This window comes from Escherichia sp. MOD1-EC6819, assembly GCF_002965765.1.
In the GTDB taxonomy this organism is placed as follows: Bacteria; Pseudomonadota; Gammaproteobacteria; order Enterobacterales; family Enterobacteriaceae; genus Escherichia; species Escherichia ruysiae.
Window position 1 is genome coordinate 1 of the sequence record NZ_PTRG01000016.1, and the last position, 83,792, is coordinate 83,792.

Below are 83,792 nucleotides of genomic sequence, written 5' to 3' on the forward strand. Positions count from 1 at the left end.
CTCGCATAAATTGTAAATGTAATGGCAATGTTAAGCCTCAGTGTTTTCGTAGCTAATAAAGAAAAAGAGAAATCTAATACTATAGCTATTGTAATATTTAAACAATAAATTATGACCACACCCCCCCCTATCTTAGACCGAATAATTTGCGCTTAATTGATTTTGTTTTCTGATATAATTTTTGTGGAACAATTTTTTTAAATAAATCCTGCAAGATATTATAAAAAATAAATTTCACCTTGTATGATAGAGGCATGGAAATTTTATTTTTAGCAAGAATATATGCGATTTCCTCCTTAACCAATTCTTTATTAGACTCATTTGAACTTATACCGGAAGCATCCATAATTGATACAGGAAAATTAACATAATGTATTTTATCCGGATCAATTGTTCGTATCAAAAAATCACTATCAGCCGCTATTTTTAATTTTGTATCAAAGCAATTAACATTATCTTTAAAAAGACTTGAGTGCTGAAAAGTCCCCTGATGAGGAGGGAGCGCGGGTCGACCACATTCCCATTTTTTCTTTATTTCCCCATAAATCCCAACTATGTTATCTTTTTCACCAAAATACACATCACCATATATAGTTGTTGCATTCTCATTTTCACGCATAGCATTGATTATTTTTATAAGCGTATTATTTTCATAAAAGGTATCGCCGGCACCCATAAAAATAACCCAATCGCCCGTTATGTGAGGTAGAGCTTTATTCCAAGCGTCGTATATACCTTGATCAGACTCGCATAAAAAATAATCGATGATGTCGGTATATTTTTGTATATGCTTTAGTGTTGACTTATTAGAGTTACCATCAATTACAATCCATTGGATATTATCATAAGTTTGATTTTTAATAGATTCCGCTGTCTTGCAAAAATCATATCCACAATTGTACGTTGATGTTATTATAGTGATCCTTAAGCTATTCATCTCTACTCACTTATTTTTCATAGCAATATATTTCAACCTTAATTCTTTAATCAAGCTCTTAACTTTACTATCAGTACAATACTCGATATTAAATGTGCCAGAAAAACCTCTTATTTTTGGTATTATTGTTCCAATAACTCCTGTTAATTTATTTTTTTCAATCTGTTCAAAAAAAACATGTTCTAAATAAACCCCATCAAGGTCTCGAACATTTTTATAAGAATCAGCAAAGAAGTCATGATATAATTTTTTATTCACCACATAAAACCTTGTGTCAATCATATTCTCCTTCAAAAAAGGCACTGGAATAAAAAAAGCCTTTCCATTGAACGCTTTTATGCATTGCCTATAATTATCAACATATAGTTTTGAGGTGATTTTTGCGAAATGTTCTGCCCCAGATAAATAGTGGCTATTCATTAATGCATATTCAACTATCTCACCTTCTCCGTAACCTTTGCCATAAGATTTAACACTCTCCACATCGTTTTTAAAATGTAATATTTCGATTGAATCCTTATTAATTATTTCTTTATCATTATAGATATCTTTAGTTAGATCATAATCACTACCATCACATATTACGAGTGAATCTGCATTTTTTGACAACTCCCTTATCGCCTTCAATGTAAGTGATAATCTTGCATTTTCATCAGAAAGATTTGTAAGCGGAGCATTAGGTGAGATACAAGAAGTCACTAATACCGGGATTTTCATTTTTTCTTTTCCAGCCTCAACGAAATAAGCATTAAAATAAAATAATCGACGGTAACTCTTGCGCTCCAAGCATAAGCAACACCGGCAACAGAAAAATACATAATCGAGAAATATAAAACTAGCAGGTATGGAATACATTCAATAAGATGAATGACCCCCGTAATTTTTGCATATCCTTTCGATTGGATTTGAGCAAACGGAACCTGAGCAAAAGAATTGAATACAAAACCTATCAATAATATTTGAAATATATAAGGACTCTCTGTGCTATATTGTTTCCCAAGCCATAAAGTTATGATATCACCAGCTTTAAAAGAAAATATAATAGCTATAATTATGCTACTTACACCAATTAATAGTGTAGCCTCTTTTATTATTTTTTTTCTCTCACCTTTTGTATTATTCTTACATAGTGCAGGAAAAATTGTCCTTGCGATTGTTGTTGGCAATATAAGTAACTTTGATATCGCATCTGCAGGGGCAATATATAACGATGCTTTAGCAGGACCAACTGCATTTGACAATATAAACCGGTCAATATTTGTAAGCAATGGGTTAATTATACTACTAATACTTGCCCATCCGCCAAAACTTAATAGTGCTTTTGTCTTATTTAAACTAAGATCCATTGTGACTTTGTTATTTCTAAAAACAAATAACACACTTAAAAGAGCTCCAGTTATTCTCGCAATGACCAGCCCCCAAGTAGCATTAAGCAAACTAATATTTTCATGAATAAGAATAATAGGTAGTATTGCAGTTAAAATACCTGTGATTGTTTTTTGTATATTTAATAATTTGAATTTTTCATATCCCTCTAATATCCCCCAACAAACCAAATTCAGAAGGTAGAACGGTAGACAATAAGATAAAACACCTATAGCGTATGCTACATTCTCAGTTTGTTCAGGTCCACTAATTAAGGATGCTATTTTATGATCACTGTAATAGAAAATAACGGAAACAACAATCCCAATAAATATAGTTAAAAATACTGATGTTGTGATTACTTGACTAGTTGCTTTTATATCATTTTTATTTAACGATATCTCGCGCACAACTGCTCGCGAAAGCCCAAGGTCAAATATGCTAGCGTATCCTACTATTGTAAAAAACATTAAAAAAAAGCCAAAGTCTGTTATTCCCAAAGCCCTTGCCAAATAACCCATCGCAGGTATTGACAATAAAGTTGGGATTGCATATCCAGCCAAATTTATTAAACTATTTATTTTAATGCTCATTATTAATGTCTTTTATTAATAATCAATTTTTATAAATGGAGTACCCAAACAATCCTTTGGTGACAAAAGAGGTTCGTTATCTAATTGCCAATCTATGTTTAATACAACATCATTCCACATAATACATCTCTCATGATTTTTTGAGTAAAAATTATTTGTTTTATACAATATTTCTGTTCCTTCTTCTTTTGAATAAAACCCATGAGCAAACCCCTCAGGGATCCACAACTGGCGCTTATTCTCAGCAGATAAATTCACACCAACCCACTTGCCAAACGTAGGTGACGATTTGCGAATATCAACCGCAACATCAAAAACTTCACCGACAACACAGCGTACCAGTTTTCCTTGGGCATAAGGTTCTAGCTGGTAATGAAGCCCGCGTAATACGCCTTTGCTGGATTTAGAATGGTTATCCTGAACAAATTCAACCTTCCGCCCTACAGCTTCTTCAAATACTTTTTGGTTAAAGCTCTCAAAAAAGAAACCACGTTCATCACCAAATACTTTAGGTTCAAAAATTAGCACATCAGGAATTTCAGTTTCAATTACGTTCATTTTATTAATAACCTTTAATCATTTTCAGCAGATATTGACCATAAGCATTTTTCTTTAGCGGCTCGGCCAATATCTTCACCTGCTCTGCATCAATAAATCCTTTACGATATGCAATCTCTTCCGGGCAAGATACCTTTAATCCCTGACGCTCTTCAATTGTTGCAATGAAGTTACTTGCTTCAATAAGACTTTGATGTGTCCCCGTGTCCAGCCATGCGTAACCACGTCCCATCATGGCAACAGATAAACGCCCCTGTTCCATATAGATACGGTTAATATCGGTAATTTCCAGTTCACCACGGGCAGAAGGCTTAAGGTTTTTCGCCATTTCTACAACGTCATTGTCATAGAAATAAAGCCCAGTAACCGCATAGTTACTTTTTGGCTCTAACGGTTTTTCTTCAAGGCTAATGGCTGTTCCGTTCTTATCAAACTCCACGACACCATAGCGTTCAGGATCATTAACGTGATAAGCAAATACCGTTGCACCGCTTTCTTTGTTAACAGCAGCTTCCATTAATTTCGGCAAGTCGTGCCCATAGAAGATATTATCACCAAGCACCAGTGCACAATCATCGCCACCAATAAAATCTTCACCAATGATAAACGCTTGTGCCAGACCATCTGGACTGGGTTGTACTTTATACTGAAGATTAAGTCCCCACTGGCTACCGTTGCCAAGTAATTGCTCAAAACGTGGTGTATCCTGTGGCGTACTGATAATAAGAATATCGCGAATACCCGCTAACATAAGCGTTGAAAGCGGATAATAAATCATCGGTTTATCATAAATCGGCAGCAGTTGTTTACTGACTGCCATCGTCACAGGATAAAGACGAGTACCGGAACCACCAGCCAGAATAATACCTTTACGCGTTTTCATTTCACCATTCCTTTTAATTCATCCCGCTCTGGCATCATGAGCGAGATGCAAAAATTTGTTAAATTGCCGTAGTCGTAAATAATTCGTTGAGCATACGTTTCACGCCCACCTGCCAGTCAGGCAAGACAAGCGCAAAGTTCTGCTGAAACTTTTCTGTATTGAGGCGAGAGTTATGGGGACGACGGGCTGGTGTGGGATAGGCCGTTGTTGGCACGGCGTTGAGTTTGTTAAGAGCAAGGTTGATCCCTGCTTTGCGCGCTTCTTCAAATACCAGAGCAGCATAATCGTGCCAGGTTGTTGTACCGCCAGCAACCAGATGGTACAAACCAGCAACTTCTGGTTTGTTTACTGCCACGCGAATGGCATGAGCGGTGCAATCAGCCAGCAATTCAGCACCTGTTGGTGCGCCAAATTGATCGTTTATCACAGCCAACTCTTCGCGTTCTTTTGCCAGGCGCAACATCGTTTTGGCAAAGTTATTTCCTTTACCAGCGTATACCCAGCTGGTACGGAAAATAAGATGCTTTGCGCAATGTTCTTGTAACGCTTTTTCCCCAGCTAGCTTGGTTTCACCGTAGACATTTAGCGGTGCTGTTGCATCAGTCTCCAGCCATGGCATGTCACCAGTTCCAGGGAAGACATAGTCAGTTGAGTAATGAATTACCCAGGCTCCGACTTCATTAGCGGCTTTTGCAATCGCTTCGACGCTTGTCGCGTTAAGTAATTGTGCGAAATCCGGTTCTGATTCCGCTTTGTCTACTGCAGTGTGAGCAGCCGCATTAACAATAATATCAGGGCGAATTTTTTTGACAGTTTCAGCCACACCTTCGGGGTTGCTGAAATCGCCACAATAATCAGTGGAGTGAACATCAAGAGCAATCAGATTACCTAGCGGTGCCAGAGCACGTTGCAGTTCCCAACCCACCTGCCCTGTTTTGCCGAAAAGCAGGATATTCATTACTGGCGGCCCTCATAGTTTTGTTCAATCCACGACTGATAAGCACCGCTTTTCACATTCTCAACCCAATTTGTATTAGCCAGATACCATTCCACCGTTTTACGAATACCGCTCTCAAACGTTTCTTGCGGTTTCCAGCCCAATTCGCGGCTAATTTTATCGGCATCAATTGCATAACGGCGATCATGCCCTGGGCGATCGGCAACATAAGTAATTTGCTCACGATAAGATTTCTCTTTCGGTACAATCTCATCCAGCAAATCACAAATTGTGAGCACTACATCGATGTTTTTCTTTTCGTTGTGTCCACCAATGTTATACGTTTCACCCGCTTTACCTTCGGTTACGACGGTATATAACGCACGAGCATGATCCTCTACATACAACCAGTCGCGAATTTGATCCCCTTTGCCATAAATAGGTAATGCCTTACCTTCCAGAGCATTCAGAATAACCAATGGAATAAGTTTTTCCGGGAAATGATAAGGACCATAATTGTTAGAGCAATTAGTCACAATGGTCGGTAAACCATAAGTTCGCTTCCATGCGCGTACCAAATGATCGCTGGAAGCTTTAGAAGCAGAATACGGGCTACTTGGCGCGTAGGCTGTCGTTTCCGTAAATAGCGGTAACGCTTCGTTATTATTTACTTCATCCGGATGGGGTAAATCACCATACACTTCATCAGTAGAAATATGATGAAAGCGGAAACTTTTTTTCTTTTCATCATTCAGAGCAGACCAGTAATTGCGCGCTGCTTCTAAAAGAACATAAGTACCCACAATATTGGTTTCAATAAATGCCGCAGGGCCAGTTATTGAACGGTCAACGTGGCTCTCTGCCGCCAGGTGCATCACCGCGTCTGGCTGGTGCTGTGCGAAAATACGCGCCATAGCTACGGCATCGCAGATATCTGCATGCTCAAATGAATAACGTTCAGAATCAGAAACTTCAGCGAGCGATTCCAGGTTTCCGGCGTAAGTCAATTTATCGACATTAACAACACTGTCCTGCGTATTATTTATAATGTGACGAACTACAGCAGAGCCAATAAACCCTGCGCCACCAGTTACAAGTATCTTCACTTTTTTATTCCATATAGCTATAGAGCATGCTGTGAAATAGACTGCTCCAGAATTGATTAATAGAGGCATTAGTGCACGCTACCGCCCCTGGCTTAACAGCTACCAGAGCACTGCGTGCATGACTACGATATGACGAACCTAACTCGCTCGTGCCAAATCCGAAAAATTCAAACGCTAATTGTCTTACCAAACAGCCATAGAAACAAGGAAAATCCTGGAAAAGTTTGACGCGAAGCTGCTTGCTAACTCATTGTTATTATTGAAATTCATAAAAAACAACGGCAGGAAAATTCAATGCGCAAAACTTATGCTATGAATCTTCACTGCCGTTTTTAATTTCTTACTGACCGACACTTCCTGTCAGATTTTCGTTATTCGCTTAACAACTTCTCAATGCCTTTGCGGAACTTCGCCCCTTCTTTCAGGTTGCGCAGCCCATATTTTACAAACGCCTGCATATAGCCCATTTTCTTACCACAATCGTAACTGTCACCAGTCATCAGCATTGCGTCAACGGACTGTTTTTTCGCCAGTTCAGCAATGGCATCTGTTAGCTGAATACGTCCCCATGCACCTGGCTGAGTGCGCTCCAGTTCCGGCCAAATATCGGCAGAAAGCACATAACGACCTACGGCCATAATGTCTGAGTCCAGCGTCTGCGGCTGATCGGGTTTTTCGATAAATTCAACGATGCGGCTGACTTTACCTTCGCGATCCAGCGGCTCTTTAGTCTGGATGACGGAGTATTCAGAGAGGTCACCCGGCATACGTTTTGCCAATACCTGACTGCGACCAGTTTCATTGAAGCGCGCAATCATTGCTGCAAGGTTGTAACGCAACGGATCGGCGCTGGCATCATCAATAACCACATCGGGTAGTACGACGACAAATGGATTATCACCAATAGCCGGCCGGGCACACAAAATGGAGTGGCCTAAACCTAATGGTTCGCCCTGACGCACGTTCATAATGGTCACACCCGGTGGGCAGATGGACTGCACTTCTGCCAGCAGCTGTCGCTTCACGCGCAGCTCAAGGAGAGATTCTAATTCATAAGAGGTGTCGAAGTGGTTTTCGACCGCGTTTTTAGACGCATGAGTTACCAGGAGGATTTCTTTGATTCCTGCAGCCACAATCTCGTCAACAATGTACTGAATCATTGGCTTATCGACGATGGGTAGCATCTCTTTAGGAATCGCCTTAGTGGCAGGCAACATATGCATCCCAAGACCCGCTACAGGAATAACTGCTTTTAAATTCGTCATTATTTCATCCACCTGTAAAATGGTTGCTGAATTATAGCTTGTTCGATTTTTTTCGCCAGCATCAATTACCCTGAATTGATTACTGATTTCCTTCCGATGTTACGCCGCTTTGTCCAGGATTGCAGTAGCGTTATTCTTAAGTATGGTGCCATTTTTCCAGGAATGGTCGCAAATCTATCGTTCCCGTTTCGGTAGCCTGAAGTTTATCTTTTCCACATTAACGATATGGTGATTAATCCTGTCGATATCGACAGAGCTTTGTCCTTTTTCATTCACCGCATGAACATTTACCAGTGACAGTAGCGTCTCGTTCTTTGCCATAAATGTCCCACGGACATCCTTACGCAAGTCAAAGTTCATGGTCAATGCCGGGCCAACCGAAGATTCTTGCATCACATTGATATTACGCATAAAAAGGTGCTGCGGTTTGTTGTGTAGCTCCAGAGAAGCACGTTTCATCTCAATATTGGTCAGTGCAACAAAGGAGACAGCGTTACCTGCTGAAATTTGTATCCCGCGCAATTTCCTGGCAAGGTCAGTATTATCAAGGTGAATATTATTCAGTCTGAAGTTTTGCGGTATGGAGAGATACCTGCCTTTAATGACGCCGTAGCCGATTAACATCCCGGCACTATTAACCATTTCTATATTGTCAATAACAAAGTTATCACATCCATATATCGCTACAGTGGCGTTATCAATACCGGCTTTCTTGCTGAAATCAGGCGTAATATTGCGCGCTTTGATATTACGGATAATGAAATGTTTACCATTTTCAACATGAATCAGCTGTCGACAATCCGATCCTGTAATATTCGCCACGACAAAGTTTTTCACTGCCTGATCTTCTGGGTAATTATTATCGTAAGTGCTTCCCGCAAGGCCTATGCCGATGCCCCAGTTGATTTTGCCGTTGGTACAGTTAATGCGCTCGATGATGTGGTCGGATATCAAAATATCACGGTCGTTAATCGCCACGTTCCATTCAATGGCGTCGCCTTGTAAGTCGCTGAACTTACAATTGGTGATGTTGGCACCGATTATCTGGTTATGAAATCCCTGGCGTAAGATGGCGTAATTAGCGTGGCTGACAGTGAGGTTATCGATGGTCAGGTTGCGCATGACCCGTTTGTTTTTGCCGCCGATATAAATCTGCGTTACCGGACCAAAGCCGCTCATCGCCAGCCCTTTGATGGTGCAGTCAGAACCACGCACATCCAGGGTGATGTTATGCATACTGCCGCCCTCCTCCCCTGTCACCTGGCTGCCGTCCTGTAAGACAAATCGCCCTCTGCCGTTGCCGCGCAGGCTTCCAAGGATGTGTAACGTTTTGCCAGGAGGAATGAAGATGCCGGTGTTGATATTGTCACAAACGAATCCAGCAGGCACGACGACCGTTTGCCCTTCGCTGAAGGCTTGTTTAAATGAGGCGATCCAGTCGTGTGGATTATAATCGTTAATGTTAACGCTTGTTCGGGCGGGAAGTGCACGGGCGAAAGGGGTATGGAGGAAGGCAAGCGCCGAGCTTGCCGTCAGGAAGGTGCGTCGGGAGAGTTTTTTAAATGGCATGCGTTCTCCTCTATAAAGCCTGCAGCAAGCTGGCGAGTTCTCGATTAATCACCTGCTGGTTAAAATCGTGTTCGACTTTTTCGCGCGCACGTTTGACAACCGGAGCCAGTTCGTCGGTGTCCAGTTGGCTAAACGCCGCCAGTCGTTGCGCCAGTGCGCGAGCATCGTTCTCAGGCACCAGCCAGCCGGATTTATCGGCCTCCACCAGTTCCGGTATTCCGCTATGCAGAGTGGAAACCACCGGAATACCGACCGCCATCGCTTCCATTAGTGCCACCGGAATACCTTCCATATCACCATCCGCGCCCGTTACCGATGGCAACAGGAAGACATCCGCGTCATCGAGCATCTCTTTCACTTCATGGCTCGGTTTAAAGCCAGGCATCTCTACCACATCTTCCAGTTGATATTGTTCGATGAGCGTGCGCAGGCGTCGTTCCCACGGGCCAATGCCGAGAATGCGATAGCGAAATGCCACGCCCTGCTCTTTCAACTGACGGCAGGCTTCAATCGCCACATGCAGGCCTTTTTTCTCGGTTAAGCGTGCGACAGATATGATTTCCAGCGGCGTTGCGGGCGCTTTCACCGGACGCGGGCTAAAACGCGTCATGTCCACCCCCATGCGCGATACAGCGATTTTTTCCGTCGGGCAGCCCATCTTTTGCAATCTCCCTGCCCACAGATCGCTTATTGGCAACATCAGGTCGCCACGGCGAAACAGTTGTTGATATTCGGGAGTGTAATGATTGAGCACTTCCCGACTGGAGATATCAATACCATGGAAAATGGTAGCGATTTTGCCGCGAATGACCCCCAGTTCGCGTAGTTTTGCTGCGGTTACCCCCGCAGGGCCAAAATGAGCGATGAACACATCGGCATGAAACGGTGTTGCGACCTGGCCGCAAATGGCAGACAAAATCAGGTTCCGCGACTCTGCGCCATAGCGTTTGAGGTTAAGCGCCTGCCAGGTATTTTTACGATGAATGCCGCGTAACGTCTGGCTGGCGCGGTGGCGCAGTTTCGCCACTTTGCCCGTAGGTTCGTCCTGTAACCAGCGGGTTCTGGCGGCAAGGTTGTATTTCGTCCATGCCGCGTGGGTGTTCTGGGTGTCGCCTTTTTGCAGCGCGAGAATCTCCACCTCAAATCCCATATCAATAAACGCGGTAATTTGATTGAGGACGAAGGTTTCCGACGACAGCGGAAATTTCAGTAAAAAGAAGCCGACCTTCATTTCACCTCCCCGATGCGTTCAAGCACAGATTGCACCATCTGCATTCCTGTATGACGCTCACGACTGACAGCTTCATTAAGTCGTGCGTTCAGCGCCGGAAGTTGGCCTAAGGTATCCGCAACCATCGTTTGCAGGCTGCCGTCTAATAAATGACGGATATCAATCGCCATCTCTGGCAGTCCCAGCTGCTGCATAATCCCGGCGGATTTATGTTCATAGTTGATGGCAATCGCCGGAGTGGCAAAGTTCATTGAGATAATGGCGGAGTGCAGGCGCGTACCGACGGTGAGTTCACAGGCCCCCAGAATTTTGCCCATTTCCAGATCGTTAAGTTCATCCATCACTACGTGATAACGGGCAGGATCGCTGATGTGCTGGCGCAGGTTGAGCGCCACCATGCGGTCGTCTTTGTTATAGCTGTCGATGCCCGTACAGGTGGAGAGCGCAATGACCTGATAGCCTTCGTCGAGAATGCGATTGACCACCCCGGCAAAGGCTTTTTCATACGCTTGTTGGGTGGTGCCGAGACGTTTGTCGAACGGTGCCAGTTCGCGCAGGGTAATTGCCACCGCTTTCTGTTGTGCGGCAACATCCAGCCAGTGTTGAACAGCATAGCTGGCGGTGAAGTCTTCAATGTGGTGATCGACCAGCCACGCGGTATCGACGCCATGTTCCACTTTTGCAGTGGTGATATTGCTGCGTTTCATCAGATCAAGGCTGACCGATTCGCGCAGGATCAGCGCGTCACAGTGACCAAAAACGTAGTTCGCCAGTTGGTTAAATTGCTCATCCTGGAAGGGACCGACGCTGTGACCAATCATAAACAGCGGCTTTTTCGCCATAAACGTGCAAAGTGCATGTTCAAACTGCGGCACGCCATAGAGATCGACAAAAAACGATCCGCCGACCTGGATAATGGCGTCGTAACCTGAGAGCAGGCGCACGAAGTCGGTGAATCCCTGGGCGATGGCGATATTGCGCAGCTTGCCAGTGTCGGTGACGCGTGAGAGCAATACCTGGTGCTGATAGCGGCGACGGAGGACTTTTTTAACGCGCCCGACAACGCCCGCCGCGCTGTTGTGTTGTTTCATTTGCAGGAACAGCGGATCGCCCATTACCGGGCGGTTGAGCAGCCAGGAAGAACTGACCGGATAGCGGCTCATCACGTCCACTTCGGCGTGTGGATTGAGGATGTTGATGGCATCAAGTAAGCCGCGCAGGATGGCACTGTCGCCACGATTGCCGCAAGTGTGGTTGCCCAGAATAAGTAATTTCATTTTTTCCTCATAAATTTGATGCCAGGTGAGGTTATGTTGTTGTTTTTATTGCCGGAGCCTAAAACAACCATTCACCCCACCCGTAAAAGCATTTTCATTTTTTCGCTGCGACAAAACTGACGCTTCACTTCCACCACCAGCGGATGGCGCGACAGCACAATCATCACCACAAACGCCAGCACGCCTGCGGCTATTTGCACCGCCAGCAGCATCCCCAGCGCCAGTTGCCCTTTCAGCAGCACGCCCAGCGCATAACTGACCACCAGCGTCGGAAGCGAGAGATAAAACGGTAGCCACAAACTCAGGATGTACTGGCGATAGCTGGAACCGAGCACCGGTTTAATCATCACGAAGTAGCTCAGAATGGTGTTGATAATCTGCACCAGCAGGAAGCCGAGCGTGACGCCGATCGCGCCCGCCATCTGCCCACCGATAACAATCGCCGGAATAAACAGAAAAGTTTTGAATACGTTGAATTTAAAGCTAATATCCACCCGCGCTTTCGCCATCAGCAGCGAACCAATCGGGTTACCCACCGAACGCAGCAGCCCCACCACACACAGCAATTGCAGCACCGGAATAATGCTGTTCCACTTTTCGCCAAAGACCAGCGGCACAAAATTATTCGACACTACCATCAGCCCCAGCAGCGCCGGGAAGTTGATAATTCCCACTACCGACAGCAGCTTGTAGAAGTTCACGCGCAGCTTTTCGGTATCGTCCTGAATTTTGGCAAACGCTGGAAACAGCACGCGGGTGATGATCGGGTTCAGCTTCATCGGCGGTACAACGGCCACGTTATAGGCCAGGTTGTAGCCCCCCGCCACGCCCGCGCCGAGAATACGCGCCAGCACCAGCGTCGAAAGGTTAGTATTGAGATAGTTGATGATGCTGTCCGCCGTCAGCCAAGCACCAAAGCGTAAGTTCGGTGCCACCGACGCCAGCGAGAAATGCAGACCGGGACGATAAATTTTGCGACCAAAGTAGCCAAACAGCAGCGTTCTCACCGCACTATTGACCAGATAACCGAGGATCGCGGTCATCGCCAGCGGCCAGAAATGGGCGCTAACCACCGTAAAAGTAAAGCCCGCCAGCACCGCGCTAGTTTCGATCATGCCGATTTTGTTGAACTCCAGCTCCTTTTGCATCAACGCGCGAAACTGTTGCCCGTGGGGGATCACCACAAACGCCAGCGACAATGTTTTAATCAACGGTGCCAGATCCGGGTTATTCAGCACGTCACCGATGAGATCACTCAACAAAAACACTGCCACGCACACTACAATCCCCAGCCCGACGTTCAGCCAGTACAGCGTGGTGAGTTCAAGGTGGCTGATTTCTTTTCGCTGAATAATCGAGTTAGCGATACCGAAGTCAGAAAGCGTATCTGCCAGCGCGATAATCACCAGCGACACGGTAAGCAGGCCGAACTGGTGGTTATCGATAATCCGCGCCAGCACGGTCATCTGTACCAGCCCGAGGCCGATGATGATCACCGTGGCAATCGCCGACCACTTCGCGCCGCTGATGGTTTTTTCACGTAAGCTCATATCAATATGCCGCTTTGTTAACGAAGCCTTTGAATACCGTCAGGAAAACGATTTTGATATCGAACCAGACGCTCCATTCGCGGATGTACTCAAGGTCGAACTCGACGCGTTTTTCCATTTTCTCCAGCGTGTCGGTTTCGCCGCGCCAGCCGTTGATCTGCGCCCAACCGGTAATGCCCGGTTTCACTTTATGGCGCAGCATGTAGCCTTCAATAAGCTGGCGATACTGTTCGTTATGCGCCACTGCGTGCGGACGCGGACCCACAATCGACATCCCGCCGGTCAGCACATTGATAAACTGCGGCAATTCATCCAGCGAGGTGCGGCGCAGAAAGTTCCCCACCCTGGTGACGCGCGGATCGTTCTTCGTCGCCTGGGTCACCACGTTGTCGTTCTCCATCACTTTCATCGAACGGAACTTCCACACTTTGATCGGCTTGCCGTCCATGCCGTAGCGAGTCTGGCGGAAAATAACCGGCCCCGGTGAACTGAGTTTCACCGCCAGCGCAATGCAGCACAGCACCGGGGAGATCAGCAGCAAGATCAGCGTTGCCAGCACAATGTCTTCCGCACGTTTGAGCAGGCGGTTAACCCCGGAAAGCGGCGTGTCATACAGCGGCACCACCGGTACGCCGTTCATCTCTTCGATACGGGAATGGAGAATGTTGAAGGTAAAAACATCGGGGATCAGCAGCACCGAACAGGTGGTGTCCGCCAGTTGATGAACCAGTTTTTTCACTCGCGCGCCGTCGCACATTTGCATCGCGATATAGACGTTATGAATCTTGCCCGCTTTCGCATCCTCGACCAGCTGTTGCAGGTTACCCGCCCAGTCGTTAGAAACGCCGCCCGGTTTCGGGTCGTGGTAAACGCCCACCACTTCAAACCCTAACCACGGCTGATTACGGAAACTCTCCATCAGCATTTGTCCGGCAGCTAAATCCCCCGCCACCGCGACCATCCGCTTGTTATAGCCATGATTACGCAGCCAGCCCGCACCAATACGAATGCACGAACGGCAAACCACCAGTCCGATGCTGGTCAGCCCATACCACGCCAGCCAGATTTTCAGTTGCGTGTCGAAATCATTATTGAACGCCACCAGTCCGGCGCTGAAAATCACGCTTAAGGTCCAGTTTTGTAGCAACAGGGCAAATTCTGTCGCTGCCCGAACACCGCGCCATGAGCGATAAAAATCGGTGATGCCACCCAGCATCTGGAACACCACCAGCGTAATCAGCGCCACCAACAGGTGCATGTAGAGGAATGACAGGCCGCTCACTTCGCAAACCAGCCATAGTCCGGCAAACATGATGGTGATATCTGAAAAGCGTTGCACCATAGAGATTAACGATGCATTGGTTTTCGCTCGCTCGCGCTTTTTTAGATTTGTCATCGTTGTTCCTGTTCTATTGTCGCCTCACCCCGGCCCTCTCCCCAAAGGGGCGAGGGGAGAAGAAAGTTCCGTGCTCTCTTCTCTCCGCAGGCAGTAGAGCGTCAGGGGGAGGGGGAAAGTAATGACATTACTCGTTCAGCAACGTCAGCAGAGTTCGCGTTCGCGCTTCCATCAGCGGCACATCACCGCGCGATTCCACATTCAACCGCACCACCGGTTCGGTGTTGGAGGAGCGCAGGTTGAAGCGCCAGTCGGCAAAGGTCATGCTGATGCCATCGGTGCGATCCACCGCCAGCGCCTCGCGGCTAAAATGCTGTTCGACGCGATTAATCGCCTCAACGGGTTGCGCCAGTTTGCTGTTGATTTCACCGCTTGCCGGGAATGCCGCCATCCGGTCGCGCACCAGTTCGCCCAGCGTTTTTCCTTTCAGACACACCAGTTCGGCGACCAGCAGCCACGGGATCATGCCGCTGTCACAGTAAGCGAAATCACGGAAGTAATGGTGCGCGCTCATTTCGCCGCCGTAGATGGCGTCTTCCTTGCGCATACGTTCTTTAATAAAGGCGTGTCCGGTTTTCGACATCACCGGTGTGCCGCCTGCGGAAGTCACCACATCAACGGTGTTCCAGGAAAGACGCGGATCGTGGATGATCTTCGCGCCGGGATTTTTTTCGAGGAACGCTTCTGCCAGCAGGCCGACAATGTAGTAGCCCTCGATAAACTGCCCTTTTTCGTCAAACAGAAAACAGCGGTCAAAATCGCCATCAAAGGCAATGCCCATATCTGCGCCGTGTTTGATGACCGCATTGCGGGTGTCGTCGCGGCATTCCGGCAGCAAAGGATTAGGAATACCGTTGGGGAAATTGCCGTCCGGCGTGTTGTGCACTTTGATCAATTCCACAGGCGCACCGAGGGCTTTAAAGCGGGCTTCAATAGCGTCCACCACCGGCCCCGCCGCGCCGTTCCCGGAGTTGATTACCAGCTTGAGCGGCGTGAGGTTTTTGACGTTGATATAGCCGAACAGGTGATCAACGTAAGCGTCGTGCAGGTGGATTTGCTGATAGCTACCGCGTTTGGTTTCATCAACGGGAGGAAAGTCGTTGGCTTCTGCCAGACGCTGGACGTCGCGCAGTCCGGTATCGCCGCTAATTGGACGAGCCCCTTCGCGCACCAGCTTCATACCGTTGTAATCCATCGGATTATGGCTGGCGGTAACTTCGATGCCGCCATCCACGCCGAGATGGAACGTGGCGAAATAGATCTCTTCAGTGCCGGACATGCCGATATCCAGCACATCGACGCCCGCATCCTGTAAACCTTTTGCCAGCGCCAGTTTTAAGGTTTCGCTGGTGAGGCGGACATCACCGCCTAATACAATGGTTTTCGGTTTAAGAAATTCGCCATAGGCACGACCAATGCGCCAGGCGATATCTTCATTCAGTTCTTCACCTAATTTTCCGCGAATATCATAGGCTTTAAAGCAGGTTAATTTTTTCATGCCGTTACCCTTTTTCAGGCAATAGTTGACCCTGACCGAAGCGGCCAATTTTGTTTTTGTCGTTATTTACATCGCGGTTCGGCATTCATTGCCTGATGCGACGCTGCCGCGTCTTATCAGGCCTACAAATCCGAACCGTAGGTCGGATAAGGCGTTTACACCCGTCCGTAGCGATCCGCGAAGCGCACCACATCATCCTCTTCGAGATAAGAGCCGGAGCGTACTTCAATTAAATCGAGCGGAATTTTCCCTGGATTTTCCAGGCAGTGCGTCGCCCCCAGCGGAATATAAATAGACTCGTTTTCGCCAAGCAGTTTGATATCACCGTCAATGGTGACTTTTGCCGTTCCCGCGACAACCACCCAGTGTTCCGCGCGGTGATGGTGCATCTGTACCGACAAGCCCTCACCGGGTTTCACGGTGATGCGTTTTACCTGGTAGCGGTCGCCTGCGTCGATAGAGTCATATTTGCCCCACGGGCGATACACTTCGCGATGTACCCGATGCTCATGGCGGCCATCGGCTTTGATTTGCTCGACCACTTTTTTCACATCCTGCACCGCGTTACGGTCGGCAATCAGCACCGCATCTTTGGTCTGCACTACCACCAGATCTTTCACCCCGACGGTGGTGACCAGGCCAGATTCGGCATACACGTAGCTGTTTTCAGTTTTGTGATTAATCACATCGCCGTGGCAAACGTTGCCCTCGGCGGTGTGGGCGCTGATCTCCCATAATGAAGACCAGGAGCCGACATCGCTCCAGCCCGCATCCATCGGCACCACAACGGCGTCTGCCGTGCGTTCCATGACCGCGTAATCCACCGACTCTTCCGGGCAGGCGAGAAACGCTTCTTCATCCACCCGTATAAAATCGAGATCCGGATCGATGGCGCTCATCGCTTTTTCACAGGCATCGAGAATATCCGGGCGATATTTTTTCAGTTCTTCGAGATAACGTCCGGCGCGGAACAGGAACATGCCGCTATTCCAGTAATATTCGTCGCTTGCCACGTAGGCCTGCGCGGTTTCCAGATTCGGTTTTTCGACAAATTGCGCCACTTCAAAAGCCACCGTATCCTGCTCACCCGCCGATACTTCACCGCGACGAATATAGCCATATCCGGTTTCAGGTAGATCCGGCACAATGCCAAAAGTCACCAGTTTGCCTGCTTCAGCATACGGCATGGCGTTACGCACGGCGGCGCGGAACGCGTCTTCATCGGCAATCACATGATCCGCCGCCAATACCAGCATTAACGGGTCGCTCTCCGGGCTATGACGTTTTGCCGCCAGCGCCGCTAGCGCAATGGCAGGTGCAGTGTTACGCCCTGCCGGTTCGAGAATAATGTTCTCGGTAAGTTTGTTCAGTTGACGCAGCTGTTCCGCAACAATAAAGCGGTGCTGCTCATTGCAAATCACCACCGGGCTTTCGCACTCCACGCCGTTCAGGCGGCAGATGGTGGTTTGCAGCATGGTGAGATCGCCTTTCAGGCATAAAAACTGCTTGGGATAAAGTACGCGGGAAAGCGGCCATAAGCGGCTACCTGAGCCACCTGCCATCACGACTGGATAGAGTTTCGACTGCGCCATAATTATCCCCGAATATCATTTATAAATTGACGTAACACGTTCTCTTTATCGAGCGTGCGTTCGGCATATTCACGTGCCACCGTGTTGTGTTTGGGCAGCAGGAGCGCCTGACAAATCCCCGTCACCAGCGCCTCGACCGATTCCGGTTCTACGCAAACCGCAATTCCTGGGAAGGTTTCGCAAAGCTGCCCCAGTTCTGTATGGGCTTCTGCGGTAATCACCGCGTTACCGCCTACCGCCAGAATATTGGTCAGTTTCGACGGCAATACGGCATCTGCCGCGCCGCGTTTTTGCACTACCAGATGGCAATCGCCCATCTTCAGCAGTGCGGGTAAAGCGTCATACGATTGCAGCGGGAAAAACTGCAAATTGGTCAGTCCACGCTGCTGCGCCATTTTTTCCAGCCGCGCTTTGCCGCCGCCCTGCCCGACAATGGCAAAAATCAGCGGTTCATCGCGCAGGCGATCGGCAGCTTCAATAACGTTTTCCAGCCCCTGCTTTTCACCAATATTGCCGGAGTAAAGAATGATTTTTTTGTTATCCGGCAGGCCAAGCTGGTTACGAAGGGCGTCAACATCAGCCTCTGCGACATGCTGAAAACGGGCGATTTCCGACCAGTTGGGGAAGAAGATGACCTTTTCCGCCGCCACGCCTTTTTCGACAGCTTTATTCATCATTGAGCGCGAAATGGTGGAGACGTTATCGACGTTATGCAGTCCGCTACGTTCGAACGCCGTTGCCAGTTGTGCCACTTTGCCTTTTCCGGCAAGGCCCAGCCCCAGCATGGCGTCCACTTCGTAATCCTGAATATGCAGCACGGTACGCGCGCCAGAGAGTTTCGCCAGCAGGCGCATTCCCGGTGTGCAAAACAGCGTTGGCACCACGCCGATAATGCGATCCGGCTTCCAGCGACGTTGCGCCATCAGCGGAAAGAAACTGCTGACGGCAAAACTGCCGAGATGCAACAAGCGTTTCAGGGTGCTCGGCTGTTTTGGCACATACAGCGGGCAGCGCCACACCGTAGCCACGCCCTCTTCTCGTTTGTAACGCCAGGCAGAATAGTTCTCCCCCACCTGCCACTGCGGGTAGTAAGGCGGCGCGGTAATGACCCGCACCTCATGACCTTGCGCCGCCAGCCATTCGACCATCTCACCGGTATATTTGCCGATACCTGTTAACTCCGGCGAGTAGTTAATGCCGTAGACCAGTATTTTCATAATCCGGGTACTCCGGTACGCTTCACAGCGAGAAAATAGGCGCGGCTGTTAGCGTGAACTTCGTCACTGGCGAGCAACGCGTCCGGCGTCAACCAGCGGTAATCGTCATGCTGCTCATCCGGCAGTAACAGCTCTTCTTCCGCTACCCTGAAGCGAAAACCGAGCACCACATAGTGAGTGGTGAAATCCGTGCCAGAGAAGTTATCGTCATAAAAGTGCTGCCAGACGCCGTAAAACTGGCCTGCTGTTATCGGCAGACGCAGCCCCAGTTCCGCCATCGTCAGCCGCTCAAATGCGGCGTCCAGCGTTTCGTCTTTCTGCACGCGCCCTCCCGGCACAAACCAGTAACCCTGCGCCGGGCGGTTGGTTCTTTTGCCAAGCAGAAACTCGCCGCGACTGTTCTCGACAATAAAGTCGAGAGAGACAAGCGGAGTGGAGCGCACTACCGTGGCAAAGTCTTCCTGACGTAAAAACATCATTACCCCCGAAAGCGGTCTTGATTCTCAAGGAACCACTGGTAAGTGCTGGCAAGCCCCGCTTCCAGCGAGATTTCGTGATACCAGCCAAGCTGATGCAGGCGCGTCACATCCAGCAGTTTGCGCGGCGTACCGTCCGGTTTGCTGGCATCAAAAACCACCCGACCTTTGTAACCCACCACTTTGGCGATGGTTTGCGCCAGTTCGCGAATGGTGCAGTCAACGCCGGTGCCGACGTTAATGTGCGACAGCATCGGCTGGATGTTCTCCAGCCAGACTTCGTGCGCCAGCTCCATGACATGAATGCTTGCCGCCGCCATATCATCGACATGCAGAAATTCACGCATCGGTGTACCGCTGCCCCACACCACCACGTCCGGCGCATTCTGTGCCGTCGCCTCGTGGAAGCGGCGCAGCAATGCCGGGATCACGTGCGAGTTACTCGGATGGAAGTTGTCGTGCGGCCCGTACAGGTTAGTCGGCATAACCGAGCGGTAATCGCGTCCATACTGGCGGTTGTAAGATTCGCACAGTTTGATCCCGGCAATTTTGGCAATGGCATAAGGCTCGTTGGTCGGCTCCAGCGTACCCTGCAATAACTCGCTTTCTGCCATCGGCTGTTTTGCCAGTTTCGGGTAGATACAGGACGATCCGAGAAACAGCAGTTTGTTCACGTCGTTCTGATGCGCGGCGTGAATGATGTTGCTCTCAATCATCATGTTCTGGTAGATGAAATCCGCCGGATACGTGTTGTTGGCGACAATACCGCCCACTTTCGCCGCCGCCAGATAGACCTGGTCAATGCGCTCGCTGGCAAAGAAATCATGCACCGCACGGCTATCCAGAAGGTTCAGCTCGTCGCGGGTGCGTAATACCAGTTCCACATCACCGCGCTGTTCGAGCTGCCGCCTGATGGCGGAACCGACCATCCCGCGATGGCCAGCGATAAAAATGCGTTGTTTACTCATGCTTATGACTCCAGCGCAATCGCCACGTCGTAGCCGTGAGATTTCAGCAGAGAGTGTTTTTTCGCCGCTTCGAGGTCATTAGCCACCATTTCAGACACCATCTCTCTGAGGGTGATTTCTGGTTTCCAGCCCAGCTTTTCGTGCGCTTTGGTCGGGTCGCCGAGCAGCGTTTCAACTTCAGCCGGACGGAAGTAGCGTGGGTCAACGGCGATAATCACATCGCCCGGTTTAACGCCCGGCGCGTCATGCCCGGTGACGGAAACCACAATGCCCTTCTCTTCAACGCCCGTGCCTTCAAAGCGCAGTTTGATACCCAACTGTGCCGCCGCCATTTCCACGAACTGACGCACGGAGTACTGAACGCCGGTAGCAATTACGAAATCTTCTGGCTGTTCTTGTTGCAGCATCATCCACTGCATTTTTACGTAGTCTTTGGCATGGCCCCAGTCACGCAGGGAATCCATATTGCCGAGGTACAGGCACGACTCCAGCCCCTGGGCGATGTTGGCGATTGCGCGGGTGATTTTGCGGGTGACGAAGGTTTCGCCACGGCGCGGAGATTCATGGTTAAACAGAATGCCGTTGCAGGCGTACATGCCGTAGGATTCGCGGTAGTTAACGGTGATCCAGTAGGCGTACAATTTGGCGACGGCATACGGAGAGCGCGGGTAGAACGGCGTGGTCTCTTTCTGCGGGATTTCCTGCACCAGACCGTAAAGTTCAGAAGTGGAAGCCTGATAAAAACGGGTTTTCTTTTCCAGACCGAGGAAGCGAATCGCCTCCAGCAGACGCAGCGTGCCCATCGCATCAACGTCTGCGGTATATTCCGGTGACTCAAAAGAAACCGCAACGTGGCTCATTGCGCCCAGGTTGTATACTTCGTCCGGCTGCACTTCACGCAAAATACGCGTCAGGTTGGAAGTATCACTCAGGTCGCCATAATGCAGATGGAATTTCGGGTTGCAGGTGTGCGGATCCTGATAAATGTGATCCACGCGCTCGGTGTTGAATGACGATGCACGACGCTTAATGCCATGCACCTCGTAACCTTTCTCCAGCAGCAATTCTGCCAGGTAAGAACCATCCTGTCCGGTTACACCGGTGATGAGAGCGACTTTTGACATGTCTTATTCCTCTGTATTTTTTGAATTTATTCAGTTTCAACGCGTTCGCGTATCACCACTGCGGGGTTCCCCCGGCAAATGGCATTTGCCGGAAGCGATTTAAAAACACTGCTTCGCGCACCCACGACGGTGCCATCGCCGATCGTGACGCCAGGGGCAACAAAGACATCGGTTGCCAGCCAGCATTTCTCACCAATCACAATGGGCGTGGCGTTAATGGTGAAATGACTACTTGCATGGTCGTGGCTACCGGTGCATAAATAACTTTTTTGCGATATCACCGAATTTGCGCCAATGGTTATTTCACCGAGGGTATATAAATTGACCTCATCGCCGACCCACGCGTAATCACCTAAGGTTAATTTCCACGGATAGGTAATTTTTACTGACGGACGAATAACTACGTTTTTTCCTATTTTTGCGCCGAATAAACGTAATAAAAATGCCCGCCAGCGATACAATACTTGTGGCGACCAGGCAAATATTGTTGCCTGTACTGCCCACCACAATTGCACTTTAATAGCGTTGCCGCCCCGGAACCCTTTCGGCACCGAGAAACCACTTAAATCTTGCATCGTTTTCCCTTATATTCAGCTTTTGTTATATAAGGCTTTCGTCTTTGAGGTAGTACGTTGGCGTAAATGCCAGGATAATTCTGCCCAGAAGCCAGGTACATGTAATATTTGCCGTTGGACTTTTTTCGCGTCTGCACACAATTCCATATTATTAGTGGTAGATACCCCACCCATAGAAAATTCAGACACCAGACCATTGAGTTTTTTAAATGCATAACCGGCTTTATACATTTTGGCTGCCAGGGCGTAATCGGAAGAAACTTTATATTCCAGGTCATAACGCCATTTTTTCAAACCGGATACCGGGAAAAATATCGCCTGATGACTGGCGGGCAGGCTGTGATAAATATACCAGCCCGGTTTGGCGCTACGTTTAATTTTATGCCCGTCGCCAAAATCCAGCAGCGCATCGCCGGTGATCATCACGTTATCTTTTTGCATTTTTAACTTACGGACAAAAATTGCGGCATCCTGATGAAAAATATCGCCCGAGTTGAGAAACAACGCGAACTTGCCTTGTGCCATCGCAATGCCCTTGTTCATGGCGTCGTAGATACCGTTATCTGGCTCGCTGACAAAGCGTAGGTTATAGATACCATTGAGGTTTTCCAGATACTCACGGGTGCCGTCGTTGGAACCGCCATCGACAACAATCCATTCGAAGCTGATATCGTCAGCCTGCGCCAGATGCGCCAGCGAGGCATGTGTTTTGACTATCCCTTCGAGGTTACGAAACGCGACAGTGATTATGCTAAGCAACATGTTCTTATTCTTACCTCGTAATATTTAACGCTTTTCGCAAAATAAACGGACAGACGATTAAAAAAGCATATTCCGGGCTAAATATCGAACCGGTAAAAAACAGCGATACCGGCGTAAAAAGATAAAGCTGCACGCGAAAATTACGATTATCGCCAAAAGCGTTGAGCATCATTTTTATCACTTTCCCCATGTACCACAGAGATAAAAACACCGCGAACCAGGAAAAATAAATAATCAGCAGATACAAACCATTGTCTATGGTTTTTCCGACATCCGCACCGTTAAATATTCCGAATGATGCGACATATTCATAAAGTGAGCCAAATCTGACTACACCGTCAATATGGGTCAAAGAATAACCGACCATCACCAGCGGACCGACAATACGATAATACGATGACGACCCTTCTGTGCCTAAATCTCCCAGACGGGTGGAAATATAAGGAAACGCGATTACCACACCAATCAGGAATACAGCCAGAGAAATCAATGCTAACGGTAACTTTTTCTTAATCGCTTCTTTATTCAGATACTGAAATGCCCACTCCAGCAAATAAAACAGGATAAAGGTCATAACACCTGAAAACGATCCGGATAATATTATTCCTGCGAGAATCATAGCATCAGTTTTAGGCGTTTTGATACCAAACTGTTTGATACTGAGCCAAATTGAGATTAACGCCAGAGCGAAAAATGCTGGTTCGAAATAAAGTGCCGTAGTTCGCTTACCGCCGAATTTAATGAAATTCAGTACATAGCTGTTGCTGTAAATCAGATATTTCGAAATCGACTCCATAATACTGCTGCCGCCGGTGAGAATAATTTGCGCCATCTCCACCGCCGCCAGCGCCACCACCAGCCCAACCACCAGATAAAAGAAACGTAATATCTTGCGATGGTTGTGTGGCGAAATCGTTTTAAAGCGAATGCTCCACACCATGCCAATAATGATCACAATATAGACAAATAGCATGGTTGAAGTGACGTATTTACTGGCATCCAAAGACTGACCAAACAAATAGTTAAACGCCGTGAGCCCCGCGCCAATCCCTAACGCTATCATCAATTTTTTAACGCTGATGCGCTCTAAAAACAGCAGTAATAAGACAGGCAAAAAAGTGACGATGGTGATGGGGAAACTTTCGCCAAGCTGGGCGATTTTAACGTTAACCAGCAGGTAGATCAGCGGCAGCAGCAGGTAGCTACAGATTCTGATAGAAGTTGACATACTCCTCCAGCATCTGTTGTCCACTGTAGGCGGCGCGGCTGCGCTGGCTGAACTCAGCCAGGGTGGTACCAAATATCGCCTGTGCGATTTCCGGTTTGCTTAACTGCACCAGTTGCAGCACATCTTCTTCGCTGACGGTTTTACCACCGGATTTTTGCAGCACTTCCCGCGCCGCATCGCTATGGGTGGCGATCACCGGCACGCCAATCGATAGCGCCTCACACAAAATCAGCGGGTAGTTATCGACACGAGAACTGAACACCAGCGCATCCATTTGATTGAGCGCGCTCATCAGCTTACGTTTGTCGGTTTCAAAGCCGTGATTGACCACATTACCAGCGGTGAACGGCGAGAACTTACCGAAGGTATGCAGTTCGATTTTGTCGCCCAGCGCCATCATCTCACGCACCAGTTGCTGGTTAGTTTTGCCGTCGTAACGCAGGTCATGCGCCACCACCGCGATTTTCGGCTTGCCCTGGGTTTCGCGCACCGGAGGCAAATCCGCCAGAATCGCTTCGGTTGCCATATCAATACCGTTATTGATAATCCGGCAACGCCCTGGACCGTACAGGCTATTGAAAGCGTCAGCCACATGCTGGCTGGGGGAAATAAACTGACAGCCCAGCGCCAGCATCTCGCGGAACAACTGGCGTTTACCCGCCACCAGCTGGTGTGCGCGATCAATCTTCACCGGTGGATAGTTATTTAAGGTCGGGCATTTCTGGCAGCCCGTTTTCCAGCCTTCGCAACCGTCGGTAAAGGCGCAGCGCCCGGTAACGCTCCAGTGATCATGCAGCGTCCAGACCAGAGTGATGTCTGGTTTGTGGTTTTTCACTTTTTCGCAAAAGCGCACCACGCTGTTAAGATTCAACCAGTAGCTGTGCAACACATGAAAATGCAGGACTACCGGCCCCGAAGTGCGGGTTATGGAACGATACAACTCATTGAAATTGCCAAACAGATCGCGATTAAACAGACGAAACAGCGCGATGTTCGCCATCGCGGTCATCCGAGGCGTATGTTTGATGACCTGCGGATAGTTCTGATGGCTGACGCTCTCTTTGCCGCCTTTGCCGTAGCCGTAGACAAAATGTGACGCCAGCCCCTGTTGCAGCGCACGCTGGTGGAGATCTAACGCCACACCTGCCGCCCCGCCTTCCGCCAGTCGCACATTAAATTGCAGAATATTCATTTAATTACCTTCACTCGCGCTTTTTCTCCCACCACCAGCGCGTTGTCCGGGACAGAGTCGAGTACCACGCTGCCCGCGCCCACGGTGACGTTGTTACCAAGCGTGATATCACCCAGAATAATGACGTTGGCACCAAGTTCGACGCCATTGCCAATGTGTGGACATGCCATGTTATCGGCGCCACGATTGCCGATAGTGACGCCGTGGCGAATGGTGAAATCATCCCCCGCGACCACGTTTTTATTGATCACTACGGCGTAACCGTGATGGATAGTAAAACGGCGGCCAATGGTCGCGGCGGCCTGGATTTCATAACCGAAAAAGCATTCAGTGATAATGCGATACAGCACCAGCAGCGGAGCCGCCCACAGATTATTGAGGGCGTTCTTTTTGCGCCACACCGAGCAAAAATGGGCGACACGATAGGCGAGAACCATGCAGCACGGGCGTAAACTCCAGCTGTTGGCGCGCAGATCTTCCAGCATCCTTAACGCCCCCGTATTCCATCAGCCAGACGTTTGCCGTTACGCACCGACAGTAGCGTCAACAAAGTCCGCCAGGTCATGCGTTTATTGCGGATCTGGTAGAGGGTAAACAGCTGATATTTTTTGCTGGCGCGGTCAAATTTGTCTTTGTGCTTGCGGTAAAAGTGGAAGTATCCGGAGAATTTTTTCGGTGACGAGGTGATCTGCATTTCACCGTGATTGATATGCAGGATCTGCGTCGCTTCTTCCACTTTCCACGGTTCGCCATACTCCACCACCATCCGCAGGAAGATGTCGTAATCCTGTGCCGCTTTCAGTTCGGTATCGAACAAACACTCTTTGAAACGCCACGCCCAGGTAAAGACCTGATTGCCAATGATATTGCGTTTATAGAACAGGCGGCGTGAATACGGCGATTTGGGATACAGTGGCAAACTTGCCGGTTGGGAATAGACTTCGCCCTGGCAAACGTAATCGTTAGCGTACAAAAAGGCGTGAGTGACCAGTTGCTGTTTATGGGCGAGGAAGACGCTCAGGCGGTTGGGCGTCCATTCATCATCGTCATCGATCCCGGTAATGTATTCCCCTTGCGCCAGCATAATAGCCTGGTTACGTACCGCGCACGCCCCGCTGTTAATGTCGTTGTGAATGTAGGTAATACGCGGATCGTTGAGGGCGGTGACGTACTGTTGCAGTTGTTCCCAGGAGGTGGAGCAATCATCCACGATGATCATCTCCCAGTTACTGTAGTCCTGGCGCAGGACCGATTTTATCGCCCGAATCGCCAGTTGTTGGCGGTTCCAGGTCGGCATATAGATTGAGATCAGCGGATTTTCTTTCATAGGTTGTTCTCCCGACTTATGAGCTGGTTTGCTTGCCGGATGCGGCGTGAACGCCTTATCCGGCCTACGGGGCGATGCGAATGCAGTGAACGTAGGTCGGATAAGATGCGTCAGCATCGCATCCGACAGCGGATCTCGTTATTTCACATCCGACTTATATTCGTATTCGTAATAGCCATAATCCTGATACGCGCTGGCGCGGCGGAAGATGGAGTTCAGAATCACCCCTTTCACCGGAATACCGTTTTGCTCAAAGCGGCTCAGGCTGGTTTCCACTTCTTTTAAGGTGTTGACTGCATAACGCGCTACCATCAACGTGGTTCCGGCGTGACGACCAACAATCGCTGCATCGGTTACCGCCAGAATCGGCGGCGTATCAATCAACACCAGGTCGTAGTTTTTACTCGCCCAGTTCACCAGTTCGGCAAAGCGTTCGCTCATCAATAGTTCAGAAGGATTTGGTGGCACCTGACCGCGCGGGATCAGGTCAAATTTGGGAATCGAAGTGGGTTTAGCAGCGGTAGTAATATCGCCCTGACCAATCAGAATTTCCGACAGGCCATTGACGTTATTGGTGCCCAACAGCTCGTGGGTGTAGCCTTTGCGCATATCGCAGTCGATCAACAACACCCGTTTATTGGTCTGGCTGATCACCGCCGCCAGGTTGGCGCAGACAAAGGTTTTACCGATTGACGGGCTAACCCCGGTCATCATCAACACATTGTTCTGCGCCTGCATCATCGCGAAGTGCAGACTGGTACGCAGACTGCGGATGGCTTCAATCGCCAGATCGGTTGGATTCCCCACCGCCAATAGCTGGCTCTGTTTATAGCGTTTAACCCCTTTGATGGTTTTGACGCTATCGCGCGCTTTCTGCCATTCCGACAGCGGGATGCTGGCATAGACGCTAATACCGTGTTCTTCCAGCACTTGTGGACTTTCGATGCCGCGATTAAACAGCGAGCGCAACAGCACACCAACAATGGAGAGCATCAGGCCAAGAATAATCGCACCGAGAATAATCAGCCCTTTCTTCGGTTTCAGCACGCCAGGCTGGGTGATTGCCGGGTCAACAATGCGCACATCGCCAACGGTGCTGGCTTCGGTGATTTTCAGCTCCTGCTCTTTATTCAGCAGTTGCATATAGACCTGCTGACCAGACTCGACATCGCGGGTCAGACGCACAATCTCCTGCTGGGTTTTCGGCATCGCCGTTACGCGACCATTAAGTTTGGCTTTTTCGTCTTCCAGCGCCTGACGTTTCTCCAGCAGCGTGCGATACGCCGGGTGAACTTTGGTGAACAGCTTAGAAATTTCCGCCTCTTTAAAGGTTAGTTCGTTCAACTGCGCGTCGATGTTCACCATCGAATCGAGCACCGCTTTCGCTTCCAGCGGCAGATCCACAGAATCTTTATCCTGACGGAAGGCATTCAGTTTGTTTTCGGCGACATCAAGGCGGCTGCGCACTTCCGGCAATTGTTGCGCGAGGAAAGCGAGGCTTTTCGACGCTTCCGCCGATTTGCGCTCAATATTTTGTTCCTGATAGTTACGGGCGATGCTGTTAAGAATGTCGCGGATCTGTTCGCGATCTTCACCGGTATAAGTCAGGCTCAGTACGCCAGCGTCTTTGCCGTTCTCCGTTACCGTCAGACTGTTTTGCAGTTGATTGATCATCCCCAGCGTGGAGTATTTGGTGACGGTAAACTCACTGCCCGGGCTGGCGTGAATGGCTTCAACCATCAGCGTGACGCCTTCTTTTTTCAGCATCTGGCCCGCTTGCCCACGGGCGCTAAAGCCGCCATCACTGCTCAAAGTGTAGTTTTTGTTGTCCAGCACATTAAGCGTAAACACCTGATCCGCCATCTCTTTCGGGCGGTTAAAGGTGGTCACTTTCACCGTCTCGTTCTGGCGTCCCATCAGGCGCTCCCAGCCCGCGCCGAAAATCGGGAAGGTGTTTTTGCTCACCGCGATATCGAGGTCAAGATCGTCTACCGTTTTACCGAGTACCAGACGCGAACGAATCAACTGGATCTCAGCGTCCGAGGCTGGCGGTTTGTTGGCTAACGCCGAACCAATGTCCTGCACCAGCGAATTGCCGCCGCTTTGTTCGATTTGTACCAGCGCGTCGGCGCTATAAATCGGCGTGGCGAAGAAGGTGTAAATCACAGCACAGAGGGCGAACACGGCGGTGATGCCAATCACCCACCAGCGCGCTTCAATGACGGTGCCGACCAGGCGACCGATATCGATTTCATCACTGCCCGTTACCGGAGCGGCATGTTGTTTTACTTTTTCTGTCATTCTTATACCTGCTCTGCGTTCAATGCCTGCGCCCACTGGCGGGCAGACCGTTCAAGTAATGTGTACACCGCTGCAAACGTTTCCCGACTTTTGCGATACGGATCGGGGATTTCACATTCGTTATCCCAGTGACCAAACAGCATCACTTTGCCGCGCATCTCCGGCGCCATCTCGCATAAGCGTTCGATATGACGCTTTTCCATGGTCAAAATCAGGTCGTAGTTGCGACACAGGCGGCGGCTGATTTGCCGTGCACAGTGACCTTCCAGAGACAGTTGATGCTCGGCGGCGACGCTGATGGCGGTAGGATCAGCGCCCTTACCGACCAGCGCGCCGAGTCCAGCGGACTCCACATTCAGCTCCGGGTGATAACGTTGCAGTAAGCGTTCCGCCGTCGGGGAACGGCAAATATTGCCGACACAGACAACTAAGATGTTGTTAAACATGACGATTACCAGTTATGAATGTCGCTGGCTGTATCCGTCATGTAACGGACACCGCTAATAGTTGGCAGCAACTGATTGATCAGACGGTTCCAGCGGGAAACCGGGGCTGTGGTGACATACACCACGTCATAAGGTTGCAGGCGGAATTCCGTCGCCATCACCAGCGACGTGGCATCGGACATATCCAGCTGGTAGATATTGGCAATCTTGCCGTTACGCCCGCCCTCGCCTTTCAGCGGACGAATGACAAAGATGCCGCTGGCGTTGGAGGTGGTCATGTCGATACCTTCGGCATTGCCTAACGCTTCAGTCAGGGTCATGCCGCTAAAGTCCATTTTCAGGGTGCTCTGTTTCTTCACTTCACCCATCACAAACACTTTCAGATCATCATTACGCGGCACGTAGAGAATATCGCCGGGGTAAAGCAGTCGGTTCTGATTGAGGTCGCCGTTTTGCATCAGCGCCTGCAAAGAAATGCGTTCTTCACGACCATTGTGTGTCAGCACCACATTGCGCCAGTCGGCTGTGTCGGTCAGGCCACCTGCGGCATTAATGGCGTCGAGAATGGTCAGTGGTACGTTGGTGATGGCCTGTTGACCGGATTTATTCACCTGACCTGAGATATAGGCTTTTTGTGATCGGAAGGCGGCGATATTAACGTCCACCTGCGGGTCAGCGATGTACGTCGCTAAGCGGCTGGTAATATCACTACGGATTTCAGCGAGCGTTTTCCCCACCACGTGAACCTTGCCGATATACGGGTAGAACATGGTGCCGTCAGGCTGTACCCAGTTGCCAGTGTCGCTGGAGCTGCGGTACTGACCGGCTGGCGTAGTGAGTTCCGGGTGATCCCAGACGGTGACATTAAGAACGTCGCCCGGCCCGACGCGATACTGGTAATTAGCAATCTCGCTTTCCAGCGTCATATTGGGGCGCGCCACGTTCGGGCGTGGGCGTAATTGATCAATCAGGCGCGGGGTTAGCGGATAAACATTCACCATTTTGTCGAGGTCGAAATCAGCGTCCTGCTGTTTGATGACGTCTTTACCCAGCGTAGACATATTACTGCCCGGAAGTACTGTGCAACCGCTTATCAAGGTTACTGACACCAATAATGGCATCAATTTCATTTTGGATTTCATCATTGTTTATTTATCACTTTGGCAGAGTAATTATCCTGTGCATTATTTATCGACATACACATTTACCTTGCAGCTAATTGAATAAGAATTTAACTGGCATCAGTCCTAAAAAAATTGATTTCATCCGCAGGCTATTGACAGAATAATTCAGACTGGTCTTTCAGGCATCCAGACACGCTACCGCCCCTGGCTTTTTAGCTACCAATACACTGATTTAGTTTGGTTTTTAAAACCCTCTCAGCATACAGTCGTTTATGAGAAAGGGTTATTCAAGAAATTGACTTCCGAATATAAGGTAGCATTATGGCAATTGAATATTGGCTCTCCAATAATGCAGGAGGAAGTGTTACAGCTAACGGAATAGCAGGCAAGGTAACAATTCGACAATGGGCTATTTTTAAGAATTATAGTAAGTGTAATTTGTGGTATTTTTTAGGAGTTTCTTTAGGTTGACAATATTTAATATAGCATCTCTATATGCGATATTTCTTAAATAATATTTTATTATTACCCCTTTTAATTCAGGGATAATGCAATGCTATAGTTCTCAAATAAAGTCAGATAAATAGTGCTGCAACATTGCATTTTTGCCCTGAATTATCCATGATCGAATTGTGACATTTGTCATACAACGAATAGGTTTTGTACTTACTATGGAATGGATTGCCGATCCGTCTATCTGGGCCGGGTTAATCACGCTGATTGTGCTCGAACTGGTCCTCGGCATTGATAACCTGGTCTTTATTGCCATCCTCGCCGAAAAACTACCGCCGAAGCAGCGCGACCGCGCACGGGTTACCGGGCTGCTGCTGGCAATGTTAATGCGCCTGTTACTGCTGGCGTCAATCTCCTGGCTGGTCACCCTGACTCAACCACTGTTCAGCTTCCGCTCATTTACCTTTAGCGCCCGCGACTTAATCATGCTGTTTGGTGGTTTCTTCCTGCTGTTCAAAGCCACGATGGAGCTGAACGAGCGACTGGAAGGGAAAGACAGCAATAACCCCACGCAACGCAAAGGTGCGAAGTTCTGGGGTGTGGTGACGCAAATTGTGGTGCTGGACGCCATCTTCTCACTCGACTCGGTGATTACCGCAGTCGGGATGGTCGACCATTTGCTGGTCATGATGGCTGCCGTCGTTATCGCTATCAGCCTGATGCTGATGGCAAGTAAACCGTTAACGCAATTTGTTAACAGTCACCCGACGATCGTTATTCTCTGCTTAAGTTTCCTGTTGATGATTGGCTTTAGCCTGGTGGCGGAAGGTTTCGGCTTCGTCATTCCGAAAGGCTATCTGTACGCTGCGATTGGTTTCTCGGTGATGATCGAGGCACTCAATCAGTTAGCCATCTTTAACCGGCGACGTTTTCTTTCCGCTAACCAGACCCTGCGCCAGCGCACCACCGAAGCGGTAATGCGCCTGTTAAGCGGGCAAAAAGAAGATGCGGAACTGGACGCCGAAACCGCATCAATGCTGGTGGATCATGATAATCAGCAAATCTTTAATCCGCAGGAGCGGCGGATGATCGAGCGGGTGCTTAATCTTAACCAGCGTACCGTCAGCAGCATCATGACCTCGCGCCACGATATCGAGCATATCGATCTCAACGCGCCGGAAGACGAGATCCGCCAGTTGCTGGAGCGAAATCAACATACGCGTCTGGTCGTTACCGATGGCGATGACGCGGAAGATTTGCTTGGTGTTGTTCACGTTATCGATCTGCTACAACAGTCGCTGCGCGGCGAACCGCTCAATCTGCGGGTGTTGATTCGCCAGCCGCTGGTTTTCCCGGAAACCTTGCCGCTGTTACCTGCCCTGGAGCAGTTCCGCAACGCCCGCACGCACTTTGCTTTTGTGGTGGATGAGTTTGGCTCGGTGGAAGGGATTGTGACATTAAGTGACGTCACCGAAACCATTGCTGGTAACTTACCGAACGAAGTGGAAGAGATCGACGCCCGCCATGATATTCAGAAAAACGCCGACGGTTCCTGGACGGCGAATGGTCATATGCCACTGGAAGATCTGGTGCAATATGTACCGCTGCCGCTGGATGAAAAACGTGAATATCACACCATCGCCGGGCTGCTGATGGAATATTTACAGCGTATTCCAAAACCTGGCGAAGAAGTTCAGGTGGGGAATTATTTGCTCAAAACGTTACAGGTGGAAAGCCATCGCGTGCAGAAGGTGCAGATTATTCCGCTGCATAAGGATGGCGAGTTGGAGTACGAGGTGTGATGGTATGTAGGCCTGATAAGACGCGTAAAGCGTCGCATCAGGCCTACAGCATATGTCATCTGGAAACTTACATCTTCTCCAGCAACTTCTTCACATCTTTGCCATTGCGGGAATCTTTATTGCGCTCAGCCCAGTCGTGCAGGCGACGTTTGGCTTCATCCTGTAAGTGTTTGCGCAGTAACTGATCCACTTGCAGGCTGTAATTGAGTTGCTGCCAGTTGCCGTAAACCCGCAGCGGTACTGGCGTTTCTTTGAGGAAATCAATCAGTTTGCTTTCTCCGTTCCAGCCGCCAATGACGCGAATGTCAAACTGGGTATCGCAGGTCTGCTCTGCCAGATTCAACGTGCCTTCCCCTGTCAGTGCCAACACCGGCGATTGACCTTGCATGTCGTTTAACGTCACGAGGCCATTATGTAGCGTGAGATCGGTCGTAAAGCGGTCGAGACGAGTCACATTATCGAAGTTTTCAGCGGCCTTCACATCACCGCCGTTACGTTCTACCGCTTGCTGAATCATCTGCTGGAAGTTCATCCCTTCCATGCGCGTGTCGGTCATTTCAACATGCGCTTGCCCTTGCCAGTTGTGGCGGAATGCGTCGGCATCAATATCAGCGCCAGAGAAGTCGCCAGCCAGAGACATTTTTCCGGTTAACGAAATCGGATAGTTAAATGCCTTCAGAATGGTGCCAATCTCAACGTTCTCCAGCCGTGGCTGGAAGCTTATACGTGGATTTGTTGATGTCGCGTCCAGCGTCCCCGGCAGCGATACCTGTCCACCGTTGAGTTTGCCTTGCAGTTGGGTGATTTCCAGCAAACCCGACTTATTGGTCATTTGCGTAGCAACATCAGTAAAATTCATCCCGCGCCAACGCACGTTACTGGCCTGCAACAAAATATCAGCCGCAAAACCTTTCAACCCTTGATAGGCCGGCTCATCAATACGCGAGGAAATGACCGGACGCGGCAGCATTGGCTGGTTCTGCCCCTGTTGCGTGGTTCCGTTTTCACTGTTAACGGCTTCATTAAGCGGTATGAGATTATCAAGATTCAGTTGCGAAAACTGCAATCTTAACAACCATTCGGGCTTTTCAGTCAGCGTGACCTGCGCTTGTCCACTAAGCGCGCTGTCATTCGCGGTCAAATTGATTTGATTAAATGAAAGGCGTTTATGTGGCTCTTGCCACTGAGCCTGGAAGCTCCCCTGCCCCTGAATACCTTGCTGTGGCAGATCTGCGCCTTGCAGCTGCCAGCTAATTTGCTCAATGGCTGCGGTTAAATCATGCGGATAATCAGAAGCATCCACCGTGCCCTTGAGAGATAACGTGAGATCGCGCTGATCGCGGTTAACCCGCCCGGAGAACTCAAACGAACCGCGATGCTGTGGATCTTGTTCCATTTGCAGACGGATGTTGCGAATCGTCACCTGCTCGTCATCTTCATGCTGGAACACCAGCAGACTGTCCGCCACTTTCAGACTGGAGATATCAAACGACCAGCCGCGATTTTCTGACAGTTCCGGCAACGTATTGTCGCGCGGCGCAACAGGGGCATCGTCACGACGAACCGCTTCCGACTGTGGCGTAAGTTGAATTACCGCGCCTTTCAGCATCACCTGCTTAACGCTCAGTTGATGACTCAATAACGGCAATAACGCCACATCAAGGCGCATATTATCGGCGCGCACCAGTGGCTGGCTCGCGCCCTGGGCGGTGAGGGACATTCGCCCGGAGAGGATACTAAGCTGCGGCCAGACGTGCCAACGCAGCGGCCCATCCAACTGCAATTGATAACCACTACGTGCAGCGACCTGCTTGACCATATAGTCGCGGAAATCATTCGGATTCACCAGCAACACTAACGCAGATAATCCGGCCACCAGCACGACCAGGATTATCATCAGGGTCGTCAGAAATCGTCTCATGGTATCCTCAATGAGCCTGAATTAGTCTTTATCGATTCGGCTGGCAACCGCGCCCTGCTGGTTGCGATATTTCGCATCTTCACGACGGTTGTATGGTCGCGCCGCCGGGCCGGAAAGCGGCTCAAAACTTAACGCGCCAATTAACATGCCCGGACGCAGCGCCAGCGGCAATTTACCGGAGTTGTAAAACTCAAGCACGATGCAGCCAGACCAGCCTGGATCGATACGGTGAGCGGTAACGTGAACCATCAACCCCAGACGCGCCAGTGAGGAGCGCCCATCCAGCCAGCCCACAAGATCGGCAGGCAGCGTGACCGACTCCAGCGTCACCGCCAGCGCCAGTTCTCCCGGATGGAGATAAAACGCCTCGCCCTCGTCGAGCACGATTTCATCGCTCATCACCCGATCGAGCGCGGCGCTCACTTCATCTTTGGGACCGCTCAGATCGATAAACGCTGCCGTGTGACCACGGAAGGTACGAAACTTATTGCCCAGGCGCACATCTACCGTCGCGCCATTAATACGCTCCACCGGCGGACGTGGGTTGATCGACAAACGGCCTTCATCAAGCCAGGCTTCAATATCTCGGTCACACAGACGCATGGCATTTTCTCCTTTCGCGCATCACTCCCTTAACGCCAATTACGTCAAGGGCATACCAGGTTATCACTGAACGGTACACAATTTATCAAGCTTATTCAAAGAACTGACTTATTTTCGCTTTCAATATATCGATCGCAATGCGGTTTTTACCGCCGCGCGGCACGATAATGTCCGCATATTGTTTGGAAGGTTCAATGAATTGCAGGAACATCGGACGCACCGTTTTTTGATATTGTGCCATTACAGAATCCATCGAACGCCCACGCTCGTTAACGTCGCGCTTGATGCGGCGCATCAGGCAGATGTCCAGTGGGGTATCAACGAAAATTGAGAAGTTAAGTTCGTCACGCAAACGCGCATCCGTCAGCAGCAAGATGCCTTCGAGAATAATGACTTTCTTCGGCTCAACCTTCACCGTTTCTTTCATACGCGTATGTTCAACGTAGCTGTAAACCGGCAGGTCGATAGCCGAGCCGCGTTTCAACGCTTGTAAATGTTCAAGCAACAGACTGTGATCCATCGCGCTCGGATGGTCATAGTTGGTCTTAACGCGTTCTTCCATCGACAGATGGCTTTGATCTTTGTAGTAACAATCTTCCGGAATAACGCCGATGTGTTCATCACCCACTTGTTCACGTAATTCACGATAAAGGGTACTGGCAATGAGACTCTTGCCGGAAGCCGATGCGCCAGCAATACCGATAATGACGCACTGATGAGACTGATCAGTCATAAATTTAGCGACCTGATTAACCTGGATGTTAGGAAGGGGGCGCCGAAGCGCCAAACGCGGCAATTATAGGGATTTCATCCGCCTGATACCAGTCGAATAGCGTTGCCGCACACTTAGAGTTAATTGTTGACGATCAATTCCCTGACGCAAATTTAATTGTTCGGTTTTAACGCAAGGTAAAAAATGTTGTGTAAAGTTGCACAAATTATCTGCCACCACGTCACTTTATGAACAATCCGCATATAAAATGTAAAACTTTTGTACTAGCATAAACACAGATACTAATACTGACGACCTGGTCATACGGATAGAGCGGTAATGAGTAAACCATCACAACGTGTTTTAATTACCCTGCCTCATCCCCTGCTTCACCTCGTCAGTTTAGGTTTAGTCTCATTCATCTTTACCCTTTTCTCGCTTGAGCTTTCACAGTTCGGTACGCAACTTGCGCCACTCTGGTTCCCTACGTCCATTATGATGGTGGCATTTTACCGCCATGCCGGACGGATGTGGCCGGGAATCGCATTGGCCTGCTCGCTGGGGAATATCGCCGCATCCGTACTGCTCTTCTCTACCAGTTCGCTGAATATGACGTGGACGGCAATCAACATTGTTGAGGCCGTCGTGGGGGCAATGCTGCTGCGGAAATTGCTGCCGTGGTATAACCCACTGCAAAATCTGGCTGACTGGCTACGTCTCGCATTTGGCAGCGCCATCGTGCCGCCAGTATTGGGTGGCGTGCTGGTTATCCTGCTGGTATCAGACGACGATCCGCTTAGAGCATTTCTAATCTGGGTACTTTCCGAATCAATCGGCGCACTGGCGCTAGTACCGCTAGGATTGTTATTTAAGCCACATTACCTGCTCCGTCACCGTGATCCACGGCTGTTGTTTGAAACACTACTAACATTAGCCATCACGCTGACGTTAAGCTGGCTCTCGATGCTATATCTACCGTGGCCTTTTACTTTCATTATTGTGCTACTGATGTGGAGTGCCGTGCGCCTGCCACGGATGGAAGCCTTTTTGATCTTCCTCACTACAGTGATGATGGTGTCGCTGATGATGGCGGCCGATCCGACTTTACTTGCCACGCCGCGAACCTACTTGATGAGTCACGTACCGTGGCTACCATTTTTGCTGATCCTGCTGCCCGCCAACATCATGACCATGGTGATGTACGCCTTTCGCGCTGAACGCAAGCATATTTCAGAAAGCGAAACCCGCTTTCGTAACGCTATGGAATATTCCGCCATCGGCATGGCATTAGTGGGCACCGAGGGGCAATGGCTGCAATCCAACAAAGCGTTATGCCAGTTTCTCGGTTACAGCCAGGAAGAGTTGCGCGCCCTCACCTTCCAGCAACTTACCTGGCCGGAAGATCTCAATAAAGATCTGCAACACGTTGAGAAGCTAATTAGCGGTGAAATAAATACCTACTCGATGGAGAAACGTTATTACAACCGTAATGGCGACGTTGTCTGGGCGCTGCTTGCCGTCTCGCTGGTACGCCACACCGATGGCACGCCGCTCTACTTTATTGCGCAGATTGAAGACATAAACGATCTTAAACGCACCGAACAGATTAACAAACGCCTGATGGAGCGGATAACGCTGGCTAATGAAGCGGGTGGGATTGGCATCTGGGAGTGGGAACTGAAGCCGGATATTTTTAGTTGGGATAAGCGGATGTTCGAGCTATATGAAATTTCGCCACATATCAAACCGAACTGGCAGGTGTGGTATGACTGTGTGCTGCCGGAAGATCGCCAACACGCCGAAAAAGTGATTCGTGATTCATTACAGGCTCGCTTGCCCTTTAAGCTGGAATTTCGCATCACCGTGAAAGACGGTATTCGTCATATCCGCGCCCTCGCCAATCGGGTGCTGAATAAAGAAGGCGAAGTCGAACGATTGCTCGGTATTAACATTGATATGACCGAAGTGAAACAGCTGAACGAGGCGCTGTTTCAGGAAAAAGAGCGCCTGCACATTACGCTGGATTCCATCGGCGAAGCCGTGGTCTGTATTGATATGGCGATGAAAATTACCTTTATGAATCCGGTTGCAGAGAAGATGAGCGGCTGGACACAAGAAGAGGCGTTGGGCGTTCCTCTATTAACAGCGTTGCAAATTACATTTGGCGACAATGGGCCGTTAATGGAGAACATTTACAGTGCCGACACGTCGCGTTCCGCTATTGAACAAGATGTCGTTCTCCACTGCCGCAACGGCGGAAGCTACGACGTCCATTACAGCATTACGCCGTTAAGTACGCTGGATGGCAGCAATATTGGTTCGGTACTGGTCATTCAGGATGTGACTGAGTCACGCAAAATGCTGCGCCAGCTTAGTTATAGCGCCTCCCATGATGCCCTGACGCATCTCACTAACCGCGCCAGTTTTGAAAAACAACTGCGAATACTGCTGCAAACGGTAAGCAGCACGCATCATCGACATGCACTGGTGTTTATCGATCTTGATCACTTTAAAGCGGTGAATGACAGCGCCGGGCACGCGGCGGGCGATGCTTTACTGCGTGAACTGGCGTCGTTGATGCTCAGTATGTTGCGCTCCAGCGATGTGCTGGCGCGACTCGGCGGTGATGAATTTGGTCTGTTGCTACCGGACTGTAATGTTGAAAGTGCCCGCTTTATCGCCACACGCATTATCAGTGCGATTAATGACTATCACTTTATGTGGGAAGGCCGCGTGCATCGGGTAGGTGCCAGCGCAGGGATTACCCTTATCGATGACAGCAATCATCAGGCGGCAGACGTGATGTCGCAGGCCGATATCGCCTGTTATGCTTCGAAAAATGGTGGGCGTGGTCGGGTGACGATTTACGAACCACAGCAAACTGCCAAACATAGCGAACAGGCGATGATGTCACTCGATGAACAGTGGCGGATGATCAAAGAGAATCAACTGATGATGATCGCCCACGGCGTCGCTTCACCACGAATCCCGGCTACGCGTAATTTGTGGCTGATTTCGCTTAAGCTCTGGAGTAGTGAAGGTGAGACTATTGATGAACTGGCATTTCGTCGTAGTTTCAGCGATCCGGCGCTCAATCACGCCCTTGATCGTCGGATATTACATGAGTTTTTCCAGCAGACAGCAAAAGCGGTTGCCAGTAAAGGCTTAAGCATCGCCCTCCCCCTTTCCGTTGCCGGGTTAAGCAGCGCCCCGCTGGTGGATAAACTGCTTGAGCAACTGGAAAGCAGTTCCCTACCGTCACGGTTATTACATCTGATTATTCCGGCTGAAGCGATTTTCGACCACGCAGAAAATATGCATAAATTGCGGCTGGCAGGCTGCCGGATCGTGCTCAGTCAGGTGGGGCGCGATCTGCAGCTCTTCAACACGCTGAAAGCAAATATGGCGGATTATCTGCTGCTCGACGGTGAGTTATGCGCCAGCGTACAGGGGAATTTGATGGATGAGATGCTGATATCGATCATTCAGGGTCATGCCCAGCGGCTGGGAGTGAAGACCATCGCGGGGCCAGTAGCGTTGCCGCTGGTGATGGATACGCTTTCCGGCATGGGTGTTGATCTGATTTATGGCGATGTCATTGCCGACGCTCAGCCTCTGGATTTGCTGATTAATAGCAGTTATTTCGCGATTAACTGAGTATTGCCTGATGCGACGCTGACGCGTCTTATCAGGTCTACAATTCGCTCATTCCCCAGACTGGATAAGACGACCAGCATCATACTTCTTCTGGTTGCCAGCCTTCCGTATACCAGATATGCAACAGCGCATAAGAACGCCAGGGTTTCCAGCGTTCGGCATAACGGCGGATTTGTGCCGGCGTCATTCCTGGAAATCGCTGTTTAATCAAATAATCATCCGGCAGGAAAACATCTTTCGCTTGCCAGCCACGCAAGGCGAAATAATTCGCCGTCCAGCGCCCAATTCCAGGAAATGTTTGCAGCGTTTTCATCGCTTGCTCAACGTCGCCCGGCATTTTCATCGGCAAGGAGCCATCCAGTGCCGCATTGGCTAAATGAATCAGCGCCTCTGCCCGTTTCAACGGCATCCCCAACCCTTTTAGTGCCTGCGGGTCGGCTGCAGCCAGTCGTTGGGGCGTGGGAAAGCAGACATATTCAGGGAAATCATCCAGCCGTTCGCCATAAAGCTGCGCTACTTTGGCAGTCAATTTTGCCGCCATCGCCACGCTCACCAGTTGGCCTAAAATCGCGCGCACGCCCTGCTCAAAAGCATCAACACTCCCGGGCAGACGTAGCCCTGGCCGCGCAGCGCCTAACTCGCCCAATGCACCGTTAACAATCTGCGGATTACATTGCAGATCAAACAGGCGGCTCATTTTCGCCAGGCACTCGGTCGCTACCGCTTCTAATCCCGAACTTACATTCACTTGCAACGTATTAGTTTCGACATCAGGAACCGCCTTTATCACGCCGCGATGTTCGCCCACCGCCAGACTACGGGCATAATAATTGTCCGTGACTGTTTCTACGCCACTCACCGCACGGACGGCAAGAAATCCCAACATCCACGACCAGTCATACGGCGGCTGCCAGTTCAGGGTATACATCGCATCTCCTTTTTTATCCGCTTTCAGCATAAACGTTATTCAGACGCTGCGCTTTGCTTTCATATTCCGGTTGTCGCGACGGCAACATTTCGCTAAAGTCACGCCCCTTCTTCACCGGCATGGGGATTATTTCGTGTTTATTGGTTTTGATTACGGTACAGCAAACTGTTCAGTGGCGGTGATGCGCGACGGTAAACCGCAGATGTTGAAAATGGAAAATGACAGCACACTGCTGCCTTCAATGCTTTGCGCACCAACGCGTGAAGCAGTAAGCGAGTGGCTGTACCGCCATCATGATGTTCCGGCAAACGATGATGAAACGCAGGCGCTGTTACGTCGGGCGCTTCGTTATAACCGCGAAGAAGATATCGACGTCACGGCGAAAAGCGTGCAGTTCGGTCTTTCCTCACTGGCGCAGTATATTGATGATCCGGAAGAAGTGTGGTTTGTGAAATCACCGAAATCGTTCCTCGGTGCCAGCGGGTTAAAACCACAGCAGGTGGCGCTGTTTGAGGATCTGGTCTGCGCAATGATGTTGCACATTCGCCAACAAGCGCAGGCGCAACTGCCAGAAACAATTACCCAGGCAGTCATTGGTCGTCCAATCAACTTCCAGGGATTGGGCGGCGATGAAGCAAACGCCCAGGCGCAAGGGATTCTGGAACGTGCGGCGAAGCGTGCCGGATTCAAGGATGTGGTATTCCAGTACGAGCCGGTGGCGGCAGGGCTGGATTACGAAGCAACCTTGCAGGAAGAAAAACGCGTACTGGTGGTGGATATCGGCGGTGGTACTACTGACTGTTCATTGTTGCTGATGGGGCCGCAGTGGCGTTCGCGTCTCGATCGTGAATCCAGCCTACTGGGTCACAGTGGTTGCCGTATTGGTGGTAACGATCTGGATATCGCGCTGGCATTTAAACATCTGATGCCGCTGCTGGGCATGGGGGGCGAAACCGAAAAAGGTATCGCCCTGCCGATCCTACCGTGGTGGAATGCGGTTGCCATCAACGACGTACCTGCGCAGAGTGATTTCTACAGTAGCGCCAACGGTCGCCTGCTTAACGACCTGGTACGCGACGCCCGCGAGCCAGAGAAAGTCGCCCTGTTACAGAAAGTCTGGCGGCAACGTTTAAGTTATCGTCTGGTGCGCAGCGCGGAAGAGTGCAAAATTGCCCTTTCAAGCGCAGCGGAAACCTGCGCGTCGCTGCCGTTTATCGGTGACAAACTGGCAACGTTGATTAGCCAGCATGGACTGGAAAGCGCCCTCAACCAGCCGCTGGCGCGGATTCTGGAACAGGTGCAACTGGCGCTGGATAACGCCCAGGAAAAACCAGACGTCATCTATCTGACAGGTGGTAGCGCCCGATCGCCGCTGATTAAAAAGGCACTGGCGGAACAGCTGCCGGGCATCCCGATTGCAGGTGGCGACGATTTTGGCTCCGTCACCGCCGGGCTGGCGCGCTGGGCAGAAGTAGTATTTCGTTAAATAAGAAATGGCTCAGCAGCGGCTTAAATCTGCCTGCGCCTGAGCCAGTTTTCCTGCCGCCTGATGTAACGGCGCCATCAACGGCATGGTGCGTGCGGGAGCATGAAGGCGAAATCGCTGTAACTCTGCCGCGCCCTCTGTCAATGCGGCTTCCAGCCGATGACGTTTGGCGGTCATTTTCGCCATTACCGCTTGTCTGTCTGCTGGCGTTACCGCTTCGTTCGGCCTGAAAACAAAACGGCGTTCGCAACTCGCTTTCCAGTCAATAACCGCCTGAGTCAGATGGTCGCCAAATCCTTTCACTTGTTTAACGCCGCGCCGGGTCACATCTGCCGCTGTTTCGATACCAAAGGAACGTAACGCCGCTTTACGCGCGGGACCAACGCCGGGAATAGAAGCAACATCAATAAAAAATCCCTCCAGAAACTTCTGCTTCTGGCGTTCCCTTGCGGTGTTGTGAAGTGCTGTCAACTCGCGTTTTTCGTCTTCCGGCAATCCCAAAAGCTCGTCCTTCATTTTTTCAAGCATCGTCCGTTTGGCGATAAAACCTTCCAGCCCACCCATCTGCTGGATCTGGTTAACTAAATGGTCATAGTCCATTTTTGCACGATTAAACGCCTCACGGCGTTGCTGGATTTCTGCTTTGTACGCTTTGCTTGTCAGGCTGCCAATAATCCAGATAGCCGCCAGCACAGGAACTAAAATAATATAACGCGGTTCTGCCTGAAGGCCGCAAAGCAACAACGATAACGCTGACAGTGCGATCTCAATCAGAATGATGTATTCACTCCGTAACAGGCCTAAAGGAAGCGGCCTGCCAGTCGGTTGGAAGTGATCGGGTAATGGCAGTTGCAATGCTGGCGGTGCTACTGATGCCATCACCATCGCCCAGACTTTCGCCAGCACAAAATCCCCGCCGGTGGTAACAACCTCTTCGCCGAGATCAATAAAATAGATAACGCCTTGATTATCCAGCGCACACCACGGGCAGTCGGTCAAATGACCGGGGTAAACATGCATTACCGAAGCAGTACATTTCTTTAACTGTTGGCGTAAAGAATCCAGTGCCGCTACCCACGCTTTTGCCGTCGGACGCGCGGTTGCCACGCCACTTTCGGTGAATGCCTGCTGAAACATGCCTTCAACATCACCCGGTAACATCGATAGCGGAATAGATCGTGGCGGCGGTTTTAAGCCACGTCGCTGATTGTCTGATGCATAGGCATAACGGAAATGAGCAATATCCTTCTCCAACGCATTACCCGCTTCGGCAATAAGCGGTACACCGGAATAAGGATGCCGACCACCAAACAAGACGTGAAAAATCAGCAACGCAAGGCCAAAATTATCGTGATTTACGGTGCGCTCAAATCCAACAAATGACGGCAAGGTTTGCAGCTCTGGCGGCGTAAAATGCGACACGCCGACTTCGCATAAATGCAGCGTGCCATTAGCGTTAATCTGAAAGGAGTCGCTGTCGATCAACACCACTTTGCTGTCACGGCCTACCATAAAGCTGTTCTGGTTTACGTCACCCACGACATGCCCGTGCTCGTGAACCGTAGCAAAAGATGAAGCAATATTGCGTGCAACATAGAGTAGAAAATCCCATGCACAATGAGGGTAACGTTGACGACGATGTGCCGGGCTATAGATCATATGAATAGGTTCTTTGCCGGAGACTTTCGGCATCATAAAACCGATAACTTTTCCGCCTCGTCCAGCGTGAAGCGTTGACTGCGGCCAGGCGACATAATTGAGCAACTGTGCGTCAGCTGTCGCAGCCATAAAGGCAAGTTTGTCCCGTTTTAAGGCGGGTGGCGGCGTGTGATAAATCTTGGCGACGCTATCGACAAACTCATTGATATCATAAACCGCGCCTTCGCCGCCTTTGCCTAATTCATGACCTGGCGTCACGCAATCGCCAGCTGCGGTATATATAGTTGATTTCACGGCAACCACATGGCCAGCGCCAGCGTTTTATCATCATCGGTGCGTTCATTCACTGCGGGGCAGGACAAAAATTGCTTTAGCAAATCTGGCAATATATCGCGTTGTTCTGACGTTGCTGACGCCAGTCCATTGAAAAATGGCGCAAAGAAAGGTACATGGGGAGAATTTTCCATCATATTTAACGCCAGCCGCTGAATACCGTCCGTAAATGCAGCCACTTTTATCACCTGCGCATCGCAACTGTAAGTCTCAAGGCGCGTGACAGCATCTTCATCAGTAATGAAATAGGTCATATTGGCATATTCGCCATTCATCGGCGTTAGTGGTAGCTGTAGCCCTTCACCAAAATCCACCACCACGCCACCATCGCCAATCTGCATAATCAACGTGCCGGTCGCTGATGATATAACGCCCAGAAAAGTACAGGAAAAATCACGAACCGCCAGTTCTTCAGCTTGTGCACGGGCACTAATACGGTGGCGAATTGCCAGCACAATATCTGTCGCAAGCACATCATTCAGAGCACATTCACCACCCTGTACTTTTTGCATCATAAACGCCATCGCTTCATTGACGGCGAGCGTCGCGCCTTCGCCACCCTGCGAAACGCTACCTGCACCATCAGCAAGGAACATCACCAGTAACGGTTGCTGGTCGTTTAGCCAGACAACCTGCATCTGGCAGGCATCCTGGCAAGGTAAGTCCGCGCTGATATGCGACGTTCCGACGGCTGATGAATAGACCAGACGCCAGCTCACACTGACGTCCAGCCTTTTGGCGCTTCCAGTACAACTTCCGTTCCCGGCGTGGAGCGGGAAACCGAACGTAGCGAACTAGATAACCAGCTAAACAGTTCACGGAATTGTAATCCCTGCAACGGCAAAGGCTGACGGACGCTGATTTGTGCCAGAGTATTCATATCAGCCCCCTGAACACCGATGGTAAAGAAGGCAAACTTCTTATCTTCTTCTCCCTGAAACACTTTACTGGCAGCAGCCTGCCACTCATCGGTTGGCGCGCCATCGGTGATCAAGAAAATCCACGGGCGATAATACGAAATACCATTTGCACGGTACTCACGTTTCCGCTCCTCAACCATATTCAGGGCTTTGGTAATTGCAGCGCCCATTGGCGTATTGCCCTGAGCAAACAAGATAGGCGGGAAAAAGTTAGCGGCGCTGGTAAATGGTTGTTCCACATGCACCGGGCCGAAAGTCACAATGCCGAGTTCCACTCTTTTTAAGGCCAGCGGATCGGCAAGCAGTTCATCGCGAAAGGTCACCAATCCTGCGTTAAGTTCGTTAATGGGTCTACCGCTCATCGAGCCAGAAACATCCAGCAGTAAAATACAGGGGCAACGTGGTTCCGGGTTACTGGCAAAATCGCTGGTGGCAAACGTAATTTGTTCGCTCATAAGAGTTCCTTTCTTAGAGAATTATTGAGATTCGGTATCATACCGAGAGCAATAATAAATTAAGAGCAAGCGAAGATACTTTCAGAATTAAGCCCGGCGGCGCAGATAAGTTTGCTATTCGCCTCGCAAGAACGTGGGCTTACAGATTGACAATAAGGGTGGAGTAACATAAGTTCAGGAGTGAGGGTAGAGCGGGGTTTCCCCCGCCCTAGTAGTCTTAGTAAGCTGGCCAGCTAATGACTAAGAGCACCACGATGATGAGTATCTTCATCATGACCCTTTCCTTATTTAGGCCCCTTCCTCGGGAGGGGCTTTCCCGTTTCAGCGTCCCGCTGAAATCGTCGGCTTACCTCCTTTCGCCATGTACGCAGTCTATCGCTGACTCGCGGATAACATAGTTTCATCTGTGATTATTGCGTAACGACTCGCAAAGAATATTTGCTGGCAGGATCGCAGACGGCAAAGCCTGCGGATTGACAATCTGACCGTGAAGGCATATTTTCAGGAGTGAGGGTAGAGCGGGGTTTCCCCCGCCCTGGTAGTCTTAGTAAGCCGGGAAGCTAATGACTAAGAGCACCACGATGATGAGTATCTTCATCATGACCCTGTCCTTATTTAAGGCCCCTTCCTCGGGAGGGGCTTTCCCGTTTCAGCGTCCCGCTGAAATCTTCGGCTTACCTCCTTTCGCCATGTACGTAGTCTATCGCTAACTTGCAGAGAAAATAGTTTCCTGCGTCATTACTGGATGCGCGCTCGCAAAGTGCACCACCATTCAGACTATTCGCGAAACTGTTTCATAATTCCTCCATTTTTCTCCCTTATTGGCTGGCTACACTAGTAACATTGCGCGAAACGTTTCAGGAAGAGAAACTCTTAACGATGAAAGACAGTTATAAATCCCGTTGGGTAATCGTAATCGTGGTGGTTATCGCCGCCATCGCCGCATTCTGGTTCTGGCAAGGCCGCAATGAATCCCAGAGCGCAGCCCCAGGTGCGACGAAACAAGCACAGCAGCCGCCAGCGGGTGGTCGCCGTGGTATGCGTTCCGGCCCTTTAGCACCAGTACAGGCGGCAACCGCCATTGAACAGGCCGTTCCACGTTATCTCACCGGGCTTGGCACTATTACCGCCGCTAATACTGTTACGGTGCGCAGCCGCGTGGACGGTCAACTGATGGCGTTGCATTTCCAGGAAGGCCAGCAGGTCAAAGCAGGCGATTTACTGGCAGAGATTGACCCCAGCCAGTTCAAAGTCGCATTAGCACAAGCCCAGGGGCAACTGGCAAAAGATAAAGCCACACTTGCCAACGCGCGCCGTGATTTGGCGCGTTATCAACAACTGGCAAAAACCAATCTCGTTTCCCGTCAGGAACTGGACGCCCAACAGGCGCTGGTCAGTGAAACCGAAGGCACCATTAAAGCCGATGAAGCGAGCGTCGCCAGCGCACAACTGCAACTCGACTGGAGCCGGATTACTGCGCCAGTCGATGGTCGCGTTGGCCTGAAGCAGGTTGATGTCGGTAACCAAATCTCCAGTGGTGATACCAGCGGGATTGTGGTGATCACCCAGACGCATCCTATCGATTTGCTCTTCACCCTGCCGGAAAGCGATATCGCCACCGTTGTGCAGGCACAAAAAGCCGGAAAACCGCTGGTTGTTGAAGCCTGGGATCGCACCAACTCGAAGAAGTTAAGTGAAGGCACGCTGTTAAGTCTCGATAACCAAATCGATGCCACTACTGGCACCATTAAAGTGAAAGCGCGCTTCAATAATCAGGATGATGCGCTGTTTCCCAATCAGTTTGTTAACGCACGCATGTTAGTGGACACCGAACAAAACGCCGTGGTGATCCCCACCGCCGCCCTGCAAATGGGCAACGAAGGCCATTTTGTCTGGGTGCTGAATAGCGAAAACAAAGTCAGCAAACATCTGGTGACGCCGGGCATTCAGGACAGTCAGAAAGTGGTGATCCGCGCGGGTATTTCCGCAGGCGATCGCGTAGTAACAGACGGCATTGATCGCCTGACTGAAGGAGCGAAAGTGGAAGTGGTGGAAGCCCAGAGCGCCACCTCGCCGGAAGAGAAAGCCACCAGCCGTGAATACGCGAAAAAAGGAGTGCGCTCCTGATGCAGGTGTTACCTCCGAGCAGCACAGGCGGCCCGTCGCGCCTGTTTATTATGCGCCCTGTCGCCACCACGCTGCTGATGGTGGCGATCTTACTCGCTGGGATTATCGGCTATCGCGCCCTGCCCGTTTCGGCGCTGCCGGAAGTGGACTACCCGACTATTCAGGTGGTCACGCTCTACCCCGGCGCCAGCCCGGATGTCATGACCTCTGCCGTTACCGCGCCGCTCGAACGCCAGTTTGGGCAGATGTCTGGCCTGAAACAGATGTCATCGCAGAGTTCCGGCGGCGCGTCAGTTATCACCTTGCAGTTCCAGCTAACATTACCGCTGGATGTCGCCGAGCAGGAAGTGCAGGCCGCGATTAACGCCGCCACTAACCTGTTGCCGAGCGACCTGCCTAACCCGCCGGTTTACAGCAAAGTGAACCCGGCAGATCCGCCAATCATGACACTCGCTGTCACCTCAACCGCCATGCCGATGACGCAGGTGGAAGATATGGTGGAAACCCGCGTCGCGCAGAAAATCTCGCAGATTTCCGGCGTCGGGCTGGTGACGCTTTCCGGCGGTCAGCGTCCGGCTGTTCGCGTCAAACTTAACGCCCAGGCGATTGCCGCTCTTGGACTAACCAGCGAAACCGTGCGCACCGCCATTACTGGCGCTAACGTTAACTCAGCCAAAGGTAGCCTCGACGGCCCTTCCCGCGCGGTCACGCTGTCGGCGAACGACCAGATGCAATCCGCAGAAGAGTATCGCCAGCTAATCATCGCCTACCAGAACGGCGCGCCGATTCGTCTGGGCGATGTCGCAACTGTAGAGCAAGGTGCAGAAAACAGCTGGCTCGGCGCGTGGGCGAACAAAGAACAGGCCATAGTGATGAATGTTCAGCGCCAGCCCGGTGCTAACATTATCTCTACCGCCGACAGCATCCGGCAGATGCTGCCACAACTCACCGAAAGTTTGCCGAAATCGGTAAAAGTAACGGTGCTTTCCGATCGCACCACCAACATCCGCGCATCGGTCGACGATACCCAGTTTGAATTGATGATGGCTATCGCGCTGGTAGTCATGATTATCTACCTGTTTTTGCGCAACATTCCGGCGACCATCATTCCCGGCGTTGCGGTGCCGCTGTCATTAATCGGCACCTTCGCAGTCATGGTGTTTCTCGATTTTTCGATCAATAACCTGACGCTGATGGCGTTGACCATCGCCACCGGATTCGTGGTCGATGACGCCATCGTGGTGATCGAGAACATTTCGCGCTATATCGAAAAAGGCGAAAAACCGCTGGCGGCGGCGCTCAAAGGCGCGGGTGAAATCGGCTTTACCATTATCTCGCTGACCTTCTCGCTGATTGCGGTGTTGATCCCACTGCTGTTTATGGGCGATATCGTCGGGCGACTGTTCCGCGAGTTTGCCATTACCCTGGCGGTAGCAATTTTGATCTCAGCCGTGGTGTCGCTGACCCTGACGCCGATGATGTGCGCGCGGATGCTCAGCCAGGAGTCGCTGCGTAAACAAAACCGCTTCTCCCGCGCCTCGGAAAAAATGTTCGACGGGATAATCGCCGCCTATGGTCGGGGGCTTGCGAAGGTGCTGAATCATCCGTGGCTGACTTTAAGCGTGGCGCTCAGCACGCTGCTGCTTAGCGTACTGCTGTGGGTGTTCATTCCGAAAGGTTTCTTCCCGGTACAGGACAACGGCATTATTCAGGGCACCTTGCAGGCACCGCAATCCAGCTCCTTTGCCAATATGGCCCAGCGGCAACGCCAGGTCGCGGATGTGATTTTACAAGATCCGGCAGTGCAAAGCCTGACCTCATTTGTTGGCGTTGATGGCACTAACCCGTCGCTGAACAGTTCGCGTTTACAGATCAACCTCAAACCGTTGGATGAACGTGATGATCGGGTGCAAAAAGTCATCGCCCGTCTGCAAACGGCGGTGGATAAAGTGCCGGGCGTCGATCTCTTCCTGCAACCAACGCAGGACCTGACCATCGATACTCAGGTCAGCCGCACCCAGTACCAGTTTACCTTGCAGGCAACGTCGCTGGATGCGCTCAGCACTTGGGTGCCACAGTTGATGGAAAAACTCCAGCAGCTTCCACAGCTTTCTGATGTCTCCAGCGACTGGCAGGACAAAGGGCTGGTGGCGTATGTCAATGTTGATCGCGACAGCGCCAGCCGTCTGGGTATCAGCATGGCGGATGTCGATAACGCCCTGTACAACGCGTTTGGTCAGCGGCTGATTTCCACTATTTATACTCAGGCTAACCAGTATCGCGTGGTGCTGGAACACAACACCGAAAATACCCCAGGCCTCGCGGCGCTGGATACCATTCGCCTGACCAGCAGCGACGGTGGCGTGGTGCCGCTAAGCTCGATTGCCAAAATTGAGCAGCGTTTTGCGCCGCTCTCCATCAACCATCTGGATCAATTCCCGGTAACGACCATCTCCTTTAACGTGCCGGATAACTATTCGCTGGGCGATGCGGTGCAGGCGATTATGGACACCGAAAAGACGCTGAATCTACCGGTGGATATCACCACGCAGTTCCAGGGCAGCACCCTCGCTTTCCAGTCGGCGCTTGGCAGCACTGTCTGGCTGATTGTCGCGGCTGTGGTGGCGATGTATATCGTGCTCGGCATTCTGTACGAGAGCTTTATTCACCCGATCACCATTCTCTCGACGCTACCCACCGCAGGGGTCGGCGCGCTGCTGGCATTAATGATTGCCGGTAGCGAACTGGATGTGATTGCGATTATCGGCATTATTTTGCTGATCGGTATCGTGAAGAAGAACGCCATCATGATGATCGACTTCGCGCTGGCTGCTGAGCGTGAGCAAGGCATGTCGCCGCGCGATGCAATCTACCAGGCTTGTCTGTTGCGTTTTCGTCCGATCCTGATGACCACTCTGGCGGCACTGCTTGGCGCGCTGCCGCTGATGTTAAGTACCGGAGTCGGCGCGGAACTGCGCCGTCCGTTAGGCATCGGCATGGTCGGTGGTCTGGTTGTCAGCCAGGTGCTGACACTGTTTACCACGCCGGTGATTTATCTGCTGTTCGACCGTCTGGCATTGTGGGCAAAAAGCCGCTTTGCCCGTCATGAAGAGGAGGCGTAAGTGAAGTTTTTTGCCCTCTTCATTTACCGCCCGGTGGCGACGATTTTACTGTCGGTTGCCATTACCCTGTGCGGCATACTGGGCTTCCGTATGCTGCCGGTCGCCCCGCTGCCGCAGGTCGATTTTCCGGTGATTATGGTCAGCGCCTCGCTGCCCGGTGCGTCGCCAGAGACAATGGCGTCTTCCGTTGCCACGCCACTGGAACGCTCGCTTGGGCGTATTGCCGGGGTCAGTGAAATGACCTCCAGCAGTTCGCTCGGCAGCACGCGCATTATTTTGCAGTTTGATTTTGACCGGGATATCAACGGCGCGGCGCGCGATGTGCAGGCGGCGATCAACGCCGCACAAAGTTTGCTGCCCAGCGGGATGCCCAGCCGCCCGACCTATCGCAAAGCAAACCCGTCGGATGCGCCAATTATGATCCTGACGCTGACGTCCGATACTTATTCCCAGGGTGAACTGTACGATTTCGCCTCGACGCAGCTGGCTCCGACGATTGCGCAAATCGACGGCGTCGGTGATGTCGATGTCGGCGGCAGCTCGCTGCCCGCCGTGCGCGTCGGGCTGAATCCGCAGGCGCTGTTTAATCAGGGCGTATCGCTGGACGATGTGCGCACCGCCATCAGCAATGCCAACGTGCGTAAACCGCAGGGGGCGCTGGAGGATGGCACTCACCGCTGGCAGATCCAGACCAACGATGAACTAAAAACCGCCGCCGAATATCAGCCACTGATTATTCATTACAACAACGGCGGCGTGGTTCGTCTGGGCGATGTGGCGACGGTGACCGACTCTGTACAAGATGTGCGCAACGCCGGGATGACCAACGCCAAACCGGCTATTTTGCTGATGATCCGCAAGCTGCCGGAAGCCAATATTATCCAGACGGTTGACAGCATCCGGGCAAAATTACCGGAGTTGCAGGAGACCATTCCGGCGGCGATTGATCTGCAAATTGCCCAGGATCGCTCCCCCACCATTCGCGCCTCGCTGGAAGAAGTCGAGCAAACGCTGATTATCTCGGTGGCGCTGGTGATTCTGGTGGTCTTTTTATTCCTGCGCTCGGGTCGCGCCACTATTATTCCCGCCGTTGCGGTGCCCGTTTCGCTGATTGGTACGTTTGCGGCGATGTATCTGTGCGGATTCAGTCTCAATAACCTGTCGCTGATGGCGCTCACCATCGCCACAGGCTTTGTCGTGGATGACGCCATCGTGGTGCTGGAAAACATTGCCCGTCATCTGGAAGCGGGGATGAAACCGCTACAGGCCGCACTGCAAGGTACTCGCGAAGTCGGCTTTACGGTGCTGTCGATGAGTCTGTCACTGGTGGCGGTGTTCCTGCCGCTACTGTTGATGGGTGGATTGCCGGGGCGCTTATTGCGCGAATTTGCCGTGACGCTTTCAGTCGCCATTGGCATTTCGCTGCTGGTTTCTCTGACGCTAACGCCGATGATGTGCGGCTGGATGCTGAAAGCCAGCAAGCCGCGTGAACAAACACGGTTACGTGGTTTTGGCCGGATGCTGGTTGCGCTGCAACAAGGCTACGGTAAGTCGCTGAAATGGGTACTCAATCACACCCGTCTGGTGGGCGTGGTGCTGCTTGGCACTATTGCGCTGAATATCTGGCTGTATATCTCGATCCCGAAAACCTTCTTCCCGGAGCAGGACACCGGCGTGCTGATGGGCGGGATACAGGCGGATCAGAGTATTTCGTTTCAGGCAATGCGCGGCAAATTGCAGGATTTCATGAAAATTATCCGTGACGATCCGGCAGTGGATAATGTCACCGGCTTTACCGGTGGTTCGCGAGTGAACAGCGGGATGATGTTTATCACCCTTAAGCCACGCGACGAACGCAGCGAAACGGCGCAGCAAATTATCGACCGTCTGCGCGTGAAGCTGGCAAAAGAGCCGGGGGCGAATCTGTTCCTGATGGCGGTACAGGATATTCGCGTTGGTGGGCGTCAGTCGAACGCCAGCTACCAGTACACGTTGTTATCCGACGACCTGGCGGCGCTGCGCGAATGGGAGCCGAAAATCCGCAAAAAACTGGCAACGTTGCCGGAACTGGCGGACGTTAACTCCGACCAGCAGGATAATGGCGCGGAGATGAACCTGGTTTACGATCGCGACACGATGGCGCGGCTGGGGATCGATGTGCAGGCCGCCAACAGCCTGCTGAATAACGCCTTTGGTCAGCGGCAAATCTCGACCATTTACCAGCCAATGAACCAGTATAAAGTGGTGATGGAAGTGGATCCGCGCTATACCCAGGACATCAGCGCGCTGGAAAAAATGTTCGTCATTAATAACGAAGGCAAAGCGATCCCGTTGTCGTATTTCGCCAAATGGCAACCGGCAAACGCGCCGCTGTCGGTGAATCATCAGGGATTATCGGCGGCCTCGACCATCTCGTTCAACCTGCCGACCGGGAAATCGCTTTCGGACGCCAGTGCGGCAATCGATCGTGCGATGACTCAGCTTGGCGTGCCTTCGACGGTGCGCGGCAGTTTTGCCGGAACGGCGCAGGTGTTCCAGGAGACGATGAACTCGCAGGTGATCCTGATTATCGCCGCCATCGCCACGGTGTATATCGTGCTGGGTATCCTTTACGAGAGTTACGTACATCCGTTGACGATTCTCTCCACCCTACCCTCGGCGGGCGTTGGGGCGCTGCTGGCGCTGGAGCTGTTCAATGCCCCGTTCAGCCTAATCGCCCTGATAGGGATCATGTTATTAATCGGCATTGTGAAGAAAAACGCCATCATGATGGTCGATTTTGCGCTCGAAGCTCAAAGGAATGGAAATCTGACGCCGCAGGAAGCCATTTTCCAGGCCTGTCTGCTGCGTTTTCGTCCGATTATGATGACTACCCTGGCGGCGCTGTTTGGTGCGCTGCCGCTGGTGTTATCTGGCGGCGACGGCTCGGAACTGCGTCAACCATTAGGGATCACTATTGTCGGCGGTCTGGTAATGAGTCAGCTCCTGACGCTATATACCACGCCGGTGGTGTATCTTTTTTTCGACCGTCTGCGGCTGCGTTTTTCGCGAAAATCTAAAGAAACGGTAACCGAGTAAATGACAGATCTTCCTGACAGCACCCGCTGGCAATTGTGGATTGTGGCTTTCGGCTTCTTTATGCAGTCGCTGGACACCACCATCGTCAACACCGCCCTTCCCTCAATGGCGCAAAGCCTGGGGGAAAGCCCGCTGCATATGCACATGGTCATTGTCTCTTATGTGCTGACCGTGGCGGTGATGCTGCCTGCCAGCGGCTGGCTGGCGGACAAAGTCGGCGTGCGCAATATTTTCTTTACCGCTATCGTGCTGTTTACCCTCGGTTCGCTGTTTTGCGCGCTTTCCGGCACCCTTAATGAACTGTTGCTGGCACGTGCGTTACAGGGCGTAGGCGGTGCGATGATGGTGCCGGTCGGCAGGCTAACGGTGATGAAAATTGTTCCGCGCGAGCAATATATGGCGGCGATGACCTTTGTCACGCTGCCCGGTCAGGTCGGCCCGCTGCTCGGTCCGGCGCTTGGCGGTCTGCTGGTGGAGTACGCGTCGTGGCACTGGATCTTTTTGATCAACATTCCGGTGGGGATTATCGGTGCGATCGCCACGCTAATGTTAATGCCAAACTACACCATGCAGACGCGGCGCTTCGATCTCTCCGGCTTTCTGTTGCTGGCGGTTGGCATGGCAGTGTTAACGCTGGCGCTGGATGGCAGTAAAGGCACAGGACTTTCGCCGCTGGCGATTGTCGGCCTGGTGGCGGTTGGCGTAGTGGCACTGGTGCTTTATCTACTGCACGCCAGAAATAACAACCGCGCCCTTTTCAGTCTGAAACTGTTCCGCACCCGCACCTTTTCGCTGGGTCTGGCGGGAAGTTTTGCCGGACGTATTGGCAGCGGTATGTTGCCCTTTATGACGCCGGTTTTCCTGCAAATCGGCCTCGGTTTTTCGCCGTTCCATGCCGGACTGATGATGATCCCCATGGTGCTTGGCAGCATGGGAATGAAGCGAATTGTTGTTCAGGTGGTGAATCGCTTTGGCTACCGTCGGGTACTGGTAGCGACCACGCTGGGTCTGTCGCTGGTCACCCTGTTGTTTATGACTACCGCTCTGTTGGGCTGGTACTACGTTTTGCCATTCGTTCTGTTTTTACAAGGAATGGTCAACTCAACGCGTTTCTCCTCCATGAACACCCTGACGCTGAAAGATCTACCAGACAATCTGGCGAGCAGCGGCAACAGCCTGCTGTCGATGATTATGCAATTGTCGATGAGTATCGGTGTGACCATCGCCGGGCTGCTGCTGGGTCTTTTTGGCTCCCAACATGTCAGCGTTGACAGCGGCACCACACAAACCGTCTTTATGTACACCTGGCTTAGCATGGCGTTTCTCATCGCCCTTCCGGCGTTCATCTTTGCCAGAGTTCCGAACGATACGCATCAAAACGTGGCTATTTCGCGGAGAAAAAGGAGCGCGCAATGAAGTTCTGGCGACCCGGCATTACCGGCAAACTGTTTCTGGCGATCTTCGCCACCTGCATTGTGTTATTGATAACGATGCACTGGGCGGTACGTATCAGTTTTGAGCGCGGCTTTATCGATTACATTAAGCATGGTAATGAACAGCGGCTGCAAATGCTCGGAGATGCACTTGGCGAGCAGTACGCCCAGCACGGTAACTGGCGCTTTCTGCGTAATAACGATCGTTTTGTATTTCAGATACTGCGCTCATTTGAACATGATAATAATGAAGACAAACCGGGTCCCGGTATGCCGCCACACGGCTGGCGTACTCAGTTCTGGGTGGTCGATCAAAACAACAAAGTGCTGGTTGGCCCACGCTCTCCCATTCCACCGGACGGTACAAGGCGCCCTATTCTGGTCAATGGTGTTGAAGTTGGCGCGGTGATCGCCTCACCCGTTGAACGGTTAACCCGCAATACCGATATCAATTTCGATAAACAACAGCGGCAAACCAGTTGGCTGATTGTCGCTTTATCTACCTTACTGGCGGCGCTGGCGACATTCCCACTGGCGCGCGGTTTGCTCGCTCCAGTGAAACGGCTGGTGGATGGCACGCACAAACTTGCGGCGGGCGATTTCACAACCCGCGTGACGCCCACCAGTGAAGATGAACTGGGCAAACTGGCACAAGACTTCAACCAGCTCGCCAGCACGCTGGAGAAAAACCAACAGATGCGCCGCGATTTTATGGCTGATATCTCTCACGAACTGCGCACGCCTTTAGCAGTATTGCGCGGAGAACTGGAAGCTATTCAGGATGGCGTGCGTAAGTTCACACCGGAGACAGTGGCTTCTTTACAGGCGGAGGTCGGTACACTGACCAAACTGGTGGATGACCTGCATCAACTGTCGATGTCAGATGAAGGTGCTCTCGCCTATCAAAAAGCGCCTGTGGATCTGATCCCGCTGCTGGAAGTGGCAGGTGGCGCTTTTCGTGAACGTTTCGCCAGCCGTGGCCTGAAGCTGCAATTTTCCCTACCGGATAGCATTACCGTATTTGGCGATCGCGACCGTTTAATGCAGTTATTCAATAACTTACTGGAAAACAGTCTACGTTACACCGACAGCGGCGGCAGCCTGCAAATCTCCGCCGAGCAGCGCGACAAAACGGTGCGCCTGACCTTTGCCGACAGTGCGCCGGGCGTCAGCGACGAACAACTGCAAAAATTGTTTGAGCGTTTTTACCGCACCGAAGGTTCCCGCAACCGTGCCAGCGGCGGTTCCGGGCTGGGACTGGCGATTTGCCTTAACATTGTTGAAGCGCACAGTGGTCGCATTGTTGCCACTCATTCGCCTTTTGGCGGGGTAAGCATTACAGTAGAGTTACCGCTGGAACGGGATTTACAGAGAGAAGTATGACCGAGTTACCAATCGACGAAAACACACCGCGTATTTTGATCGTGGAAGATGAACCGAAGCTGGGGCAGTTGCTCATTGATTATCTGCGTGCTGCGAGCTATGCGCCGACCCTTATCAGTCACGGTGATCAGGTACTGCCGTATGTGCGGCAGACCCCACCGGATCTGATCCTGTTGGATCTGATGCTACCAGGCACTGATGGTCTGACACTTTGCCGGGAAATTCGTCGTTTTTCCGATGTCCCCATCGTGATGGTTACGGCAAAAATCGAAGAAATCGACCGTTTGCTGGGGCTGGAGATTGGCGCCGATGACTACATCTGCAAACCGTACAGCCCACGGGAAGTGGTGGCGCGTGTTAAGACCATTTTGCGCCGCTGCAAACCGCAGCGCGAGTTGCAGCAACAGGATGCCGAAAGCCCGTTGATTATCGACGAAGGTCGTTTTCAGGCTTCATGGCGTGGCAAAATGCTTGATCTGACGCCTGCAGAATTTCGTCTTTTGAAAACCCTCTCCCATGAACCGGGAAAAGTATTCTCCCGCGAGCAATTACTCAATCATCTTTATGACGATTACCGCGTGGTAACCGACCGCACCATCGACAGCCACATTAAAAACCTGCGCCGTAAACTGGAGTCGCTGGACGAAGAGCAGTCATTTATCCGTGCCGTTTACGGTGTCGGTTACCGCTGGGAAGCTGACGCCTGTCGTATCGTTTAATGTATCGTTGCCCTGGCGAGGGCAAAATTTCCTGTTTATTAACCCGTCATGCCCCTCTCTGAAAGGAGAGGGATAACACCGTATCCGCATTCAGATTCCTGCATATTTATCAGTAATCTCCCCCACCCTTTAGAGGGTATTCCCCTGATTGGCAGTCAACTGAATATCACCCATACTTAAATCGTTACATACTGTTTTCGATACGCAATTTCAATCAAGGAGTCATTATGGCTGGTTGGTTTGAACTCAATAAGAGCAGTGAAAATCAGTTCCGGTTTGTGCTAAAAGCGGGCAATGGCGAGATCATTCTCACCAGCGAACTGTATACCTCAAAAGCCGCTGCGGAAAAGGGCATTGCCTCGGTGCAAAGCAACAGCCCGCAGGACGAACGCTATGAGAAAAAAACAGCGAGCAACGGCAAATTTTATTTCAATCTGAAAGCTGGCAATCATCAGATAATCGGTTCCAGCCAGATGTATGCCACCGCTCAATCACGCGAAGTCGGAATTGCTTCTGTAAAAACCAATGGCGCAAGTCAGAAGGTGAAAGACAATACTTAATAGTTAAGCCGGGCGCGGATAACGCGTCCGGCTTTATTTCTAATAAACACTTATTTATTGATGATTAAGATTAATCTGCGCCATTAAAATAGTAGGCACAGGCAAGCACTCATTCTCCTCTCTTTGTTTAACACTCCCCATCCTTATCCTCCTGAACATGTTCATATAGCAAAATATCTTCTAATACTTTTCGTGACGCTATCCGGTTTATGACATACACTGACGTAAGATTTTTACTTACAAGAGAGCATAAACATGGCCAGAACGATGACGGTTGATCTCGGCGATGAGTTGCGTGAATTTATCGAGTCCTTAATTGAATCCGGCGACTATCGCACCCAAAGCGAAGTGATCCGTGAGTCACTGCGCTTGCTTCGAGAAAAACAAGCAGAGTCTCGCCTGTAAGCGTTACGTGACATGCTTGCAGAAGGGTTGAATAGTGGTGAAGCTCAGCCGTGGGAAAAGGATGCGTTTTTACGGAAGGTGAAAGCAGGGATAAGGAAATAATGTGCGTATTATTAAGCTCATGCCAAAAGCCAACGAGGATTGAGAAGGCATCTGGTATTACAGTTATCACCATTTCGGCGAACCACAAGCCGACAAATATGTTGAACATCTTTCAGACGTTCTCCAGATTCTGAGTAACAATAATATTGGTACTCCCAGACCTGAATTAGGCGAAGGCATTTTTGTTCTTCCTTTTGAACACCACGTTATTTATTTCCTGTAATCACCAGGGGAAATTATCGTCACTCGTATCCTTAACCAAAACCAGGACGCTACCAGACATTTACACTGGAGCTAAACCCGCCGATTGCGCTACAATGCCCGCCCTTAAAGTGGGGACACTCCCCTAACCGCTTCATCAGGTGAAGCGGTTCTGACCTGTCATCAGAACGAGAGAATTATGTTTAAACCGGAACTCCTTTCCCCGGCGGGAACGCTGAAAAATATGCGTTACGCTTTCGCTTATGGCGCAGATGCTGTTTATGCGGGACAACCGCGTTATTCCCTGCGTGTGCGCAACAACGAATTCAACCACGAAAATCTTCAGCTCGGCATCAATGAAGCCCATGCGCTGGGGAAAAAGTTTTATGTCGTGGTCAACATTGCGCCGCATAACGCTAAGCTGAAAACCTTTATCCGTGACTTGAAACCGGTAGTGGAAATGGGGCCGGATGCGCTGATTATGTCCGATCCGGGGCTGATTATGCTGGTGCGTGAGCACTTCCCTGAAATGCCGATCCACCTTTCGGTGCAGGCCAACGCCGTAAACTGGGCGACGGTAAAATTCTGGCAGCAAATGGGCCTGACTCGCGTGATCCTCTCCCGCGAACTATCACTGGAAGAGATTGAAGAGATCCGCAATCAGGTGCCGGATATGGAGCTCGAAATCTTCGTTCACGGCGCACTGTGCATGGCCTACTCCGGCCGCTGCCTGCTCTCTGGCTACATCAACAAACGCGATCCGAATCAGGGCACCTGCACTAACGCCTGTCGCTGGGAGTACAACGTCCAGGAAGGCAAAGAAGATGACGTCGGCAACATCGTACACAAATACGAGCCGATTCCGGTACAAAACGTCGAACCAACGCTGGGTATCGGCGCGCCAACTGACAAAGTGTTTATGATTGAAGAAGCCCAGCGCCCGGGCGAGTATATGACCGCGTTTGAAGATGAACACGGCACTTACATCATGAACTCGAAAGATCTGCGCGCTATCGCCCACGTTGAACGTCTGACTAAAATGGGCGTGCATTCGCTGAAAATCGAAGGCCGTACCAAATCTTTCTATTATTGCGCACGCACCGCGCAGGTTTATCGTAAAGCTATCGATGACGCCGCTGCAGGAAAACCGTTCGATACCAGCCTGCTGGAAACTCTGGAAGGTCTGGCGCATCGTGGTTACACCGAAGGTTTCCTGCGTCGTCATACTCACGACGATTATCAGAACTACGAATACGGTTATTCCGTTTCTGACCGCCAGCAGTTTGTTGGGGAGTTTACCGGTGAGCGCAAAGGCGATCTCGCGGCGGTAGCGGTGAAAAATAAGTTCTCCGTTGGCGACAGCCTTGAACTGATGACGCCACAGGGCAACATCAACTTTACCCTTGAGCATATGGAAAATGCCAAAGGTGAAGCGATGCCGGTTGCACCTGGCGATGGTTATACCGTGTGGCTCCCGGTTCCGCAGGATCTTGAGCTCAATTACGCACTGCTGATGCGTAATTTCTCTGGTGAAACCACGCGTAACCCACACGGTAAGTGATTAATTTCGATTATTTTTCCCGGATGGAAAATTCTTAGAAACCGATCACATACAGCTGCATTTATTAAGGTTATCATCCGTTTCGCTGAAAAACATAACCCATAAAATGCTAGCTGTACCAGGAACCACCTCCTTAGCCTGTGTAATCTCCCTTACACGGGCTTATTTTTTACGCGTAATACAATGAAATAAAAGGATTTATTTCTGGTCACGTCCACACATTGACCACATCGACAAAAAAGCCCCTCAACTGAGGGGCTATTTTTGTGATCACATCCACATAATTTGCTGCCCTGACGGCAACGGGTGCGGCCTCACGGCGTGGACTTCTCCCGGCTTCACGATGTATCGCTGTACCGACTCATAAGTGATGAACGTGGCGCTGCAATTCACGTTCTGGCACTGGTGATAACGCTCTTTTGTCGTGTCAGTGATATAGCGGCTTGTACGCGCATGTGCGGCATGCTGGCATAAAGGACAATGAAACATCGCGAGCACCTCTTCCGGTTTTGTTGATGGTGTCATTTTAGTTAATTTGTCCTTATAAAACAAACAGATAAACAAAACACATCACTCATTACCTTCTGTTTCGTACTCCACATCAGAAAGCCTGACCTCAAGCTCTAAGGACGTCGTGAAGCCGCTATTATTCAGAAAATGTGTCACCTTAGTGATTGTCCAGTCCTGCTCGTCTATGACGCGCTTAAAGCCTGACACCTTAACCGGTGTTTCCGTGTAAATATCTGCCCGACCGGTAGCCAGGCTGATGGAGAACTCCGCAACGCCCCGTTGCAGTTTATCCCACTTCGCCTGAGCGGCGCGCATGGCCTGCGCTTTCGTGGCATATACCGTGGTCAGGGCAAAAACATTGTCAGCCTCACCGGCCATGTATTCACCTTCGCGCGCTTCCGGCGCTTTTGGCGCTTTCTTCTGCGTGACTGGTTTCGCTTTCGGGTGCTCCAGTGCGCGCAGGTGTTTTTCTTTCTTTTTGCGTTTCAGTTTTACCTTCTGCTTTTGCGGCTTCGGGTCTTTGGTGTGAAGCCACTTTGCCGTTACGCCGGTATAGGCTCCACGGTCAGCAATCGCAAAATGGTGGCGGTCGCCGTCGCTGCGGGTTATGGTGACCTGCGGGATTTTTTTACCGCTGGCCGTCACCCCCTGCCCCGCTTTGAGAAACAGCAGTTTTCCCATTTTTACCGACACCTCACCGCCGTTGCGTTCAGCAAGACGGGTCAGGAATTTCGCATCAGACTCCTGCGACTGGTCGATGTGCGGGATTTTAATTCCGGCCAGTGACGGAGCGACACTGGCTTCCAGCCTGTTACGGGTGGCTATCGCCTCAACAATCGCACCGAGCGTGGTGTCATGCCAGGAGCCTTCCCGGCGGGAATTGAGCGTCCCGCGAAAATCTGCACTCCGGGCGCGGATGGTGACCACATCCGGAGCGCCCCGGTGTTCAACCTCATCAACGGTAAATTTCCCTTTGCATACCAGGGCAAAACCTTTCCAGCCGATATAAACCGTCAGGACAGCGCCACGAACCGGCAGCCCGACCTGCCCGTCGGCATCGTTCAGTTCAATATCAAGCTGGTCAGCCTCAAAGCCCCGGTTATCCGTCAGGGTCATACTCATCAGACGGTCGCTGATATTGCCGGTAATATCCCTGCTGTCGAGCATCAGCATGTAATCCGGCGTCAGCGTACTGCCTGCATCAAATGTCAGCGCATCCAGCATTATCCCGCCCCCGTCATACCCGTGAATTTAGTCGCCATACTGCCAGCCTTACCGATGAGCGATTCCGCCTGTTTACCGATATCGCCATAAAGCGCGGCCAGTGATTCATCAACGCGGGTGAGTGACAGCGTAAAATCAATTTTCCGGGGTGTGCCGTCTGCAAAGAAAATACTCCCTGTTTCACTCACCTTGCTGATGACATACATGCCGTAAATCATGCCGGTGCCATCCAGCAACGGCCACGCCCGGCCTTCCTCTGCCATCAGCCTGAGCGTGGTCATCGTCAGCTTTCCGCCGGTCAGTTCGGGATAAAGCACACCGGCAAGCGTCATGTTTTCCTCACCCACACCGAGAAACTGATAGGCATCCCGTTTACCGATACGGGAATTTGACGGCCAGCGATAATCTGATTCACGCTGCATGGTCTGGTGTGGCAGCGTCTGGCGCATAAAAACAAACATACCTAACGCGAGCATCATTTTTCGTCACCTCCTTAACCGTCATGCATCATGCTGGCACGGGCGCGCGCACGTTTATCCCGCTCGTATTTTTCGAGCGCATCCTGTAACTGGCGGTCAAGCTGTGTCCCCGGCGCAGTACCACCCGTCAGGCTGATGTGATATTCGTTTTTACTCTGGTCTACATAAGAGCGGCCAGCCGGTGCCGTGACCGGCTGATAAGCCTGATAGCCTGCATAAGAGCTGGTCGCCGGAATATAACCACCGCTGCCATACGTGGCGGCTTGAGTTCTGGCGGCGGTCTGATCAAGTGTGTCTGACTCTTTGTTGATAACACCGAGTTTTTCCAGTACCCAGTCAATACCACTGCGCAGTTTGTTGAACGCATTAAGCGGCAGCATCAGCGCGTCAGCCAGTGCCTGCCCGAACATGACGCCCGTGTCACGGCAACGGTTCAGGGTGTCCTGGGTGGCTTTGACCGGGGCAATCAGGTTTTTAAACCACTGCCACGCGGCCTGTAACTTTTCGCCCAGCCAGTCAAACACCGGCTTCAGTGGCGTGAACAGTTCCCCCACCGGCGCAAATGCCGCTTTCAGCCCTTCAACCACACCGCCAAAGAATGCGCTGACAGGCTCCCAGTATTTACGGATAAGCAACGCCCCGGCGACAATGGCGGCCACCACGGCCACAACCGGCCAGCTAATCGCCCCGATGGCCGTCATAACAGCACTGCTAACCGTCGTGAAGATTGCCCCCATTGCGCCTGCTGCCGCGATAATGGCATTGATGCCGGTGATAACCGGCCAGGCTACAAGACCAATGGCACCGATGATGCCAATAAGCGCCAGCGCGCCACCGACAATGAGGCCGATGGTTGACGCCAGTGATTTGTTTTTCTGGATCCAGCCGTCGAGTTTTAACACATACTTTGTGGCCGTCTGAGTGAGCTTACGCAGTGCGCCTTCCTGCTGGTCAAACAGGTCAGTCCCCACTGCCTCATAAGCGGACTGAAACTCTTTAAAGTCACCGCCTAGGTTGTCCTGCATGATATTTACCAGCTCGGCGGTCTTCCCGTCTGAGGCTTTAAACGCAGCGGTCAGTTTGTCCAGCTTTCCGGTTGAGGCGGCAGTCATCAGCACGGCGGCGGCTGAGCTGGCCTCCTCCCCGAAAATAGTTTTCATGTATTCAGCCTGCTGGGCAGTACCGAGCCGGTTTTTCTCAAAACTGGCCTGCATTTCTTTCAGAATGGTAAATATTGGCCGGGTGTTTCCCTTGCTGTCTGAGGTTTTCACTCCAAGCTCTTTGAGTGCATCCCATGCTTTTCCCGTCGGTGCCTGCAGGCGGCTTAATACGGCACGGCTTCCCGTCCCCGCCATTGAGCCTGTGATTTTTGCATCATGCAGCGCCCCGACCATTGCGGCGGTTTCTTCAATGCTGACACCGGCATTTTTTGCCACAGGTGCGGCATAGGTCAGCGCATCGCTCATGCCGTCAAAATCGGCGGCGGTTTTGTTCATCGTCATGGAGAGAACATCCCCGATATGAGCGACCTTATCGTTTGAAAGCTGAAAGGCGGATTTCATCCCCATCAGCAGGGCGGCGTTTTCTTCCATCGTGCGGCGGTTCGCCAGCGCCATATTCAGCGTGACCGGCGTTGCCGCCTGAATGGCATCAACATCCCCACCCGCTTTCGCGATGATTATCTGTGCACCGGCCGCATCATCCGCCGAGGCGGCGGTATTGTCGCCGAGCTGGCGCGCCTGTTTGCGTAGTGCGGTCATTTCGGCGGAGTCTTTTGCCACTCCGAGCACGGCCTGCAATTCTGAGTTTTTCTGCGCAAACTCATAACCGGGCATCAGCAGCTTAACTCCGGCCATCGTTCCCGCCGCCGCAATCCCCACACCGGCAGCGCCCACTGAGGCCATATTTCCGGCCAGTTCCTTTCCGGCCTGATAACGCTGTTTGACTGCGTTAAGTTTTGCCTGTTGCGCACTGACACGCGCCAGCGCGTCGCGCTGACGGTTAAGCTGTGCGGTGGTTTCACTGATACGGTTTTTCAGTCCCTGCTCATCATGTGCAAGATTGCGGGTATTAATTCCCACAGCGGCCAGCTCCCGCTGCTGGCGCTTAACGGAATCCGTCAGGCGGTTATATTTCGCCTGTAAGTCCTCCGCCGCACGCTTTGCGGATTCCAGCACTTTCGCCTGAGCACGGGTCGGACGTTCAGTGTTTTTAAACTGTGTGGCAAGTGCTTCGGCTTCCTGCCGTGCCTTTTCAAGTGCATGACCAGTCACGGCAAGCTGTGCGCTGGTCTTGCGAAATCCCTCAATACGGGATGCGTGACCGTTCAGCTCGCGCAGTGATTTTTGTGTTTCCCTGATATCCCCCGACAGCGACTTACTCGCTGTGCGGATGGATTTAAACGGGCGGGATGCCTGGTCAACAGCCCTGAGCAATACCTGTAATTTTACATTGTTACTCATTCGTGTTTCCGCTTCGCCGGAGCGCCTTTTCGCGCCATGTGATGAGTTCGGTCAGGCTCATGGGATACAGTTCTGATGGCGGCCAGTGAAATATCACTGCCACATCCGCCATCAGGTCATCGACCGAGAGATTTTTCGGAAACGTTACTGCACCGAGTTCGGCGACAAAAAACCGACCACCTTACCGGCCAGCGCCACAAGGTCAGGCAGCTCCAGCGCGGCGACCTCCTGCTCAGTCAGCATCGGTGCCGTCATGCGCGGCAGCACTTTAATCAGTGCATCGACTTCGGAGTTTGCGACCGCAGCCAGACTGACACCGCGCAGCGTCCCGGCATTGGGTTTCATCAGCGTGACCTGTTCGATAACCTGCTCACCACGCTTGACCGGATTGTCCAGGGTAATCACATTTTCTTTGTTCATGGTTTTCTCACTTCTGAATCAGGGTTAACCGGTCAGCCAGGCTGACCGGATGAAAATCACAGGCCGATATTGCGGCGGTGTTGCTCCAGCCGGTCGACGCCGTTCACCTTCTCAATCATGTTGATGGTGTCAATTTCGACCAGCTCCTTACCGTCCATCGTCAGCCGGAAATAGGTGCAGACCACGGAGATTTTCGACTCGGTGTCTTCTCCCTGTTTACCCTCGCCGGTGTCGATTTCTTTCTGACGGCCACGCATGACCACTTCGACGGCCACCGTTTCGCCGGTATCGTCACGCTGGTAAGAGCCTGCAAAACGAATCGGCACGGCATCCACACCGGTTGCGGCGTAAAGTTCCCAGATAACCGAATCCGGGAAGCCCCCGAGCGACCACTCCATTGACAGCGCATCGTCATCAAGGCCGAGGTCTACCGGTGCGCTGCCGTTCATCCCCGCACCGCGATAGTTTTCGAGCTTACGGGTCAGTTTTGGCAGCGTGACGGACTTCGCGACGCCCTGATAGCTGTAGCCGTTCAGAAAGACGTTCATTAACTTGAGTTTGCGCGGCATTGCCATCGGTCAGGCTCCTTAATTGCTGTTAACCGAGGTGACCAGACTTGCCAGGTATCTTGAAGTAATACGCTGGCGCAGGGTCAGGTTTTCGAGGGGAGGCACCGGGGTATAGTCGTAGTCGATATACAGTTTTCCGGCCTTGAGGGTTTCCGCATCGTTGGATTCTTCACTGAACCAGCATGTGCCATCCACGATATAACCGTTGCTTTTCAGTTCGCGGAATTTGGCATTGATGCCATCAATGATGTCGCGAATCAGCGTTGCGGTGATGGGCTTATCAATAGCCCACATGTGCGCCTCAGCCATCGTGTCGGCCAGTACCTGCGCGGTGCGTGTGTAGCTTTCAAAGAGGAACAGTGGGTCATCGGAGCAGGTACGGTTACCCCAGAAACGGAAACCGTCGCGGCGAACCAGCGTTGTGACGCCTGCCTCGTTCAGCAGGTCAGCATCAGTGCCGGACTTCTGCAAATCCCAGAATACAGATGCGCTGATGCCGGTAACACCGTTTACCCCGACGTTGGACAGCGTTTTATGCCAGCCCTGCTCCTGGTCGATTTTAGCGCGCAGACCCAGCGCACGGGCGGTGGCATACGCGGTGGCGGTGGTGCTGGTGACCGTATCCCATGCGAGGAAATCCGGCCAGATGACCATCAGCTCACGCTGGCTGAAATTCTGGCGGTAGGCTTTCACCTCGGAAATGGTTTTACAGCCCCATGCGCTGACATACCCGAATGCATTCAGTTCCTGGCATACCGATGCCAGTGCGACGGCAACCTCTTTGGTGTCCAGCCCCGGCACACCAAGAATGCGCGGTTTAACGCCGGTAACCGACTCAGCCCCCATCAGGGCTTTCAGTCCGGTGTACTGACCGTTTTCGTCGGTGGTGCCGATGATATTGGAAACGGTCTGCGCGAGTTTCGTTTCCTCGTCGTCGCCGGTGCCGTCTTCCACACGCACGACAACGGTGACCGGTTTTGACTGGTCGGCGATAGCCTGCAACGATGCCGCCAGCGTGCCTTTTTTACCGGCCTTTGCAATCGCGCTCTGCACATTGGTAATCAGCACCGGTTTATTGAGGGGGAAGGTTTCCGCATCCGCATCGCTGGCCGTGCAGACCATGCCGACAATGGCGGTGGATACGGTGGAAATGACGCGGGTGCCGTCGTTAATCTCCAGCACCTGCACGCCATGATGATAGTCGCTCATCCGTTTAACTCCGTGGTTAATGGGTGCAACTATTTTCTGTTGGGCAGTGCATGAGACGCTATTTGACCTGGCTGGTCAGTGGATGAAACAACAGATAAAGAAAAGGCGGGCAATCAGCCCGCCCGTCCTGATTTGTACTCGCTCAGTTTCCAACTGACAATTTACGTAGCCAAAACGCTATCAGCTCTGACAGCCAGCTTTGAGCGAGTCGAAAAAGTTCATACCTTTCTGCTGGTGAAAGTTTAACTAACAGTTCAACCTATCAATTAATTGATGAACAGGTTGAGGCGTTTTTAATATCTCTGCGTCATCTGAGACGATTTTGCGCTACAGGATTTACGGCTTATCTGGGGGCATTCTTGAGCCCTGACTCCTCTGAAAACATAATTAGGCCATACCTGTGACCTGCTCTTCGTTGGTAAGGTTAGCGAATATTAATCTGAGTCCATTTTCCCAAACTCTGTCAGGCCGAAAACGGAGCTACCAGAAACATGAGCTTGTAAGCCCGCTTCCTGCATGTCACTTAATTCAACTTCTTGGCTATCCTCTAATCCGATAGAGAACATGGGATAGGCCCAGTTCCAATTCGGATCAGGAACCAAACTATTATTCTCTATCTTGAAAAAGCTGACCATGAGATGATGCCTTCCCTGTATCGCCTCTTCATCATTGATGTTGACCAGTACACCAAAGTGCTTGTAGCCGGCTTGTCCATTCTCGAACATTTTTATCTTGGTGCCGTTTCTGAACATCCAAAAAGAATGATTTCCAGTGGAATCAGCGACCTGCAAGTTATCTTCGTCAATTTCCCAATTAAGATATTGTTTGATATCAGACTTTGGTTTGAGTTTTTCGTCATTACTAAACCATTGTATTGCCGGAAGTGGAAGGTGAAGACCTTCCGGCTGGGGAGGCTGACCTGCAGCAATGGAATGCATGATCTCTGTCATTGATGGAAGCCCCATCAAATGCCATACATCATGGATATCCTTTTTAAGTATAAGAAGCCCTTTGGATACACCATCCGCGTAAGTTGACTTTAAGCGGACTAGTATGTCCTTGTTACCATCTTTGTCGAGGTCTTCAATGTTTACTGAAGAAGCCACAACCTCGTCGTCCCCTACGTCTGGGATGATTGCCCAATACCCAATATCGTAGAATCCAGGTCTGCCAACCACCTTATCTATCAAACTCTGTCCAGAGGGCTCGAAGACCATCAGGAAACGGCTAAGGGCACCATTTGTGCTCACAGTTCTTCCGTAGACTACAACGGAGTTTGAGGTGCTTAGATCGAGAGACTCGCTAGCCACTGAGTCAAACGCCACTGAGTCCAAATGTGTGGCAAGCTGCTGCTGGATGCACTCCCGAGCCATTTCAACTAATTTTTCGCGAACATCAGCAGATCGTATTGGCTGTGAAGTGAAATGGAAAAGCCCTACTGTAGCCGCTATGCCTATTATTCCCGAAATAACGGTACTTAGAACCTGCTCCTTTACCACTTTCACAACTTTCATCAATAGCTTCTTCAACTTCACTTCAGGCACCTAAATACTATTAAACTTGTCATGGGAAAATCCGATTATTATTGTAGAGAACAACAAAAACTGGCCTCGATTTTAGAGTTTTTCCAGTATCTATTTTCCGACTCGTTCGGCGGTAATCCACCGTTATATTCATGAGGCCGGGGTGCACTATAATATTCAACTATATACTCTGTTTGTAGTGGCACATTAAATTTGGTGACAGATATGCATCACGTCCGCTCCTAGCACAGAGCGGACAGTCAGATTAGGTTTTACTCTGTGCCATAGATGAGTAATCTCACACCAGAGCTAATACGATTTATTGCGGCATTTCAGGCCATTCTATATCCGGAGCATTTTCCGGCTGAACGCGATTAAGTAGCACACGGTATTTTTTCCAGTGTGTCAGGCTTAACTTTTCTTCCTCGGTAGCCATATCTAAATCGACAGCATCCTGCAGCATGGCAATGATTTCACCTGCATATGCAATCTGCTCTTTCTTCTGAGACTCACCCGCTCTGACAAGTGCATCACGCTCTGCATTCTCATCATTCACCCACGCATTTCCGTTCCATTTCTGATAATCCCCCTCCGGGGAAATGGCTGTCACGTCTGGAGGTAATGCGCCAAGTTCAGAAATATAAATGGCTGCTCCCGTTTTCGTTTCGTAGACAGTCTTTCCGCGATGATCTTCCATCAACTCCCATTTCATTTCATCTGCATTGAAAACGGCTGCATAACCAGCAGGAATATCAGGTGGTGCAATATCTGTACTGTTTGCAGGCAGGCCAGTATACGGCGGAATATATGCATCACTTTCGCCAATAAACTCATTGGTTCCATCAAGTAAATTGAAAACGCGGATAGTTTGTGCTTCCGCACTCATTCTGAAAGCCATTATGCAAGCCTCACAATATAGTTAAATGCGATGTTTTTGACGGTGTTTTCGGTATTACCAGTAGCATTTACGGTAATGGAATGCCCGTGTGAGCCAATAGCAACAGTGTGTGAATGTGCACCAATACCAACAGTATGGTTATGTGCTCCAATGTCGACTGTATGTGCATGATTGCCTGATGAACTTGTAGTCGTAGCACCTTTATCACTTCGCGGAACACCATAATCTGCGCCGCCTGATTGCACGCTCACAGCAAAACCGACGGTATGTGTATGATTGCCAGAAGTATTGGTTGATTTTGTGCCGTGGTTAAACGTACTGACTGTTTTTGTCCCGTAATCAAATGAACTGGTCGTTTTCGTTCCTAAGTCCGTATTTGACGCACTGGCGCTGTGAGTATGCGATTTAATCCCGTCCTGTTCCTGTGACAATACGGCACGCCCACTGGAGGGTTTGCCCTTGATTGTCCAGCCGCGCATATCAGGAATAACACCAGAAGGATAGGCAATAGCCAGTTTCGGATATGCAGCCTTATCAAACGTCTGCCCCTGCATGATCGCATAGCCTGCAGGTGGTGTATCTGATGGCCACGGCAGCGGAACACCTGGCGGAAACGCTTCAATATTTGCCGAGCCGTCAAATTTTACGCCGTTAATTGTCCTTGGCGTTTTCAGCTTTGTAGCTGTAGCCGCATTGCCGGACAGTTCGCCTGAAATACCGGCGCTGAAGGTTTGTTTCGCCGCCCATGTCTGAGCTTCGTCGATAATTGGCACACGTCTTGTCGTGATCGTGCGGCTTCCCGGATTTCCTGAAATACGCACCATAAAAAAGCGGTAATTCGCTTTACTTACAGTGCTGCGCCATACATGCATTGAGCGCCCCGTACCGGAATCATCACTCGGACCAACTGCGATGTTTATCAGGTTGCCATCAATGACGCCCCAGTCCATACCGTCGGGAATGTTGGTCATATTATCAAGCCGAACGGTTATCAGACTGCCCGGCACAAAATCGTATGTCTGCCAGTCCAGGCTGGTGAGTTTTGCCACTGCGCCACCGATACCCAACTCTAACGGCAAAGAGTTTGAGTTATAAATCTGTCGCCACTCCCCCCACGCGTTAAATGAGCCACCAAGAAAAACTCGCTCATATAAACGGTCTTTTGTAGCTGCGCTGGTTCCTGTGGTCGTGTAACGTTGCAAAACATAGACACCATCCTTGCGCCTGATGACTTCCAGAAAACCAGACTGCCCCTGGATTGGGGTGTGGGTCGCTTTGCCTGTCACACTGTAAATACCCGGAGACATCAAATCATCCAGGTCATCCTCATAGAAGGTACTACTGGTCTGATAACCAATTTGGATCCAGTCTTCCCACTGTGGATTTTCTGCATCCCATTTGGCTGTCAGGCCGCGAATATACATAGTCCCGTTACGGGTTGTATAACGCTGCGCGCGTCCATATAGCCCACCTTCGAAAATTTCCAGAATGCCCTGCGCGTCTCCTCCCTGCTCAGGGTAATGTCGTTCAAAAGAAGCTATTGCTGAACTGCTGTTTCTCCATAGACCTAAATGTTCTGCGCCACCGAGAGAGTTAAGGTCAATGGTCGTACTTAGAGCACGCGTTACAGCCTGAACATGGCGCCATGCTCCCCATGGTCCATCATTACCATTCCATGTTCCAATGAGTTTGCGGATATACAAATTTCCGTCACGTGTGGTATAGCGTTGCGTGCCTGCAAAATTGCCGCCAGCAAAAACCTCAAGCACACCGACAGCATTATCTTCCGGGAAATTTTTCTCCAGAGTTGCGTTGGTGGACGTTGCTTTAGACCAGATACCTGAATAAGCCTTAACAGGACCAAATGTATTCAGATCAGCATCAACCGGCATTTCGCCGCTGTTTTTCATAAACGTCAGGCTGGTAACGCCAACATTGTCCAGAAAAGCTGATTTATCCTGGATATCTGCACCATTCTGATTTTTCGCCAGACGTGAATTTGCGTTGTCATTTGCTGCCTTGACCGCTTTTGGCGTTGCCGCCAATGACTCACTGGTGCTGGTTGTTGCACTGCTTAACTGAGTAAAACCTTTTTCTGTCAGCGTGGCGTCAGGATGGCGGCGGGACTGCTCATGCTCTGCGATTTTGTCATCGACGTAATCCTGCGTCGCCATCACTGTGCTGGCATCAATACTCAGCTCAACGGACGCCACGTTGCTGAGAATAATAACCATGCGGCAGGTCTGCGCACGTCCGGAGCCTTCAGCCAGTTCTGGCTTATAGCTTTCTGCCATGTTGGATACCGCAATCAGTGTTCCGGCATCGTCATACAGACCAAGCTCACGCATCCAGAAGCCGCCCACTTCTGGCGGAACAACCAGTTCAGCCACGATATAGTTTTTATTCTTGTTATCCACACTGACTTTATTCAGGGCATGACGCCAGACTTCATGCACCAGTTTCGTCTGACCGGCATCCGGCACCGGCAATTGGCCATTACCGTCACCCACAGCCATTGCAGACAGGTTTACTTTTTTCCCGCCGGGGACAGTGGCGGCTGCCAGCTTCGCGGCTCCGGCAGTAGTGATAACGGTTTTAAATTTCGTGCTCATTGTTTCTCACTTATCCGGGATAAACAGTAATAACATCACCATCACAGACCACACCGCCTGTATACAGACAGCCGGGAATGTCCTGGATAATGTTCAGACCGATAAGGTGGCGACTTGCGGGTTTGGCATCGGCAATCAGCCGTTCCATTTCCAGATACATCTCCTCTGTGATACCGCTTTCCAGCACACCGATATCAAGGCGAAAGGTTCCGGCCGGGTCGTTTGTCTCCCACCATTCCTTTACGTTAATGAGATAGCCGAGCGGCTCCACCACACGCCGGATTGCGCCGACAGTGCCTTTATGACAGTGGATGAAATACGCATCGCGGATAACGGCGCGTTTTGTCGCTTCCGGCCACTTTTCATCCCACCTGTCGACCGAAAACGCCCACGCCAGCCACGGCAGCAGATTTGCCGGGCAGGTGTCCGGGTTCCACAGCTCACGAATACTGACCGGCGTTTTTTCAATTTCCGCACAGGCTTTTGCGGCGGCGACCTCAAGCGGTGATGAGCCGGTCGGCAGCAGGCGCGAATCACTCATCCGAGCCTCCGGTCACGACGCGGTATTCGGTACAGAAAGACGCCTGCGTATTGTTGAGCACGATGTCGGCCAGCGGTGCAGCCAGTTCGACACGCTGCACGCCTTCCACATGCAAAGCGGCATAAATGGCAGACAGACGGATGTCGCGCCCCAGCCGGTGCTGTGCCGTGATATACGCTTCCAGTTTTTTCACGGCGGCAGCGCGGATGGGTTCGCTTTCGGGACCAGGGTAAAGGTAAAGCGTGGCGTTTATCTGGTATTCAACAATGGCGGCAGACTGCACGGTCACGCGGTCGGCCACCGGCCTGACGTCCTCGCCATTCAGGGCGTTACGCACCACCGCCAGCAGGTCTTCGGATGCGACGCCGTTATTTTCACGTGACAGCACAGAGATGGTGACGCAGGCCGGAGAAGGACTGGTGACAGAGATATCCGCGACACGCCCGTCGGCACTGCGACCATGATACTGATAGGCTCCCACCGACCCGGCGACGCTTAAACCTTCAAACGCCTGCTGAATACGCAGACGATAATCGGTGTCAGATTCCATCACTGCCGGTGTCGGCGGGATGGTCGAATCATCTGCCGGGGTGATAATCAGGCGCGTGGTGTTGTAATTGGCACCAATCACATCAAGGTCGTTACCGGCGGCACAGGCCAGCATCACCGCCCGTGCGGCCTCATTCACACGCTGACGCCAGATAAGCTCACGATAAGCATTTTCCTCCAGCAGTTTGACGAGAGGCTCGGATTCCAGCGTCAGGGTACGGGCGACCGCCTCCTGCTGGTCTTCCGGGTAAAGGGAAATCAGTGTCGCCTTGCGTTCAGCGAGAATGGTTTCAAAGTCCAGCTCCTCGACCACATCCGGTGCGGGTAGCTGGTTCAGGTCGATAATCGGCATGGTTTCAACTCACAGGGATGGTTAACGAAAGTGGCTGGCCGGTGTCGTTGTGCTGGCCGGTTAGCGTAACTGTCATTCGCCCGTCAAAGCTGCGCGCCGTGGTGACGGATGACAGGGTGACGCGGGGTTCCCATTTCAGCACCGCCATGTAACAGGCGACCTTAATCTGCAACTCAAGCGCCGGGGTCTGCGGCTGGTCAATCATTGACGCCAGCAATGAGCCGTAATCACGACGCATCACCCGTGAGCCGACCGGCGTGCGCAGGATATCGCCGATACTCTGGCTGATATGCTCAAGGTCAGTGACAGTCAGGCCATCACTGCGATTCATTCCGAGATAACGTGCTGTCATAGAGGACTCCCGGTTGTGCCGCCGCTGTCGCCGGGGTGTTTATGGGTATGCAGTACCTTACCGTTTGATGAGAGTTCACCGCCGGTGTGTTCAATGTTGCCGCGCATCGTCCCGCCCTTCTGCACTTCCAGCGTGCCGGTAGTCAGCTTGTTTGTGCAGACCACCTCCGGCGTGTCCAGGGTGACACGGGTTGACGCTTTCACCGTGACCACCGGTACCGTGGCAGTAACAGAATCAGAAGCCGTCACGCTGGCCGTTTTAATTCCGCTTACCGTGAGTGCACTGGTTTCGGGTTCATACTCAATCACCGCCCCGTCAGAGAAACGGATATGCAGGGCATCAGCCGACGCAGACGGCGCAGGGTTATCGCCGGAATAAATCCCCGGCAGAACGAACGCCGTGTCGAGTTCACCGCCCACGGCCAGAATCAGCACCTGTTCCCCCACGGAAGGTGCCCACCATGTGCGCGAACGACCGGCGCGCTGGGTCAGCCACTGCAACCAGTCGGTGCACATGCCGCCGGTCTGCACACGGCAGCGACCGGCGTTAAGGTCGGTTTCGACGACAAGGCCGGTGCGGATCATGTTGCGCAGTGCGCGCGCGAGTTCCTGAATATTTGCGAGAGTGTTCATAACGGGAAGGATGCCGCCGGGTCATACCGGCGGCAATGTGACGATGAGGTGTCGGGAATGGCACAACTAACGGTCGAGGTGAGCCAGGATAATCTCTTCAATCATCTGCACATCCTCACCGGTAAAGCCGAGCAGAGGACGCGCCGGATAATCAATTTTCTTACCGTCTTTCCGGGTTTCTTCCGACAGACCGAACTGATGCACACTGGCGATTTTCGGCGACTTCCCGCCGTAAAATTCCATTGATGCCTGCTCCGGGCTGGCGCGGATATGCAAAAAACGACTGGTGATAAGTTTCGCAAACATTTTTCGCTTAACGCGACCGGTCTTTTTTCTGGCGCTCTGCTGCTGGCGTGGCGCATAGGGTGTGCCGTCCGGGGCTTTCTGTGTCATCACCCGACGCTGCTGACTCTGCCGCAGGCGTTTCGCCAGTTCGGCACTCAGTCGCCGACGCCCTGACGGTGACAGCGACTCAATAAGTCCGGTCAGCCGGTCTTCAAAACGCTTAAACTCATTCATCCCACTTGCTCACCAGTTCGCCATTGATATACAGCTCCATCGGGCGGGTAACCGGCTCCGGCGGCGGAGGTTCCGGGATATTCTTCACATGCAGCGCGCCGTCCACCTCACTGACCAGCGTGCGCTCGGTCAGCATCAGGCTGATGCTGATATCAAAGCTGCTGTCATTGTTGATGTCTGCATAAAACGTGAAGCCCTTTTTCTGGCCTGCGTCGGTGGTCATGATGTCGGGCTGATTTTCCCGCAGCCACGCCAGCACCGGCACGATGAGCAGGTCAAAATCACCGGTAAAGTCGGTCACAATGACATTGAGCGTGTAACGCTTTTCGAATGACAACGACGCCGCCAGTGTGGAGGCAATACTCCCGTTATCCACGAATATCCGCAGCATCTCGGGACTGGTTTTCAGCACCGTGACGGCATCAGTCAGCGCCCTGCGCAGGCTGTCGGGTTTGAGCATCGTTTTCGTCCTGACAGTGTTTAATCATTTTTACCTGGCTGGCACAGCGTGCCAGCGCGTTCTCAAGCTGCCGGATATCGGCACTTAAATCACCGTTCGTCTCCGGGTCACTGCCCGGCATCGGGCAAAGGCTCACTTTCGGGCAGGCGTTGTGGACAATCACTGGCGTCGGTGCAGGCCGGGCGCTGGTGCAACCGGCGCACAGCATCAGGCAGGCCAGCGCCGTACCAGCGGCGAAAATCTTCGTTTTCATTGAGTAACCTCGTGATGGTTTTCTCGCGCTGTGCTTCACGCTTCGCGGCGTTCTCCAGCTCCTGACGCAGTGCAACCTGCGCCAGCTCGTTTTTGTCTGCCCTGGTGAGCGCAACATGAAGCTGGTTTTTCAGCATGGTGATGGTCGTCTGCTGCCCGCTGGCGACATTGTTTGCCCTGTCCAGTGAGGTGCGCAGGCTGGCGTTTTTATGCTTCGCCAGAAACAGACCCGCCACCGCCAGCGATAACAACACAACCATCACAATCATCAGCTTTGACATGGTTCCCGCCCCTCAAAACGCTGACGGCAGGCCGTACGTATCAGCCGGAAGAACACCGATACCACGAGATAAATCAGCGCGGTAAAAATCCACCCGGCAGCGACCAGCGAGATAAACGTCGCCACCATCACTACCAGAGCCACCGCCCGTCTGCGCCACGGCACCGGCTGCAAAAACAGCGACGTGACAATCTTCACGGCCAGCGATTCCGGCGGCAGCCCCCGCCCGTAGCGTTCCAGTACATACTCTGTGGCATACACGCCGACACCGCCGGCAACCACACAGATAACCGTCGCCAGAATCGCCCAGGCGGCGACAAAATTGACGGCCACGCTCTGCGGGTAAATCAGGGACAGTGCCAGCATCAGCGCCAGCGACACGTTCAGCATCAGTGAAAGGGATAATTTCTTCATGGTGTTTACTCCGTTTAAGCCGGTACGCCGCCAGCGGTACGCCAGACGGTGACCAGTTTTTCCAGTGAATGCTCACGCTGACCGTAACCGGCTCCCGGCAGGGACGCCCAGATATTGCGACAGCGTGAAATGGCGCGCTCAATGCGTCCCGCCCGGATGTCATCCAGTGCACCGCGTTCGCGGATCAACTGAATGGCGAGTCTGTCCTGTGACAACGGACTGAAATCCGGCAGGGCAAGCTGTTTGCGGTAATGCGGCCAGAACAGGTAAAGCTGCTGATAGCGACCGGAGGCCGTGGATTTTTCACCGCGACGGTTAAACACCTTCGCCGGTCGGCCATGCGCGAACGGGTGGTCACTGTAGTCGGTGAAAATTTCCGGCTTTCCGTCCACTCCGGTGACTATCACGTCATAGCCCCGGTTTTTCGTCAGCGGATGGTTCGCCGTCCCTTCGGACACGGCCAGCATGTCGAGAAAGGCCGCGATATTCTGATGCGTGTTAATTACCGGCATTACGGTTTCCCCCTGCCCTTAAAACGGCGCTGAATGGCAATCTCAATCACCTGATAACCGGCGATACCCAGCATGGAGCCGATGCCGCACACCGCAGGCAGTGACAGGTCAGGAAACTGCACCAGAACAACACCGGCAACCATCGAGACAAAACCACCGAGCAACATGCGCCCGATAAACAGACGCGGGGTGATGGGTTCACCACCGGCAAGCACCTTGCCGACAACAATCAGCACCCCAATCATGAAAAGCGACAGGACGCTTTTTTCTTCTGCTGTCATGCGTTACTCCCACAGATTGACAGTTTCAGCCACGGGCGCGGTCTGAACGTCGGGCAGTTCGACGGCGGTGCCGTGCGGCAGCACCGCACCCAGTTCAGCCAGTCCCGGATTTGCGGCGAGCACAGTCTCGACCACGCCCTCAGTGCGCCCGTAATACCGGACACAAATGGCGTCGAGCGTGTCGCCCTGTAGCGCAAAGGTCTTCATCAGATTTGACTCACGATGCAGCGTGGCTTGTCCTGGATGCGCGCCACTGCCCAGCGCATATCCCGCCACAGTTCATCAATGGTGCTGTCAATGCTGTCGGCCTTCTTGTCGCCTTTCGCACTGGCATCCACGCCGCGATAACGCTCATAAAGCGACGCGGTCGCCATCGCACACACGGCGCGCTCGTAGTAAAAAACTTTGATACTTTCACCGTCGATGTCGTCCGCCGGAACGTCCGCCAGACGCGTAAAACCGGCGGCAATTTTCTGTTCGCGGTACTCGTACAGCTCCGCATTTGTTTCCGCCATGCCTGACTTGATGGCCTCACGCAGACGGGCGGGGGCGACGGTCTGCTCAAGGCGCATACGTTCCCGGACGCGCTTCGGGTCGATATCGGGAAAAAAGAACGTGTTTTTAATCACCGGCTCGTCGCCTGCCGGTTGCGGGATGACCACCGTACCCTCACCGGACACGGGAGCCTCCTTTCGCGGAATAATCAGCGTCATCATGACTACCTCTGAAAAGTCGGGCGGTGGACGCCGGTGCAGTGTCAGGTGATTCACCCTCACTGACCGGCGTGCCGCCCTGGCGCGGGGCGCATTCGGTTGTTAACTGGCTTTCTTTTTCGGGCGTCCACGTTTTGCCGGTGTCACGCTCCGGGTCTTACGCGGGGTACGGGTGGCCGCTTTTGGCTGCGGCTCCGGCTTCGGTTTCAGCTCCCGCTCCAGTCGTTCAATCTCTTTTTTGACGCCTGCCTGACAGTCGAGCTGTGTCGCACGTTGCAGATGCGCCAGCGCCCCTGCGGCATCACCAGCGTCACGCAGAAACAGACCGGTGATTTTGTGCAGCTTTGCGCGCACTTCATCAGGCATGTCAGCTGTGGCGGTCAGTTCAAGGGTGTCCGTCAGCAGGCGGGGATCCACAGACTCACCGGCAGCGTGGGCGCGCATGGCCGCGAGCGCGACCTCCTCGGTGAACATGTACGGCGGGGTACGGCGGTGTTTACCCGGCATGGTCAGACCGTACTTCAGGGCATAACGGGCAATCTCCAGCGCACCGGCAATATCGCCGGTATCCAGACGCCACAGCATGACCGTCATCAGAATGTCATCCTGTGCGCCTTTGCCCTGCTCCAGCACGCCGTTCACCCACGGCAACCAGAACGGCAGCAGTTCGCGCTTTTTCGCGGCCTTCAGCTCTTTTGAATAAATCGCTTTCAGTGTGCGCTGGTCTGCGGCCAGCTTGACCAGCATCTGCTCATAGACAGTTGCATGTCGCAGCGGGGCGGCTTCCCGCTGCGCGGTCATCGCTGCCGAGACCCGCATCATGTGGCGCTGTGCGGGACTCGTCATCGGTTACGCTCCCGGCTCTGCGGTCGCCTTAGCCGGTGTGGAGAAGTCACCGACCTTAATTTTTTCCACCAGACAACCGGCGGCGTAGTCTTCCACCACGTAATCAATGTTCATTGACTCGTAGTTCTCCACGCGATCAAGTTTCGGGTTTTCCTCAATCACGCGGCGATGGCTGTCATCCATGTAGTAGATGGACAGGTTTTCCAGCTTCGTGATGAGCATCGCATCCGCCGGGAAGTACGGAACACGTACCGCCGGCAGATTACCGATGCGTTTCTGGCTGATGATGACGTCAGCGGCCAGCATTTCGCTGTTGTCCTGCTCCTTGTTGACGATGGGGAAATACTTGTCTGCCAGTAGCTGACGTCCCACAATCACCACAAGGTCAGGGTCTTCCTGATACCACGGCTCAATCAGGTTGTTGGTCGCATCCATCACCAGTGCATCAAGGCTGGCATAATCACCGCCCTTGCCCACGCGGATAACCTCAGAGGTGGTGCGGCCTTCCTCGTCAGTGACCTTGCTCATCACGCGCGCCGGGGCTTCATTGCGGTATTTCTGCAGCCAGCCGACCGCCACATCCTGCAACATCGGATTGCTGCTGCGGTCAGAGGTTTCGGCACGCTTCACGCCGTTAAAACCGGCCATGATTAAATCAAGGGACTGGCGTTTGATAATGGCGTTACGGACACGGAGCTGGAAATCCTGATAACGCGCCCACAGGTCAAGCGTTTTGTAGCGGATATAAAAATCGAAGTTAATCTGGTCGCATTCGTACTTGTTTGACGCCAGCTTCGAGAAGTCCTTCGGCTGACGCTCGGTGCCACCGGCGGTGTCGGTGGTGCTGGCGATGGAGCCGGTGACACCAATACCAATTTTTTCCCCTTTCATTTCGCTGACCGGCACAATGTTGATGCGGGTCAGAAAGTCAGAGGACTCCTGCATGGTGTTCATCAGGGTCTGGGTGACCGACGGTTCAACGGTGAATTTTTTCGACACATCACCGGCGTCGATGCCGTTCAGTTCGGCAACACGGGACAGGTAGGCATTAAATTTAAAGCGGGTTTCCTGGCGCATAGTTTTTCCTGAAATTAAGGGTTAATCGTGAAGGTTTTCCCGGACTGACTGACGACGGTCAGCAGTTCGTCATCAGGGCATCACCGCCACCGCCGGTGGCCTTGCTGCGGCGCTGCTGGGTCAGACTTTCGGTGTGGTCGAGACTGTTTTTCAGGCGGCTGAATGCCTGGCTGGTTTCATCCGCCCTGTCAGTCACCTCCTGCTTAAGTGCAGAAAAGGCGGTTTCCATTTCTGCGATGCGCTGCTCAGTGGCGCTCAGTTTTTCCTGCACATGTTCAGCAACAGCGGTCACCGCTTCATGCACATCATTCAGGCGGGCGTCATCGCTGGCCTGTTTGCGGCCAAAAATGGATTTCACCTTTTCGGTCAGGGCGGTGAACACGGTTTCAGGCAGGTCTTCAAATTCCAGCTCAACAGGCGTTGCCACTGAAATCAGGTTTTCAGGGCTTAATTTGAAGCGGTTCAGGGGGTTGTGTTTTGCCGTGCGGCAGAATTCCAGGTATTCCGTGCCGAGGCTTGCCGGGTCATCGGTGACGGCCAGACCCACCAGATAACATTTGCCGGTGTTGGCAAAATTCGGCTGAATTTCCATTGAGGTATAGACCTTCTGCGCGGCCTTGTTCATCGCGATAAGGTCATCGGTCGGGGTGATTTTCGCAAACAGCGCCCATTTGCCTTTCAGCGCCGAATCGTCGTCAATCTTTTCGGCCTTCAGTTCGACCACATCGCCATAACGCTTAAAAATACCGTCAGGCAGGATGCCGCGCAGATGTTCCAGGTTAATGCGGCAACCATAGACTCGCGGGTCAAAGGTTTCGGCCATTTCCTGAATATCCTGCGCACTGATGACACGCCCGTCACAGGTGTCACCCTCAACACCGATACGAAAGAATTTTGAGACTTTTTTTGCCATTGTCAGGAGTCCTGAATAGTGATTAGAGGAGTCAAATGTCGGCATCAGTTTCCCGACGATGCGCATCCTCCGCCATCAGTCCCGGATGGCTTATCACTGACACAACAGCACCTTAGCGAATCGCGGGGCGCGACTCAGTAGCCTTGCCGTGTATTCATCACGGCGAGGTATTCATGACCATCACCACAGACACCACTCTTTTACACGACCCGCGTCGTCAGGCGGCGCTGCTGTACTGGCAGGGATTTTCCGTGCCGCAGATTGCCGCCATGTTGCAGATGAAACGCCCGACGGTGCAGAGCTGGAAACAGCGCGACGGCTGGGACAGTGTTGCCCCCATCAGCCGTGTCGAAATGAGTCTGGAAGCGCGGCTGACCCAGCTCATCATCAAACCGCAGAAAACCGGCGGTGACTTCAAGGAAATTGACCTGCTCGGACGCCAGATTGAACGACTGGCACGGGTAAACCGCTACAGCCAGACCGGCAACGAGGCAGACCTTAATCCGAACATCGCTAACCGCAACAAAGGCGGGCGTCGCAAACCGAAAAAGAATTTTTTCAGTGACGAGGCCATCGAAAAGCTGGAGCAGATTTTCTTTGAGCAGTCTTTCGAATATCAGTTGCACTGGTATCGCGCCGGGCTTGAGCACCGCATCCGCGATATCCTGAAATCCCGCCAGATTGGCGCGACGTTTTATTTTTCCCGCGAGGCGCTGCTGCGCGCCCTGAAAACCGGTCATAACCAGATTTTTCTGTCGGCCAGTAAAACGCAGGCGTATGTGTTCCGCGAATACATCATCGCCTTTGCCCGGCTGGTTGACGTTGACCTGACCGGTGACCCGATTGTCCTGGGCAATAACGGCGCAAAACTGATTTTTCTCGGCACCAACTCCAACACCGCACAGAGCCATAACGGCGACCTGTACGTCGATGAGATTTTCTGGATCCCGAATTTTCAGGTACTGCGTAAGGTGGCATCAGGTATGGCCTCACAGAGTCACCTGCGCTCGACCTATTTCTCCACCCCGTCCACACTGGCGCACGACGCCTACCCGTTCTGGTCGGGTGAACTGTTCAACCGGGGACGCGCCAGCGCCGCCGAACGCGTGGAAATCGACGTCAGTCATAATGCCCTTGCCGGTGGGCTTCTCTGTGCGGACGGCCAGTGGCGGCAGATTGTCACCATTGAGGATGCCCTGAAAGGCGGCTGCACGCTGTTCGACATTGAGCAGCTCAAACGTGAAAACAGCGCCGATGATTTTAAAAACCTGTTCATGTGTGAATTTGTTGACGACAAGGCGTCGGTGTTCCCGTTCGAGGAGCTGCAACGCTGCATGGTCGACACACTGGAAGAATGGGAAGACTACGCACCGTTTGCCGCCAATCCGTTCGGCTCCCGTCCGGTATGGATTGGTTACGACCCGTCACACCGTGGCGACAGCGCCGGATGCGTGGTGCTGGCACCGCCGGTGGTGGCCGGTGGCAAATTCAGAATACTTGAGCGTCACCAGTGGAAAGGCATGGACTTTGCCACTCAGGCGGAATCCATCCGCAAACTCACCGAAAAATACAACGTCGAATACATCGGTATTGATGCCACCGGCCTCGGTGTCGGCGTGTTCCAGCTCGTGCGCTCGTTCTATCCCGCCGCGCGCGATATCCGCTACACACCGGAAATGAAAACCGCAATGGTGCTCAAGGCAAAAGACGTTATCCGCCGTGGCTGTCTGGAATATGACGTCAGCGCCACCGACATCACCAGCTCGTTTATGGCTATCCGCAAGACCATGACCAGCAGCGGACGCAGTGCCACCTATGAGGCCAGCCGCAGCGAGGAAGCCAGCCACGCCGACCTCGCCTGGGCGACCATGCATGCCCTGTTAAATGAGCCACTCACCGCCGGTATCAGCACCCCGCTGACATCCACCATTCTGGAGTTTTACTGATGAGTAAGAAAAAAGGGAAAACACCGCAGCCAGCGGTGAAAACAATGACCGCCAGCGCCCCGAAAATGGAGGCATTCACCTTTGGTGAGCCGGTGCCGGTGCTCGACCGCCGTGACATTCTGGATTACGTCGAGTGCATCAGTAACGGCAGATGGTATGAGCCGCCGGTCAGCTTTACCGGTCTGGCAAAAAGCCTGCGTGCTGCCGTGCATCACAGCTCACCGATTTACGTCAAACGTAATATTCTGGCCTCAACGTTTATCCCGCACCCGTGGCTTTCTCAGCAGGATTTCAGCCGCTTTGTGCTGGATTTTCTGGTGTTCGGTAATGCGTTTCTGGAAAAGCGTTACAGCACCACCGGTAAGGTCATCAGACTGGAAACCTCACCGGCAAAATATACCCGCCGTGGTGTGGAGGAGGATGTTTACTGGTGGGTGCCGTCCTTCAACGAGCCGACAGCCTTCGCGCCCGGCTCCGTGTTTCACCTGCTGGAGCCGGATATTAATCAGGAGCTGTACGGCCTGCCGGAATATCTCAGCGCCCTTAACTCTGCCTGGCTGAATGAGTCGGCCACGCTGTTCCGCCGCAAGTATTACGAAAACGGCGCTCATGCCGGATATATCATGTACGTCACTGATGCCGTGCAGGATCGCAACGATATCGAAATGCTCCGCGAAAACATGGTGAAGTCGAAGGGCCGCAACAACTTTAAAAACCTGTTTCTCTATGCCCCACAGGGGAAAGCCGACGGCATTAAAATTATCCCGCTCAGTGAAGTGGCGACGAAGGACGATTTTTTTAATATCAAAAAAGCCAGCGCCGCTGACCTGCTGGACGCACACCGCATCCCCTTTCAGTTGATGGGTGGCAAGCCGGAGAACGTCGGGTCACTGGGCGATATTGAGAAAGTGGCAAAGGTCTTTGTCCGCAATGAGCTAATCCCGTTACAGGACAGGATTCGGGAAATAAACGGCTGGCTCGGTCAGGAGGTCATCCGCTTTAAAAACTACTCACTGGACACTGACAACGGCTGAACATCGCCGCCTGCGGGCGGCTTTTTTACAACCGGTTGTAAAAAAGCCGCCCGCAGGCGGCGATGTTCAGCCGTTGTCAGTGTCCAGTGAGTAGTT

General features: G+C 51.9%; 78 protein-coding genes and 6 pseudogenes. 17 read left to right on the plus strand and 67 right to left on the minus strand.

Translation table 11 applies throughout. From position 1 onward, the window contains the following. Positions 1-127: 127 nt before the first annotated feature. The 28 genes from A7Z06_RS19400 to wza form a co-directional block, all read right to left on the minus strand. Positions 128-937: a glycosyltransferase family 2 protein gene (locus A7Z06_RS19400; protein WP_001087210.1), complete on the minus strand. Its 810-nt coding sequence runs from the start codon at positions 935-937 to the stop codon at positions 128-130. 6 nt (positions 938-943) lie between these two features. After that, on the minus strand, positions 944-1,654 hold the full coding sequence (locus A7Z06_RS19405) for a hypothetical protein (protein ID WP_000701379.1): 711 nt from the start codon (positions 1,652-1,654) through the stop codon (positions 944-946). Further along, positions 1,651-2,895 carry a flippase gene (locus A7Z06_RS19410; protein ID WP_000023341.1) on the minus strand — a complete coding sequence of 415 codons (1,245 nt, stop codon included), beginning with the start codon at positions 2,893-2,895 and terminating at the stop codon, positions 1,651-1,653. The genes A7Z06_RS19405 and A7Z06_RS19410 overlap by 4 nt, the downstream gene beginning before the upstream one ends. Positions 2,896-2,910: 15 nt before the next feature. Beyond that, the gene (rfbC, locus tag A7Z06_RS19415) at positions 2,911-3,453 is read right to left on the minus strand and encodes a dTDP-4-dehydrorhamnose 3,5-epimerase (protein ID WP_001100714.1); all 543 of its coding nucleotides are present in this window, start codon (positions 3,451-3,453) and stop codon (positions 2,911-2,913) included. Between the two features lie 4 nt (positions 3,454-3,457). Next, on the minus strand, positions 3,458-4,336 hold the full coding sequence (gene rfbA, locus A7Z06_RS19420) for a glucose-1-phosphate thymidylyltransferase RfbA (protein ID WP_000857499.1): 879 nt from the start codon (positions 4,334-4,336) through the stop codon (positions 3,458-3,460). Between the two features lie 58 nt (positions 4,337-4,394). Next, on the minus strand, positions 4,395-5,294 hold the full coding sequence (gene rfbD, locus A7Z06_RS19425) for a dTDP-4-dehydrorhamnose reductase (RefSeq protein ID WP_001023612.1): 900 nt from the start codon (positions 5,292-5,294) through the stop codon (positions 4,395-4,397). Then, positions 5,294-6,379, minus strand: a complete 1,086-nt coding sequence (gene rfbB, locus A7Z06_RS19430; protein WP_000699455.1) for a dTDP-glucose 4,6-dehydratase — start codon at positions 6,377-6,379, stop codon at positions 5,294-5,296. Before rfbB ends, rfbD begins: the two co-directional genes overlap by 1 nt. A gap of 371 nt (positions 6,380-6,750) precedes the next feature. Further along, positions 6,751-7,644, minus strand: a complete 894-nt coding sequence (gene galF, locus A7Z06_RS19435; RefSeq protein ID WP_000183032.1) for a UTP--glucose-1-phosphate uridylyltransferase GalF — start codon at positions 7,642-7,644, stop codon at positions 6,751-6,753. Between the two features lie 174 nt (positions 7,645-7,818). Beyond that, positions 7,819-9,213 carry a colanic acid biosynthesis protein WcaM gene (gene wcaM / locus A7Z06_RS19440; RefSeq protein WP_001116044.1) on the minus strand — a complete coding sequence of 465 codons (1,395 nt, stop codon included), beginning with the start codon at positions 9,211-9,213 and terminating at the stop codon, positions 7,819-7,821. Positions 9,214-9,223: 10 nt separating this feature from the next. Beyond that, a complete protein-coding gene (gene wcaL / locus A7Z06_RS19445; protein WP_000862590.1) occupies positions 9,224-10,444 on the minus strand; it encodes a colanic acid biosynthesis glycosyltransferase WcaL in 1,221 nt (406 codons plus the stop codon). Beyond that, the gene (gene wcaK / locus A7Z06_RS19450) at positions 10,441-11,721 is read right to left on the minus strand and encodes a colanic acid biosynthesis pyruvyl transferase WcaK (RefSeq protein ID WP_000770785.1); all 1,281 of its coding nucleotides are present in this window, start codon (positions 11,719-11,721) and stop codon (positions 10,441-10,443) included. Before wcaK ends, wcaL begins: the two co-directional genes overlap by 4 nt. Positions 11,722-11,792: 71 nt before the next feature. Further along, the gene (gene wzxC / locus A7Z06_RS19455; RefSeq protein ID WP_105279544.1) at positions 11,793-13,271 is read right to left on the minus strand and encodes a colanic acid undecaprenyl disphosphate flippase WzxC; all 1,479 of its coding nucleotides are present in this window, start codon (positions 13,269-13,271) and stop codon (positions 11,793-11,795) included. 1 nt (position 13,272) lies between these two features. Then, entirely contained in the window at positions 13,273-14,667 is a 1,395-nt protein-coding gene (gene wcaJ / locus A7Z06_RS19460; RefSeq protein ID WP_000183121.1) for an undecaprenyl-phosphate glucose phosphotransferase, read from the minus strand. Positions 14,668-14,794: 127 nt separating this feature from the next. Next, positions 14,795-16,165 (minus strand): colanic acid biosynthesis phosphomannomutase CpsG, encoded by a 1,371-nt coding sequence (gene cpsG, locus A7Z06_RS19465; RefSeq protein WP_010347103.1) that lies wholly within the window; start codon positions 16,163-16,165, stop codon positions 14,795-14,797. A 155-nt stretch (positions 16,166-16,320) separates the two neighbouring features. Further along, a complete protein-coding gene (cpsB, locus tag A7Z06_RS19470; protein WP_000079275.1) occupies positions 16,321-17,757 on the minus strand; it encodes a mannose-1-phosphate guanyltransferase in 1,437 nt (478 codons plus the stop codon). Between the two features lie 2 nt (positions 17,758-17,759). Next, positions 17,760-18,974: a colanic acid biosynthesis fucosyltransferase WcaI gene (wcaI, locus tag A7Z06_RS19475; protein WP_000699768.1), complete on the minus strand. Its 1,215-nt coding sequence runs from the start codon at positions 18,972-18,974 to the stop codon at positions 17,760-17,762. Further along, positions 18,971-19,450, minus strand: a complete 480-nt coding sequence (gmm, locus tag A7Z06_RS19480) for a GDP-mannose mannosyl hydrolase (protein WP_024165191.1) — start codon at positions 19,448-19,450, stop codon at positions 18,971-18,973. Before gmm ends, wcaI begins: the two co-directional genes overlap by 4 nt. 2 nt (positions 19,451-19,452) lie before the next feature. Continuing rightward, positions 19,453-20,418: a GDP-L-fucose synthase gene (gene fcl, locus A7Z06_RS19485; RefSeq protein ID WP_000043604.1), complete on the minus strand. Its 966-nt coding sequence runs from the start codon at positions 20,416-20,418 to the stop codon at positions 19,453-19,455. A 2-nt stretch (positions 20,419-20,420) separates the two neighbouring features. Beyond that, the gene (gene gmd / locus A7Z06_RS19490; RefSeq protein WP_000048207.1) at positions 20,421-21,542 is read right to left on the minus strand and encodes a GDP-mannose 4,6-dehydratase; all 1,122 of its coding nucleotides are present in this window, start codon (positions 21,540-21,542) and stop codon (positions 20,421-20,423) included. A gap of 26 nt (positions 21,543-21,568) precedes the next feature. Then, a complete protein-coding gene (gene wcaF, locus A7Z06_RS19495; protein WP_001153565.1) occupies positions 21,569-22,117 on the minus strand; it encodes a colanic acid biosynthesis acetyltransferase WcaF in 549 nt (182 codons plus the stop codon). Positions 22,118-22,132: 15 nt separating this feature from the next. Then, positions 22,133-22,879 (minus strand): colanic acid biosynthesis glycosyltransferase WcaE, encoded by a 747-nt coding sequence (wcaE, locus tag A7Z06_RS19500; RefSeq protein WP_000927036.1) that lies wholly within the window; start codon positions 22,877-22,879, stop codon positions 22,133-22,135. A 10-nt stretch (positions 22,880-22,889) separates the two neighbouring features. Next, complete coding sequence (gene wcaD, locus A7Z06_RS19505) at positions 22,890-24,107, minus strand: colanic acid polymerase WcaD (protein WP_000107803.1); 1,218 nt, start codon at positions 24,105-24,107, stop codon at positions 22,890-22,892. Next, positions 24,082-25,299 (minus strand): colanic acid biosynthesis glycosyltransferase WcaC, encoded by a 1,218-nt coding sequence (gene wcaC, locus A7Z06_RS19510; RefSeq protein ID WP_001023868.1) that lies wholly within the window; start codon positions 25,297-25,299, stop codon positions 24,082-24,084. Before wcaC ends, wcaD begins: the two co-directional genes overlap by 26 nt. Next, on the minus strand, positions 25,296-25,784 hold the full coding sequence (gene wcaB / locus A7Z06_RS19515; protein WP_000888726.1) for a colanic acid biosynthesis acetyltransferase WcaB: 489 nt from the start codon (positions 25,782-25,784) through the stop codon (positions 25,296-25,298). Before wcaB ends, wcaC begins: the two co-directional genes overlap by 4 nt. Positions 25,785-25,786: 2 nt before the next feature. After that, on the minus strand, positions 25,787-26,626 hold the full coding sequence (gene wcaA, locus A7Z06_RS19520; RefSeq protein ID WP_000662438.1) for a colanic acid biosynthesis glycosyltransferase WcaA: 840 nt from the start codon (positions 26,624-26,626) through the stop codon (positions 25,787-25,789). Positions 26,627-26,764: 138 nt separating this feature from the next. Continuing rightward, complete coding sequence (wzc, locus tag A7Z06_RS19525) at positions 26,765-28,927, minus strand: tyrosine-protein kinase Wzc (RefSeq protein WP_105279545.1); 2,163 nt, start codon at positions 28,925-28,927, stop codon at positions 26,765-26,767. Positions 28,928-28,929: 2 nt separating this feature from the next. Beyond that, positions 28,930-29,373 carry a low molecular weight protein-tyrosine-phosphatase Wzb gene (gene wzb / locus A7Z06_RS19530; RefSeq protein WP_000482919.1) on the minus strand — a complete coding sequence of 148 codons (444 nt, stop codon included), beginning with the start codon at positions 29,371-29,373 and terminating at the stop codon, positions 28,930-28,932. Positions 29,374-29,378: 5 nt separating this feature from the next. After that, positions 29,379-30,518, minus strand: a complete 1,140-nt coding sequence (gene wza, locus A7Z06_RS19535) for a polysaccharide export protein Wza (protein WP_000978081.1) — start codon at positions 30,516-30,518, stop codon at positions 29,379-29,381. 300 nt (positions 30,519-30,818) lie between these two features. Between wza and A7Z06_RS21835 the strand changes: the two genes are divergently transcribed. After that, a complete protein-coding gene (locus tag A7Z06_RS21835; RefSeq protein WP_157941591.1) occupies positions 30,819-30,968 on the plus strand; it encodes a hypothetical protein in 150 nt (49 codons plus the stop codon). A 200-nt stretch (positions 30,969-31,168) separates the two neighbouring features. Beyond that, a complete protein-coding gene (locus A7Z06_RS19540; RefSeq protein ID WP_000454703.1) occupies positions 31,169-32,752 on the plus strand; it encodes a TerC family protein in 1,584 nt (527 codons plus the stop codon). Positions 32,753-32,819: 67 nt separating this feature from the next. Here the strand turns inward: A7Z06_RS19540 and asmA are convergent, their stop codons facing one another. The 3 genes from asmA to udk form a co-directional block, all read right to left on the minus strand. Further along, positions 32,820-34,673, minus strand: a complete 1,854-nt coding sequence (asmA, locus tag A7Z06_RS19545; protein WP_001252250.1) for an outer membrane assembly protein AsmA — start codon at positions 34,671-34,673, stop codon at positions 32,820-32,822. Between the two features lie 21 nt (positions 34,674-34,694). Continuing rightward, entirely contained in the window at positions 34,695-35,276 is a 582-nt protein-coding gene (gene dcd / locus A7Z06_RS19550) for a dCTP deaminase (protein ID WP_001234767.1), read from the minus strand. 91 nt (positions 35,277-35,367) lie between these two features. Further along, positions 35,368-36,009 (minus strand): uridine kinase, encoded by a 642-nt coding sequence (gene udk / locus A7Z06_RS19555; protein WP_000132077.1) that lies wholly within the window; start codon positions 36,007-36,009, stop codon positions 35,368-35,370. 318 nt (positions 36,010-36,327) lie between these two features. On the opposite strand from udk, the gene A7Z06_RS19560 reads away from it, so the two are divergent. Beyond that, positions 36,328-39,645 carry a diguanylate cyclase gene (locus tag A7Z06_RS19560; RefSeq protein WP_000042970.1) on the plus strand — a complete coding sequence of 1,106 codons (3,318 nt, stop codon included), beginning with the start codon at positions 36,328-36,330 and terminating at the stop codon, positions 39,643-39,645. A 79-nt stretch (positions 39,646-39,724) separates the two neighbouring features. Here the strand turns inward: A7Z06_RS19560 and alkA are convergent, their stop codons facing one another. Continuing rightward, positions 39,725-40,573 carry a DNA-3-methyladenine glycosylase 2 gene (gene alkA, locus A7Z06_RS19565; protein WP_024165192.1) on the minus strand — a complete coding sequence of 283 codons (849 nt, stop codon included), beginning with the start codon at positions 40,571-40,573 and terminating at the stop codon, positions 39,725-39,727. Between the two features lie 133 nt (positions 40,574-40,706). Between alkA and yegD the strand changes: the two genes are divergently transcribed. Beyond that, positions 40,707-42,059 (plus strand): molecular chaperone, encoded by a 1,353-nt coding sequence (gene yegD, locus A7Z06_RS19575; protein ID WP_000469766.1) that lies wholly within the window; start codon positions 40,707-40,709, stop codon positions 42,057-42,059. 12 nt (positions 42,060-42,071) lie between these two features. Here yegD and A7Z06_RS19580 read toward each other — a convergent pair whose 3' ends face one another. The 5 genes from A7Z06_RS19580 to A7Z06_RS19600 form a co-directional block, all read right to left on the minus strand. Then, on the minus strand, positions 42,072-44,012 hold the full coding sequence (locus A7Z06_RS19580; protein WP_024165193.1) for a helix-hairpin-helix domain-containing protein: 1,941 nt from the start codon (positions 44,010-44,012) through the stop codon (positions 42,072-42,074). Further along, positions 44,009-44,770 carry a PP2C family serine/threonine-protein phosphatase gene (locus tag A7Z06_RS19585; RefSeq protein WP_105279546.1) on the minus strand — a complete coding sequence of 254 codons (762 nt, stop codon included), beginning with the start codon at positions 44,768-44,770 and terminating at the stop codon, positions 44,009-44,011. Before A7Z06_RS19585 ends, A7Z06_RS19580 begins: the two co-directional genes overlap by 4 nt. Further along, on the minus strand, positions 44,767-45,426 hold the full coding sequence (locus A7Z06_RS19590) for a vWA domain-containing protein (RefSeq protein ID WP_000003183.1): 660 nt from the start codon (positions 45,424-45,426) through the stop codon (positions 44,767-44,769). The genes A7Z06_RS19585 and A7Z06_RS19590 overlap by 4 nt, the downstream gene beginning before the upstream one ends. Before the next feature lie 217 nt (positions 45,427-45,643). Continuing rightward, on the minus strand, positions 45,644-45,700 hold the full coding sequence (locus A7Z06_RS19595) for a type I toxin-antitoxin system Ibs family toxin (RefSeq protein ID WP_100692412.1): 57 nt from the start codon (positions 45,698-45,700) through the stop codon (positions 45,644-45,646). A 270-nt stretch (positions 45,701-45,970) separates the two neighbouring features. Then, positions 45,971-46,027 carry a type I toxin-antitoxin system Ibs family toxin gene (locus tag A7Z06_RS19600; protein ID WP_100792650.1) on the minus strand — a complete coding sequence of 19 codons (57 nt, stop codon included), beginning with the start codon at positions 46,025-46,027 and terminating at the stop codon, positions 45,971-45,973. A 278-nt stretch (positions 46,028-46,305) separates the two neighbouring features. Between A7Z06_RS19600 and mdtA the strand changes: the two genes are divergently transcribed. The 10 genes and pseudogenes from mdtA (at position 46,306) to trhP (ending at position 60,117) form a co-directional block, all read left to right on the plus strand. After that, positions 46,306-47,553: a multidrug efflux RND transporter subunit MdtA gene (gene mdtA, locus A7Z06_RS19605; RefSeq protein ID WP_000655413.1), complete on the plus strand. Its 1,248-nt coding sequence runs from the start codon at positions 46,306-46,308 to the stop codon at positions 47,551-47,553. Continuing rightward, positions 47,553-50,675: a multidrug efflux RND transporter permease subunit MdtB gene (gene mdtB / locus A7Z06_RS19610; protein ID WP_105279547.1), complete on the plus strand. Its 3,123-nt coding sequence runs from the start codon at positions 47,553-47,555 to the stop codon at positions 50,673-50,675. The genes mdtA and mdtB overlap by 1 nt, the downstream gene beginning before the upstream one ends. Beyond that, on the plus strand, positions 50,676-53,753 hold the full coding sequence (gene mdtC / locus A7Z06_RS19615) for a multidrug efflux RND transporter permease subunit MdtC (RefSeq protein ID WP_000667493.1): 3,078 nt from the start codon (positions 50,676-50,678) through the stop codon (positions 53,751-53,753). Beyond that, positions 53,754-55,169, plus strand: coding sequence for an MFS transporter (gene mdtD, locus A7Z06_RS19620; RefSeq protein ID WP_000130891.1), 1,416 nt, complete (start codon positions 53,754-53,756; stop codon positions 55,167-55,169). It abuts the gene before it with no gap. Continuing rightward, on the plus strand, positions 55,166-56,569 hold the full coding sequence (baeS, locus tag A7Z06_RS19625) for an envelope stress sensor histidine kinase BaeS (protein WP_000675167.1): 1,404 nt from the start codon (positions 55,166-55,168) through the stop codon (positions 56,567-56,569). Before mdtD ends, baeS begins: the two co-directional genes overlap by 4 nt. Continuing rightward, positions 56,566-57,288 (plus strand): envelope stress response regulator BaeR, encoded by a 723-nt coding sequence (baeR, locus tag A7Z06_RS19630; protein WP_000137883.1) that lies wholly within the window; start codon positions 56,566-56,568, stop codon positions 57,286-57,288. The genes baeS and baeR overlap by 4 nt, the downstream gene beginning before the upstream one ends. A gap of 227 nt (positions 57,289-57,515) precedes the next feature. After that, positions 57,516-57,848 (plus strand): YegP family protein, encoded by a 333-nt coding sequence (locus tag A7Z06_RS19635; protein WP_000929406.1) that lies wholly within the window; start codon positions 57,516-57,518, stop codon positions 57,846-57,848. A 209-nt stretch (positions 57,849-58,057) separates the two neighbouring features. Continuing rightward, positions 58,058-58,355 (plus strand): annotated as a pseudogene (locus tag A7Z06_RS19640) (type II toxin-antitoxin system ParD family antitoxin). 49 nt (positions 58,356-58,404) lie between these two features. Beyond that, a pseudogene (locus A7Z06_RS19645) lies at positions 58,405-58,653 on the plus strand (type II toxin-antitoxin system RelE/ParE family toxin). A gap of 102 nt (positions 58,654-58,755) precedes the next feature. After that, positions 58,756-60,117, plus strand: a complete 1,362-nt coding sequence (trhP, locus tag A7Z06_RS19650; RefSeq protein WP_000476029.1) for a prephenate-dependent tRNA uridine(34) hydroxylase TrhP — start codon at positions 58,756-58,758, stop codon at positions 60,115-60,117. A gap of 270 nt (positions 60,118-60,387) precedes the next feature. Here the strand turns inward: trhP and ogrK are convergent, their stop codons facing one another. The 8 genes from ogrK to A7Z06_RS19690 form a co-directional block, all read right to left on the minus strand. Continuing rightward, positions 60,388-60,606: a prophage transcriptional regulator OgrK gene (gene ogrK / locus A7Z06_RS19655; RefSeq protein ID WP_000468308.1), complete on the minus strand. Its 219-nt coding sequence runs from the start codon at positions 60,604-60,606 to the stop codon at positions 60,388-60,390. 81 nt (positions 60,607-60,687) lie between these two features. Beyond that, positions 60,688-61,851, minus strand: coding sequence for a phage late control D family protein (locus A7Z06_RS19660; RefSeq protein WP_105279548.1), 1,164 nt, complete (start codon positions 61,849-61,851; stop codon positions 60,688-60,690). Continuing rightward, positions 61,851-62,330, minus strand: coding sequence for a phage tail protein (locus tag A7Z06_RS19665; RefSeq protein ID WP_000978911.1), 480 nt, complete (start codon positions 62,328-62,330; stop codon positions 61,851-61,853). The genes A7Z06_RS19660 and A7Z06_RS19665 overlap by 1 nt, the downstream gene beginning before the upstream one ends. A gap of 14 nt (positions 62,331-62,344) precedes the next feature. After that, positions 62,345-64,792, minus strand: a complete 2,448-nt coding sequence (locus A7Z06_RS19670; RefSeq protein ID WP_078232995.1) for a phage tail tape measure protein — start codon at positions 64,790-64,792, stop codon at positions 62,345-62,347. After that, positions 64,785-64,904, minus strand: a complete 120-nt coding sequence (locus tag A7Z06_RS19675; RefSeq protein WP_000785970.1) for a GpE family phage tail protein — start codon at positions 64,902-64,904, stop codon at positions 64,785-64,787. The genes A7Z06_RS19670 and A7Z06_RS19675 overlap by 8 nt, the downstream gene beginning before the upstream one ends. Positions 64,905-64,936: 32 nt before the next feature. After that, entirely contained in the window at positions 64,937-65,212 is a 276-nt protein-coding gene (locus A7Z06_RS19680; protein ID WP_001031303.1) for a phage tail assembly protein, read from the minus strand. 56 nt (positions 65,213-65,268) lie between these two features. Continuing rightward, a complete protein-coding gene (locus A7Z06_RS19685) occupies positions 65,269-65,787 on the minus strand; it encodes a phage major tail tube protein (protein WP_001251408.1) in 519 nt (172 codons plus the stop codon). Between the two features lie 12 nt (positions 65,788-65,799). Then, complete coding sequence (locus A7Z06_RS19690; RefSeq protein ID WP_105279549.1) at positions 65,800-66,990, minus strand: phage tail sheath protein; 1,191 nt, start codon at positions 66,988-66,990, stop codon at positions 65,800-65,802. A gap of 78 nt (positions 66,991-67,068) precedes the next feature. On the opposite strand from A7Z06_RS19690, the gene A7Z06_RS21840 reads away from it, so the two are divergent. After that, entirely contained in the window at positions 67,069-67,236 is a 168-nt protein-coding gene (locus A7Z06_RS21840; protein WP_023908562.1) for a hypothetical protein, read from the plus strand. Positions 67,237-67,424: 188 nt separating this feature from the next. On the opposite strand, the gene A7Z06_RS19695 is transcribed toward A7Z06_RS21840, so the two are convergent. The 22 genes and pseudogenes from A7Z06_RS19695 to A7Z06_RS19790 all read right to left on the minus strand — a co-directional run bounded on the left by A7Z06_RS19695 (position 67,425) and on the right by A7Z06_RS19790 (position 80,716). After that, the gene (locus A7Z06_RS19695) at positions 67,425-68,504 is read right to left on the minus strand and encodes a hypothetical protein (RefSeq protein WP_105279550.1); all 1,080 of its coding nucleotides are present in this window, start codon (positions 68,502-68,504) and stop codon (positions 67,425-67,427) included. A 68-nt stretch (positions 68,505-68,572) separates the two neighbouring features. Further along, positions 68,573-68,707: pseudogene (locus A7Z06_RS19700) on the minus strand (IS3 family transposase); the annotation flags it as partial. A gap of 125 nt (positions 68,708-68,832) precedes the next feature. Continuing rightward, entirely contained in the window at positions 68,833-69,411 is a 579-nt protein-coding gene (locus tag A7Z06_RS19705; RefSeq protein ID WP_105279551.1) for a tail fiber assembly protein, read from the minus strand. Next, positions 69,411-69,608 (minus strand): annotated as a pseudogene (locus tag A7Z06_RS22470) (phage tail protein); the annotation flags it as partial. The gene A7Z06_RS19705 and the pseudogene A7Z06_RS22470, both read right to left, overlap by 1 nt. A gap of 125 nt (positions 69,609-69,733) precedes the next feature. Beyond that, positions 69,734-70,031 (minus strand): annotated as a pseudogene (locus A7Z06_RS22475) (phage tail protein); the annotation flags it as partial. 1,419 nt (positions 70,032-71,450) lie between these two features. Beyond that, positions 71,451-72,023: pseudogene (locus A7Z06_RS22480) on the minus strand (phage tail protein); the annotation flags it as partial. A 10-nt stretch (positions 72,024-72,033) separates the two neighbouring features. Beyond that, positions 72,034-72,564: a phage tail protein I gene (locus tag A7Z06_RS19715; protein WP_105279553.1), complete on the minus strand. Its 531-nt coding sequence runs from the start codon at positions 72,562-72,564 to the stop codon at positions 72,034-72,036. Beyond that, positions 72,557-73,465, minus strand: coding sequence for a baseplate assembly protein (locus tag A7Z06_RS19720; protein WP_001121473.1), 909 nt, complete (start codon positions 73,463-73,465; stop codon positions 72,557-72,559). Before A7Z06_RS19720 ends, A7Z06_RS19715 begins: the two co-directional genes overlap by 8 nt. Positions 73,466-73,469: 4 nt before the next feature. Next, positions 73,470-73,817, minus strand: coding sequence for a GPW/gp25 family protein (locus A7Z06_RS19725; protein WP_000127163.1), 348 nt, complete (start codon positions 73,815-73,817; stop codon positions 73,470-73,472). Then, the gene (locus A7Z06_RS19730) at positions 73,814-74,449 is read right to left on the minus strand and encodes a phage baseplate assembly protein V (RefSeq protein WP_001093744.1); all 636 of its coding nucleotides are present in this window, start codon (positions 74,447-74,449) and stop codon (positions 73,814-73,816) included. The genes A7Z06_RS19725 and A7Z06_RS19730 overlap by 4 nt, the downstream gene beginning before the upstream one ends. A 66-nt stretch (positions 74,450-74,515) precedes the next feature. Beyond that, positions 74,516-74,968 carry a phage virion morphogenesis protein gene (locus A7Z06_RS19735; RefSeq protein ID WP_001001801.1) on the minus strand — a complete coding sequence of 151 codons (453 nt, stop codon included), beginning with the start codon at positions 74,966-74,968 and terminating at the stop codon, positions 74,516-74,518. Continuing rightward, entirely contained in the window at positions 74,961-75,428 is a 468-nt protein-coding gene (locus A7Z06_RS19740) for a phage tail protein (protein ID WP_000917169.1), read from the minus strand. The genes A7Z06_RS19735 and A7Z06_RS19740 overlap by 8 nt, the downstream gene beginning before the upstream one ends. After that, complete coding sequence (gene lysC, locus A7Z06_RS22155) at positions 75,391-75,636, minus strand: Rz1-like lysis system protein LysC (RefSeq protein ID WP_225103931.1); 246 nt, start codon at positions 75,634-75,636, stop codon at positions 75,391-75,393. Before lysC ends, A7Z06_RS19740 begins: the two co-directional genes overlap by 38 nt. Further along, complete coding sequence (gene lysB, locus A7Z06_RS19750; RefSeq protein ID WP_050868991.1) at positions 75,536-75,961, minus strand: Rz-like lysis system protein LysB; 426 nt, start codon at positions 75,959-75,961, stop codon at positions 75,536-75,538. The genes lysC and lysB overlap by 101 nt, the downstream gene beginning before the upstream one ends. Beyond that, positions 75,949-76,374 carry a DNZ54_00345 family protein gene (locus A7Z06_RS19755; protein ID WP_050868992.1) on the minus strand — a complete coding sequence of 142 codons (426 nt, stop codon included), beginning with the start codon at positions 76,372-76,374 and terminating at the stop codon, positions 75,949-75,951. The genes lysB and A7Z06_RS19755 overlap by 13 nt, the downstream gene beginning before the upstream one ends. Positions 76,375-76,388: 14 nt before the next feature. Beyond that, positions 76,389-76,886, minus strand: a complete 498-nt coding sequence (locus A7Z06_RS19760) for a glycoside hydrolase family 24 protein (protein WP_001530534.1) — start codon at positions 76,884-76,886, stop codon at positions 76,389-76,391. Then, positions 76,886-77,167, minus strand: coding sequence for a phage holin family protein (locus A7Z06_RS19765; RefSeq protein ID WP_000123123.1), 282 nt, complete (start codon positions 77,165-77,167; stop codon positions 76,886-76,888). The genes A7Z06_RS19760 and A7Z06_RS19765 overlap by 1 nt, the downstream gene beginning before the upstream one ends. A 3-nt stretch (positions 77,168-77,170) precedes the next feature. Beyond that, positions 77,171-77,374, minus strand: a complete 204-nt coding sequence (locus A7Z06_RS19770) for a tail protein X (RefSeq protein ID WP_000846409.1) — start codon at positions 77,372-77,374, stop codon at positions 77,171-77,173. Beyond that, positions 77,374-77,883 carry a head completion/stabilization protein gene (locus A7Z06_RS19775; RefSeq protein WP_000988633.1) on the minus strand — a complete coding sequence of 170 codons (510 nt, stop codon included), beginning with the start codon at positions 77,881-77,883 and terminating at the stop codon, positions 77,374-77,376. Before A7Z06_RS19775 ends, A7Z06_RS19770 begins: the two co-directional genes overlap by 1 nt. 99 nt (positions 77,884-77,982) lie before the next feature. Continuing rightward, the gene (locus A7Z06_RS19780; RefSeq protein WP_000203434.1) at positions 77,983-78,726 is read right to left on the minus strand and encodes a phage terminase small subunit; all 744 of its coding nucleotides are present in this window, start codon (positions 78,724-78,726) and stop codon (positions 77,983-77,985) included. 3 nt (positions 78,727-78,729) lie between these two features. Further along, positions 78,730-79,803: a phage major capsid protein, P2 family gene (locus A7Z06_RS19785; protein ID WP_063120434.1), complete on the minus strand. Its 1,074-nt coding sequence runs from the start codon at positions 79,801-79,803 to the stop codon at positions 78,730-78,732. 58 nt (positions 79,804-79,861) lie between these two features. Next, entirely contained in the window at positions 79,862-80,716 is an 855-nt protein-coding gene (locus tag A7Z06_RS19790; protein ID WP_078214773.1) for a GPO family capsid scaffolding protein, read from the minus strand. 173 nt (positions 80,717-80,889) lie between these two features. Here A7Z06_RS19790 and A7Z06_RS19795 point away from each other — a divergent pair, with 173 nt between their 5' ends. Together A7Z06_RS19795 and A7Z06_RS19800 are read left to right on the plus strand one after the other, a co-directional pair. Next, on the plus strand, positions 80,890-82,662 hold the full coding sequence (locus tag A7Z06_RS19795) for a terminase ATPase subunit family protein (protein WP_000156847.1): 1,773 nt from the start codon (positions 80,890-80,892) through the stop codon (positions 82,660-82,662). Further along, positions 82,662-83,696, plus strand: a complete 1,035-nt coding sequence (locus A7Z06_RS19800; protein WP_000038188.1) for a phage portal protein — start codon at positions 82,662-82,664, stop codon at positions 83,694-83,696. The genes A7Z06_RS19795 and A7Z06_RS19800 overlap by 1 nt, the downstream gene beginning before the upstream one ends. Positions 83,697-83,792: the final 96 nt, after the last annotated feature.

Excerpts from the sequence above, each read along its gene's own strand:
- A7Z06_RS19775 (WP_000988633.1), bottom strand. The coding sequence starts at position 77,883 with ATGATGACGCTGATTATTCCGCGAAAGGAGGCTCCCGTGTCCGGTGAG.
- wcaF (WP_001153565.1), bottom strand. The coding sequence starts at position 22,117 with ATGCAAGATTTAAGTGGTTTCTCGGTGCCGAAAGGGTTCCGGGGCGGC.
- A7Z06_RS19740 (WP_000917169.1), bottom strand. The coding sequence starts at position 75,428 with ATGCTCAAACCCGACAGCCTGCGCAGGGCGCTGACTGATGCCGTCACG.
- A7Z06_RS19590 (WP_000003183.1), bottom strand. The coding sequence starts at position 45,426 with ATGAGCGAACAAATTACGTTTGCCACCAGCGATTTTGCCAGTAACCCG.
- lysB (WP_050868991.1), bottom strand. The coding sequence starts at position 75,961 with ATGTCAAAGCTGATGATTGTGATGGTTGTGTTGTTATCGCTGGCGGTG.
- baeR (WP_000137883.1), top strand. The coding sequence starts at position 56,566 with ATGACCGAGTTACCAATCGACGAAAACACACCGCGTATTTTGATCGTG.
- baeS (WP_000675167.1), top strand. The coding sequence starts at position 55,166 with ATGAAGTTCTGGCGACCCGGCATTACCGGCAAACTGTTTCTGGCGATC.
- A7Z06_RS21835 (WP_157941591.1), top strand. The coding sequence starts at position 30,819 with ATGGCAATTGAATATTGGCTCTCCAATAATGCAGGAGGAAGTGTTACA.
- A7Z06_RS19760 (WP_001530534.1), bottom strand. The coding sequence starts at position 76,886 with ATGCCGGTAATTAACACGCATCAGAATATCGCGGCCTTTCTCGACATG.
- A7Z06_RS19765 (WP_000123123.1), bottom strand. The coding sequence starts at position 77,167 with ATGACAGCAGAAGAAAAAAGCGTCCTGTCGCTTTTCATGATTGGGGTG.
- udk (WP_000132077.1), bottom strand. The coding sequence starts at position 36,009 with ATGACTGATCAGTCTCATCAGTGCGTCATTATCGGTATTGCTGGCGCA.
- A7Z06_RS19560 (WP_000042970.1), top strand. The coding sequence starts at position 36,328 with ATGAGTAAACCATCACAACGTGTTTTAATTACCCTGCCTCATCCCCTG.
- trhP (WP_000476029.1), top strand. The coding sequence starts at position 58,756 with ATGTTTAAACCGGAACTCCTTTCCCCGGCGGGAACGCTGAAAAATATG.
- A7Z06_RS19685 (WP_001251408.1), bottom strand. The coding sequence starts at position 65,787 with ATGGCAATGCCGCGCAAACTCAAGTTAATGAACGTCTTTCTGAACGGC.
- A7Z06_RS19780 (WP_000203434.1), bottom strand. The coding sequence starts at position 78,726 with ATGACGAGTCCCGCACAGCGCCACATGATGCGGGTCTCGGCAGCGATG.
- A7Z06_RS19725 (WP_000127163.1), bottom strand. The coding sequence starts at position 73,817 with ATGACAGCACGTTATCTCGGAATGAATCGCAGTGATGGCCTGACTGTC.
- A7Z06_RS19730 (WP_001093744.1), bottom strand. The coding sequence starts at position 74,449 with ATGAACACTCTCGCAAATATTCAGGAACTCGCGCGCGCACTGCGCAAC.
- wzb (WP_000482919.1), bottom strand. The coding sequence starts at position 29,373 with ATGTTTAACAACATCTTAGTTGTCTGTGTCGGCAATATTTGCCGTTCC.
- dcd (WP_001234767.1), bottom strand. The coding sequence starts at position 35,276 with ATGCGTCTGTGTGACCGAGATATTGAAGCCTGGCTTGATGAAGGCCGT.
- fcl (WP_000043604.1), bottom strand. The coding sequence starts at position 20,418 with ATGAGTAAACAACGCATTTTTATCGCTGGCCATCGCGGGATGGTCGGT.
- cpsB (WP_000079275.1), bottom strand. The coding sequence starts at position 17,757 with ATGGCGCAGTCGAAACTCTATCCAGTCGTGATGGCAGGTGGCTCAGGT.
- A7Z06_RS19635 (WP_000929406.1), top strand. The coding sequence starts at position 57,516 with ATGGCTGGTTGGTTTGAACTCAATAAGAGCAGTGAAAATCAGTTCCGG.
- A7Z06_RS19695 (WP_105279550.1), bottom strand. The coding sequence starts at position 68,504 with ATGAAAGTTGTGAAAGTGGTAAAGGAGCAGGTTCTAAGTACCGTTATT.
- wcaD (WP_000107803.1), bottom strand. The coding sequence starts at position 24,107 with ATGTCAACTTCTATCAGAATCTGTAGCTACCTGCTGCTGCCGCTGATC.
- wcaE (WP_000927036.1), bottom strand. The coding sequence starts at position 22,879 with ATGTTGCTTAGCATAATCACTGTCGCGTTTCGTAACCTCGAAGGGATA.
- cpsG (WP_010347103.1), bottom strand. The coding sequence starts at position 16,165 with ATGAAAAAATTAACCTGCTTTAAAGCCTATGATATTCGCGGAAAATTA.
- asmA (WP_001252250.1), bottom strand. The coding sequence starts at position 34,673 with ATGAGACGATTTCTGACGACCCTGATGATAATCCTGGTCGTGCTGGTG.
- mdtD (WP_000130891.1), top strand. The coding sequence starts at position 53,754 with ATGACAGATCTTCCTGACAGCACCCGCTGGCAATTGTGGATTGTGGCT.
- wcaB (WP_000888726.1), bottom strand. The coding sequence starts at position 25,784 with ATGCTGGAAGATCTGCGCGCCAACAGCTGGAGTTTACGCCCGTGCTGC.
- A7Z06_RS19540 (WP_000454703.1), top strand. The coding sequence starts at position 31,169 with ATGGAATGGATTGCCGATCCGTCTATCTGGGCCGGGTTAATCACGCTG.
- A7Z06_RS19715 (WP_105279553.1), bottom strand. The coding sequence starts at position 72,564 with ATGAGTGATTCGCGCCTGCTGCCGACCGGCTCATCACCGCTTGAGGTC.
- wcaI (WP_000699768.1), bottom strand. The coding sequence starts at position 18,974 with ATGAAAATACTGGTCTACGGCATTAACTACTCGCCGGAGTTAACAGGT.
- galF (WP_000183032.1), bottom strand. The coding sequence starts at position 7,644 with ATGACGAATTTAAAAGCAGTTATTCCTGTAGCGGGTCTTGGGATGCAT.
- alkA (WP_024165192.1), bottom strand. The coding sequence starts at position 40,573 with ATGTATACCCTGAACTGGCAGCCGCCGTATGACTGGTCGTGGATGTTG.
- A7Z06_RS19705 (WP_105279551.1), bottom strand. The coding sequence starts at position 69,411 with ATGGCTTTCAGAATGAGTGCGGAAGCACAAACTATCCGCGTTTTCAAT.
- wzxC (WP_105279544.1), bottom strand. The coding sequence starts at position 13,271 with ATGAGCTTACGTGAAAAAACCATCAGCGGCGCGAAGTGGTCGGCGATT.
- A7Z06_RS19665 (WP_000978911.1), bottom strand. The coding sequence starts at position 62,330 with ATGATGCTCGCGTTAGGTATGTTTGTTTTTATGCGCCAGACGCTGCCA.
- gmd (WP_000048207.1), bottom strand. The coding sequence starts at position 21,542 with ATGTCAAAAGTCGCTCTCATCACCGGTGTAACCGGACAGGATGGTTCT.
- A7Z06_RS19680 (WP_001031303.1), bottom strand. The coding sequence starts at position 65,212 with ATGAACAAAGAAAATGTGATTACCCTGGACAATCCGGTCAAGCGTGGT.
- A7Z06_RS19735 (WP_001001801.1), bottom strand. The coding sequence starts at position 74,968 with ATGAATGAGTTTAAGCGTTTTGAAGACCGGCTGACCGGACTTATTGAG.
- A7Z06_RS19660 (WP_105279548.1), bottom strand. The coding sequence starts at position 61,851 with ATGCTGGATGCGCTGACATTTGATGCAGGCAGTACGCTGACGCCGGAT.
- A7Z06_RS19405 (WP_000701379.1), bottom strand. The coding sequence starts at position 1,654 with ATGAAAATCCCGGTATTAGTGACTTCTTGTATCTCACCTAATGCTCCG.
- wcaK (WP_000770785.1), bottom strand. The coding sequence starts at position 11,721 with ATGAAATTACTTATTCTGGGCAACCACACTTGCGGCAATCGTGGCGAC.
- A7Z06_RS19720 (WP_001121473.1), bottom strand. The coding sequence starts at position 73,465 with ATGCCGATTATCGACCTGAACCAGCTACCCGCACCGGATGTGGTCGAG.
- A7Z06_RS19785 (WP_063120434.1), bottom strand. The coding sequence starts at position 79,803 with ATGCGCCAGGAAACCCGCTTTAAATTTAATGCCTACCTGTCCCGTGTT.
- rfbD (WP_001023612.1), bottom strand. The coding sequence starts at position 5,294 with ATGAATATCCTGCTTTTCGGCAAAACAGGGCAGGTGGGTTGGGAACTG.
- A7Z06_RS19410 (WP_000023341.1), bottom strand. The coding sequence starts at position 2,895 with ATGAGCATTAAAATAAATAGTTTAATAAATTTGGCTGGATATGCAATC.
- gmm (WP_024165191.1), bottom strand. The coding sequence starts at position 19,450 with ATGTTTTTACGTCAGGAAGACTTTGCCACGGTAGTGCGCTCCACTCCG.
- wcaL (WP_000862590.1), bottom strand. The coding sequence starts at position 10,444 with ATGAAGGTCGGCTTCTTTTTACTGAAATTTCCGCTGTCGTCGGAAACC.
- mdtB (WP_105279547.1), top strand. The coding sequence starts at position 47,553 with ATGCAGGTGTTACCTCCGAGCAGCACAGGCGGCCCGTCGCGCCTGTTT.
- A7Z06_RS19670 (WP_078232995.1), bottom strand. The coding sequence starts at position 64,792 with ATGAGTAACAATGTAAAATTACAGGTATTGCTCAGGGCTGTTGACCAG.
- A7Z06_RS19690 (WP_105279549.1), bottom strand. The coding sequence starts at position 66,990 with ATGAGCGACTATCATCATGGCGTGCAGGTGCTGGAGATTAACGACGGC.
- wzc (WP_105279545.1), bottom strand. The coding sequence starts at position 28,927 with ATGACAGAAAAAGTAAAACAACATGCCGCTCCGGTAACGGGCAGTGAT.
- rfbA (WP_000857499.1), bottom strand. The coding sequence starts at position 4,336 with ATGAAAACGCGTAAAGGTATTATTCTGGCTGGTGGTTCCGGTACTCGT.
- rfbC (WP_001100714.1), bottom strand. The coding sequence starts at position 3,453 with ATGAACGTAATTGAAACTGAAATTCCTGATGTGCTAATTTTTGAACCT.
- ogrK (WP_000468308.1), bottom strand. The coding sequence starts at position 60,606 with ATGTTTCATTGTCCTTTATGCCAGCATGCCGCACATGCGCGTACAAGC.
- lysC (WP_225103931.1), bottom strand. The coding sequence starts at position 75,636 with ATGCTGTGCGCCGGTTGCACCAGCGCCCGGCCTGCACCGACGCCAGTG.
- wcaJ (WP_000183121.1), bottom strand. The coding sequence starts at position 14,667 with ATGACAAATCTAAAAAAGCGCGAGCGAGCGAAAACCAATGCATCGTTA.
- wcaA (WP_000662438.1), bottom strand. The coding sequence starts at position 26,626 with ATGAAAGAAAATCCGCTGATCTCAATCTATATGCCGACCTGGAACCGC.
- wcaC (WP_001023868.1), bottom strand. The coding sequence starts at position 25,299 with ATGAATATTCTGCAATTTAATGTGCGACTGGCGGAAGGCGGGGCGGCA.
- A7Z06_RS19795 (WP_000156847.1), top strand. The coding sequence starts at position 80,890 with ATGACCATCACCACAGACACCACTCTTTTACACGACCCGCGTCGTCAG.
- wza (WP_000978081.1), bottom strand. The coding sequence starts at position 30,518 with ATGATGAAATCCAAAATGAAATTGATGCCATTATTGGTGTCAGTAACC.
- A7Z06_RS19770 (WP_000846409.1), bottom strand. The coding sequence starts at position 77,374 with ATGAAGACCTTTGCGCTACAGGGCGACACGCTCGACGCCATTTGTGTC.
- A7Z06_RS19755 (WP_050868992.1), bottom strand. The coding sequence starts at position 76,374 with ATGAAGAAATTATCCCTTTCACTGATGCTGAACGTGTCGCTGGCGCTG.
- A7Z06_RS19675 (WP_000785970.1), bottom strand. The coding sequence starts at position 64,904 with ATGGCGGATGTGGCAGTGATATTTCACTGGCCGCCATCAGAACTGTAT.
- mdtA (WP_000655413.1), top strand. The coding sequence starts at position 46,306 with ATGAAAGACAGTTATAAATCCCGTTGGGTAATCGTAATCGTGGTGGTT.
- A7Z06_RS19800 (WP_000038188.1), top strand. The coding sequence starts at position 82,662 with ATGAGTAAGAAAAAAGGGAAAACACCGCAGCCAGCGGTGAAAACAATG.
- wcaM (WP_001116044.1), bottom strand. The coding sequence starts at position 9,213 with ATGCCATTTAAAAAACTCTCCCGACGCACCTTCCTGACGGCAAGCTCG.
- A7Z06_RS19790 (WP_078214773.1), bottom strand. The coding sequence starts at position 80,716 with ATGGCAAAAAAAGTCTCAAAATTCTTTCGTATCGGTGTTGAGGGTGAC.
- A7Z06_RS19400 (WP_001087210.1), bottom strand. The coding sequence starts at position 937 with ATGAATAGCTTAAGGATCACTATAATAACATCAACGTACAATTGTGGA.